The organism is Rhodococcus sp. DN22, assembly GCF_036669995.1.
Taxonomy (GTDB): domain Bacteria; phylum Actinomycetota; class Actinomycetes; order Mycobacteriales; family Mycobacteriaceae; genus Rhodococcus_F; species Rhodococcus_F erythropolis.
In genome coordinates this window covers 610,001-725,343 of the sequence record NZ_CP133326.1, presented here as the reverse complement: position 1 = coordinate 725,343, position 115,343 = coordinate 610,001, and the positions used below count along the sequence as shown (strand labels likewise).

The 115,343-nt window shown below is 61.4% G+C and carries 96 protein-coding genes, 2 rRNA genes and 2 riboswitches (2 of these 100 running past the window's edge); of the genes, 41 read left to right on the top strand and 57 right to left on the bottom strand.

Features of this window, described 5'->3' with window-relative positions:
- The 4 genes from RA302_RS03290 to RA302_RS03275 all read left to right on the top strand — a co-directional run.
- Positions 1 to 1,084, top strand: partial view of an amino acid permease gene (locus RA302_RS03290; protein WP_238054121.1) — the 3' portion only. The gene continues 896 nt to the left of window position 1, outside the view; only the last 1,084 of its 1,980 coding nucleotides appear in the window; its start codon lies beyond the left edge, outside the window; the stop codon is at positions 1,082 to 1,084.
- A 273-nt stretch (positions 1,085 to 1,357) separates the two neighbouring features.
- Positions 1,358 to 1,720, top strand: a complete 363-nt coding sequence (locus RA302_RS03285; RefSeq protein ID WP_030534821.1) for a hypothetical protein — start codon at positions 1,358 to 1,360, stop codon at positions 1,718 to 1,720.
- 676 nt (positions 1,721 to 2,396) lie between these two features.
- On the top strand, positions 2,397 to 2,945 hold the full coding sequence (locus tag RA302_RS03280; RefSeq protein WP_021333803.1) for an AAA family ATPase: 549 nt from the start codon (positions 2,397 to 2,399) through the stop codon (positions 2,943 to 2,945).
- A 551-nt stretch (positions 2,946 to 3,496) separates the two neighbouring features.
- Positions 3,497 to 3,943, top strand: a complete 447-nt coding sequence (locus tag RA302_RS03275; RefSeq protein ID WP_238054120.1) for a hypothetical protein — start codon at positions 3,497 to 3,499, stop codon at positions 3,941 to 3,943.
- A 7-nt stretch (positions 3,944 to 3,950) separates the two neighbouring features.
- Here RA302_RS03275 and RA302_RS03270 read toward each other — a convergent pair whose 3' ends face one another.
- The 3 genes from RA302_RS03270 to RA302_RS03260 all read right to left on the bottom strand — a co-directional run bounded on the left by RA302_RS03270 (position 3,951) and on the right by RA302_RS03260 (position 6,772).
- Complete coding sequence (locus tag RA302_RS03270) at positions 3,951 to 5,081, bottom strand: lipase family protein (RefSeq protein WP_166501750.1); 1,131 nt, start codon at positions 5,079 to 5,081, stop codon at positions 3,951 to 3,953.
- Positions 5,082 to 5,517: 436 nt separating this feature from the next.
- Complete coding sequence (locus RA302_RS03265) at positions 5,518 to 6,168, bottom strand: hypothetical protein (protein ID WP_225320249.1); 651 nt, start codon at positions 6,166 to 6,168, stop codon at positions 5,518 to 5,520.
- 271 nt (positions 6,169 to 6,439) lie between these two features.
- Positions 6,440 to 6,772, bottom strand: coding sequence for a hypothetical protein (locus RA302_RS03260; protein ID WP_020968326.1), 333 nt, complete (start codon positions 6,770 to 6,772; stop codon positions 6,440 to 6,442).
- A gap of 515 nt (positions 6,773 to 7,287) precedes the next feature.
- On the opposite strand from RA302_RS03260, the gene RA302_RS03255 reads away from it, so the two are divergent.
- Positions 7,288 to 7,809: a 2-oxo-4-hydroxy-4-carboxy-5-ureidoimidazoline decarboxylase gene (locus tag RA302_RS03255; protein WP_092765452.1), complete on the top strand. Its 522-nt coding sequence runs from the start codon at positions 7,288 to 7,290 to the stop codon at positions 7,807 to 7,809.
- A 56-nt stretch (positions 7,810 to 7,865) separates the two neighbouring features.
- Here the strand turns inward: RA302_RS03255 and RA302_RS03250 are convergent, their stop codons facing one another.
- The 9 genes from RA302_RS03250 to RA302_RS03210 all read right to left on the bottom strand — a co-directional run bounded on the left by RA302_RS03250 (position 7,866) and on the right by RA302_RS03210 (position 18,118).
- Positions 7,866 to 8,321, bottom strand: a complete 456-nt coding sequence (locus RA302_RS03250) for a TerB family tellurite resistance protein (RefSeq protein ID WP_003941110.1) — start codon at positions 8,319 to 8,321, stop codon at positions 7,866 to 7,868.
- 84 nt (positions 8,322 to 8,405) lie between these two features.
- A complete protein-coding gene (locus RA302_RS03245; RefSeq protein WP_166501749.1) occupies positions 8,406 to 9,962 on the bottom strand; it encodes a TerD family protein in 1,557 nt (518 codons plus the stop codon).
- Between the two features lie 40 nt (positions 9,963 to 10,002).
- Positions 10,003 to 10,896, bottom strand: coding sequence for a GDSL-type esterase/lipase family protein (locus RA302_RS03240; protein ID WP_019746740.1), 894 nt, complete (start codon positions 10,894 to 10,896; stop codon positions 10,003 to 10,005).
- Positions 10,897 to 11,054: 158 nt separating this feature from the next.
- Complete coding sequence (locus tag RA302_RS03235) at positions 11,055 to 12,449, bottom strand: TerD family protein (protein WP_019746739.1); 1,395 nt, start codon at positions 12,447 to 12,449, stop codon at positions 11,055 to 11,057.
- A gap of 27 nt (positions 12,450 to 12,476) precedes the next feature.
- Positions 12,477 to 13,334 carry a hypothetical protein gene (locus tag RA302_RS03230; protein ID WP_019746738.1) on the bottom strand — a complete coding sequence of 286 codons (858 nt, stop codon included), beginning with the start codon at positions 13,332 to 13,334 and terminating at the stop codon, positions 12,477 to 12,479.
- The gene (locus RA302_RS03225; protein WP_166501748.1) at positions 13,331 to 14,440 is read right to left on the bottom strand and encodes a cysteine protease StiP family protein; all 1,110 of its coding nucleotides are present in this window, start codon (positions 14,438 to 14,440) and stop codon (positions 13,331 to 13,333) included. The genes RA302_RS03230 and RA302_RS03225 overlap by 4 nt, the downstream gene beginning before the upstream one ends.
- Entirely contained in the window at positions 14,437 to 15,726 is a 1,290-nt protein-coding gene (locus RA302_RS03220) for a phosphoribosyltransferase family protein (protein ID WP_019746736.1), read from the bottom strand. Before RA302_RS03220 ends, RA302_RS03225 begins: the two co-directional genes overlap by 4 nt.
- On the bottom strand, positions 15,723 to 16,880 hold the full coding sequence (locus tag RA302_RS03215; RefSeq protein ID WP_021342746.1) for an HpcH/HpaI aldolase/citrate lyase family protein: 1,158 nt from the start codon (positions 16,878 to 16,880) through the stop codon (positions 15,723 to 15,725). The genes RA302_RS03220 and RA302_RS03215 overlap by 4 nt, the downstream gene beginning before the upstream one ends.
- Before the next feature lie 92 nt (positions 16,881 to 16,972).
- On the bottom strand, positions 16,973 to 18,118 hold the full coding sequence (locus RA302_RS03210; RefSeq protein WP_007727045.1) for a hypothetical protein: 1,146 nt from the start codon (positions 18,116 to 18,118) through the stop codon (positions 16,973 to 16,975).
- Positions 18,119 to 18,361: 243 nt separating this feature from the next.
- Here RA302_RS03210 and RA302_RS03205 point away from each other — a divergent pair, with 243 nt between their 5' ends.
- The 5 genes from RA302_RS03205 (at position 18,362) to RA302_RS03185 (ending at position 22,741) form a co-directional block, all read left to right on the top strand.
- Complete coding sequence (locus tag RA302_RS03205; RefSeq protein ID WP_020906049.1) at positions 18,362 to 18,937, top strand: TerD family protein; 576 nt, start codon at positions 18,362 to 18,364, stop codon at positions 18,935 to 18,937.
- Between the two features lie 137 nt (positions 18,938 to 19,074).
- Complete coding sequence (locus RA302_RS03200; protein WP_060939633.1) at positions 19,075 to 20,196, top strand: DUF475 domain-containing protein; 1,122 nt, start codon at positions 19,075 to 19,077, stop codon at positions 20,194 to 20,196.
- A 174-nt stretch (positions 20,197 to 20,370) separates the two neighbouring features.
- The gene (locus tag RA302_RS03195) at positions 20,371 to 20,805 is read left to right on the top strand and encodes a GNAT family N-acetyltransferase (RefSeq protein WP_166501747.1); all 435 of its coding nucleotides are present in this window, start codon (positions 20,371 to 20,373) and stop codon (positions 20,803 to 20,805) included.
- A gap of 60 nt (positions 20,806 to 20,865) precedes the next feature.
- Entirely contained in the window at positions 20,866 to 21,315 is a 450-nt protein-coding gene (locus RA302_RS03190) for a GNAT family N-acetyltransferase (RefSeq protein WP_037125435.1), read from the top strand.
- A 64-nt stretch (positions 21,316 to 21,379) separates the two neighbouring features.
- The gene (locus tag RA302_RS03185) at positions 21,380 to 22,741 is read left to right on the top strand and encodes a lipase family protein (protein WP_041814613.1); all 1,362 of its coding nucleotides are present in this window, start codon (positions 21,380 to 21,382) and stop codon (positions 22,739 to 22,741) included.
- Positions 22,742 to 22,759: 18 nt separating this feature from the next.
- Here the strand turns inward: RA302_RS03185 and RA302_RS03180 are convergent, their stop codons facing one another.
- The 3 genes from RA302_RS03180 to RA302_RS03170 form a co-directional block, all read right to left on the bottom strand.
- Positions 22,760 to 23,464, bottom strand: coding sequence for an MgtC/SapB family protein (locus RA302_RS03180; protein WP_003941187.1), 705 nt, complete (start codon positions 23,462 to 23,464; stop codon positions 22,760 to 22,762).
- Positions 23,465 to 23,473: 9 nt separating this feature from the next.
- Positions 23,474 to 26,167, bottom strand: coding sequence for a magnesium-translocating P-type ATPase (gene mgtA / locus RA302_RS03175; RefSeq protein ID WP_238054119.1), 2,694 nt, complete (start codon positions 26,165 to 26,167; stop codon positions 23,474 to 23,476).
- 347 nt (positions 26,168 to 26,514) lie between these two features.
- Positions 26,515 to 26,688: riboswitch (M-box (ykoK) riboswitch) on the bottom strand.
- Between the two features lie 45 nt (positions 26,689 to 26,733).
- Positions 26,734 to 27,318 carry a TetR/AcrR family transcriptional regulator gene (locus tag RA302_RS03170; protein WP_166502892.1) on the bottom strand — a complete coding sequence of 195 codons (585 nt, stop codon included), beginning with the start codon at positions 27,316 to 27,318 and terminating at the stop codon, positions 26,734 to 26,736.
- Positions 27,319 to 27,444: 126 nt separating this feature from the next.
- Here RA302_RS03170 and RA302_RS03165 point away from each other — a divergent pair, with 126 nt between their 5' ends.
- The 3 genes from RA302_RS03165 to dszD all read left to right on the top strand — a co-directional run bounded on the left by RA302_RS03165 (position 27,445) and on the right by dszD (position 29,824).
- The gene (locus RA302_RS03165; protein ID WP_003941129.1) at positions 27,445 to 28,548 is read left to right on the top strand and encodes a membrane protein; all 1,104 of its coding nucleotides are present in this window, start codon (positions 27,445 to 27,447) and stop codon (positions 28,546 to 28,548) included.
- A gap of 15 nt (positions 28,549 to 28,563) precedes the next feature.
- Positions 28,564 to 29,037: a YbaK/EbsC family protein gene (locus RA302_RS03160; protein ID WP_019746727.1), complete on the top strand. Its 474-nt coding sequence runs from the start codon at positions 28,564 to 28,566 to the stop codon at positions 29,035 to 29,037.
- 208 nt (positions 29,038 to 29,245) lie between these two features.
- The gene (dszD, locus tag RA302_RS03155; RefSeq protein ID WP_003941189.1) at positions 29,246 to 29,824 is read left to right on the top strand and encodes an NADH:FMN oxidoreductase DszD; all 579 of its coding nucleotides are present in this window, start codon (positions 29,246 to 29,248) and stop codon (positions 29,822 to 29,824) included.
- Positions 29,825 to 29,876: 52 nt separating this feature from the next.
- Here dszD and RA302_RS03150 read toward each other — a convergent pair whose 3' ends face one another.
- Positions 29,877 to 31,322, bottom strand: a complete 1,446-nt coding sequence (locus RA302_RS03150; protein ID WP_020968315.1) for an NAD-dependent succinate-semialdehyde dehydrogenase — start codon at positions 31,320 to 31,322, stop codon at positions 29,877 to 29,879.
- Position 31,323: 1 nt separating this feature from the next.
- Positions 31,324 to 32,688: a 4-aminobutyrate--2-oxoglutarate transaminase gene (gene gabT, locus RA302_RS03145; protein WP_007727077.1), complete on the bottom strand. Its 1,365-nt coding sequence runs from the start codon at positions 32,686 to 32,688 to the stop codon at positions 31,324 to 31,326.
- 128 nt (positions 32,689 to 32,816) lie between these two features.
- Between gabT and RA302_RS03140 the strand changes: the two genes are divergently transcribed.
- Entirely contained in the window at positions 32,817 to 34,334 is a 1,518-nt protein-coding gene (locus tag RA302_RS03140; protein WP_019746725.1) for a PucR family transcriptional regulator, read from the top strand.
- Here RA302_RS03140 and RA302_RS03135 read toward each other — a convergent pair.
- The 4 genes from RA302_RS03135 to RA302_RS03120 all read right to left on the bottom strand — a co-directional run bounded on the left by RA302_RS03135 (position 34,311) and on the right by RA302_RS03120 (position 40,959).
- On the bottom strand, positions 34,311 to 37,532 hold the full coding sequence (locus RA302_RS03135; RefSeq protein ID WP_166501746.1) for an NAD-glutamate dehydrogenase domain-containing protein: 3,222 nt from the start codon (positions 37,530 to 37,532) through the stop codon (positions 34,311 to 34,313). The genes RA302_RS03140 and RA302_RS03135 overlap by 24 nt on opposite strands.
- 127 nt (positions 37,533 to 37,659) lie before the next feature.
- Positions 37,660 to 39,348, bottom strand: coding sequence for an NAD(P)/FAD-dependent oxidoreductase (locus RA302_RS03130; RefSeq protein ID WP_020968312.1), 1,689 nt, complete (start codon positions 39,346 to 39,348; stop codon positions 37,660 to 37,662).
- The gene (locus RA302_RS03125; protein ID WP_084326135.1) at positions 39,345 to 40,190 is read right to left on the bottom strand and encodes a carbon-nitrogen hydrolase family protein; all 846 of its coding nucleotides are present in this window, start codon (positions 40,188 to 40,190) and stop codon (positions 39,345 to 39,347) included. The genes RA302_RS03130 and RA302_RS03125 overlap by 4 nt, the downstream gene beginning before the upstream one ends.
- Positions 40,191 to 40,323: 133 nt before the next feature.
- Entirely contained in the window at positions 40,324 to 40,959 is a 636-nt protein-coding gene (locus tag RA302_RS03120) for a helix-turn-helix domain-containing protein (protein WP_020968310.1), read from the bottom strand.
- 146 nt (positions 40,960 to 41,105) lie between these two features.
- Here RA302_RS03120 and speB point away from each other — a divergent pair, with 146 nt between their 5' ends.
- The gene (gene speB / locus RA302_RS03115) at positions 41,106 to 42,062 is read left to right on the top strand and encodes an agmatinase (RefSeq protein WP_003941134.1); all 957 of its coding nucleotides are present in this window, start codon (positions 41,106 to 41,108) and stop codon (positions 42,060 to 42,062) included.
- Here speB and RA302_RS03110 read toward each other — a convergent pair.
- On the bottom strand, positions 42,026 to 42,700 hold the full coding sequence (locus RA302_RS03110; RefSeq protein ID WP_020968309.1) for a class I SAM-dependent methyltransferase: 675 nt from the start codon (positions 42,698 to 42,700) through the stop codon (positions 42,026 to 42,028). The two genes, speB and RA302_RS03110, sit on opposite strands and share 37 nt — an antisense overlap.
- 111 nt (positions 42,701 to 42,811) lie before the next feature.
- Here RA302_RS03110 and RA302_RS03105 point away from each other — a divergent pair, with 111 nt between their 5' ends.
- Positions 42,812 to 43,249 (top strand): hypothetical protein, encoded by a 438-nt coding sequence (locus RA302_RS03105; RefSeq protein ID WP_095971004.1) that lies wholly within the window; start codon positions 42,812 to 42,814, stop codon positions 43,247 to 43,249.
- Between the two features lie 163 nt (positions 43,250 to 43,412).
- Positions 43,413 to 44,963, top strand: a complete 1,551-nt coding sequence (locus RA302_RS03100) for an ABC transporter substrate-binding protein (protein ID WP_338479344.1) — start codon at positions 43,413 to 43,415, stop codon at positions 44,961 to 44,963.
- Positions 44,964 to 45,055: 92 nt separating this feature from the next.
- On the opposite strand, the gene RA302_RS03095 is transcribed toward RA302_RS03100, so the two are convergent.
- The 3 genes from RA302_RS03095 to RA302_RS03085 form a co-directional block, all read right to left on the bottom strand.
- Positions 45,056 to 45,460, bottom strand: a complete 405-nt coding sequence (locus RA302_RS03095) for a 6-carboxytetrahydropterin synthase (protein WP_037129304.1) — start codon at positions 45,458 to 45,460, stop codon at positions 45,056 to 45,058.
- Positions 45,461 to 45,467: 7 nt separating this feature from the next.
- A complete protein-coding gene (locus tag RA302_RS03090; protein ID WP_003941137.1) occupies positions 45,468 to 45,845 on the bottom strand; it encodes a metal-sensitive transcriptional regulator in 378 nt (125 codons plus the stop codon).
- 198 nt (positions 45,846 to 46,043) lie between these two features.
- Entirely contained in the window at positions 46,044 to 46,850 is an 807-nt protein-coding gene (locus RA302_RS03085; protein WP_166501744.1) for a DUF748 domain-containing protein, read from the bottom strand.
- Positions 46,851 to 47,101: 251 nt separating this feature from the next.
- On the opposite strand from RA302_RS03085, the gene RA302_RS03080 reads away from it, so the two are divergent.
- The 3 genes from RA302_RS03080 (at position 47,102) to RA302_RS03070 (ending at position 50,439) form a co-directional block, all read left to right on the top strand.
- On the top strand, positions 47,102 to 48,532 hold the full coding sequence (locus tag RA302_RS03080; RefSeq protein ID WP_020968303.1) for an MFS transporter: 1,431 nt from the start codon (positions 47,102 to 47,104) through the stop codon (positions 48,530 to 48,532).
- Between the two features lie 73 nt (positions 48,533 to 48,605).
- Positions 48,606 to 49,133, top strand: a complete 528-nt coding sequence (locus RA302_RS03075) for a carboxymuconolactone decarboxylase family protein (RefSeq protein WP_019746699.1) — start codon at positions 48,606 to 48,608, stop codon at positions 49,131 to 49,133.
- Positions 49,117 to 50,439 carry an MFS transporter gene (locus RA302_RS03070; RefSeq protein ID WP_225320247.1) on the top strand — a complete coding sequence of 441 codons (1,323 nt, stop codon included), beginning with the start codon at positions 49,117 to 49,119 and terminating at the stop codon, positions 50,437 to 50,439. Before RA302_RS03075 ends, RA302_RS03070 begins: the two co-directional genes overlap by 17 nt.
- A 429-nt stretch (positions 50,440 to 50,868) precedes the next feature.
- On the opposite strand, the gene RA302_RS03065 is transcribed toward RA302_RS03070, so the two are convergent.
- From RA302_RS03065 to RA302_RS03055, 3 genes are read right to left on the bottom strand one after another with little or no spacing between them, the layout of a single operon-like run.
- On the bottom strand, positions 50,869 to 52,095 hold the full coding sequence (locus tag RA302_RS03065; RefSeq protein ID WP_166501742.1) for a CaiB/BaiF CoA-transferase family protein: 1,227 nt from the start codon (positions 52,093 to 52,095) through the stop codon (positions 50,869 to 50,871).
- Positions 52,092 to 52,958 (bottom strand): CoA ester lyase, encoded by an 867-nt coding sequence (locus RA302_RS03060; RefSeq protein WP_166501741.1) that lies wholly within the window; start codon positions 52,956 to 52,958, stop codon positions 52,092 to 52,094. Before RA302_RS03060 ends, RA302_RS03065 begins: the two co-directional genes overlap by 4 nt.
- A 29-nt stretch (positions 52,959 to 52,987) precedes the next feature.
- The gene (locus tag RA302_RS03055) at positions 52,988 to 53,512 is read right to left on the bottom strand and encodes an Lrp/AsnC family transcriptional regulator (RefSeq protein ID WP_080726711.1); all 525 of its coding nucleotides are present in this window, start codon (positions 53,510 to 53,512) and stop codon (positions 52,988 to 52,990) included.
- A gap of 283 nt (positions 53,513 to 53,795) precedes the next feature.
- Between RA302_RS03055 and RA302_RS03050 the strand changes: the two genes are divergently transcribed.
- The 7 genes from RA302_RS03050 (at position 53,796) to pdxS (ending at position 61,820) form a co-directional block, all read left to right on the top strand.
- Positions 53,796 to 55,067: an aminotransferase class V-fold PLP-dependent enzyme gene (locus RA302_RS03050; protein ID WP_338479335.1), complete on the top strand. Its 1,272-nt coding sequence runs from the start codon at positions 53,796 to 53,798 to the stop codon at positions 55,065 to 55,067.
- 30 nt (positions 55,068 to 55,097) lie between these two features.
- A complete protein-coding gene (locus RA302_RS03045) occupies positions 55,098 to 56,579 on the top strand; it encodes an aldehyde dehydrogenase (protein ID WP_166501739.1) in 1,482 nt (493 codons plus the stop codon).
- A gap of 72 nt (positions 56,580 to 56,651) precedes the next feature.
- A complete protein-coding gene (locus RA302_RS03040) occupies positions 56,652 to 57,161 on the top strand; it encodes a MaoC family dehydratase (protein WP_166501738.1) in 510 nt (169 codons plus the stop codon).
- On the top strand, positions 57,158 to 58,321 hold the full coding sequence (locus tag RA302_RS03035; RefSeq protein WP_166501737.1) for an acyl-CoA dehydrogenase family protein: 1,164 nt from the start codon (positions 57,158 to 57,160) through the stop codon (positions 58,319 to 58,321). The genes RA302_RS03040 and RA302_RS03035 overlap by 4 nt, the downstream gene beginning before the upstream one ends.
- 8 nt (positions 58,322 to 58,329) lie before the next feature.
- Positions 58,330 to 59,295, top strand: coding sequence for a carbon-nitrogen hydrolase family protein (locus tag RA302_RS03030; RefSeq protein ID WP_338479332.1), 966 nt, complete (start codon positions 58,330 to 58,332; stop codon positions 59,293 to 59,295).
- A gap of 1 nt (position 59,296) precedes the next feature.
- Positions 59,297 to 60,889, top strand: a complete 1,593-nt coding sequence (locus RA302_RS03025) for a N,N-dimethylformamidase beta subunit family domain-containing protein (RefSeq protein WP_166501735.1) — start codon at positions 59,297 to 59,299, stop codon at positions 60,887 to 60,889.
- 13 nt (positions 60,890 to 60,902) lie between these two features.
- Positions 60,903 to 61,820: a pyridoxal 5'-phosphate synthase lyase subunit PdxS gene (pdxS, locus tag RA302_RS03020; protein ID WP_166501734.1), complete on the top strand. Its 918-nt coding sequence runs from the start codon at positions 60,903 to 60,905 to the stop codon at positions 61,818 to 61,820.
- A 1,009-nt stretch (positions 61,821 to 62,829) separates the two neighbouring features.
- Here the strand turns inward: pdxS and RA302_RS03015 are convergent.
- The 7 genes from RA302_RS03015 to RA302_RS02985 all read right to left on the bottom strand — a co-directional run bounded on the left by RA302_RS03015 (position 62,830) and on the right by RA302_RS02985 (position 72,398).
- On the bottom strand, positions 62,830 to 63,990 hold the full coding sequence (locus RA302_RS03015; RefSeq protein ID WP_166501733.1) for a GNAT family N-acetyltransferase: 1,161 nt from the start codon (positions 63,988 to 63,990) through the stop codon (positions 62,830 to 62,832).
- A gap of 24 nt (positions 63,991 to 64,014) precedes the next feature.
- A complete protein-coding gene (locus RA302_RS03010) occupies positions 64,015 to 65,769 on the bottom strand; it encodes a DUF885 domain-containing protein (protein ID WP_238054117.1) in 1,755 nt (584 codons plus the stop codon).
- Positions 65,770 to 65,805: 36 nt separating this feature from the next.
- Positions 65,806 to 67,461 (bottom strand): ABC transporter substrate-binding protein, encoded by a 1,656-nt coding sequence (locus RA302_RS03005; protein WP_166501732.1) that lies wholly within the window; start codon positions 67,459 to 67,461, stop codon positions 65,806 to 65,808.
- Positions 67,462 to 67,512: 51 nt separating this feature from the next.
- Positions 67,513 to 69,258, bottom strand: coding sequence for an ABC transporter ATP-binding protein (locus RA302_RS03000; protein WP_238054116.1), 1,746 nt, complete (start codon positions 69,256 to 69,258; stop codon positions 67,513 to 67,515).
- Positions 69,258 to 69,989 carry an ABC transporter permease gene (locus RA302_RS02995; protein ID WP_206029791.1) on the bottom strand — a complete coding sequence of 244 codons (732 nt, stop codon included), beginning with the start codon at positions 69,987 to 69,989 and terminating at the stop codon, positions 69,258 to 69,260. Before RA302_RS02995 ends, RA302_RS03000 begins: the two co-directional genes overlap by 1 nt.
- Positions 69,990 to 70,111: 122 nt before the next feature.
- Positions 70,112 to 71,107: an ABC transporter permease gene (locus tag RA302_RS02990; protein ID WP_166501730.1), complete on the bottom strand. Its 996-nt coding sequence runs from the start codon at positions 71,105 to 71,107 to the stop codon at positions 70,112 to 70,114.
- A gap of 1,147 nt (positions 71,108 to 72,254) precedes the next feature.
- Positions 72,255 to 72,398 (bottom strand): YHS domain-containing protein, encoded by a 144-nt coding sequence (locus RA302_RS02985; RefSeq protein WP_021342727.1) that lies wholly within the window; start codon positions 72,396 to 72,398, stop codon positions 72,255 to 72,257.
- A 407-nt stretch (positions 72,399 to 72,805) separates the two neighbouring features.
- Between RA302_RS02985 and RA302_RS02980 the strand changes: the two genes are divergently transcribed.
- Positions 72,806 to 73,765, top strand: coding sequence for a DMT family transporter (locus tag RA302_RS02980; RefSeq protein WP_070796419.1), 960 nt, complete (start codon positions 72,806 to 72,808; stop codon positions 73,763 to 73,765).
- On the opposite strand, the gene RA302_RS02975 is transcribed toward RA302_RS02980, so the two are convergent.
- Positions 73,755 to 74,429: a TetR/AcrR family transcriptional regulator gene (locus RA302_RS02975; RefSeq protein WP_007727120.1), complete on the bottom strand. Its 675-nt coding sequence runs from the start codon at positions 74,427 to 74,429 to the stop codon at positions 73,755 to 73,757. The genes RA302_RS02980 and RA302_RS02975 overlap by 11 nt on opposite strands.
- Positions 74,430 to 74,587: 158 nt before the next feature.
- Between RA302_RS02975 and RA302_RS02970 the strand changes: the two genes are divergently transcribed.
- Positions 74,588 to 76,090: an MFS transporter gene (locus RA302_RS02970; protein ID WP_166501729.1), complete on the top strand. Its 1,503-nt coding sequence runs from the start codon at positions 74,588 to 74,590 to the stop codon at positions 76,088 to 76,090.
- Positions 76,091 to 76,431: 341 nt separating this feature from the next.
- On the opposite strand, the gene RA302_RS02965 is transcribed toward RA302_RS02970, so the two are convergent.
- Positions 76,432 to 78,039, bottom strand: coding sequence for an ABC transporter substrate-binding protein (locus tag RA302_RS02965; RefSeq protein WP_166501728.1), 1,608 nt, complete (start codon positions 78,037 to 78,039; stop codon positions 76,432 to 76,434).
- Positions 78,040 to 78,173: 134 nt separating this feature from the next.
- Positions 78,174 to 78,752, bottom strand: coding sequence for a CGNR zinc finger domain-containing protein (locus tag RA302_RS02960; RefSeq protein WP_166501727.1), 579 nt, complete (start codon positions 78,750 to 78,752; stop codon positions 78,174 to 78,176).
- Between the two features lie 63 nt (positions 78,753 to 78,815).
- On the opposite strand from RA302_RS02960, the gene RA302_RS02955 reads away from it, so the two are divergent.
- Positions 78,816 to 79,193 (top strand): hypothetical protein, encoded by a 378-nt coding sequence (locus tag RA302_RS02955; RefSeq protein ID WP_134998476.1) that lies wholly within the window; start codon positions 78,816 to 78,818, stop codon positions 79,191 to 79,193.
- A gap of 93 nt (positions 79,194 to 79,286) precedes the next feature.
- Positions 79,287 to 79,631 (top strand): hypothetical protein, encoded by a 345-nt coding sequence (locus RA302_RS02950; RefSeq protein ID WP_019746690.1) that lies wholly within the window; start codon positions 79,287 to 79,289, stop codon positions 79,629 to 79,631.
- Here RA302_RS02950 and RA302_RS02945 read toward each other — a convergent pair whose 3' ends face one another.
- Together RA302_RS02945 and RA302_RS02940 are read right to left on the bottom strand one after the other, a co-directional pair.
- Positions 79,632 to 80,843, bottom strand: coding sequence for a saccharopine dehydrogenase NADP-binding domain-containing protein (locus tag RA302_RS02945; protein ID WP_070387091.1), 1,212 nt, complete (start codon positions 80,841 to 80,843; stop codon positions 79,632 to 79,634).
- Entirely contained in the window at positions 80,836 to 81,888 is a 1,053-nt protein-coding gene (locus RA302_RS02940; protein WP_338479319.1) for an alpha/beta hydrolase, read from the bottom strand. Before RA302_RS02940 ends, RA302_RS02945 begins: the two co-directional genes overlap by 8 nt.
- Positions 81,889 to 81,977: 89 nt before the next feature.
- On the opposite strand from RA302_RS02940, the gene RA302_RS02935 reads away from it, so the two are divergent.
- The gene (locus RA302_RS02935) at positions 81,978 to 82,856 is read left to right on the top strand and encodes a PaaX family transcriptional regulator C-terminal domain-containing protein (RefSeq protein WP_308198304.1); all 879 of its coding nucleotides are present in this window, start codon (positions 81,978 to 81,980) and stop codon (positions 82,854 to 82,856) included.
- Here RA302_RS02935 and RA302_RS02930 read toward each other — a convergent pair.
- From RA302_RS02930 to RA302_RS02895, 8 genes are all read right to left on the bottom strand, one after another.
- Entirely contained in the window at positions 82,835 to 83,449 is a 615-nt protein-coding gene (locus RA302_RS02930) for a hypothetical protein (RefSeq protein WP_020906017.1), read from the bottom strand. The genes RA302_RS02935 and RA302_RS02930 overlap by 22 nt on opposite strands.
- Before the next feature lie 210 nt (positions 83,450 to 83,659).
- Positions 83,660 to 84,985, bottom strand: a complete 1,326-nt coding sequence (locus RA302_RS02925; RefSeq protein ID WP_021333729.1) for an aminotransferase class V-fold PLP-dependent enzyme — start codon at positions 84,983 to 84,985, stop codon at positions 83,660 to 83,662.
- Between the two features lie 53 nt (positions 84,986 to 85,038).
- Positions 85,039 to 85,153, bottom strand: a riboswitch (SAM riboswitch).
- Positions 85,154 to 85,213: 60 nt separating this feature from the next.
- Positions 85,214 to 86,749, bottom strand: a complete 1,536-nt coding sequence (locus tag RA302_RS02920) for a helix-turn-helix domain-containing protein (RefSeq protein WP_020906015.1) — start codon at positions 86,747 to 86,749, stop codon at positions 85,214 to 85,216.
- The gene (locus RA302_RS02915; RefSeq protein WP_166501726.1) at positions 86,746 to 87,804 is read right to left on the bottom strand and encodes a DUF917 domain-containing protein; all 1,059 of its coding nucleotides are present in this window, start codon (positions 87,802 to 87,804) and stop codon (positions 86,746 to 86,748) included. The genes RA302_RS02920 and RA302_RS02915 overlap by 4 nt, the downstream gene beginning before the upstream one ends.
- Positions 87,805 to 87,810: 6 nt before the next feature.
- The gene (locus RA302_RS02910; RefSeq protein WP_069147315.1) at positions 87,811 to 88,920 is read right to left on the bottom strand and encodes a DUF917 domain-containing protein; all 1,110 of its coding nucleotides are present in this window, start codon (positions 88,918 to 88,920) and stop codon (positions 87,811 to 87,813) included.
- Positions 88,917 to 90,497: a hydantoinase/oxoprolinase family protein gene (locus tag RA302_RS02905; RefSeq protein ID WP_021333724.1), complete on the bottom strand. Its 1,581-nt coding sequence runs from the start codon at positions 90,495 to 90,497 to the stop codon at positions 88,917 to 88,919. The genes RA302_RS02910 and RA302_RS02905 overlap by 4 nt, the downstream gene beginning before the upstream one ends.
- A gap of 30 nt (positions 90,498 to 90,527) precedes the next feature.
- Positions 90,528 to 91,895: a cytosine permease gene (locus RA302_RS02900; protein ID WP_021333723.1), complete on the bottom strand. Its 1,368-nt coding sequence runs from the start codon at positions 91,893 to 91,895 to the stop codon at positions 90,528 to 90,530.
- 151 nt (positions 91,896 to 92,046) lie between these two features.
- On the bottom strand, positions 92,047 to 92,778 hold the full coding sequence (locus RA302_RS02895; protein ID WP_070796423.1) for an SDR family oxidoreductase: 732 nt from the start codon (positions 92,776 to 92,778) through the stop codon (positions 92,047 to 92,049).
- A 244-nt stretch (positions 92,779 to 93,022) separates the two neighbouring features.
- On the opposite strand from RA302_RS02895, the gene RA302_RS02890 reads away from it, so the two are divergent.
- The gene (locus RA302_RS02890; RefSeq protein ID WP_003941170.1) at positions 93,023 to 93,163 is read left to right on the top strand and encodes a hypothetical protein; all 141 of its coding nucleotides are present in this window, start codon (positions 93,023 to 93,025) and stop codon (positions 93,161 to 93,163) included.
- 1 nt (position 93,164) lies between these two features.
- Here the strand turns inward: RA302_RS02890 and RA302_RS02885 are convergent, their stop codons facing one another.
- Positions 93,165 to 93,491, bottom strand: a complete 327-nt coding sequence (locus RA302_RS02885) for a hypothetical protein (protein ID WP_046377860.1) — start codon at positions 93,489 to 93,491, stop codon at positions 93,165 to 93,167.
- A gap of 39 nt (positions 93,492 to 93,530) precedes the next feature.
- Between RA302_RS02885 and RA302_RS02880 the strand changes: the two genes are divergently transcribed.
- The 6 genes from RA302_RS02880 to RA302_RS02855 all read left to right on the top strand — a co-directional run bounded on the left by RA302_RS02880 (position 93,531) and on the right by RA302_RS02855 (position 103,793).
- On the top strand, positions 93,531 to 93,935 hold the full coding sequence (locus RA302_RS02880) for a hypothetical protein (protein WP_029254361.1): 405 nt from the start codon (positions 93,531 to 93,533) through the stop codon (positions 93,933 to 93,935).
- 428 nt (positions 93,936 to 94,363) lie between these two features.
- The gene (locus tag RA302_RS02875; protein ID WP_007727149.1) at positions 94,364 to 96,217 is read left to right on the top strand and encodes a BCCT family transporter; all 1,854 of its coding nucleotides are present in this window, start codon (positions 94,364 to 94,366) and stop codon (positions 96,215 to 96,217) included.
- A gap of 122 nt (positions 96,218 to 96,339) precedes the next feature.
- Positions 96,340 to 100,233: a Pls/PosA family non-ribosomal peptide synthetase gene (locus RA302_RS02870; protein ID WP_238054162.1), complete on the top strand. Its 3,894-nt coding sequence runs from the start codon at positions 96,340 to 96,342 to the stop codon at positions 100,231 to 100,233.
- Positions 100,234 to 100,244: 11 nt separating this feature from the next.
- On the top strand, positions 100,245 to 101,546 hold the full coding sequence (locus RA302_RS02865) for a M1 family metallopeptidase (protein WP_044480251.1): 1,302 nt from the start codon (positions 100,245 to 100,247) through the stop codon (positions 101,544 to 101,546).
- 148 nt (positions 101,547 to 101,694) lie between these two features.
- The gene (locus RA302_RS02860) at positions 101,695 to 102,210 is read left to right on the top strand and encodes a hypothetical protein (protein ID WP_070796424.1); all 516 of its coding nucleotides are present in this window, start codon (positions 101,695 to 101,697) and stop codon (positions 102,208 to 102,210) included.
- Positions 102,211 to 102,221: 11 nt separating this feature from the next.
- Complete coding sequence (locus tag RA302_RS02855) at positions 102,222 to 103,793, top strand: flotillin family protein (RefSeq protein ID WP_020906004.1); 1,572 nt, start codon at positions 102,222 to 102,224, stop codon at positions 103,791 to 103,793.
- A gap of 49 nt (positions 103,794 to 103,842) precedes the next feature.
- Here RA302_RS02855 and RA302_RS02850 read toward each other — a convergent pair whose 3' ends face one another.
- Together RA302_RS02850 and RA302_RS02845 are read right to left on the bottom strand one after the other, a co-directional pair.
- A complete protein-coding gene (locus tag RA302_RS02850; RefSeq protein ID WP_238054114.1) occupies positions 103,843 to 105,117 on the bottom strand; it encodes an MFS transporter in 1,275 nt (424 codons plus the stop codon).
- The gene (locus RA302_RS02845; RefSeq protein WP_029254358.1) at positions 105,117 to 105,761 is read right to left on the bottom strand and encodes a GntR family transcriptional regulator; all 645 of its coding nucleotides are present in this window, start codon (positions 105,759 to 105,761) and stop codon (positions 105,117 to 105,119) included. Before RA302_RS02845 ends, RA302_RS02850 begins: the two co-directional genes overlap by 1 nt.
- 175 nt (positions 105,762 to 105,936) lie before the next feature.
- On the opposite strand from RA302_RS02845, the gene RA302_RS02840 reads away from it, so the two are divergent.
- Positions 105,937 to 107,058, top strand: a complete 1,122-nt coding sequence (locus RA302_RS02840) for a GGDEF domain-containing protein (protein WP_030534865.1) — start codon at positions 105,937 to 105,939, stop codon at positions 107,056 to 107,058.
- Positions 107,059 to 107,072: 14 nt separating this feature from the next.
- On the opposite strand, the gene RA302_RS02835 is transcribed toward RA302_RS02840, so the two are convergent.
- From RA302_RS02835 to RA302_RS02820, 4 genes are all read right to left on the bottom strand, one after another.
- Entirely contained in the window at positions 107,073 to 107,870 is a 798-nt protein-coding gene (locus RA302_RS02835; protein WP_166501725.1) for an SDR family oxidoreductase, read from the bottom strand.
- 77 nt (positions 107,871 to 107,947) lie between these two features.
- Positions 107,948 to 108,646: a class F sortase gene (locus RA302_RS02830; RefSeq protein ID WP_166501724.1), complete on the bottom strand. Its 699-nt coding sequence runs from the start codon at positions 108,644 to 108,646 to the stop codon at positions 107,948 to 107,950.
- 129 nt (positions 108,647 to 108,775) lie between these two features.
- Positions 108,776 to 110,224: a hypothetical protein gene (locus RA302_RS02825; protein WP_223257866.1), complete on the bottom strand. Its 1,449-nt coding sequence runs from the start codon at positions 110,222 to 110,224 to the stop codon at positions 108,776 to 108,778.
- Positions 110,225 to 110,844: 620 nt separating this feature from the next.
- Entirely contained in the window at positions 110,845 to 111,303 is a 459-nt protein-coding gene (locus RA302_RS02820; RefSeq protein ID WP_166501723.1) for a carboxymuconolactone decarboxylase family protein, read from the bottom strand.
- 49 nt (positions 111,304 to 111,352) lie between these two features.
- On the opposite strand from RA302_RS02820, the gene RA302_RS02815 reads away from it, so the two are divergent.
- Positions 111,353 to 112,744, top strand: a complete 1,392-nt coding sequence (locus RA302_RS02815; protein ID WP_166502889.1) for a PLP-dependent aminotransferase family protein — start codon at positions 111,353 to 111,355, stop codon at positions 112,742 to 112,744.
- A 301-nt stretch (positions 112,745 to 113,045) separates the two neighbouring features.
- Here RA302_RS02815 and rrf read toward each other — a convergent pair.
- Positions 113,046 to 113,162 (bottom strand): 5S ribosomal RNA (rrf, locus tag RA302_RS02810).
- A gap of 151 nt (positions 113,163 to 113,313) precedes the next feature.
- Positions 113,314 to 115,343, bottom strand: a 23S ribosomal RNA gene (locus RA302_RS02805) (it continues 1,105 nt past the right edge of the window).

Here is a 115,343-nt window from a genome sequence, read left to right as displayed (position 1 = left end):
GATCATGAGCGGATTCCTGCTGACGTCGAGCCTGGTCACCACCATCCTGATCCCAGAAAACGAGTTCCAACCCGGAGGCGCTGCCAACGGTCGCGCGCTTGCCTTCCTCGCGCACGACTATCTGGGTGAGATCTTCGGAACTGCCTACGATCTCAGCACGATTCTGATCCTCTGGTTTGCCGGTGCATCGGCAATGGCAGGGTTGCTCAATCTTGTTCCGAGGTATCTCCCCCGCTACGGCATGGCGCCGTCGTGGGCCCGCGCCGTGCGTCCGCTGGTCCTCGTGTTCAGCGTCATCGCCATCACTGTCACGATCTACTTCGACGCCGGTGTCGACGCTCAGAGTTCCGCGTACGCAACCGGTGTCCTCGTGCTCATCTCGTCGGCGACCGTCGCCGTTGCCCTGTCCGCTCGCAAGCACGGTCAGCGAAAACTGTTCGTAGGTTTCAGTTTTGTCGCAGTTTTGTTCGTCTACACGACGATCGCGAACATCTTCGAACGTCCAGACGGTGTGAAAGTGGCGTCGTTCTTCATCGCCGCGATCATGGTGGTGTCCTTCCTTTCCCGGATCTCGCGAGCCTTCGAACTACGGGCAACCTCCGTCGAATTCGACGAGACTGCACTGCAATTCATCGCCGAGGCAGCCGAGAAGGGTTACCTCGCGATGGTGGCGCACGACGTCGATCGTCTCGACGAGGACGAGTATCGGCAGAAGGAATCGCAGCAGCGCGCCGAAAGCAACATCCCGGAGGCGGAGTCGATCATCTTCATCGAAGTAAATGTCACGGACTCCTCCGAATTCAGCACCGATCTCCTCGTCCACGGACGACAGCGCGGTGAGCACCGGATCCTCTGGGTCGACAGCCCTGCCGTCCCCAACACCATTGCGGCGGTTCTCCTGCGGACGAGAGACATCACCGGCGTGATTCCCGACGTCTACTTCGAGTGGACCGAGGGAAACCCGATCATGTACCTGCTCCGCTTCCTGTTCATCGGTGAGGGCGAAACCGCTCCCGTGACCCGTGAGGTTCTCCGCCGAGCCGAACCCGACCAGTCCCGACGGCCACACGTCCACGTCGGTTGACGCGGCACTCCCACCGACCGCTCACGCGGGTAGAGGTGCGCCGTTGCTCGCACAGCCAGCTTTGTTTATTGCTTCGGGGCACATCCGACCTCGGCCATGAGGTTCGAGCATCCTGCGAGAACGCATCCGGTGAACATCTGCAGCCTCAGAAGTCGGCGAATATCAGTGACAAGCAGTTGGGAGCAGGACGGGCTTACCGGGGCGGGGAGTGGTTGAACGCGATTCTTCGTTCGATCTATGGTCCGGAGCAGACACTTAGTGGACAATGCGAACATGACGACCGGCGCGCCTGCTCAAACCGTGCACTTTCATCAGAAGCATTACACGGCAGTGGTTTCTGGCGCGAAAGTTTCCACCGTCCGCTGGCGCGAAGACATACACGAAGGGCCGGCAATTTTCATCTTCGACAATCACCCGACCGCCCGCCCCCTTACAGGACAGGTCACTGCTGTAGAAACGTACGATCTCGCTCATCTGTCGCCGCTAGCAGCCCGCCAGCCACCCGGCACCGACATGACGAATTTCGCAAGACAACTCCGGGTCAACTACTACCCCGAGATGCCTGAAGACGCTGTTGTTCAGGTGGTCGTCATAGCCACCGGTCACCACGGGGATTCGTCACTGCCCACGACGTAGTGCGACCGACCTCAGCCGTCGAAAACGTCTGTTGTATTTCTGTGTGCGGCGGGGTCTGCGCTGCCGGCGCCGATCCACCGACCGGAGTCAGTGTGGGTGCGGCTTTGAGGAGCCGATCAGGTCGTTGCGGCCCATTCTGGCTGGGTTGATCGGTCCAGGCGCGCTGGCACTCGTCCGGGGTCAGCGTTGTCGTGGATCCTCTGCGACAGGGCCGCCTTCGTTTTCCCACCGATCAAGTGCGCGTTTTTCCTGCTTGGCGGCGGTGTCTTTGCGCGATCCGAGTGATTTTACGGACTTGAGTAGTTCTGTGAGTCGGCCCATGACCGGACCATACTCGACTTTCCGGCGGTGCTGACCCAGGGTTGGACGTATTTCCATCAGAGATGCCGTAGGGGACTTCGACGCCGCCATCGACGGCGTCGACAACCGCGAAACCCTCCGCCCAGCCCTGCTTCCACTACCCGCACGAGAACGCACGATCCGGGTGCATGGCGGCGAATTGCCAGCGCGGGCCAACTCGGAGTGCGATTTCGGGACCGAAATGTTCGCGGCCAAACCGCGAGCACGACGGCGGCGACGCTTCGCACGACATCGCCGCGTCGTTCGGCGAGAATACTGGACCTAGGCCGGGAAAATCGGGTGCTTCAGCCGTCGAGATAGGGATAGGTTGTGGTGCGTGAGCGCACAAGTGATCATTCTGACCGGCCCACCAGGGGCAGGGAAGTCGACCCTCGCCGCGAAACTTGCCCGCGGTTACAGCAAAGGCGTTCATCTGCACACAGACGACTTCTGGCACTGCATCGTTTCGGGCGCGATACCTCCGTACGAGCCCACGTCCGATGCGCAGAACCAGACTGTCATGGATGTGATCGCCGGCGCCGCCTATACCTATGCTCGCGGCGACTTCACCACGGTGATCGACGGAATCATCGGGCCGTGGATGCTCCCCCACTTCCGAACACACGCGACACAGCACCCGAACTTGGCGGTCCACTACATCGTGCTCCGGCCGCAGCGCGACATCACGCTGAAGCGAGCCCAAGCCCGAACCGCGCCAAGCGCCTTGATCGACGAGGGGCCAATCCTCTCGATGTGGGATCAGTTCTCCGACCTCGGCGAGCTCGATGATCATGTACTGGACACGTCGGGCGACGAGGAAGAACAGAGTGCCCAACAAGTGGCAGCGGCCATTCGCGACGACCGTTTCCGACTCTTTGCACAGTAGCGGCTCAATCCGCCGGAAACCGTCTTGGTGATCGGCATCGGGGCGCCAGTGGATGTGAAACTTGGTGGTGTCGAGGTCGGCTAGTTTTCGCTCCGGAGCGCCCAGCTTGGGAGTCGGCCGAATCTCGACTGGCGTCGGGTTTTGTTGTGGCGCCTTAGTTTTTATCCAATTTGCCCACGTGTAGGTCTGTTCGGGCGTGGTCTCGTGGTGCTCGATCATGGCCTGCCAGTGCTGCGGAAAGGTCATCGCGGAGCGCAGCGAATTTCTCTTCGCGTGGACACCGCAGGTGGCCGGACCGCCGAGCAGGCGAATACAGTAGATGATCCAACTGACAACGGTTCCTGGTCTATGACTCGTCCGACAGACAGGTGCCCTGACCGAGCCCGTCCACGACCGCAGACGGCGACCCCATCGCGACGGGACGATGTGACGGAGATCGGGAATGACCGCGACATACAATCGCGGTCAGAGCGAAGCGCCAGGCCGAGATTCCGGCACCGAGGTGAGGGGGCAGGATGTTCGGTTGGAAGAAGAAGCGTCACGATTCGAAGATGACGCTCGACGATGTGATGTCAACGCTCCGGCCTGACCTGAGTCGGGAATCGCTCGGCGTCGGGCCCGACTTTCCTGGCGTCGCCCCGAACCCGCTCATGAGCAGTGATGCACGCAAGCGCAGTGCGGAACTACGTACGGGGGCGCTTGCGCTTGGCGTTCTCGTCGACTGGCGGGAGGTCAACAGCAATCCACGCGCGGTCCTGATGTTCGACGTGGAGACCTCCGACGGCATCTCGTTCCGCGGTATCGCAGACGAAGACCTCACGATCACCGAACTGACACGACTCGCCCCGGGACAGACGTTGCCCGTGCGCTACCGGCCGGCCGTCATGGACCACTACGTCGCCCTTGCCAGGGACGCGGACCCCGCCCACGTGCAGCAGCTCTCCGACGAGATCGCGAGCCGCAAGCGGACCCCTGCCAGCCATGCGACAAACGCGTGAATTCACCCTACGGTTGGACGAGGTTCCGGACGAAGGAGAGGCTTTCGGGGAGCGCTGCCCGCATCGTCTCGATATGACCGGTCGGATATGTGCGGAATGTAACTGGCTGGCGGTTGGCGGCGAGTTCGGCCGCGAGTTTCAAAGCCAGCGGTGCCGGCACCATCTCGTCCGTCAGCCCCTGCCCGAGGAACACTGGCCGGTCGTACCCGGTCGTCGGGATCTCCAGCATGCCGCGAGCAGCAGCCAGCACCGCGGGATCGTCGAGGGGCCGGTTCACCAGATCGCCGATCGTGACGTCGCCGAGGCCCGATGCCATGTCCTGGTAGCAGTCGGTTTCGGCTCGGGTCAGGGCATCCGTGCCGCGTGGTGTCAGGTAGCGATCGATGTCGAGATCGGGTCGCGCCGCCCGGAGTCCGGCCAAGAGGTACGAGACGAACACGGTGCTGCCGGTCAGTGGCAAGCGGGGAAAGTCCGGCCCCACGAGTGGTGCAAGGTTCTCCAGATTGGACGGCGCCCCGGTCGCGACCGCGCCCCGGTAGTCCAATTCGGGTGCGTACCGTGTGGCGATCGCTGCCGTGACCATAGCGGCCTGCCCGCCCTGAGACTGTCCGAGTGCCAACCACCGCGGTGAGAGCGACGGTTCGACCGCACGCGCGGCACGCACCATGTCGATCACGCTGTGCGCCGCCGACGGTCCGTCCAGGTACGCGTGGATTCCCGGCGTGCCGAGCCCCACGTAGTCGGTCGCGACGATCGCGTAGCCCTGCGAGAGCCAGTTCGTGAGGTACGGACTGCCGACGGTCCCGGTCACGGTGGGAGCGCACTGGTCGGAAATACCTACAGTGCCGTGAGCCCACGAGATGACCGGCCAGCCACCTTCGGGTGGATCGCCGGGGGGCAGGAAGAGCGCGCCCGTACTCAACGCGGGCTGGTTCAGCGGTCCTGTGGACCAGTACGTGAGCTTTGATGCGTTGGCGGCGCCGGGAATCCAGAAGGAGTGCGGCAGGGAAGTTGCCGCGGTCACTGCGCCCGGCGTCGTGATTGGCGACGGTTCCTGCGCGTGGACGGGCGTGGTCGAGACGGCCGCGGAGGCGAGCGCGATCACCATCAATGCTTGGCCGAGCCGTCGTCGGATCATCGCATCGCTCCCGTGGTTCGTCGGTGTCTGCGCCGACTTCCATTCTGCGCGAACCGGCGGCGCCGGCGTACTGGTTCGACCATCTTCGGGTGCCGCTCCTGCAGTCGAGGGGCCAGCGGACCGTGCACGACGAAGAACTTACAGCCGAGGTCAGCCGTGCATACCGAGAACTATTCGGTCTACGGCGCCGCACAAGGTGTAGCTGGAAATGCGTGGTGAGGGCAATGATGTGGCACGGTGCACGATTGATGGTTGTCTTCGGGCTCGAATGCGCACGAAGAGGCATGCCCAAGGGCTACCTCAAGCATGATCGGTCCGTCGACGTTGAGCCAGTGAGGTGGGACTTTGATGCGAGGGTGCTCGAGGCTGCGGTTGGCGAGCGCTTCGCGGCGTTCGAGGCCGGGCAGGTGGTCGTCGACGTGCCGTCGATGTCGAGCTACCTACCGATTCGTTCGACGCGCCACGGGGGGATATCCCGCCGCGGCCTGACCTTGATCGCACGAAATTTGTATCCGTCCTGGTCGATGACCGGCTCCCATTCGAAGTCGACCTGCTCTCCGACGACGAGAGCGCTGATCCCTCCGCCGATGCTGAAACTGTCGCCCGGCCGAGCGTTGATGACTTCGTCGGGGTGTAGGGCGCTGCAGAAGGTCCAACAACCGCCCGGAGTGTCCGCGGAGTCGATGACTCCCCAGCCTTCCTCACCATTCCACGTGGTGACGACACCGATCGCTGGGGTGCCGATCGGGGGCGCGATCGTATCGTCGAGGTCGGTGATGTCTAGATCGGTGACCTCGTGAACGGTGCCGTCGGGGTCGATATCCCAAGCCCTGAAACCGGGCGGTCCCGGCGGCGTGTGGTCCTCGCCGACTGGCCACGCCTGCACGGTGTGAAAGTCGTAACCGACTGCCGGCTCGTCGAGTTGATTCCACTCGAACTCGACTTCCTGACCTTCGACCAAACCCGGGAACCCGTGGACCACTACAGATGTCCATGAGGTCCAGCTACCGCCCGGAGTGTCTGCGGAGTCGATCACGCCCTGCATACCCCCCACGTCCCAACTACGTACCACTCCTCGGCTCGTCATGACCTCAGTATGTCCAAGACCACGGTGGCTAATGAGCGGAACCCGAAAGCCTGTCCAGAACGGGCGGAACTGGGGTAACGAATCTGTGGGGCACTTGATCACCTATGCAACCCGGGACCAAAATTGTTTTCCTGCAACACTTCTGAATTTCTTAACGCGGTTCTTTTCGGGAAGTTCGAGAGGGTGATCACGTTGGGTATAAGCATTTTTTCGATGCACACGGTCATCGAAAAATCCGAACGCGTGAACGACCAGGAAGGCGAATAGACATTCACCAACAAAGGCCCGAGGCAGTGGCGAGCATGTTGACCACGACCAGTGTCGACGATACGACCGACAGTGTCGCGAGCACGGCCGCAGTCACGGTGCGGAGACGAAGCGCGCAGACGACGAATGCCCCAGACCATACGGACAACGTCGCGATCACCAGCCATCCGCCACCGGCCATGTCGCGTTCCGCAGGTCCGTCACAGCTCGTGTCGATTGAATCCCACAGACCGAACAACACCAAGGCCGCCGCCACGAGCGTCCAGACCAATGCAAGGAACAACACGCCGATCTTCCGCCAGATGGTCACATCCTGAGCCTGCACGCGCAGCGACACCCGCGAATCCGTACAACTACTCAACGTCGACCGCGGAACTGGTCTCTGCGCACTTTTTCGCAGCGAGCGCCCTATTAACGACCTTGGTGTTCGTTTTGAGCTTGCTGGTGATGGCGATGGTTGCGCTGTCGACGTTCGCAGGGAAGATCCCGACGAGGTTTTCGATGATCCGTGCTTGCAGTGTGAGGTCTCGTTGCACGGCGAAAGAAGGTCCGAAGGCGCCGGTGGCGATCGCGAGAGCGAGCGCCTTGGCTGGATATAGGCCGGCCGGCGAATAGCGTCAGTCATGATCGGGTTTGTCCTTCTAGAGATTCCCGATCTGGAGCCTCGCCGGTTGTCGCTCGTGGGTTCCTGCGTTGTGTGGGTCAGCTCGTTACGCCGCGTTAAGAACCTGAAAACTCGGTGAGCAAACCTTCCTTTCCCAGGTGAAGCGGCGGACTATCGAAGTGGTCGCGCATCTGGTTACCGCGCGGCATGTCGAGCGCGCCTGAAGGCACAACGGGCCGGGAGGTCACATGCTGCTACATCAATCGATCGGGTTGGGGCGCTTCAACGAACTACCGCGGCAGAAGGCAGTTCACGCACTGTTCGAGTGCTGCTGCTCGCTGACCTGGGCCGGGTGGGTCAGCGACGGACGTCCGTTCGCCGATCACGCGGAGATCCTCTCACGCGCCGAGGACGCGATTCTCAACCTCTCGGACGTCGACGTCGAACGCGCCCTGCAATGCCATCCACCGGTCGGCGTCCGTAGGAACAGCGTGCCGTCCCACCTCGAGCAATGCTCGATCTGGGTTCCGGACGACGCCGTCATGGCAACCATCTATCGCGCCGGCGAGGAGTACGAGCGGAACTTCGGCTTCCGGTATCTGTGGTGTTCGCACGGCCACGACGCCGACGACCTGCTCGAGAACATCGGCCAGCGCATGTCCAACGAGCGGTCCGTCGAGCGCAAGGTCTGCGTCGACGAGCTCGCCAAGATCACGCGGACGAGGATCGAGCGCATGCTGGGACCCGAGGACGGTTATCCCGAGTACTGAAAAGAAAAGCGGGTGCGGCGCTTTCGCGCCGCACCCGCTTTCATGCTCTGAATCGATCAGAGATCGAACTCGGCCGGAGAGATTCCGACTGCAAAACACATGTCGCGTACGACGCCGCGCTCGTGCTCGTCGAAGTTGCCGTCCGCGCCGCCGATGATGATGCCGATCTGGATGACTGCGCGGGCCTGATCCTGCTTCGACTTGAGCTTGGCGATGGTCGCGGTTGCCTCGACCTTGCCGAACTCGTAGTCCGAGGACAGCTTGCTGCAGTACCAGTCGAACTGCTCACGAAGCTCGTCCGGCGGGAAGACCGCGAGCGACTCGTTGCTCATGATCAGCGCGGCGGTCTTCTGACGCTCCGACGGATCGATCGAACCGTCTGCGGCGGCGATCAACGCGCACATTGCCATGCTCGCGTTCTTGAATTCCTTGTTCTGGAACTGGCTGGTCTTTGTCTTGAGCTGGCCGTTCATCTCCTGAGCCTTAGCCTTCAACTGATCCCAGAATGCCATGAGTCTCCTCGAGTATTGCCGCCACACACCGCGCGTGGTCGTACCACCACTCTGCCTGTGCGCTCGGCAATCCGCCATCGGCCACTAGGTGCGGTCGAACACTGCCAGAATTCGCGACTCGGAGATCGGGTCGAGCACGTCCGGGGTGAAGTGCCATTGCGTGCGGGTCCACGGATCGTGAACCTCCGTCTGCCCTGCTGCCGAAAGATGTTGGCACCCCTCGGACAGTGCGGCGACGGATTCTTCCGCGAAGTTCGACTCGTCCTCTCCGACAATCAGTATGGACAAACCGATTGCCGGCCCGCGTTCGGCGAGGAACATGATGGTCTGTGCGTCTTCGGCGGAGTATCCGTGCGGGAAATCGCTGAGGATCAACAGGCGCAGGGAACTCGGGCCATCTGCGACACCGCTCATTCGCGCGAGCTCGCCCATGTCGACGGCCTCGGCCAGTGCCCGCAAGCGCGCCGAGATCTCGGTGTGAGCGGTGATGACCGGGCCCGCGAGCATCGGTGCCAGTCTGTCGGTCAGTGGCGTCAGCGAGCCGGTCAGGTCGACGACGTCGAGTAGCGGCATCGGGCCGGCGGCCATGACGCGCACGGTGACGGCGCTGATCAGTCCGAGCGCTGCTTTGCTCGACGTGCTGTCCACCCAGATGGGCCGACGCAGTGGGAGCGGGACGCAGTAGGGAACGGTGAGCGTGCCGCGGTCCGGAGCCGACAGCTCGCCAAGACGCATACCGTCGCTGACGGCCGTGATCTGGGCCGGATCAGTTGTTCCCGCCCACGACACCGACTTCCACGACGCCATCGACCGTGGGAGCACGCCGTCGATCACACCGAGTTCGTGCGCAAGCTGAGCGCTGTCGCGGGCGTGATTGTCCCGCGCGAGTGAGACGAGGTCGTCGTGACGCTTCTGTGCGGCATCGCGCGCCGCCACTCCCGCTGCCGAGTTCCGCAACGACGGATCTGCGACGGCTGCGGTCAGATCCTCGTCCAAACGGGCAAGCGCGTACTCACTGCTGGAGACGAAGGAAGCGGCAGATCGGGAGGCGTCCTCGAAGATCATCCACGCACGCTCGAGGCCGCGGCCCACCTCCAACGGCTCCACCGCGGAGTCCCACGCGGGCGCGGCTGTCGGGGCTGGTTGTGCCGGCTCGTCGTCGACCTCGACGCCGTGCACCGAGATCAGTTCCGCCAGACCACCCGCATAACCCTGCCCTACGGCCCGAATCTTCCAGGCACCGGACTTTCGGTACAGCTCCCAGCAGATGACCGCTGTCTCGGTGCCTGCGGTGGGGATCGCGAATTCGGCCAGGACCGAACCGGATTGATCGCTCAGGGTGGCGGAGAGCCCGGCCGTGCGAAAGGCTCCCGCGGCCGTCGCTGCCGGATCCACGCTGACGATGCACAACACTGCTGCGGCATCGGGGTGAAGTCGATCGAGTTCCACCCGGATGCCGCTCTGGTCGAGTTGCACTCCAGCGGTGGATGGTTGGTTGTAGAACACGAAGTCCTCGGACGTCAATGCCCGCAGGTTCGCGTCCGCTACCAGCGCCGACACGTCGAACGGCGTCTGGCTCTCGGCTCGAAACGTCACCACGGGCGCCTGCAGCGGCGCGTTCTGTCCGGGAACAAAAGTCATACCCACAGCAGCGAACTATGCCATGACCGGGCTCTCTCGGTCAGCCTTGCAGGTCCGCCACCACTAGATCGGCCACCGCGGTCATCCCGGCGTCCGTGAAGTGCAAGCGCTGCGCCGTCGACTCCGAGAACAGGCCTTCGAACCAACGCTGATCTGCACTCGCGCACGCATCGTGCCCGCCGGCGATGCTCGCCGCCGCAATGTCGACGGTACGGACACCGTGGGCGTGGGCGACCTCGTCGAACTTCGTGTTGTAGCGAGCGAAGTAGTCCATGAACCAGGATGCGTCGGCGTCTGAGAACGGGATGTTCGGCCAGCATCCGCGAGTGGAGATCATGCCGCCCTCTCCGATCAGGTAGATGCGAGCGTTAGGCGCGCGCTGCGTGACCGCGGTCAGGATGCGATCCAATTCTCCGGCAGCCCGGTCGATTCCGGACTGGGCGACGGAATTCGCGAGCGGGTCGTACCGGCATCCACGATCGGTTCCTGGTCCCGGAGCGACGCACAGGGGGCCGAGGAAGATGCTGTTGGAGTCGTTGCCGCCGATCGAGATGGTAATCAGGTCGGTGTCCGGGTGAACGGCATCGAGCTGGACGGGCCAGTAGTTCGGAATCAGCTGTGGGGTGTCGATGATGTTCTCGGCGCGTGCCGCGCTGCAAGAGACATCAGCGAACTCGGCCACGTCGAGCGCCCGCGAGATTTTGCCCGCGAAGTTCTCGTACGAACGCGAGCAGGCGTCGGGGTACATCGGTTCCAGCCTTGGACCGGAGGCGCGGGAGTCACCGAGGGCGACGTACTTGATCCCGGTCTCGGAAAAACCTGCCGGCGGTGCCGACTGGGGTACCGAAGCCTGCGCGATTCCGGTGCTCACGAGCGCCAGCACAACGCCTGCGACGGCCGCCGCCCGACCGAGAAGTTTCCCTCGAGTGATCATCTACTGTGCCAAGTCCTCTCGCGCACGGCCGCTCGACTGACGGCTCGACATGCCGCATGAGGTTAACGCACGGAGGGGACAACGATGTCCGGTTCGGCGGACGGCGATCGAAACCACCTACCGCCGAACCGGATTCATCTCGACTATGCAGTCTCGACTCAAGCAGTGAGGAAACGTCCCAGCTGCGGCGCAGCTTCTCCTGCGTGCTTGGCCTGGATACCTTCACCGATGGCCTGCAGCTTCCATTCGCCGTTCGCGCGGTACACCTTTGCCATCACCATTCCGGTGAAAGCCATGCCGCCCTGGAGCGTGTATCGAGCGAGCTCGGAGTTGGTGGTGCTGTCCACGAGACGGCAGAAAGCGTTGGAGACCTGCTCGAACGTGTGTCCGCGGTACGAGGTCACGGTGAAGATCACGGTGGTCACGTGAGCCGGGACCCGCTGCAGATCGACGAGCATGACCTCGTCGTCGCCGTCTCCGTCGCCGGTGAGGTTGTCACCCATGTGACGGACCGAGCCGTCCTTGGACGTCAGCTGACCGTAGTAGCAGACGTCGACGAGGTTGCCGTCGGCGTACAGGAGTGCCGAAGCGTCGAGGTCGACGTCGGCGGTACGGCTTCCGAACAGACCGCTCTTCTTGATCGGATCCCAACCCAGACCCATCTGGATCATGGTGAGCGCGACGCCGCCCTCCTTGCGGAGCGTGACCTTCTGGCCCTTGGTCAGGCTGACGGGGCGTCCCTTGACCAGGCTCACCTCGGGCTGCTGCGCCGGCGGCTGGTTCTGCACGGGAGGCGCCGGGGGTGCCTGGTTGTACGTCGGCTGCTGGTTGTACGCAGGCTGCTGCGCCGGCGGGTAGGCCGGCGGCGTCGGTCCCTGGTTGTAGGCGGGCGGCTGGTTGTATGCGGGCGGGGCCGGCGGAACCGGCGGCGCGTTGTACGAAGGCTGCTGCTGCGGCGGCTGGTTGTACGCCGGCGGAGTAGGAGCGACGGACGAGGGCGGCGTGATCGGAGCCGGAGCCGCGACCGGAGTGGGCGGCGGCGGCGCGGGTGCATCGTCGACGGACACACCGTGATCGGTGACCAGCGCGGCAAATCCACCCGCGTACCCCTGGCCGACGGCGCGCACCTTCCACGCACCCTGGCGTCGGTACACCTCGAGCGCGATGACGATGGACTCGGTGGTGAGACCGTCGATCACGTACTCGTACAACACGTTCCCGGCCGCGTCGGAGACCCGAGCGGTGGGTGCAGCGCTGCGCCCGAAGTTCGACGAAGCGTCGTCGAGCGTGATCACGGCGCGAACCTGCTCGATATCGGCAGGGACGCCGGCGAGCGAGACTCGGAGTGAGGCAATGCCACCCGGGTTGGGCACCAATTGCACGCCGGGTCCGGTCGGCTGGTTGAAGAAGACGAAGTCGGCGTCGGAACGAACTTTTCCGTTGCTCGTCACGAGGAGCGCAGACAGGTCAGCGGCTGCAGCCAGCTGAACCGACACAACTACATCCGAGACGTCCAGCGGGCCGTTCTGCCCTTTGGCAAGCGATACAGACAACTAAATCCCCTTCATAGAGAGCGTGTATTACCCGAGCGCGGAAGAGAACCACCGCAATATCTCCGCGCTCGCTGCGATACCGGACCTTTCTGTCACAGTAACGGTCGGCCGTTGCCAATTCAGTTCTTCCAGCTCACCGTGCCTCGGCCGGATCGCGAAATCGGAGTATTCGAGCATGTCCGCATCCAATGCGCCGTCACCTGCCGAGATCACGACTGCGGATTGATCCAGATCACCCGACTCGACCAGTCTGCGGCGCACCTCTGCCAGTGCACGTGACTTCGACACGGCGTCGGGCATCGTGTAGATCTTCCGGCCTTGACGCGAAACGTTCCAGCCCCGCGTCACGCACCAGTGATTCCATTCGGTTTCGAATTCACTCGGCATCACGGCCAGATCGACGACCAGGTACGGAAACAGGTCGTCGGCAACACGAATGGAGCTGACCCAGCTCGAGTCGATCCGCGATTCCAGTTCCGCCTGAACCTGCGGCAACTCGGCGCCGGACTTGCTGGTCGAACGGTCGATCTCGTTTCGCCACTCGCGATCGGCTTCGCCGTCCACCAGGATGTTTCCGCCGTTGCTCGTAATGGCGTACTTCCACGGTCCGCCGGGAAGATCGATCCGCTGGAACTGTGCGATGGTCCTGGTGGTTGTCGGAATCACCGGAACCCGCGAGCTCAGCGCGGTCAGCAGTTCGATCGATTCGACGCTCATGTGTGAGAGCGGACCGCCGTTGTAGTACTCGACGCACAACGGGCTCGGCGCCGAATCCAGGTCGGAGCCACTGGGATCGCCGCCGATCGCGGCCTGCGAATAGATCATCGTGCGGTCCAGATCCGTGGCGATCAGGACCTGGGACGCAGCGGTGTCCGCACGGCTCACGTGATGTCCTTGATCAGCCCGACACACGAGTAGGCGAGGTCGGGTACCACCTCGACCGGAACCCCGCGGGCCTGCGCCAACAACCGGATGTGTGCATGCTCCGGGGCGTCGAGTTCACGCACCAGAACCTTCCAGGGGAGCCGGCGCAGCAACACCCTGGTTGTTTCTCCGACACCTGGTTTGACGAAGTTGACCGTCGAGATCCCGTACTCGGCTTGCACCTTCTCCACCGACTCCCAGCCGGCCCAGGTCGGCGTCCGATCGGAATCGAGCACTGCGGCAAGAGAATCCGCTGCGTCGCCGCGAACGGAGTCGAACTCGGCCGAGACCACGTCGAGCAACCGATTGGAGACGTCGACGTCGGCGAGGTCGGCGTAGAACTTGGCGCCGTGGAAATCGCCGGGCCCGATGAGGGTGTCATTGAGGACTGTTCGTGAGACCAAGCCGGACACCGTCGAATTGAGGCACGCCGACGCGATCAGGAAGTCGTCGCGGGTTCCGTAGGTTCGCACGCAGTGGCCGGGGTCGGCGAGAACAGCCAGATCGGAGTCGAACTTCGCTCCGCCTGCCTCGTGGTACTCCGTCAACGCTGCGTCGAGTTCGCGGGCGATGGCGCCCTTCCCTGTCCAGCCGTCGACGAAGACGACGTTCTCCGAGTCGTGATGGTGCGCAAGATAATCGAGTGCGACGGAATCGATGCCCTTGCCGCGGACGATGGACACCGCGTAGTGCGGCAACGTCAGCCCGCGGGTCTGCTGGGCCCAGCGCCGCATCAGAATCCCGATCGGTGTTCCGGCCCGGGCGAGTGAGACCAGCGTGATGTCACTCCCCCGCTCGGCCAGCACCAGGTCCATCACGGTTCCGGCAGCGCGCGCCAACCGTGGAGCACTCTCGGCGAGCACCGTCTCGAACAGATCCCGGTATGCCTGATCGGGTTGGTACTCGATGGGAAGAGACTCGGCATAGTGCGCCTCACCCGATTGAATACGCTTCTCGCGCACGGATACATCCGCTTCGAGATCCACGTGCGAAAGATCCTTGAGCAGCCACTTCACTTCGCCCGGCGCGTACGAACCGAATTCGGGCCCGACCAATGGTTCGTTCATGACGAGCCTCCTGCTCTGGATTCTCGCAGCGCCGACGGATCGGCCCCGCGAACGGTGGCGACCAGGACGTCGGTGCCGGAGTTCCGTAACACCTCGATCACCCCGTCCATCGCCGTCAACCGATCGGTATCGGCGGGCTCGTCCACGACGAGCAAGGCAAGGGCGTCGACCGCCGCGTCAGGCCACTGCGCGTTGTAGACGTATCGGGGTTCGTTCTCGCCCAGTTCCGGTGCCGGAAAGGTGAACCCGCGACGCAGCGGGTATCCCGGCACGTCGACGACGTAGGCGGGTGAACGCGTCGTGGTCTGGTACCGAACCGCTCGCCCAGAGCTTTCCAAGCCCGCGGCGATGCGCAGTGGCAGGTACATCAACTCCTCGTGACCGATCACGATCACAGCACGCGACGCGTCGATCGACGATCCGAGAATGGACACCGCTGCCTCGACGGCTGACTCGAATGCCGCGGTGTCGCCATCGAGAAAACCGTGCCGGCCTCCGTCGGGGACCTGCGCGGGCCACGGCAGATCCATCCGAGACAGCGTGCCGCGGCGATCACCGATCGGATTGAGATCCGGAGCATCCAGCGCCGTGACGCGCTCGGTCAGGCCGTCGGGCAGGACCGTCGAACCCGAAGCGAGAGAGACGTAGTCGATTCGTACACCCAGTTCCGTGGCCGCGGCTTCGCTGGCGGCTCGGTGTTCCTCGGTTCTCATGTCCACCAGCGAGGCCACGACATAGCGGCTGCGCGGGCATTGCCCGTGCAGTGCCCGGATGGCATCGATCGCGGTGGCGCCGGTGGAGATCTCGTCGTCGACGAGGACCAGTGGCAGGTCGTTCTCGAACAGTTCGGCGGACGTCGGCTGCATCAGATGGCTCGTGGCGTGCGAGTGCCCCTCCTCGAATCCGGCGAGCGTCGCGGCACCTGGTACGTCTCGGCGCGTGGAGTGCAGGTAGCAGTGAGCGTGCAGGCGAGCTGCGACGCAGTGGCCCAAACCTGTTGCGGTTTCGGCAAACCCGAGCACGACGACGTCGACACCCTCACCGAGGGTTGTCCGCACCAGATCGCCGAGGTCGTCGGCAGCGCCGATGACCACGGACGGCTCGGTGGGCACGTGCTTTCCCAGCACGGTGGACACCAGCAGATGAGCGCGACGCGGATTCCGCCGAAGTCCCGGGATCACCAGATCGGGCACCGAATGCCCGAGTGACGAATCACCGTGAACGAGGTCCAAGCCGAATTCTGCTGTAGCCCAGGGAACGTCCCGGGACTGGACAACCTCTGTCATCGATCGACCAACGCCGTCAGCAACTCGACAAACGTGATCCCCTTGTTGGTCACACCGAACACGTGAGCGCGGAGCGCAGTCTGATGGGCCCAATTGCGATGCGGCTTCATCTCGTTCATCTTGTTCCGGTAGCCGGAGGCCTGCACTCCCCCGGCATCGGCACCGAGAATGTCGAGGGCATCGTGGTACTCCTCGTGCGTGACCGCGGACAGTGCATTGACCGCCGCGACGTGCGACGGGTGGATGACCGTCTTGCCCTGGATTCCATTGGCTCGGTCCAGCGCGATCTCACGGAGCAGGCCGTCGAGGTCGCGGCTGACGAGATGCTGACGGAACCGGACGGCGTCATGTTCCTCGAACGGGGTGGCGCGCAGCATCGGCCGGAACATGCGTTCGTGATCGGCGAAGTACTCCCACACCGGCCCGGTGATGACAAAACCCGAACCGTCGGCACGCCCGAGGTAGTTGACGATGTCGGCGATGACGTCGACCACCACGCGCACGTCGTAGATGGTCAGATCGCGGTCGCGGCGGATACCGAAGGTGCTGCACATGTCGGTGGCGCCGATGCGGACGGCAAGGATGCGCTCGCGGTGTTGCGCGAGAATCCCACTGATGGTGCGCAATTCGAGATCACGTGTATCGCGGTGAACCAGCGCGGGTGATTCGAGTACCGGCATCGCGTAGAGATGCTTACCCAGCAACTCGGATGCGTCCGCGACGGCGTCGAGAAACACGGGGCCGGACTCGCTGCCGAACTTCGGGATGACGAACCCGGTGAGCGCGGCGCGCCCCTCGGTCAACGACGCGGCGACCTTGTGGATGTCCGCGACTTCACGAACCCGCACGAACAGCAGCATGCCGACGGCGTCGGTGGACGCGATCTTGTCGAGAGCGTCAACCGCGTTCGCTCGCGCCGATTCGACCTCGTGATCAGCGACGGCGTCCTCGAGATCGAGCACCATCGAGCTGACGCCCTCGGACGCACGCTTGACCACGATGTCGGCCAACCCGGCTCGAGTGGCAGGAACGTAGAGAGTTGCACCCAGAGCAATCGCGAGCAGATCCCTCTCGTCGGAATCCGCGAACGACCGAGGCGCATGCAGGAACAGTTGCTCCCGCACGTCGTCCTCGAGATGTTGAAAGTGCTGCATTTCTCTTCTCTCTGTAACCGCAATCAAGTCCATGAAACGACCCCCTGTGACAACGCGTCGAGCAACTCCGATCCCCCGATCGGCCCGACCATTCAGTTTTTGCCGGCTCGCGCCCGCATCTTCTCGACAACTTCGGTGATGAACGTCGATACCGAGTCCAGCTGTAATACATACGACCAGTAGTCCGGATGAGTTCCCGACAGTGACGCACTCGCTCGCTCGATCCTTGCTAGTTGAGCATCGAGTACGGAGCCCCACTCCGCCACCAACCCTTGGTTAACAGCGAACATCTGGGCGTCTTTCAGCCGGAAACGAACCTCACGTTCCTTCTGGCTCGGATCTGCCCGAACTGCACGCAGAGTAGCGAGACGGTCCGTCACGGCGTCGGCACACGCTTCGGCGTCGGCGAGGTGTACGCGGGCTTCGGCCATCAAAGCCAGTGCATGTTCGGGGTTTCCCGCAGCCAGCGACTGCTTCGCTTCCTTGAGATCGATGTCGGCCTGATCGATATGCGCTCGACTGCGACTGCTGTTGTCGACGAGGTCAGCGGAACTCGCGGCGTTGAACTCGCGCAGCAGTGCGGAGTACGCCGGGTCGAGGCGGTCCACTCGAGTGCGCACTGCCGACAACCTGGTCGAGACCGAGGAGATCGTCATCTCGGCACGGTGCTGGGTCGACGGGGCTTCTGCCAATGCTTCCTCGAGCGCCGATACCGCTTCGCGGACACTCTCGGCCCGCGTGCGGACTGCGTCGGCGCGACCGGATGAGCGCGCGTTGTCGAGCGCTGCAACCGCGTCGTCGAGGTGTTCGGAGGCCGTCACCACCGACGGGTACTCGCGATAGCGCTGATCGGTGGCAGCCAGTTTTTCCCGGACGGCGTTTGCCAGGGTTCGGGCCTGTTGGCCGAGGACGGGAATGGCGGACATCGTGACCGTCGCCTGCTCGAGGTGCGCACGATGCCCGTTGTAGAAGGCGTCGACGCCCTTCGCCGCCTCGACGAGTTCGGCTACCGACTTTTCGAACGCCGCCCGAGCACCGTTCGGGTTCTGGTGGAGTACCTGATCGTTGCCATAGCGCTCGGATGTGTCGAGGTAGTCCGACGCAGCCTGGAAGCACCGATCCCGAACGGGTTCCCACGCAGCGCGCAGCCCTCGCTCGGGATACAGCTCGGCGGAAGCGTCGACTGCTGCCGACGCGATGGTCTGCCGCTTGTCCATGTCGAGGAACGCCGAAACCATGGCCGTCTGCGCCTCCCGCGCACGACTGACCGACTCCCCCACTCTTGCCCCCCGATTGAAGCGCTCCGACCATCTTCCCACCACGATTGAATCCTACGGGTCCAGCACTTCGCTTCTCGGTTCGTAATTCTGCTGTTACGGCGAACACACCGGAACTGCGGTTAGGGTGGTGGAGGTAAACACACTCCCAAGACGACTTCGCGTCGTAGTGGGCCTTGTCTCTCCTCTTGAAAGGACCCCTGAATGGGCGTCAGCTTGACCAAAGGCGGCAATGTCTCTCTCACGAAGGAGGCCCCGAACCTGACTGCAGTGGTCGTCGGCCTGGGCTGGGACGCGCGTTCCACCACCGGAGCTGCTTTCGACCTCGACGCCAGCGCAATCGGCGCAGGCTCGAACAAGAAGGTCCTCTCCGACCAGCACTTCATCTTCTTCAACAACCTCCGCTCGCCCGACGGCTCGATCGAGCACAAGGGTGACAACACGGACGGCGAAGGCGAAGGCGACGACGAGCAGATCGACGTGAACCTCGCAGCGGTTCCCGCCGAGATCGAAAGCGTTGTCTTCCCCGTCTCGATCTACGACGCAGAGGCTCGCTCGCAGTCCTTCGGTCAGGTCCGCAACGCGTACATCCGCGTCGTCGACAAGGCGAACGGCAACGAGCTCGCTCGCTACGACCTCTCCGAGGACGCTTCCACCGAAACCGCCATGGTCTTCGGTGAGCTTTACCGCAACGGTGCAGAGTGGAAGTTCCGCGCAATCGGCCAGGGTTACGCATCCGGCCTGTCCGGCATCGCGCGCGATTACGGCGTCAACGTCTGATCTTCGCTCTCGACGAGCTGACTCGGGGAAGGTTCCGCAGTAGTCTGTGGAACCCTCCCCGTTTTCACGTTCGGATGCGGTGAGAGACCGCTTGCAGTAACCACTCTGCATTGACCAACTAGAAAGGGCCACGCTCCGTGGTACTGCGAATATTCGGTTTATCCATCGCAATTTCGATCCTCGCGATGATCGTTGCGTTCATCTACGGCGGACCCGAGGCACTGTTCCTCGTCATCATCCTGTCGATTCTGGAAATCTCGCTTTCCTTCGACAACGCCGTCATCAACGCCACTGTTCTGCAAAGAATGAGTGAATTCTGGCAGAAGATCTTCCTCACCATCGGCGTCATCATCGCCGTCTTCGGTATGCGTCTGGTGTTCCCGCTCGTGATCGTCTGGGCTGCATCCGGTCTCGGACCCGTAGCCGCACTCGACCTCGCACTGAACCCGCCTGCGGACGACGCCGCATATTTCACCAACGGCGAGCCGAGCTACGAAACCATCCTCACCGACGCTCACCCGCAGATCGCTGCCTTCGGTGGCATGTTCCTGCTGATGCTCTTCCTCGGTTTCATCTTCGAAGAGCGTGAGATCACCTGGCTGTCTTGGCTCGAGAAGCCCCTCGCTCGCATCGGCAAGCTCGATCAGCTCTCCGTCGTCGTGGCCGGCATCGTCCTGGTACTGAGTGGTTCGTTCCTCGCCGCTGACGACAAGGTCTCCACCGTCATGATCTCGGGCGTTCTGGGCATGATCACCTACATCGCGGTCAACGGACTTGGTGAACTGTTCAATCTGCCGGAAGAAGGCGAAGAGGAAGAAACCGCCAAGTCCGGCGGCCCCACGCAGCTCGCGAAGGCGACCGGTAAGGCCGGCTTCTTCCTGTTCCTCTACCTCGAGGTCCTCGACGCGTCCTTCTCGTTCGACGGCGTCATCGGCGCATTCGCCATCACTGCAGACCCGATCATCATCGCCCTCGGCCTCGGCTTCGTCGGCGCGATGTTCGTCCGTTCCATCACGGTCTTCCTGGTCCGCAAGGGCACGCTCTCCGATTACGTCTACCTCGAACACGGTGCGCACTGGGCCATCGGCGCTCTGGCCGTCATCTTGATGGTGTCCATCGGCGTTCACATCAACGAGATCATCACCGGCCTGGTCGGTGTCTTCTTGATCGGCGCTGCTTTCATCAGCAGCCTCATTCGCAACAAGCGAATCGCGAACGCAGATCCGAAGTTGGACGAGAACACTCCGGCAACTGTCTGACGTTCTTTCTCGAAACGCCCGCGACCAATTGGTTGCGGGCGTTTTGTTTGTTATGCCTGAATTGAAACGCTCTGCATTCACAGCCGCGCGCCAATTGTTCAGCCGCGCGCCAAATTCAGCCTGCGGGTGAACAATTGCCCTGCGGGTGCGAAGAACCTATTTGTAAGGGAAACCATGAACGAGATAGTCATAGAGCGCGCAGCGGACGAGGACGCCGCGGAAATCCTTGTTCTACAACGCTGTTGCTGGGTCTCGGAAGCAATCTCGAACAACAGCATGGACATACCCCCGCTCCACGAGGACCTACCCACGGTCCGGGCCTGGGTTCAGGAGTCGACTGTCTGGACCGCACGACGCGGCGGTCGGCTCGTCGGGGCCGTGCGAGGCACAGCCGACGGAACCGCATGGCAGATAGGGCGCCTCATGGTGGCACCGGACTTGGCGGGCAACGGCCTCGGCCGACGCCTCTTGCAGCACGTGGAACAGAACGCTCCGGAGCACACCACAAGTTTCGAGCTGTTCACCGGAAGCAAGAGCGTGCGGAACATTCGCCTGTACACCCGAGCGGGCTACTCCCAATTGCCGCCGGACCCCAGCCACATCCCCTGAGTCGTCTACCTGTCCAAGCCGAACGCCATCAACTCCGACTGAACGGCGATACTGACTTCTGTGGTGAACATTCGCGTCGCAGCGCAGACAGACTTGCCGTTCTTACGTGAGCACGACTCACACATCGCAGCCGAGGAACTCGCGTCAGTGATCCAACGCGGCCGGATACTCGTCGCCGAGGACAGCGGGAAACCAATCGGATGGCTGCGCTGGGGCTTGTTCTGGGACGAGATTCCGTTCATGAACATGCTGACCGTCCTGTCTTCGAACCGCGGCCAAGGCATCGGGCGCGCTTTGGTCACAGACTGGGAAAAACGCATGAGCCGCGCGGGACACTCGCAGGTCCTCACCTCCACACTCGCCGACGAATCAGCCCAGAACTTCTATCGCGCAATGGGATACAGCGACGCGGGAGTTCTGTTACTCCCAGGCGAGTCCTCCGAAATCTTCCTACGCCGAGACCTCGAGCCTGCGCCCGATCTGACCGATCCCCACATTACCCGCGAGTAATATATGGTGGTCGTCACACCGCGATCTCAGGGTGGGGCGTGGCACACCAATGTGGAGGACGAGTATGTCGTCAAGGGTCTTATCTCGCACAGTTGTCGGAGTACTCGCGGTTGCACTGACAGGCGTCGGTGCACCGGCAGCACTCGCGCAGCCGGCTCTTGCCCAGTCCCCTGATGACAGTTTCTACAGCTACGAGGGCGCGGCGCCTCTCTCGTCGTACGCTCCAGGCGCGGTCCTCGAGACTCGCACCGTGCCGTACACCATTCTCAACATCCCGACCCCGATACAGGCAGTGCAGGTTCTCTACCGATCAACCGACGCCCTCGGTCAGCCGTCGGCCAACGTCACCTCGATCCTGCGCCCGGCCAACGCTCAACCGGATAAAGTTGTTTCGTACCAATCCTTTTACGATTCACTGAACCCCGACGACAGTCCGTCGCGGGCCATCGCGGGCAACACCCCGATCGGAGATTGGACGCCGAGTGGGCGCAATTTCAACGTCGGCGGAACCTTCACGTCCATCGAGGCAGCCTTGTTCGGGCCGCTCTTCGCCCTCGGCTACACGATCGTCGTCCCGGACACCGAAGGCCCGGATGCAAACTTCGCTGCCGGACCCGAATACGGGATGATGACGCTCGACGCTCTGCGTGCGGCCAAAGATGTCCCGGAAACCGGAATCACCGACGACGCAGAGATCGCGCTGATGGGGTACTCGGGCGGAGCGATCGCCACCAACTGGGCTTCGATCCTCGCTCCCGCGTACGCACCGGAGATCAACGACAACTTGATCGGTGCCGCGCAGGGCGGCGTGCTGGTCAATCCGGCCAACAACCTTCGCTACGCGAGCGGAAGCATCGGGTGGGGCGGCGTAGTCGGCATGGCTATCGTCGGCGTTGCGCGTTCGTACGACATCGATTTCGGAAAGTATCTCAGTGACCGTGGACGCGACGTCATGGCTCGACTCGAAGACGCGTCCATCGGCAATGTGCTGGCACAGTACCCCGGTCTGACCTGGCAGGAACTGGTCAAGCCCGAGTACGCCGATCCCAATACGGTTCCCGAGTACGTCGATGTCGTGAACAAGATCAACATGGGCACCGCAGCCACACCGACGATTCCGATGTTCATCGCCCAGGCAGCCAACGGCACTATCGAGGGCACCCAACCCGGTGGCCCCGGCGTCGGAGCAGGCGACGGCGTCATGATCACGGGCGACGTCCGTACCCTCGCACGCAAGTATTGCGACGCCGGCCTGCCGATTCAGTACGACCAGTACGACACCATCAGCCACTTCCTCGGCGCCATGCTCTGGCTCCCCGGTGCGCTCACCTGGATCGACGACCGATTCACCGGCAAGCCTGCTCCGTCGAACTGCGCGAATATCGCACCGGGGAACTCTCTTGCGCCGCAGGAACATGCACGCTAGCTGACCGAGACCTCGAATCTACTTCGACGGCTCCACCTCCCAGCGAACGTGAGTTACCAACGGTTCCAGGCTAAGCCGGCTGACGGCGGATTCCAGGAGTCCGTCGTCACGCTCTGCTGCGGCCAATTCCGCGACCACTCGTACGCGGTCGCTGTCCGGGATGTCGAAGGACTGCACTGACCGGAGCTGGAACTCCGGCCTCGAAATGGACTGCACGGTAAGCCCTCTGATGTGAGCTTCGGCGTCACCGTGGCAGGTCACCTCGAAGGTGTAGTCAGCCGGCGGTTCCTCGCGTCCGGTGCGGGCAGGCTGGTGATCCATCATCCGGCCCAACGGCCTCAACAACGTATTCGCCAACATGATTGCACCGGCACCGAACACCGCCACCCAGTACATTCCGCCGCCCGCCAGCGCGCCGACGGCGGCCGTGGCCCACAAGGTTGCGGCGGTGTTCAGGCCGGTGACCGAGGCTCCCTGCTTCATGATCACCCCGGCACCGAGGAAGCCGATCCCCGAGACGATCTGCGCTGCGACGCGCGTCGGATCAGCGTCCGGCCCCTGAAACCCGTACGCGCCCATGATGACGAAGAGCGTCGCACCCAAGCTCACCAACGCGTTGGTTCGCAAACCCGCCATCCTTGCGCGCCATTGCCTTTCGATCCCGACGGCAGCGCCGAGGACGAGTCCGAGCGCTATCCGCACAAGGATGACGTGGATTTCCACGGTGAACTCCTAGAGCCAAGTCGCGAATCGACGGATGAACATTCCCTTGGCCACCTGCGTGACGACGCAGTAAGCCGCGAGAGTGAGGACCAACCACGGGAAGTAGTTCCACGGCAGTGAAACCAACCCGAGGGAATGGCCCCAGGACGTGAACGGGAACACCAGCGCGAAGACGCAGGCGGCGCCCGTGCTGAGCAGTACCGGAAGCGAAGCACGCGACTGGATGAACGGGACCTTCCGGGTGCGGATCATGTGAACGATCAGCGTCTGCGAGATCAACGACTCGATGAACCAACCCGATTGGAACAGCGCTGCATGCTCGGGAGAGTTGGCAGCGAACACGAACCACATCAGCGCGAAGGTCGAGATGTCGAAGATCGAACTGATCGGGCCGATGAACACCATGAACCGGCGAAGGCTCTTGGTCTCCCACTTGCGGGGCTTCGCGAGGAAGTCGTCGTCGACGCGGTCCCACGGGATCGTGAGCATCGAGAGATCGTAGATCAGGTTCTGCAACAACAGAACTACGGGAATCATGGGGATGAACGGCAGCAAGGCACTGGCGACGAGCACCGAGAAGACGTTCCCGAAGTTCGACGACGCAGTCATCTTGATGTACTTCTGGATGTTTCCGAAGGTACGACGCCCTTCGATGACTCCTTGTTCGAGTACGCCGAGGTCCTTCTCCAGCAAGATGATGTCCGCGGATTCGCGGGCGATGTCCGCCGCTGTGTCGACGGAGATGCCGACGTCCGCCGCCCGAAGTGCGGGTGCGTCGTTGACACCGTCACCAAGGAAACCAACCGTGTGGCCGACCCGGCGCAGCGATTCGACAATGCGTGCCTTCTGCATCGGATCCGTCTTCGCGAAGACGGTTGTCCGCTGCACCAACTCGTCGAGGGCGTCGTCGTTCAACGCTTCGATCTCGGCACCGGAGACCACGGTCCCGACATCGATACCGACTTTGCCGCAGACGGTTTCGGCGACCAGTTCGTTGTCACCCGTCACTACCTTGACCGCGACTCCGTGGCTCGCGAGGGCTTCGATCGCCCCGGCCGCAGATTCCTTCGGCGGGTCGAGGAAGGCCAGCAGTCCGACCAGGGTCATACCCTCTTCGTCGGCCGTCGAGTACTCGCGGCGCTGCTCTTCGACGACTGTCTTGGTTGCCACCGCAAGCACTCGCTTGCCCTGACCGTTCAGTTCCGCGACCAGACGGTCGACTCGGGCCAGCCATCCCGGCGTCAATTGGTGGGTCACCCCGTCCAGTTCCACCGATTCACAGACCGAAAGGAGCTCTTCCACTGCACCTTTGGTGACGATCAGATCGGCGTCGCCGTGGTCGACCACCACGGAGAGTCGACGGCGCTTGAAGTCGAAGGGAATCTCGTCTACCAACCCGTGCCGACGCGAGATCTCCTCGGCCACTTCGGGACCGGCGGCCTCGATCACCGCGTCGTCGAGAAGACTGCGCAATCCGGTCTGATTCACGGAATTGACTGCCGCGAGACGCAATACGTCCTCGGACTTACGTCCGGCAGTATCGAGATGCTCACCGAGAACGATGCGGTCCTCGGTGAGAGTTCCGGTCTTGTCCGTGCACAGAACGTCCATGGCGCCGAAGTTCTGAATCGCGTTGATCTGCTTGACGATCACCTTCTTGCGCGACATGTGGAGCGCACCCTTGGCCAGGTTCGCAGTCACGATGAGCGGCAACATTTCGGGGGTCAACCCCACCGCGGTGGCGACGCCGAAGAGTAGTGCTTGGCTCCAGTCCTTGGTCAGTCCGTTGATGATGAAAACCGCGGGAACCATGATCAGCATGAACTTGATCAGCAGGTAGCTGACACTGCGCACCCCGACGTCGAAGCTGGTTTCGGGTCGCTTGGACGCCAATTGTGCTGTCATGGCGCCGAAGTAAGTCCGCTTGCCGGTGTGCACCGCGACGGCGGTGCCGCTGCCCGACACGACGGAAGTACCCATGAACCCGATGTTCTCGGCCTCGAGCAGCCGATCGACGTCGATCCCCGTCGACGGTTCCGCCGACTTCTCGGCCGGCATCGACTCACCGCTGAGCATTGACTGATTGACCTGTAGATCCTTGGCCCGGATGATGCGGACATCGGCCGGGATCATGTCGCCTGCGGCAAGCTGGACTACATCACCTGGCAGTAGCTGCTCGATCGGAATCTCAGCCGTGACCACGGTGTTGTTGATCTTGCGGGTGGCCGCGACAGTTGTCGTGACCATGGCCTTGAGTGCCTCGGCAGCCCGAGTCGAACGGTATTCCTGCCAGAACCTCAGGGACACACTGACAAAGATCATCAGCCCGAGGGTGATGATGCCCTCGTAGGAGGGACCGTCTTCCGGGTCTGCCCACACCACGTCGGTCCCGACCATGATCAGGGCGAGGAACACCAGGATCAAGATGAACGGATTCTTGAAAGCTTGCGCGAACTGCACGATCGCCGGTGCCGGGCGATCGTGGCGGACATCGTTGCGCCCGTATCGCCGACGAAGATCGTCGATCTGATCGTCACGAAGGCCGTTGGCCGTCGTAGTCAGATCTGCGAGAACGGTGCGCGTGTCCAAGGCCGAGTAGTCGACCAATTCCTGTGCGCTTTCTTTTGCCAGGACCGTTGAAGGTGTTTGTTGTGCACTGTTTCTCGTGGGCCGTGGCCGCAATGCGAGAACGGAAAATGACATGACGAATCTCCTCGACTGCCACCGCGCACGGGACCATGCCAGTGCATGAGGGCAGCAGAATGCGCTGAACGACAACGGAAGTCGTCAGCGGACGCGGCAAAGCCGCGCAGATGAAACCGAGGGTGCGAAAGTCAGAGACTGACGAGCAAAATGCCGGGGTGAGCACCGTCGGTAAGAACAGAAGGATGGGTCGAATATCGACTCGGCGGGTCGTCCACGATGGTCACCTCCTGAAAGTTCGGGGCGTCCGATGACGCCACACAAAGTACGTGCGCACAGCACACGCCAGGAGAACCGAATATCGACGTACTCTCGCCTTCGCCGGAAGAAACCGGCATCAAGCTGCGAAAACACCTCCACGTCCGAGTTTTGGCACTGCACGACGTGTCCCGACCAAGACCGGGAAGCCACTTTGGATCACCCCTTAAGCCGGGGAGATCTGTCCTAACCTTGGGCGTCTCTCGACGTCGTGAGATCAGTGGCCTGTGTTCGTGCAGAAGCCTCACCTAACGAGGTACTGCACCCAGAGGGTAGTTCTCAAATCTGTTGCCTGTCAACCGAGCAACTCAGACGTCGGGCAATCCTGCCCGTGCGACGGCGCCGGCGAAGAGTGCCGTCACGGCGGCACCCATCACGCTCTGATCAACTTCTTCCGGATCCACCGAGTGCTCGAGAACGAGCCCGGATATCAAGGCCATCAACGAGATTGCAGTGGTCCGCACATCGAAGGAATCGTCCACTCCCCATTCGCGGGCACGTTCACCGATCAACTCCACGAGTTGACTGCGCAAGTGGCGACGCTCACGTAAGTACGCCTGAGCGATCTGCGGATCACGTCCGGCGAGCACTCCGAATTCGAGGACGAGCAGTGACCACCCCGGGTCGTCGACCATCCACGTTGCAATGGCCTCGCCACCTTTGCCCGCCGCGTCGGCCGGGTTCATCCCGGCGATCTCGGCAAGCACACGGCCGGCCAGTTCGAGAGACCGTTGCGCGAACAGTTCGGCGAACAGATCCTGTTTCGACTCGAAGTTGGAGTAGACAGCCCCCTTGGTGAAGCCCGCTCGGCGAGCAACTTCAGTGAGACGTGCAGCACTGAATCCGCGCTCCGCAAACTCTTCCGCCGCAGCGTCGAGCAGTCTTTGCCGCACCACGTCACGTCCGGGGCGGGTTACCGGCGTCCAGTCCGGTTGACGAGATTCAGTCACGATACCTAGAGTATTCAATACCTCGGGTATTGACAAGCTCTTTACTTTCGACAAGATCAGGACTCTTTCGTGACCACTACGCATCCGGCACACGCCGCACCAGACAACAGCTCCACCCACGACGAACACCACCACGACAATCTGCTGGTGAAATACGGCGCACCCAAGGTGATGGCCGCGCTGTTCGTCGGCGTGCTCCTGCTGCAGATGGGCTTCATCCTCAGCTACGTCGCCGCCTTCCATCAGCCGACTCCGCGAGACATCGAAATCGCGGTCATCGCCGATCAGGGCACACCGGACGGCATGGATCAGCAGATCGCCGACAAACTCAACGCCATCGACGGCAGCCCGCTCGACGCTCAGGTGGTCGACAGCACGGCGACCGCTCGCCGCATGATCAACGACCGCGAGATCCAGGGCGCGTTTGTCATCAACCCGGCCGGACCGGACACCCTGATCACCGCGAGCGCGGGAGGCAGCTCCATCGCGACGTCGCTCGAAGCGGTGTTCACGAAGGTCGAGGCGACGCAGGACCGACAGTTCGTCGTCCGCGACGAGATCCCCGTCGGAGCACACGACAACCGCGGACTCTCCGGCTTCTACCTCTCGGTCGGCTGGGTCGTCGGCGGCTATCTCCTTGCGGCAGCCATCGGACTGTTCATCGGTGCGCCGAAGACCCTCCGCCAGGCAAGCGCGCACACGGGCGTGATCGCGATCTACTCGATCATCTCGGGAGCCCTCGGCGCACTCATCACCTCACACGTCCTGGGAACTTTCGCGGGCCACTGGTTCCCACTCTGGATCCTGGGAACAGCCGTGGTGTTCGGCACCGCCATGTTCACACTCGGATTGCGCGCTGCCATCGGCGTTCTGGCAGTCCCGTTGGCTATCGCCGTCTTCGTGATTCTCGGCAATCCCAGTGCGGGAGGCGCATTCGGCTCCAACGTGATTCCCTCGTTCTATGCCGCCATCGGCCGATGGATCACACCTGGCGCCGGCACCGAAGGCGTGCGGAGCATCGTCTACTTCAACAACGTCGGCGTCGGCCAGCCTGCTCTGACGCTTTTCCTGTACGCGCTGATCGGTGCGGTCATGCTGTTCGGCTTCACGATCCGTCGTAACCGAAAGTCCACCGACACGACGCCGACTCCAGCTGTGGCGAACGCCGACTAGTCCTAGTCTGAACTCATGACGAGCCTCCTCCACCCCAACGCCTCGCACGTCGCCGAAACACTGATCTCACGGGGTCACCACGGCGTCATCGTCACGCAGCCCGAAGCCACGCACACCGCGGCCGAGGCAGCGGCGGCCGTCGGGGTGGAGGTAGGCGCGATCACCAAGTCGCTCGTGTTCCTTCTCGACGACGACCCGGTCCTACTGCTGGTCTCCGGCGCACATCAGGTCAATCTGAAAGCCACCGGCGAACGCCTCGAAGGCAAGCTCACGCGGGCGCCGCTGGAAATGGCGAAGTCGGCAACGGGCCAGCCGATCGGTGGGGTCGCTCCGCTCGGGCATCCCACCAACCTGCCCACCTACATCGATACCGCCCTCGAGCAGTACCCCGAATTGTGGGCTGCTGCCGGGCACCCGAACACGGTCTTTCGCACGACGTACTCCGAACTCCTTCGAATCACGGCCGGCCTCGCCGTCGACATGGACTGACGCACTTCAGCCAACCCGGTCCGAACCCACTCAGACGTGCGTCCACCTATAGTTGGACGCACCATGTGCACTGCAACCAGGACCCCGGCCGGTAACCACTGGCGTCGACGACACGTAGATCTGTGCCGCACCGACGCATGTCTGTGTATGCCGAGCGCAGTCACCTCGACCACACCGCACACCTCGAGTTCCAGCCGGAGAGTTCCCGTTGTCTGACAAGCCGAATGCCGTTTCCAGCCACACCACCCCCGACGTCCCCGAAGTAGCAGCGACGCCCGAGTTGTCCACCGGCATCTGCGCCGGCGACTACCGTGCAGCGCTTCGCCGCCACCCCGCAGGTGTCACCGTCGTGACCCTCGATTCGGGTACCGGCCCGGTGGGTTTCACCGCCACCTCGTTCTCGTCCGTCTCCCTCGAGCCGCCGCTCGTCTCGTTCAACATCGCGGAGACGTCGTCGAGCATCAATGCGCTCAAGGCCGCCGAGTCCTTGGTGATCCACCTTCTCGGCGAACATCAGCAGCATCTGGCCCAGCGCTTTGCGCGTAGTGCCGATCAGCGTTTTGCAGACGAGTCTCTGTGGGCAGTGCTCGACACCGGGGAGCCGGTTCTGCACGGCACCCCCAGCTGGATGCGCGTCAAGGTCGACCAGTTGATCCCTGTCGGCGACCACACGCTGGTCATCGGACTCGTCACGCGGGTTCACGCCGAAGAGGACGACGAATCCGCTGCCGCACCGCTGCTCTACCACGAGGGCAAGTACTACCGCCCCACTCCGTTAGGTCAATAGACAACTGTGCGCCTTTATTAACCGCCCGCGGTTAATAAAGGCGCACAGCAAGTTACAGCGCTACGTACTTGGTATCGAGATACTCGTCGATACCCTCGGTTCCGCCTTCACGGCCGAAGCCCGATTCCTTCACGCCACCGAACGGCGCCGCAGCATCGGAGATCGCGCCGCGATTGACGCCGACCATGCCGGTGTCCAGCTTGGCCGAGACGCGCATCGCCCGGTCGATGTCGCGGGTGTAGAAGTACGCCACGAGGCCGTACTCGGTGTTGTTCGCAGCCGCGATCGCTTCGTCTTCGGTGTCGAAACCGACCACTGCCGCAACGGGTCCGAAGATCTCTTCCTTCAGCAGGCGCGCATCGGCGGGCACCTGATCCAGAACGGTCGGGGTGAAGAAGAAGCCGGCTCCTTCGGGCGCCGATCCACCGGTGCGAACGCGAGCGCCCTTGGACACGGCGTCGTCGACGAGTCCGGTGACGGTTGCGAGTTGCTTGGTGTTGATCAGCGGGCCGATGTTGGTGCCCTCGGCGTCACCGGCGCCCACCTTCAAGGCCGCAACCTTGGCGGTGAACTTGTCGGTGAACTCCTCGCGCACCGAGTTGGCGACGTAGATGCGGTTGGCCGCGGTGCAGGCCTCGCCGCCGTTACGCATCTTCGCGAGCATTGCGCCGTCGACAGCTGCGTCGATGTCGGCGTCGTCGAAGACGATGAACGGCGCATTGCCACCGAGTTCCATCGACGTGCGGAGCAGCTTGTCAGCGGCATTGCGCACCAACAGCTTTCCGACGCCCGTGGAGCCGGTGAAGGTGACCTTGCGCAGACGCGCATCTTCCATCAGCGGTCCACTGATGGAGGCCGCGTCGGACGTCGGGAGGATCGAGAGCACACCGTCGGGCAGACCGGCGTCGGCGAACACCTGACCGAGGAGCTGCATGGTCAGCGGCGTGTCCTCGGCGGGCTTGACGATGATGGTGCAACCGGCAGCCAGCGCCGGTCCGATCTTGCGTGTGCCCATGGCGAGCGGGAAGTTCCACGGGGTGATCGCAAGGACCGGTCCGACGGCTTCCTTGGTAACCAGGATGCGACCGTTGCCGGCCGGAGCCTGCGTGAAACGTCCGCCGATGCGTACTGCTTCCTCGCTGAACCAGCGCAGGAATTCGCCGCCGTAGTTGACCTCACCGCGGCTCTCTGCCAACGACTTACCCATTTCCAGGGTCATCATCAGCGCGAAGTCCTCGGCGCGGGCGTGCAGCAATTCGAAGGCGGTGCGCAGGATCTCGCCGCGTACACGTGCCGGCGTGGCCGCCCAGTCTTCCTGCGCCGCAGCGGCGAGGTCGAGCGCACGGATACCGTCGGCAGCGGTGGCGTCGGCTACCTGGGCGAGTTCCTCACCCGTTGCCGGGTTGTAGACCGCAAAGGTCTTCTCGGCCGGGACGAGCTTGCCGCCGAGCCAGAGACCCTTGGGTACCGAGTCGAGAAGATCCGAGACGTTGGACATGTCAGTTCCCCTGTGCTGCAGTGCGAATAGCGGTCTCGAGGACGGTCAACGCGTCGTCGAGCAGCTCTTCGGAGATGACCAGCGGCGGGAGCAGACGGATGACGTTGCCGTAGGTACCGCAGGTGAGGATCACGACGCCGGCAGCGAGGCATTCGGCGGCGATCTTCTTGGTGATATCGGCGTCCGGCTCCTGCCCACCGGGCTTGACCAGCTCGATGGCGAGCATGGCGCCGCGACCGCGAACGTCACCGATGACGTCGAGTTCCTTTGCCAGTGCGTTCATTCGGCCGACGACGGTCGACTCGATGGTGCGTGCGCGGCCACAGAGGTCGAGCTCGCGCATCTGGTCGATGGACGCCAATGCAGCGGCGCAGGCGACGGGGTTACCGCCGTAGGTGCCACCGAGGCCGCCGGGGTGGACGGCGTCGATGAGCTCGGCGCGGCCCGTGACAGCGGCGAGCGGCATGCCGCCTGCGATGCCCTTGGCGAGAGTGACCAGGTCGGGGACGATGCCCTCGTGATCGCTGGCGAACCAGGCGCCGGTACGAGCGAAGCCTGCCTGAACCTCGTCGGCGATGAAGACGACGCCGTTCTCCTTGGCCCACGCGACGAGCGTCGGGAGGAATCCTTCTGCGGGAACTATGAATCCGCCCTCGCCCTGAATGGGCTCGATGAGGATGGCGGCCGTGTTGGCAGCACCGACCTGCTTCTCGATCATCGTGATGGCGCGCTGTGCGGCCTGCTCACCCGTGATCTTGGAGCCGTCGACGTTGAGGCCCTCGCGGTACGGGTAGGACATCGGGACGCGGTAGACCTCGGGGGCGAACGGACCGAAGCCGCTCTTGTACGGCATGGACTTCGATGTCAGTGCCATCGTGAGGTTGGTGCGGCCGTGGTACGCGTGGTCGAAGACGACGACTGCGTCGCGACCGGTTGCGTGACGGGCGATCTTGACGGCGTTCTCGACGGCTTCTGCGCCGGAGTTGAACAGCACGGAACGCTTCTCGTGGTCACCGGGGGTGAGCTCGGCGAGACGCTCGGCGACCTCGACGTAGCCCTCGTACGGAGCGACCATGAAACAGGTGTGGGTGAAGTGCGCGACCTGATCCTGAACTGCGGACACGACGGCCGGGTTGGAAGCACCGACGCTGGTCACCGCGATACCGGCACCGAGGTCGATCAGCGAGTTGCCGTCGACGTCGACGATGACTCCGCCGTCTGCGTCGGCGACGTAGACCGGGAGGGTGGATGCGACGCCGGCGCCGACGACCTTCTTACGGCGTTCGGCGAGCGCAGCCGAGCGCGGGCCCGGGAACTCCGTGACGATGCGACGCTCCTGCGGAAGCCGGTATTCGATTGCACTCATGTGACCACCCTCTCGGTTGTGTATTGCATTCGAGTATGCGACGCGCGAAGCATCGCAAGCACTGCCGAAATGGATACCCGAAGCTTCAGGGCTACTCCATATCGGCAACGACAGCTAGCCTTGATCAGGTGACGGTTCCGATCTCGTGGCTCTTGCGCCAGAAACACCTCTCGCTGGCTCTGCTCACCGACCGAGCAGCTGCCACCCACCCCGTCACGTTTGCGCAGGCCACAGAGCTGACGGACCCCACCCCGTGGCTTTCCGGCGGCGAATTGGTGCTCACCACCGGGCTGGCACTGGTGGGCGCGGACGCCACCGACTACAGCGAGTACATCGACCGTCTGGCCGCCGCAGAAGTATCGGCTCTGGGTTTCGGGACCGGCCTTTCCCACGAGAGTGTGCCCGCAGACCTGATTGCCGCCGCCCGCAGTCGCGGGCTCCCCCTGCTGGAAGTGCCGTTCACGACCCCGTTCGCGGCGGTCACGCGCGCGGTGATGACCCGTCTGAGCCAGCAGGAATACGAATCGGTACTCCGCGCGGCAGAAGTACAGACACGCATCACCCGCGTTGCGCTGCGCGGAGGCGTGTCTGCCATCGTGCGTGAACTGGCCACGGCCACAAAAACTTCGGTGGCGTTTGTCGGAGATCGGATCACCGCGGTGCATCCGGCAAACCAGAAGTCGTTGATCACCGAGGTTCGCGCGGTCGCGGCGACCACCCGCGATCCCAACGCTCCGGCGTCGATCTCGCAGAGCACACCCGAACGGACGCTGACACTGTCCCCCGTCGGCGTCACCGACAGCTGGCACGGCTACCTCGCAATGGCGGGCGCCGGGCCCCTGAGCAATATCGACAGAGTGTTGCTCGGGCATGCGGTCTCGCTGCTCACTCTCGAACTCGAGAAACCGGTTCGACTACGGGCCGAGCGAACTCGACTCAACGCCATGGCTTTCGGGCTCTTACTCGACGGCCGAATCCCCGAGGACGGTGTGCCGTCGTACTTGGACGAAGCGAGCGACACGCACGGCAATGTCCGTGTCGTCCACGTTCGCGGATCCGGACTCGGCCCTGTTCTTCGCGAACTCGACAACGCTCTCGCGCGAGCAGGCCGGCCGTTGTTCGCGCAATCCGAGGACGGTTCGCTGACCGTCCTCCTTCGCGGAACCGACACAATCGACACTGCCAAAACACTACTGGCGCAGCTCTCCCCCACCGAGGCGAAGACGGTGCGGGCCGGAATCAGCACCCCTCACCGTCTTCTGGACGCACCGCGCGCACTGGTCCAGGCCCGCGCCGCGGCCAATCTCACGACGGCCACTGCCCGCATTCTCGAGTTCGACGCTCTGAGTGGTTCGACGATTCTGGCATCCGAGCCTGCCCGTGAGGCACTGATCGCAATGGCTGCGGACACCATCCCGGTGCTGACGGAACACGACCAGGCACACGGGACCGCTCTGGTCGCGTCTTTGCGCGCCTATCTCGAGGCAAACGGCCAATGGGAATCGGCCGCAGCCGAACTCGGTGTTCATCGGCACACCCTCCGAGGTCGCATCGCTCGCATCGAGGAACTGCTGCAATGCGACCTCGGACAGGCCAGGGTCAGAGCCGAACTGCTGCTATCGCTACTCGCCTGGGAGGGTCGCTGAACGCTCCGCGGCGTGCACCGAAGCGAAACTGGACGCACCGCGAACGAGTAGTTCGAGTTCGGCGTCGACCGTGCAGAGACGGGCGGTGTCCAGCGCTCCACTGCGGCTCACGCTCGACATCAAAGCCGTGAACCGGCGCACCGCTTGCGGATTGGCGGCGGTCCACAACTCGACGACCTCCGGAATACCTTCTCCGAGCGCTCCGGACACGAGGTCCGCGAAACGCGCAGTCAACCTGGCGTGGACGGCAGCGCTGCCCATGACCTCCCAATGCGAGGCACCGACGGCAACGTCGACGCCCCCGAGAACGTCGCCCAGATCGAGGGTGTCGGAGAGTTCCCGGTAGATCGCAGCCGCGGCCTGAACCGTCGTATTCTCCTGCAACGCAATGTCAGCCAGGGCGAGCGCCCCGAAAGACGCCTCGATGCGGTCGCTGGCCGACAGCCCTTCGGTGAGAGCCCGCACCGGCGCTGCCCATCGATCGATGTCGGCTCGCGGGTTCACGGTGAACCGGCCGGCTGCTCCCGGACGACGCAACACCCAGCTCATCTCGGATTCCAACAACTGCTGCAAGCGATCGAGAGCCTGCAACTGCTCGGTGGCGCGAAGCTCCGAGTTCAAGATCTCGCGCCGAAGTTCCTCGGTGCCGAGCACTTCGCTGACCACTGCGTAGGCCAGAGCCGCTTCCGGACTGTGGACTCCGAGGTGTTCCTCCAGCCGGAACAGCACGCCGGGGCCGACGCGGTTGACCAGTTCGTCGACCACCGAGGTGATGATGATGTCGCGGCCCAACCGATGTGCGCGGACCGCGTCCGGTGCTGCCTCGACGACGGAGAGCGGGAAGTACTGAGGAAGGCGATCGGCGAAGATCTGATTGTCCGGGACGGTCGACGCCCCCAATTCCGCCGTCAGCACGTTCTTCGACTGCGCCACCAGCACAGCAAGTTCCGGACGGAGTAGGCCCTGCCCGGCTCGCGCCCTGACCGCCAGCGCCTTGGCGTCCGGCAATGATTCTTCGAGGCGCTTCATCGCTCCCGCCGAGACCAGGTTCTCGATCAACCGTTCGTGCTGATCGAGCAGGGCGGGAGCGCGGTGCTCGGCCAGGCTGATCGCGAGGGTCTGATCTTCACTGGCCTCGAGTACCGATGCGGCTACCTCGTCCTGGGCCGCCGCGAGTAGTTCATTGCGCGAGGTCGCGTCCAACTCTGCGAGTGCGATCTTGATGTTGACCTCACGGTCCGAGGTAGCCACGCCGGCCGCGTTGTCGATGAAGTCGGCGTTGATTCGTCCTCCGCCAGCGGCATATTCGATGCGGGCACGCTGGGTGAAACCCAGGTTGCCGCCCTCACCCACCACGGTTGCACGCAACTCGTCAGCGCTGACGCGAACTGCGTCGTTGGACGGATCGGCCGCGTCGACGTTGCTTTCGGTCGACGCCTTCACGTAGGTACCTACGCCTCCATTCCACAACAGGTCCACCGGAGCGCACAGGATCGCTCGGATCAGTTCCTGCGGAGTCAGCTTCTCCTCGGCGATACCGAGGACCTGACGCGCCTCGAGCGGAAGGCGGATCGACTTAGCGCTACGCGGCCAGACGCCACCACCAGGCGACATCACGGTGCGGTCGAAGTCGTCCCAGGACGAGCGCGGCACGGTGAAGAGGCGAGCGCGTTCGGCAAACGTCGTCTCGGTGTCGGGGTTCGGGTCGATGAAGATGTGGCGGTGATCGAATGCCGCGACCAGACGGATCTTGCGCGAGAGCAACATTCCGTTACCGAACACATCGCCGGACATGTCACCGATGCCCGCGACGGTGAACGGATCGGTGTCGACATCGAGGTCGCGCTCGGCGAAGTGGCGTCGAACCGCTACCCAGGCGCCGCGAGCGGTGATGCCCATCGCCTTGTGGTCGTAGCCGGCCGAACCGCCGGAAGCAAAAGCGTCGCCGAGCCAGAAACCACGTTCGACGGCGATGCCGTTCGCGACGTCGGAGAACCGTGCGGTCCCCTTGTCCGCCGCCACGACGAGGTAGGAGTCTTCACCGTCGTACTCGATTATTTCTGCCGGGTGCACCGCTGCGCCGTCGACGATGTTGTCCACCACGTCCAGCAAGCCGCGGATGAAGGTGCTGTACGACTCCTGCACCTGCGCCGGGGTCGGTGACGACGTGCCCCGAACCACGAACGCACCCTTGGCTCCCGAGGGGACGATCGGCGAATTCTTCACGCTCTGGGTCTTCATCAGACTCAGAGCCTCGGTGCGGAAGTCCTCGTATCGATCCGACCAACGCAGGCCACCACGGGCGACGGAGGAGCTACGCAAATGCACGCCTTCGACATTGGGTGCGCTGACGTAGATCTCGCGGAAAGGAACTGTCTTCTGCGGGGTGGAGAGCAACTGCGAGTCGATCTTGAACGACGCGTACGGCAGCGGCTCGCCGGCCTCACCGCGCAGGTACCAGTTGGTGCGCAGAGTCGCCTGCAAGAATGAACGCACACCGCGCAAGACGCGATCCTCGTCGAGAGTGTCTGCACCGTCGACTGATTCGTCGATGGCCGCCGCCGCGGTGGCCACGGCCGTCTCACGCGAACCTGCTACTGCGGGATCGAAACGCGCGGTGAAGAGTTCGATTGCCTGCCGTACGAAGAGCGGCTTCGCTGCCAACACTCCGACGATGTAGCTCTCGGACAACCCGATACGAGCCTGAGCGAGGAAACGGCACGCAGCGCGCAGCAACTCTGCGTCGCGCCACGTGATGTCTGCTCGTCCGATCAGACTGGAGAATGCGTCCATCCGGGTCTGTCCGGCGATGACGGCTTCGAAGGCGTCCGCCATCTTCTCGAGCGCACTGCCGTCGAAGGTGCTCGGCTCGAAGGTGAAGTAGTGTGCCGAACCCAGAACGGTCGGAAGCGGGCGGTGCGTCGAAACTCGGAGTCCGAGGGACTCGAAGTTCTCGCACAGATCGGAGAGGGAGGGTTCTCCGGACGGCCACAGCACCACACAGGTCAGATCGTCACTGTTCAGGGCACCGCTGTTCAAGTCGTCGCTGTTCAAGTCGTCGCCCTGACGGAAGACGAGTCGCTGGCCCGCTGCTGCCAATTCGGCGACCAGTTCGAGCGCCGGGTCACCGGATCGATCACCGCCCGCGGGTCTCGATTCTGCAGCTGCGGTCTTGGTCGCCGATGATGTGCTCGCCATTGAACACCCTCCTGGAAATTATTGGATCCGAACACTTTCCAGTGTTGCGTGGATCACCGGAAAGAGGTCGTGCCCGATAGGAGTACCAACCCCCATCGGGCACGACATTTCGGCAGTTGCGGTGAGCTCAGTCGCCCAACCTGATCGGAGCGAGCTCCTCGAACACGTCGCCGGGTCCGGGATTCTCGGTAGGCGCAGCGCCGCCGAGATGGTTGACGACGCCCCATACCGCGTTGATCGCGGTCTGGATCGCGCCCTCGGCCCAGCCGGCAGTCCACGACACGTCGTCTCCGGCGAGGAAGATTCCCCGATGACGCGGTTCGAGATCATTCTGCACGAAGTGAGAGAACAGGCGCTCCTGGTACCGGTAGTGCCCCGGAAGGTTCGCCTTGAATGCACCCATGAAGTCTCGCTCGGTTTCCCACGACAGCGTCACCGGGCTCGAGATGATGTGGCTGCGGAAGTCCACGCCTGGGTAGATCTCTTCGAGCGAACGCAGCATGATGTTCATGCGCTCGGTGGCGTCGAGCGCCAGCAGCTTCAGCGAATCGTCCGACCAGGTGTACGACAAGCAGATCAGGCCTGGCTTGCCCTCGCCCTGATCGAGCAGGTAGGTGCCGCGACTCATACGGTCGGTCAGTGTCATCGACACCGAATCACGGCCGGTCACGGGGTCCTTGTCCTTCCAGAACGGGCGGTCGACGAGAACGAACACCTTGGTCGAACCCATGTAGTGAGTTCGCTCGATCGCAGTCCAGTGGTCGATCGGGAACAGATCGTCGTCACACCTGATGTTGTTCAGCAGCATCCAACTCTGCACTGTTACAACGGCACTCGCATACGTGCGAATGAAACCTTCGGAGTCCGTCACCGTGATGTTGCCGGGCTCGGTACGCCGGAGTTCGGTGACGCGGGGACGCGTCTCGCCGTCGTTGAGCGAAGCGACCGTCGTACCGGCAGGCCAATGCGCCATGTGCGCCGGGGCGCGGTTCCACAACCGCATCGGCAGCTGCTGCGATCCACCCACGATGCCGCGGTGGTCGTCGTCGGCGGCCGTGATGACCACACGAAGGATTTCGAGGATCGAGTTGGGGTAGTCGGTATCCCAACCACCCGTACCGAATCCGACCTGCCCGAACACTTCCCGCATATGGAAGGACTTGAAGTGCTTCGACGCGGCGAGGAATCCGTAGAACGTCTGGTCGTCGTAGCGCACCACGAGGTCGTTCCAGATCCGCTTGATCTCTGCGGTGTCGCGGTCACGAATGGCCTGCTGCAACGGAATCAGATCGGCGTGCTCTTCGAGAGTGCGCTGCCAGGCCTGCGCCACCTCGGTGTAGATCGGAGGCAGATCCTCGAGAGTGTGCGCGTAGTGGCTCTCACCCTTGAGATCGATGACCGTGCTCGGCGTGACCTCGGCAAGGGGATTCGGGAACTCCTCGGTCTGCAGACCCAGTTCGTTCAAATAGTGGAACAACGTCGTCGACGACGGTGGGAAACGCATTGCGCCCATCTCGGCGACAACCCCGGGGTGCCCGTCGAACTCGACCGACCGCATCCGGCCACCGATCTGATCAGCTTCGTAGACAATCGGTTTGAGACCGACCTTGAGCAACTCGTAGGCCGCGATCATGCCGGAGAGTCCACCACCGATCACGGCAACTTCTGTACCCAGTGCCAGATCGGGCACCGAGCCGAGTCCCGCCGGACTGGAAACGTAGTCGTCGTACGGGAACGGAAAATCCGGCCCGAACATCGTGAGGGGCGGCTGCTTGCCGGGTTCCGAGGAACTGTCCGGAGCTACTGGGATGGTCATCTACGGTTCTCCTTGGAGACAGTCGTGACAGAAAGGTCTGGATACAGATCGAGGCGTCGATCGTCGAGATGCGTGTTGAGGGTGCGCGATTGCGAGACGGTGGCGGCGGCGATATCCGCGAAGAGTAATTCCTGGCCGCCCCCGGCCCGCGCCAACTCGGCACCGTCGGGTGCGATGGCGCACGAGAGACCGCAGTAGGTCAGCTCGGTTTCGGCGCCGCAGCGGTTGACGTAGGTGACAAACATCTGACTCTCGTATGCGCGGGCCGGAACCACTTGCTGCGCAATGTGTTCGTACGGAGTCATCAACCCCGTCGGCACGATGAGCCATTCGGTACCGGCGTCGGCATGGGCCCGAACCGCTTCGGGAAATTCCACGTCGTAGCAGATCAACAATCCGCAGCGAATGCCCTCGAAGTCGAACCCGACCACCAGGGTCTCACCTGGCCGGAAATGTTCGCGGTCGAGCGTGCCGAACAGGTGTGTCTTGCGGTAGTGCGCAAGCGAAGTGCCGTTGCGGCCCACCACCTGCACGCTGTTGTAGACGTCTCCCCCGTCGAGTTCGGGGTAGCCGTAGACGACGGCGATGCCTGCACTTCGAGCAATCTCGGCGACGGAATCGAAGATAGGGCCGTCGGCCGGTTCCGCGCGCAGCGACACCAGTTCGCCGATGTCGTAGCCGGTTGCGGACATCTCCGGCGTCAGCAGGATCTTCGCACCGGATGCCGCAGCCTCGCGGGCAGCGGTGTCGATTGCAGCGAGGTTGAACTCCACCGACGCAAAGGTGTCCGGGGTGGTGAGCGGACCTTGGAACAGGCCAACTCGAACTGAATCGACATGCATGGTGCGCTCCTTCAGGAGTTCCGTGACGCCAATTTTCGACGGTGTGTGTGACGGGGACAACTACCAGCGTGACGGGTGCCGCCAATCATGTCAACTCTTGTTTCCTAAGAATCAACATTCGCAGATTCGGGTCTCACGAAGGCGACGCGCGTGGCCCTTCCGGCAATGCCGGATTCAAGACCCACAGAACCTTCGCCAGAACCGAGCCTTCGGCCTGAAAACTATGGTTGTGCGTCGGCGTGAATGTGAAGGAATCGCCCGCCGCAAGCACGACGTCCTCGGCATCGACGGCCTCACCGTTCGGATCCGTCCGACCGCCCTCGAACGAGACCCGCAAGCCGCCCTCCAGCACGTGCACGAAGTTCACGTCGATCGGCAGACTGTAGAACTCCTGACCACTTCCGCCGCCTGGTTCCAGCTCGCCGAGCAGCACCTGAATTCGACGCTCGTTGGTAGGCGTGAGCAGGTACTCCGTCATCTTTTCGCCGCCGAAGCTGATTTGCGGCATGGCGTCGGCGCGGACTACCTCACCGGCGGACGCATTCTCGAACAGGGATCCGACGGGGATCTCGAGCACCGCGCACACCTTGATCAGGGTCGCCACCGACGCGTTGACGTGATCGCGCTCGAGTTTCGAGAGATACCCCTTCGTCACACCACAGGCCTCGGCCAGGTCGTCGAGGGTCAACCGCTTCGATTGACGTGCCGCCTTGAGCCTCGCCCCGATGCGCGGTCCGACCGGCTCGACCGCTTCCTTCGCCTTGGCCACTGAACCCACTCCTTCACGACCGCCGTGTCCCTTTCAGGAAACAGGGGTTGACAACCGAGCCTCTTGAAGAAACCATACTTGCTCAGAGAGCTACATCACTGAAGGGCGCCCGGTGTGCGCCGAATCGAGAGCAGGGACCTCTGCACATGGCTACCAACAACCCCGGATCGTTCATCGGACCCGTCGACGCCACGCGCGTCCCCCGCTACGCCGAGCCGACCACTTTTGCGCGTCTGCCGCGCCTCGATGAGGTCTCGCGCGCCGACGTGACAATCCTCGGCATCCCCTTCGATTCGGGTGTCAGCTACCGACCCGGCGCTCGGTTCGGTCCGGGGCACATCCGCGCTGCGTCGAAGCTGCTGCGTCCGTACAACCCCGCGCTGAAGGTCTCGCCCTTCGCCAACCAGCAGGTAGCCGATTTCGGCGACATCGGCGTCAACCCCTTCGACATTCAGGAAGCTCTCACGACGGTTCAGTCCGCCGTCACCGACCTGCGCGCCGACGGTTCCTCCGTGCTCACGCTCGGCGGCGACCACACCATCGCACTTCCGATCCTGCGCTCACTGGCCCGCGATCACGGCCCGATCGCCGTCCTGCACTTCGACGCTCACCTCGACACCTGGGACACCTACTTCGGTCAGCCTTTCACCCACGGCACCCCCTTCCGCCGCGCCAGCGAAGAAGGCCTGATCGACATGGAGCGTTCGCAGCACATCGGTATCCGTGGACCGCTCTACAGCGAGAAAGACCTCGAAGACGACCGCGTCCTCGGCTTCCAGGTGATCCGCAGTGACGACTACGAGGTCGACGGCGTCGCCAGCATCGTCGAGCGCATGCGTAAGCGCCTCGACGGTGGCCCGGTGTACGTCTCCGTCGACATCGACGTGCTCGATCCCGCACACGCTCCGGGTACCGGAACACCCGAAGCGGGCGGCATGACCTCTCGCGAATTGTTGAACACACTGCGCGGGTTGGTGGGACTCAACGTGGTCGGCGCCGACATCGTCGAGGTAGCGCCGGCGTACGACCACGCCGAGATCACCGGTATCGCAGCGGCTCACGTCGCTTACGAGTTACTGTCGGTGCTCGCACTCAATCGCTGAAGCAGCACAACGGTATCCGTGGTGTGATGCATCTCGGGGTTCGCGGGAAGATCACGTTCCCGCGACTCCGAGACCAACACCTTCCAACCATCGGTGAACAGCGACTCCACGTATTCGGGTGTATGCAGCATTGCCCGATGATGTTCGGTGGGCGACTCGTGGGGCGAGTGGCCCACGATCAGCAAATGCCCGCCCGGCGCGACCAGATCTCCGAGAGCACGGAACAATTCCCCGCGCGCGGGTTCGAGCATGTGGAAGAACTGCGCGGACACCAGATCGAACGATCGACCCTGCGGATCCCACTTCGTCAGGTCGGCTTCCAGCCATTCGATGTCGACGCCCTCGCCCTCGACGTGAGCCTGGGCGCGGCTGAGCGCAACCGACGATATGTCGGTGCCGGTGACCTTCCACCCGCGACGTGCCAACCACAAAGCGTCGGCGCCTTCGCCGCAACCGACGTCGAGTGCAGTGCCCGGTTCGAGGTCGGAGGCTTCGGCAATCAACTGTGGGTTGGGATTTCCGCTCCAGCGCGCGGGACGTTCCTCGTACAGCGAGTTCCAGAACTGTGCGTCCGCCTTGGCGTACGGATTCTCGGTGGTTTCAGAGTTTTCGTGGTGATTGTGGTGTTCGTGGCTCATGCACCCAGGATGAACGACCTTCCACAATTCACGCAACCATCTTTGCCGAAACAGCAACTTCTCCATTTTGACGCTCTGCTAACGTCACGCTTCGTGGCCGGTGGATTTCCCGTGTTTCGCCTGTACTCCAACTCGGAGAGCTCACACGTATTGTGTTGCGCGCATTTTCCCGAGTTCAGCGGTTCGAGCCCGGACGAAGAGTTCAGCACCCAGCGGAGTTTCGACCGCACCGTCGAGAAGATACTGCGCGAGGCATCCTTCGATCCGACGACCTTGACTTTGGTCGGCGAGCAGCAGGGTTATCCCGTCGGAGACCGACTGTTCGATGCGACAGTTCCGCGCACCGGGACTGTCTCGTACGCGTTTCAAGAAGCCGGACCGCCGTGGATTGTTCTCGGCCTTGATGTTTCGGTGGACGAATTCTGGTCCGGAATCGATGACGACGAAGACCTCCACGGTCTCGGCCCCACCTCCCCGTTGAGGTCAGTTCCAGCAGCCGTGCTCACGGAGACCGAGTGGCCACGACGAAGTGACCTCGACTCCCCGTGAACTGAACCAAACCTTCAACCTTCGTGAAATCGAACAAAAATCCGCCCAATTTTCGTGAAGATCGACCGAGATGCCCGTCACGTCCTACGCCAAGATTTAGCGGTCACACTCGACTGCGCCCTCACGATTCGTCCCGGGGCCCCGGCTCCTTCACGGAGGCACAATGAAACACCGCTCCTATTCGACGCTTGCCGCGACCGCGGGGCTCGCGCTCGTGTTGTCGGCTTGCAGCTCGGGAGGCACGTCCTCGGGCTCTGGCGGCGGTGAGCCTCTGACAGACGGAACCTTCCGGTACGCGTTGCAAGCCGATCCGGGTGCACTCAACCCGATCATGTCCGGCTCTGCGGCAACCGCGGAAATCTCGAAGCTGGCGTACGACTCCCTCGTCTACCAGGATCCTGAAACCAGTGAATTCAAACCATGGTTGGCCGAGAAGTGGGAAGAAACGCCGACCTCCGCGTCCTTCACCATTCGTGAAGGCGTGACCTGTACCGACGGGTCGACGCTGACCGCACAGACCGTCGCAAACAACATCAACTTCGTAGCCGATCCGGCCAAGGGTTCACAACAACGCGGCACCACAGTACCCATCGGCGCTTCGGCCACTGCCGATCTCGCCACCCGCACCATTACGGTAACCACTCCGGCGCCGACCCCGTTCCTCCTCCTCACCATCAGTCGCCTCCCGATCATGTGCGATGCCGGACTCGAAGATCCGACCGCCTCGAACAACAAGTCGCTGGGCTCCGGCATGTTCGAAGTCACCGAAGTCTCGGCCAATGACCACTACACGTTCGAGCGTCGTGACGGTTACAGCTGGGGGCCCGACGACACCACCTCCGACACACCGGGTGTCCCCAAGACAGTCATTGCTGTCATGGCACCCAATGTCAGCACCGCAGCAAACCAGCTTCTCTCAGGCGAACTGAGCGCATCTCCGATCGCCGGTCCGGACAAGGATCGCATCGATGCCGCCAATTTCGACTCGGTCCAGCGCCCACTTCCCGCCGGTCAGATGTACTTCAATCAGATTGCGGACAATCCGACCAGTGATCCCGCCGTTCGAAAAGCTCTCGTCCAGGCTGTCAATCTCGACGATCTCGCTGAAGTCATCACTGGCGGCCAGGGCACCCGTGCAACAAGTCTTGTCTCCGTCGAGCCCCGAGCCTGTGTGTACGACTCTGTCGCAGGCAACATTCCGGACTTCGACCTCAGCGCAGCAAAGGCAACACTGGACGCTGCAGGTTGGACCGCCGGCTCCGACGGCAAACGAAGCAAGGACGGAAAGCCGCTGACCCTCCGCCTCTTCTACGCTGCCGGCGAAGATGCGCGCAGCGCGGCAGCCGAGCTCACCCAGTCGGCATGGTCCGACCTCGGTGCGACCGTCGAGGTGACAGGAGCCGACCAGACCAAGGTTGTCGACGTCATGCTCAGTGGCAAGGACAACAACCAGTGGGACATCGCGTGGATCCAGATCAACAATTCGGTTCCCAGCGGGTTCGTCCCGTTCTTCTCCGGTCCTGCTCCGGCAGCAGGTAAGAACTTCTCTTCGATCAACAATCCCGCCTACGAAGCAGCCGTTGCCAAGGCATCCGGCTTGACCGGCGAAGCAGCGTGCGCGGAGTGGGCGGACGCCGAGTCACAGATCACCAAAACGGTGTCCGCAGTCCCGTTTGCAGATACGGTCTTGAGCTTCTACTTCAACAAGGCCTGACTCGCATTCGGTAAGACCTTCATCGGTTCTGCGTTGCGCCTCTACCAGTAGGCCGGTCGACCGAACGCGGTGCGTCAACGAGATACGTCAGATCATTGTGATCTGACGTATCTTGTTGCCACACCGATCGTCTCGTTGTCGAGTTCGACGTAGGTCAGCTGAGGAATGCTGGACGCAAGTTCAGTGAAAGCCCACTTCGCGACATTCTCGAATGACGGACGGAAATCGAAAATCTCCGGCCAGGCACCGCTCGCCAATTGCTCGGCACATCGATCGACGGACTCGTCCAGAGCGTCCGTGTCGACAAACCATCCACGTTCTCCGAGTTGGTCGTCCTCGAACGAGAACGCCACTCGCATCGTCACGCGAAAACCCTCGGCAGGCATCAGCGGCGGCAAGTTTTTCGCGTCCCGCACCGGTGCCGGAAGCCCCTGCCTCACAGCGAATGTACGACGGATCTCGATACTGAACATGCGCACCAAGGTATCAACATTCATCACAATTCTATGAGCGGACCAATCGCGCAATCGCCTCGTTCGCTTCTTTGATCTTCGCGTCCGCCTCGGGCCCACCGGCAACAGCGGCTTTGACGACGCAGTGGCCGATGTGGTCCTCGAGCAGTCCCATGGCCACCGCCTGGAGGCCCTTGGTCATCGCCGACACCTGCGTCAGGATGTCGATACAGTACTTGTCCTCGTCGACCATGCGCTGCAGGCCGCGAGCTTGACCTTCAATGCGACGCAGACGCGCCAGGTAGTCGCCCTTGGCGGTGATGTAGCCGTGCGAATCTCCCGTGCAGCACACATCGCCGGTCGCATCACTGCCTTGGGCACTGTTTGGAGCACTGCTTGGCGCACTGCCCACTTCTGTCGCTTCCGACATTCGATGTCCTCCTGTTCGCCAACGCGTGACTTCGCAACAATTCTCGTTACCGGGGCGATGTGCGGAGACTCTTCGACTTCCGTTGTCTTGCAGAGCAATCACTGCGCACATCGCCACGCATTTCGCTACTGCGCGAACAGATGGATGCATGGCGATTGCCCATGCCCGTTTTCCCGTTGCTGCGAAACGCATTCGGTTTCAGTGCCCGTGGTGCGAGTGGCTCGAGTGTTCGACCCCAGGCGTGGTCGCATTGTCGGCCGTCAGCGTGAATTCCGCCGTACGTACCACTTCGCCATGTTTGAAGTCCAGGAACAACCGGTAGTCCTCAGCGCTCGGCATGTTGGCGTAGAAGGTGATTGCCGGTCCAGCCGGCGTGACACCGTCACCGGGATGACCGTCCGGATGCACATGGAGATATGCGAGGTCGGAGGCACGCAACGCGACCAGATGCCCGTACGCGGCAAGGTAGGGCTGCAAGTCCGTGACCGGGATTCCGTCAAGACTAACCGAGAGCGTGAGCTTCGATGTCTGGCCGGCATGGGCCGCGCCTTCGAGGGAGACGGTATAGCCGTCGACCGTCGTGGCGGCAGTAGCGGCGGGCAACGGCCGAGGATCATAGGACCCGGCGACGCGTACATCCGCACTCAGCGTCATTCCGTCACCCCCGTCCGGGGTGAAGTCAGCGAAGACTCGGTAGTCTCCCGCGTGATCGAAATCGACTGACACACGCCAGTTTCCGTTCTCGTCCAATTCGGGATGCACGTGTTGAAATCCGGTCAGGTCCAGACCGACCACGATCAGATGCAACTGCTTGTCGTGGGTGTCGGTGTACCTGGTCAACGGAGTTCCAACCGAATCCAGGATCCGGAACTGCAAGGGGACATGGCTGCCGACGGCCGCCTCCGACGTTGCCAATTCCAGTGTGTAGCCGTTGCCGCTGAACATCTTGCCCTCCAAAGTTTGGGTCGGCAGCACTTCCGTTGCCGTCTGCGTCGGGTTCGACACTCCTTGAATTCGAACCTGTTGCAATTTGTACCATACCCCCCTAGGGTATGCAACGAACTACTCGAACACCCTGAATTCACTCGAAGGAGATCCGATGCGCATCTACGCAGAGCGCCGGCCGAATGAGTTCCAAGAACAGCATTTCCCCGCGCACCTCGACGAAGCGCTGCGCCGATGTCGCCCAGGCTCGCTTTCGACACCCCCTGACCACACGAGCATCACCTATACCCCGTACAGGTAAGGAACTCAGAATGTCCACACAACCGAAATCCACCCGTAAGTGGTGGGCGTTGGCGTTGATCGCCGCCGCTCAGTTCATGGTCATCATGGACACCTCGATCATCGGTGTCGCTCTCCCCCAGATGCAGAGCGATCTCGGCTTTTCCCAGGAAGGCCTGACCTGGGTCTTCAATGCGTACGTCATCGCATTCGGCGGGCTACTCCTCCTCGGCGGCCGCCTGTCCGACCTGTTCGGCGCCCGCAGAGTGTTCTCCGCTGGTTGGCTGATCCTGCTGATCGGTTCCGTTGTCGCCGGTGCCGCCGGTAACGTTGCCGTCGAACTTGCGGGCCGCGCCGTTCAGGGTGCCGGTGCCGCACTCATCGCACCATCGGCGCTCACCTTGCTGATGATGCTGTTCGGCAGCACGCAGAAAGAGATGACCAAGGCGCTGTCCATCTACGGCGCTGCCGCCCCGGCAGGCGGTACGGCCGGAGTGTTCCTCGGCGGCGTCATCACCGAATACACCAGCTGGCCTTGGGTGTTTTACCTCAACATTCCCATCGCCGTCATCGCACTGATCGCTACTCCCCTCCTGATGCCGAACGCACCGGCACGTACCGGGTCGATCGACTTCCTCGGCGCACTCGCTGTCACCGCAGGTCTTGCTGTCGGAGTCTTCGGCATCGTCAGAGCACCTGATGTCGGATGGGGATCCGGGCAGACGTGGCTGGCGCTCGCCGTTTCGGCCGCTCTGTTGGGTGCATTCGTGTTGATCCAGTCCAAGCGTCGGGAACCTCTGGTGCGTCTGGGAATCTTCAAGGCGCCCAACCTCGGTGCCGCGAACATCGCTCAGCTCGTCCTCGGCGCTGCCTGGATACCGATGTGGTTCTTCCTGAACCTGTACCTGCAGCAAGTGCTCGGATACAGCGCCTTCCCGGCCGGTGCGGCGCTGCTGCCGATGACGATCTTCGTCATGCTCGGCATGGTCGTCGTGGCACCACGGGCCATGGCACGCTTCGGTGCAAAAGCGATGATCGTGACCGGATTGCTGGTACTGGGAATCGGTTTGGGTTGGATGTCGTTGATCCGGCCCACCGGCAACTTCTGGGTCGACGTACTGCCGGCGTCGCTCGTGGCTGCGGCAGGTATGACGCTGGCGTTCATTCCCTCACTCGGTACGGCGATTTCGGCTGCACGCCCGGAAGAGGGCGGATTGGCCTCCGGCATCGTCAACGTCAGCTACCAGGTCGGCTCGGCTGTCGGCCTCGCGGTGATGACCGCGATCGCAGCAGTGTTCGGCGCTGATCAACTCGGTGACCTGACGGAGTTGACGAACGGTTTCTCCGCCGTGTTCCTCGGAGCAGCCGCCATCGCAGTGGTTGGCGCAGCAATCACCGCGGTCGTGATGCGGTCGACCAAGGTCGACGATCCTCGAACCGTTCAATCCACCGTCAATTCTTGACCAACTCCGGTGGTGGGTTCGGCCGGCTGTCACCAGCCGAACCCACCACCGGCGGAACCACTTAGGACTCGTTATGTCGCGCCTTGCATCTCTCACGCCCACCACCGCTGTCGGTGCATCTAAAGACCTTCTCGCCGAACTCGTGAACCGTCACGGACAGGTCGGTGACATGGTCGCGGCGATGGCTCATTCGCCCGCCGTACTGGGTGGCTATCTGCAACTCAGCCGGGCAATGAAGCGAGCGAAACTCAGCCGCAAGATCACCGAGCGAATCTCTATCGCTGTGCAGGTCCAGCAAGGTTGCGCTGTTTGCCTCGAAGCCCACGTCGCCGCCGCGCACGCCAACGGCGTCGAGGCGGACGAGATCGAGCGTGCCCGCGCGGGCACGTCCGCCGATCCTGCCATCGCGGCAATGATCGACCTCGGGCTTCGCGTCTATCGGGAGCCTGCCTCGATTTCAGACGAACACATCGCGGGCCTTCGAGCGCACGGCTACGGTGATCGCGAGATCGCTGACGTCGTCGGAATCGTCGCCCTCAATGTCCTGACCGGAGCTTTCAATCTTGTCGCGGGAGTGAAACCAGATGAACCGGACCGCTAGGACCGCACCGGAACGGAACAGCATGCGTCTGTTCTTGATTCGCGACTATCGCCTGCTCTTCAGCGCCCAGATCATCGCGCTGTTCGGCACCGGATTGGCGACGGTTGCGCTGGGTCTACTCGCCTACGAACTCGCTGGGCCGAGCGCCGGAGCTGTGCTGGCCACCGCGCTGACGATCAAGATGTCCCTGTACGTCGTGATCGCTCCACTCGCGGCGGCGTACGTCGACCGGTTGCCGAGACGGGCTTTCCTCGTTGCCCTCGACGCCCTTCGTGCAGCGGTCGTGATCGCATTGCCCTTCGTCAGCGAGATCTGGCACATCTACGTGCTGGTAGGCGTTCTCCAAGCTGCGTCGGCAGCGTTCACTCCCACGTTCCAAGCGGTCATTCCTGACATCGTGACCGACGAGGCCGATTTCACCCGCGCACTGTCGGCATCGCAGGTCGCTTACACTATGGAAAGCCTGCTCAGCCCTGTTCTTGCCGCAGTCGCACTGTCCTTCATGACATTCAACCTGTTGTTCGTCGCCACCTCCGTGGGCTTTGCGGTCTCGGCACTGCTCGTGTTGGCCACCCGAATCCCCAACGCTCGTCGGAGTACTCACCGCAAGGCGTGGGATCGGATCGCGTCGGGGGTGCGAATCTTCGTGACCACACCGCGACTGCGCGGCATCATGGCACTCAATCTCGTGGTGGCAGCAGCCGGTTCGATCGTCGTGGTCAACACCGTCAACTACGTCCGCGACGAGCTCGGTGGAACCCAATCCGACGTGGCGTGGATGCTTGCCGCGTCAGGCACCGGCACGTTGGTGACCGCGCTGCTTCTTCCACGCGTTCTCGACAGAACCGCTGAACGCACTGTGATGACAGCAGGTTCCGTTGTCCTGGTCGTCAGTGCCAGCGCGGCAGCAGCCCTCGCCGTGGCCGGTGTATTCACGTGGATGCTCACTGCCGCAGTGTGGGCACTCGTCGGCGCCGGGATGGCCATGATCGTCACGCCGACCGGAAAAGTACTTCGGCGCTCCGTCGAGCCCGCAGGTATACCGGAGGTATTCGCAGCCCAGTTCTCCCTGTCACACCTCGCCTGGCTTGTCACCTATCCGATCGCCGGATGGGTTGGTTCGAGCGCGGGATTTGCGGTCACCTGGAGCATCCTTGCAGCGCTTGCCGCAGTGGGAGCCGTTGCAGGATTTGCACTTTGGCCTCGGGAGACAGTTGCTGAATTGCCCGGACAGGCGACGTACGAAACCACGCGAGGCGAATGCACCTTGGCGGCCACCCAGTGCGCGTGCGCTCGCGCCGTCTGACGAATACAACCTGGAAGACAGCTACCGACTTCTTGCCGGTGGCAAGATGAGAGGACCGACCGAATTTGGCAAGAGTTTAAGAACTTTCGATCGCGATCTATCGAAATTCTGCCCAAACTGGCCACACTAGGCACGCTTCTTTTTGGGGAGTGCTCGATCAGCCCGAATCAAGCGCAAGGACCTACGCGTTATTCAAGGCCGACGAACCAGATCATGTCAAAAATTCCCGACCAATAGCTACCGTTCGCGACAGACGACTCGACCTGTTCCACTGCAATTCACCGATGATCCACACGTCACCATCAAATGTTTGGTGGCATGAAACGCGAATATTCGACATGAATGAAGTCGAGCATCACTCGTTATTGATTTCTGCCCGATCGGCGAATTCGTGTCGCAGGCAGGCATCCGCCCTTCACCGAAGTGCCGCTACGCAATAATTCCGCCGCGTTCCAGATCGGAAATCTTCTGGTCGCTATATCCAATCTCACGGAGCACCTCGCAAGAGTTCTCGCCAAGCAATGGCGGCGCAAATCGATGGGTCACACGCGTGCCGTTGATAGTCAGAGGTGGCCTTACCGATCGGAAATTTCGAATGCTCTTGTGCACCATCGGCTGCAGAAGTTCGAGCGCCTCTGTCTGCTGATCGTTGACGACCTGATCGATCGTTTGAACGATTGACACCGGGACTCCAGCTACTCTGAATTCCGCGACCCATTCGCTGGCAGGGCGAGCCAATAGACAGGCGCCAAGTATCGCGGCCAATTCGTCCCTGTGTCGGACGCGTTCACGGTTGGTATGAAATCGCTCGTCGGTCGGCAGGTTTTCAAGACCCAGAACGGAACAGGCTCGGACGAAAAGCCGATCATTTCCGGCAGCAATCATGAGCCATGAACCGTTTGCGGTTTCGTAGGCTTCATACGGAGCGATTACTGCCATTCCGCTTCCCATCGGTTGCGGCAGCGTTCCATTTGCCAGATAGCTCGCGACGTGGACAGGCATCCAGTTGAGGGCAGTCTCATAGAGGGACGTTTCGATGAGATGTGGCCCATCTCGAGACTCCCGTGTACACCAGGCGGACAAAATCGCAATAACCGCCCATAACGCGGAACCCTGGTCGACGAGAGACACGCCAGCACGGACCGGCGAACGTCCAGCTTCACCGGTTACGCTCATTATTCCGGCAGCTGCCTGCATCAATGGATCGTAGCCGGGCTCGGACGATCTCTCCCCTGCGTTTCCGAATGCGCTGATCGTGCAGTAGATGATTCGATCGTTGACGGAGCTAAGGTCGCCAAATCCGATCCCAAGCTTGTCGACGAGCCCAGGTCTCAGGTTTTGGAGGAAGACGTGTGACTGCGCGGCAAGGTCCAACACCACTTGGCGGCCCTCAGTCGACTTGAGGTCTATTCCGATCGACCTTTTGCCCGCGTTGTTGGCAAGGAAGGCTGCGCTCTCACTTCCCCAGTCTGGCGGAGACCAGGATCGAGTGTCATCACCACGCGTGGGGTGTTCGATCTTGATCACGTCTGCGCCAAGCGCGGACAAAGTTTGTGAACAAAACGGGCCAGCAATGGAGCCGGTGAGGTCTACTACCCTCATCCCGTTCAGCGGCCGGTCGTTCGATTCTGCTTCATCATTGCTAACCACGGTCACTGCTGCTCCTCGCATTGCTGCAGAATGCGCTGTGCCCTCATTAACACAGGCCCGTCCACCATAGTGTCTCCTGCTCTAAAAACCCCGCCATTATGTTGGGGCGGAAGGTATTCCAAAACTTGCCGTGCCCATTCGAGGTCCTTCTCGGACGGCCGAAATGCTCGTGCGACAATGTCAAGCTGTCCCGGATGGATGCAGAATTTCGCGCCAAAGCCTTGCGATTTGGCAAACTTGGCCTCACGTTCGAGGCCCTCAGAACAAGCCACATCGACATATGCGGTGTCGATGGGTGAGCGCAGTCCAGCCGCCACAGACGCGACCACGATTCGAGATCGCGCATACAAGAATTCGAGCCCGTTTGCGGATGGAACGATTCCCAGTTCAGTGGCGAAATCGACAGCCCCGAAGGCCACCGCCTGGACCAGTCGATGGTTGGCAATCCTTTCAACGTCCTGAAGCCCAATCGCAGTTTCGACAATGGCAATCACTGGAAGTCCGTTGTCGTGCAAAGAATCCAACGCGCACACTGAGGCCTTCGGCAAAACGATGGCGTCAGGTTCGACGTCGGCAAGCGCGGCAATGTCAGCGTGATGATCCGGCGTGTCGACTGCATTCACTCGAACAAGGCAAGGTCCTTGAAATGATTGCGGTTCGCTCAAGACTCGGCTCGTCAGTTCACGCGCTTTGGCTTTCTCGTCGGAGCGGACAGCATCTTCCCAATCAATGACCACCGCGTCTGCGGGTGACCGTAGTGCCTTCGCGAGAAGCTTCTCACTCGATCCGGGCGTGAAGAGAAAGGTCGTCAGTCCGGACAACCAGCTGGGCGTCGCACTCCTCCTCACGGACGCTTCAGCGGATTCCATCGGTCAGCACCTCAACGCAGGTTCGGTATTCATATGGTCGCATCTGGCTCATCAACTTGGTCCTGTACGTTTCTGCGTTCCACGCCGGGGGGCCACGTGTACGTCTGCTTGTGGTACTTGATGTAGTAATGCGTTTCGAGACCGCTCACGCCAGGAACACTGAGGACTCTGTTCGTGAGCTGAAACAACTCGTCGTTACTCTTGCACTGCGCTTCGAAAAGAAGTCGATACTTGCCAGCCGTAGAGACGATGTAGTCAACCTCCGGCATTGCATCGAGGGCTTCGATTACCGCGGTCGCGTCGTCGTCGCAGAACACTCCGACCGTAGCTCCGACCGTCTTACGCAGGTACGCCGTGTCCGATACCGCAACGATGCGTATGACTCCCGAATCGATCAGACGTTGAGTGCGCCGACGCACTGCCGTCTCGGACAGGCCTACGGTCTTGGCTAATTGGCCATACGAACGACGCCCGTCCTCCTGCAAGCCAGAAATGATGGCCAGATCCTGCTCGTCGAGGGCAATCTCGCCTTCCCCGTGCTCAAGTTCGAACATTCTTTCCTTCTTCCTCTGACTGCTATTCACATTCGATCGATCCCCATCCAATCCTGGACCGATGAGGTCCTGTCACGCGAGGTGGCTCGGCGGTTGTTTCGATCTCTGCCCAGTCAATCGAGGAGCCGTTTTCTACTGAAAGCGAATTTAGGCTCGTAGAGACCACTTGTCAAGCTATTGACGCCAGTACTATGGTGAGCAAAGCCGATATTCGCCGAATCTACGTCTGATCGAGCCCATATCCGCATTCACAGCAATCCTTCGCAATCGAAAGTGGAGAGCCATGACACCCAAACCATCTCTGACGGGAATGCCGGCTTCCGGCTGGCGGCAGTACGAGATCGAACAGCGCCTGCACGAACTACTTGCGTCCGATCCACCGCTACATACGGGCTGGCCGGACACCTTGTGGCCAGTACTTCCCGACAAGGCCCTGTCGGCCTCGCGTGCGGCGATGAGCCAATTTGCACATCTCAACGGCTTTGTAAAACCATCGAGCCTGAACGTGATCGAAGCCGAACTGCTGGCAATGGTGCGCGACCACCTGGGCGTCCCAGAAGATGGGGCGACCACTCTCACTGTCGGCGGGACGGAAAGCAATTTCTTGGCAGTCAAAGGCGCACTGTTCAAGGCTCGCGAAAACGGTGGAGTCCCTGGCCAACCCAACATGGTGATCCCGGAAACGGCGCACCCGAGCTTCGACAAGGCATCGGAAGAACTGGGAATCGACGTCCGACGGATTGCCGTAGGAAACGAATTCCGCGCAGACCCCGAAGCCATGGCGAACCAGATCGACGAGAACACCGTCCTTCTCGTGGCTTCAACGCCGAACTACACGCATGGAACCCTAGATCCTGTCAAAGAGCTCGCCGCACTCGCACAGACACACGACTTGTGGTTCCACATCGACGCCTGCGTGGGTGGTTGCCTTCTGCCTGCGTTGAAGCGAGTCGCGGGCGAGTCGTCAACGACACCATTCGATTATCCGGGCGTGACATCCGTGTCTGCAGATCTGCACAAATTTGGATTCACTCCCACCGGAATCTCGACGCTCTCAGTGAATTCGAGCGAACTTATTCGCCATCACTCCTTCAGCATCGACGTCGCGTCGAGTTGGCCCTTCAGGCCGTACCGCCGAACGGCCTTCACAGGAAGCCGATCCGGTGCCGTCCTCGCAGGAGCATGGGCAACCTTGGTCGCCCTTGGCCGGGACGGATATGAGCAGATCGCCCAGGAGATCGTTTCCGGGGCAGACATTTTCGCGAAAGGGTTATCAACTATCGCCGGATTCGAACTCGTCGCTCCGCATGAAAGTGGAATCATCGTGTTCACCTCTACTGATCCGCAGTGCCAGATTGAACGCGTCGCAAACGTGCTCGAGCGCGACGGATGGCCGGCAATGCTCGCAGTGAGCCCCCCTCGCCTTCAGTTTCTCCTCAGCCCACTGCCAGCGCACTACTACGAGGAATTCATCGAAGCGATTCGTGCAGCCGCAAACGAAGTACGGACCGGGGTTGCAATCGACGGTGCCGAACTCACCACATATGGCGCTTGAACGAAACCTTCGAGGAAACGGCAGGAAGAGATGAGCGGAACCGCAATGAACAAGTACGGCATGTTGATCGACGGCCATGAGATGCAGGCGATTTCGGGTGGTACGTACGAAACCCTCGATCCGTGGACGGGTCAACCTTGGGCGATCGTGCCGGATGGAGGCGCAGCCGACGTCGACCGAGCTGTCACCTCAGCACGTGCCGCATTCGAAGGCGAATGGCATCGAATAGGGCCCACCGAGCGTGGGGCAAGGTTGCGTAAGCTCGCTGCGATCCTCGAGCGAGAAGCGCCCCGACTCGGTGAGATCGAGACCCGAGACAACGGCAAACTTCTACGCGAGATGTCAGCGCAAACAGCTTATCTGCCCCAATGGTTCTACTACTTCGCCGGCCTGGCAGACAAGATCGAGGGTGCGACGATCCCATCAGCGAAGCCTAATTACTTCGTCTACACGCGCCCAGAGCCAGTCGGCGTAGTGGGCGCAATCATCCCGTGGAACTCGCCGCTTCTCCTCGCCACCTGGAAACTAGCGCCAGCACTGGCTGCGGGTTGCACGTTTGTCTTGAAGCCGTCGGAACACACGCCCGTGTCGGCATTGGAGATGGGCAAGTGTTTTGCTGAAGCCGGCATCCCACCCGGTGTGGTCAACATTGTGACCGGGCTCGGTCCGGAAACCGGCAAAGCCCTTGCATCGCATCCCGGAATCGACAAGATCGCGTTCACCGGATCCACCGCGACCGGAATTCAGGTCGGACACAGCGCCATCGAGAATCTCACGCGTATGTCACTAGAGCTAGGCGGCAAGTCGGCGCAGGTAGTCTTTCCGGACGCTGACCTCGATGCAGCGGCTAGTGGCATCATCGCCGGAGTGTTCGCCGCCACCGGACAGACCTGCATGGCAGGTTCAAGGTTGCTCGTGCACAGCAGCATTCATGACGATTTGGTCAAACGCATAGTAGATAGAGCCAGCACGATCAAGTTGGGTGACCCGAAGATGCCGGCAACTGAGATGGGTCCGGTCGCCAACGCCAACCAACTAGCTACAGTGCTCGGTTTGTTGCAGTCCGCGAAGGACGAGGGCGCAACCGTCGCCTATGGCGGAGGCCCGGATCCAAAGTTGGGCGGGCTCTTTGTCCAGCCGACCGTGCTCACCGATGTCAAACCCACTATGCGCATCGCCCGAGAAGAAGCCTTCGGCCCTGTGTTGAGTGTCATGCGATTCGAGACCGAGGAAGAAGCGGTTTCCGAAGCCAACAACAGCGAATACGGACTGGCAGCGGCCGTATGGACCAAGGACGTTCATCGCGCGCACCGCGTCGCAGCGAAGCTGCGCGCAGGAAGCATCTACGTCAACTGCTACCGGCTGTCCGCACCGGGTGTTCCGTTCGGTGGATTCAAGAAGAGCGGATGGGGGCGCGAAAGTGGACTCGAAGGGCTACGCGAGTACACGGAAAACAAGTCAATCTGGGTGGAACTCGAAGGCGCCAGTCGTGATCCGTTCACCATCGGCTGACACCACCGGCCCACCATCCCAACTAGGCCGTACAAGCTGCCGAGCTCACTCGGCTAATTGCAAGGAGAGACAATGACTTTGCACAAAGCACCAGCTGGAAGATTCTTTGAAGACTTCGTCGTCGGTGACCTGATAGAGCACGCCGCGCGGCGGACAGTCACCACCACCGACAACATCTGGTTCACGCTACTCACTCAGAACACTGCGCCGCTCCATTTCGATCATGAGTACGCCGCACAGACAGAGTTCGGCCGGCCACTCATGAACTCGGCGTTTACCCTCGCGTTGGTTTCAGGCCAGAGCGTGGCCGAGATCTCACAGAACGTTTTCGCGAATCTGGGGTGGGATGCGGTTCAGCTCCCGAACCCAGTGTTCGAGGGCGACACCATCTCATCTCTGAGCAAGGTCCTCGCTGCGCGCGAGTCCACATCACGACCGAACTTGGGAATCGTCACGGTGAGTACGACTGGATACAACCAGCGGGGCGACGAGGTCGTCACCTACGTACGCAACGTCATGATCTACAAGCGCGGGCAAGGACCGCAGCGCGGTAGCGATCGGCACACGGCGGTGACCGCATGACCAACAGGCGGAAGGACAATTCAATCCGGGAAGACTTCCGCAGTGTCGTCGCCCACGTATTAAGTCGCTATTCGCCGGACTATTGGCGGGGAATCGATGAAAAAAGTGAATACCCAACACAATTCGTAGACGATCTCACCAAAACAGGTGCGCTCAGCGCACTGATTCCGGCCGAGTACGGCGGACTCGGCCTCGACCTGGGAGACGCATCGGTTCTCCTGGAGGAAATCAGTTTTCGTGGCGGGGTGGCGACTCCGGTACACGCTCAGCTTTACACGATGAGTCCGCTATTGAAGTACGGCAGCCCCGAACAGAAGGACAAGTACCTACCATCGATCGCAGATGGGACGGTCAGGCTACAGTCATTCGCTGTAACCGAACCCGACGCTGGGTCCGAAACGACACGCATCAAAACGAAGGCTGTCCGCAACGGCGACCACTACGTGGTGTCAGGACAGAAGGTCTGGACTTCACGGGTCAATCACAGCGACCTGATTCTGCTTCTCGCCAGAACGACGCCACGCGACCAGGTCACCAAAAAGACCGATGGACTCTCGCTGTTTCTGATCGATATGCGCGAAGTTGAAGGGCTTTCGGTCACGCCCATCGAGACCATGGTCAACCACGATACGAACGAACTCCACTTCGACAACATGGTGATCCCTGCAGATTCGTTGATTGGCGATGAGGGCGCCGGTTTCCGCTATCTTCTCGATGGACTGAATGCCGAACGGATTCTCGTTGCGGCTGAGTGTGTCGGTGACGGTCGATGGTTCATCGAGAAGTCACGCAACTATGCCAACGAACGTGTCGTCTTCGATCGACCCATCGGAATGAATCAGGGTATTCAGTTCCCGATTGCGAGAGCCCATATAGATATCGAAGCGGCCGACCTAATGAGATGGAAAGCGGCCGATCTTTTCGACGCTGGACTGTCATGCGGGCCGGAAGCAAATATGGCGAAACTCTTGGCGGCAGACGCGTCTTGGCAAGCAGCCAACGTAGCTATGCAAACTCACGGAGGCTACGGCATGGCTCGTGAGTACGACATCGAGCGCAAGTTCCGGGAGGCACGCCTGTACCAAGTTGCACCAGTATCGACAAACCTGATCCTCTCTCATATCGCCGAGCGGGTTCTCGGCCTCCCCCGCTCATTCTGAGGAGATACATGATGACGTCCGCTACACCAATACCTGTGGCTTCCCGCCACCTGAAAATTGCCTTGGTTCAACAGCCCACACCAGGACAGGACCCGAAACGCGCTCTCCAAGAGGGAGAGCGCGCTGTCCGTCAAGCCGCTGCCGCGGCAGCAGACATCGTCCTCTTCCCAGAAATGTGGCAGATCGGATACATCGCCTGCCCGGATGACGATGCCGGACGCCAGGAATGGATTTCCATGGCGACCGATGACCAGGGTGAATTCGTCCAGCACTTCGCAACCTTGGCCCGCGAACTAGGTGTCGCTATCGTGGCAACCTACCTACAGAAGTGGGATCCACTCCCCCGCAACGCTGCCACACTCATCGACCGTCATGGCCAGATCCTCACGACCTACGCCAAGATTCACACCTGCGATTACTGGATGGAGGCTGCCCTCACACCCGGCCAAGATTTGCCGGTGGTTCAATTGGATACAGCCGCCGGCACCGTCGCCGTCGGAATGATGATTTGCTTCGATCGTGAGTTCCCCGAGACTGCGCGGATACTCATGACAAAGGGCGCAGAACTAGTCTTGGTGCCGAATGCTTGTCACCTCACGGACGATCGGATCGCTCAGTTCCGAACCCGCGCTTTCGAGAACATGATGTCGGTGGCGATGGCGAATTACACCAGTACACCCGAGGCCGCCCTTCGCGAGTATCCGCTGAACCTTAACGGGCGCTCGGTGGTGTACAGCGGAGTTTGCTTCGAACCGGACCGAACTCCTCTCGACCCGACTCTCTTACTCGCCGAGGATAACCCCGGTATTTACTACGCCGATATCGACCTGAACGCTCTGAGGAAGTTCAGGGCCAGTGAAGTGTGGGGCGACGCGTATCGAAAGCCCTACACATACGACGCTCTCGTCAATGGAGAAATCGCGCCCGTTTTCGGACGTGCCGATTCCCGTCGTCTCGCCCCGGAGGTGTCGTGAAATGCAGTCACCACCGAACATGATCCAAGGCCGGATCGAGGGCTACGCGGGAAAGCTGAGCTACGAACCGGGCGAAGAACTCACTCTCCACCTCAGTTCTCGAAGCGAAACTGAGGTCTGCACCGTCGAGATCGCCCGCATCGGGCGAAACCGTGAGGTGGTCTGGGCACAGAACGAAGTGACAGTCATCCACCAGTCGACTCCAGAAGATGCCTACGCCCGCGGGTGCGATTGGTCGGCGACGCTCTCGTTCACACTGCCCGCTGAATGGGCACCGGGATACTACGAGGTGCTCTTTCGCGCCAACGGAGACGAGGTCCTCGAGACACCTGCATTCTTCGTACTTCGCTCGGCCCAATCCGTCACGAGTCCGAAGATTCTCCTTGTTCTAACAACCAATACCTACTGCGCTTACAACGACTGGGGTGGGAACAACCTGTATACAGGTGGAGTCCAAGTGTCATTTGAGCGTCCCATCGCGCCTGGACTGCTTCGCCGTCCCCCTGGCGAGCTGTTACGAGCCGCCACACCGCATGGAACCTATGATCCAGAGTTAGCTCGACAGCGCGATTACATTGATCGACACCGAGTTTCAGGGTGGAGCGCCGCCGCAGGCTGGTTCAACTGGGAAGAGCCGTTCGTCGTGTGGGCAGAGGAAAACGCGATCGAACTCGACTATGCAGTGAGTTCCGACCTGGAGTTACACCCGGAAGTCCTTGACGGCAAGAATTTGGTCCTGAGCGTCGGGCACGACGAGTACTGGTCGTGGGGAATGCGTGACACGCTCGAACAATTTATTGCCGAAGGCGGCAATGTTGCGTTCTTCTCAGGCAACAGCGTGGGGTGGCAGGTGCGCCTGGATGACGATGGCCGCACCATGACGTCCTATAAGTATGACGCTCTGACGAAGGATCCTGTGAGAGATACCGACAACCGCAGATTCCTAACCGGCTGCTGGTCTGACCCTGTCATCGGACGTCCGGAGAATCTATTGACCGGAGTGAGCTTTACTCGTGGGGGGTACGCACGTGTCGGCTACGGAGCTCCGCGTGGAACCGGGGGCTACTCTGTCTGGCGACCTGATCACTGGGTCTTCGAGGGTACGGGACTTCGCTACGGTGATCTCGTCGGCTCTGAGAACGTCGTAGTCGGATACGAGGCAGACGGCTGCGAGTTCGTTCTCGGAGAGGACGGGTTACCTAGGCCGACGTCGAAGGACGGAACACCGGAAACGTTCACGATTCTTGCGACTTCACCTGCCCGACAATGGTCTAACACACCATCATTCACTGATTTTCCTGCCAACGCAGCCCTGGCGGAGGACGAACCAGGCGATCTCGAGTTTTTTGCCGACCGACTGTTCGGGAGCACCGACTCGTCGGCAGCGCGTCGGTTGGGCCACGGAAACGCAGTGCTCGGGATGTACACCAAGGGCGGCGTCGTGTTCACCACCGGATGTACGGACTGGGCATTCGGCCTTCGCGGCCACGACCCACTGATCGAGCGCATAACACTGAACGTGATCGAACGACTTTGCGCCGCGACTCCTGTTGATAGGCACAAAGCGACCGATCACCACTACACGGGAATGTAAGGAAAGGGAACACATGACGCATTCATTGGCAGATATCCCGTCCACCTCAGCTGCACTCGGCACCGCACGCGTCAAGCGCGGCATGGCTGAAATGCTCAAGGGCGGTGTGATCATGGACGTGGTCACCGCTGAGCAGGCCAAGATCGCCGAAGACGCCGGCGCCGTCGCCGTCATGGCACTCGAGCGGGTCCCCGCAGACATTCGCGCACAGGGCGGCGTCTCGCGCATGAGCGACCCGGACATGATCGACAGCATCATCTCCACCGTCAGCATCCCCGTCATGGCCAAGGCACGCATCGGTCACTTCGTCGAAGCTCAGATCCTGCAGAGCCTCGGCGTCGACTACATCGACGAGTCCGAGGTCCTGACCCCGGCCGACTACGCCAACCACATCGACAAGTGGAAGTTCACCGCTCCCTTCGTGTGTGGCGCCACCAACCTCGGTGAAGCGCTCCGTCGCATCAACGAAGGCGCGGCCATGATCCGCTCGAAGGGTGAAGCCGGCACCGGAGACGTCTCCAACGCCACCACACACATGCGCACCATCCGCGGCGAGATCCGCCGGTTGACCTCGCTGAGCGAGGACGAACTGTACGTAGCCGCCAAGGAACTGCAGGCCCCGTACGAACTGGTCGTCGAGGTCGCCAAGGCAGGCAAGCTGCCTGTCACCATGTTCACCGCCGGCGGCATCGCCACCCCCGCAGACGCTGCGATGATGATGCAGCTCGGCGCCGAAGGCGTGTTCGTCGGATCAGGTATCTTCAAGTCCGGCAACCCGAAGCAGCGCGCCGAGGCAATCGTCAAGGCCACCACGTTCTACGACGACCCGGACGTGCTCGCCAAGGTCTCGCGCGGACTCGGCGAGGCAATGGTCGGCATCAACGTCGACGACCTACCCGTCGGACACCGCCTCGCAGAGCGCGGCTGGTAGCCCACAATCGATACGAGGATATGCAGCTGAGACGCTGAGAACCGAACAATGGCTGCCATCATCGAGTCTGGAAAATCGGAAACTAGTCTGTTGACGAGTAATTCGACTGTCCAGCAACCGATGTGGCGGCCATTTCGGCTACTCCCGACACTGATGGTGTTACACGGCAAGAGCCGGGAACCACCGATCGCCGAAAGTCCGCTCCCCACTTCTTCATGTACTTGTTCGAGATTCACAGCAGACTTGGAATTCACATCATCTCCCGATCCACAGGCAATGCCGACACAAAAGGCTGCGGCGAGGGGTCTCGCCGCAGATCGGTAACAATCGGAGAGTGCCGTTAAGAGCACACAGATACACTCCGCCAAGGTCGCTACAGCTCACGTGGAACGCAACGGACTATTCCAGTGCCGCCGTGTACGACGCCCCACCACCGTCGCTACACGGCGACATACTCCGGCGAGAACAGGTCGATACGAGACCGTTTCGGTTTCTCAGGATGGTCGAATTTGTCTCGCTTGCAACAAATTCGATGCTTGACTTGCACAGACAAGGCGGCGCCCAACTTGAACCTGGCGAGGACTAGCAGCTCGCACTCCGAGACAAACACACGTTGCCAGGGACACCGCATCGAGTCATCGCAGACACTGTTCCAAAGAATCAGCGTGGAACCTCAGCCGCCGGTGAACAACCCGACACCAACATCTGAGGTGTCGCCCTCCAGTTCTGCGGAGAGAATGCAGTGGGGATGCGCAACCTCATCTTTGGAGCAGGAACTGAGAAATTAAGCGCACCAACGGAATTCTTGCACATAGGTCAGGGCATCAACAAGAATCGCTCCGCAATTGTGCGACCTACCGCAATGACTGCATCTCGGTTCGACTGTTCCCGTAAATAACGATGAGTAGGACCCGCAATCTTATTTTACTCACCAGATCAATTATGGTTCAGGACTTCTGGTGCATCTGTAAGGGATTTCCGCACCTACCGAACTGGCGCTCTTGCACGGTCAGAAGTGATCACGAATATGAACCTGCCTACGGCAGAACAGCGCGTCCCACTGCAAGTCGGAATTCACGTCCCCACCGCTCAGGAAATCCAAACTTCGCAAGTTGGCGCTGGATTGCGCACCTGCCAATGTAAGAGCTAGACCACCGTGTGTGAGAACACGACCGCTGGAGGCCTCCGTTTGTGTGCAAACTCCGGCCCCGCTGTTGACCTCCAGGCGGTTCTGCACACCTGCAACCGAATAGCTCAGTGCCAGAGACATATCTGAAGGAAATGTCAGGTGCCCCAGAACCTGCGGGTCGAGAACCGCAAGCATGTAGGGTACGGATTGTGATACCTCCCACTGCGACGACTGCAGAATAAGGCGCACAACGTCCATACCCGACGTTCGCAGTTGAGCGATCGGTGCAACCGCGCTGAATGAACCTAGTGCCGCAGCTAGTGTGAAGACGGACTCGCGATCATCGGCGACGAATTCATCTATTTCGAGCACACTGTCTATGCCGAAATTGCTCGGGCAACGCCAGATCGCATAGCCGCCGATCGAACCATCGGCGCGATCAACTACCGTGACCTGAAAACCTGGACGATTGAGTATATTTGAGCCAGCAGGGAATGCTGCGCCCACGCGCGTCAGCGGGCCGTTCTGCTGCCGCGCCCAGCGATCGTAGACGGCAGCGATTTGGGCTGCATCGCTGTGGTGTGCACGTCGCGCGTTTGAATAGGCACCCGCGCTTGCCAATTCGTGAGTCGGAAACCGGACCGTCAGCAGCTCGGCAATCACCTCGTAGCCATATCTCCGGTAAACGGTCGTCGAGGTAGGGAAGAGACTCGTAAGGAGCGCGCCACGTATGCGCGCAACTTCGGAAATCTCGCGCATCAGTTGACGGAGTAATCCCTGGCCTCTGTGCTCAGCACGAACAGTAACGGCTGCGATGCCAGAAGTTGCCAGCGCCGATCCGCCGAACCAAGATTGGAAATCAAGTTCCGAGGCCGTTGCTATCATTCCCGACCGATTGAACACACCCCACACTGTTTGTCCAGGTCGACCAAATGATGCCTCAATGTCGCCTTGGAGCGTAGAACTACCGAAGGCCTCTCGGCACAAGCCGCGCCACTCCTCGGCGTCAGAGATCGACAGCGGTCGAATTGAGGTACTCATGATATATATTTCGCACTTTCGTCTTCAGAGCGTCTCCAGCACAGCCTGACGCATTACATCCAGGCCAACCGACCCGACATCGAGCGCAGTCTTGTGGAACTTTCGGAGTTCAAATTTCGATCCATGCATTAATGCAGATTCTTTGCGCAGCTCCATCCACAAGCGTTTCCCCACGTAATAGGCGGGAGCTTGTCCTGGCCATCCCAAATATCGCTCGATTTCGAACTGAAGCGTCTTCGAGTCTCGTGAACAGTGCGCAGCTAGGAATCGGTGCGCCTTGGCGTAGGTCCAACTGCCACCGCCCATTTCGGCCGGTGCTTCAAAGTTGCAGTGGATTCCGATATCGAGAACGACCCGCGCTGCCCGCATGGACTGTCCGTCGAGCATTCCTAGCTTTTCGGCTGGATCCCCTAGAAATCCGATCTCAGCCATGAGCTGTTCACCGTAGAGCGCCCAGCCTTCCCCATGCCCGCTGACCCACGATCCAATTCTGCGCCAACGGTTAAGTTCGTCAACCCGCGACAAGGCGTGAGCGGCCTGCAAATGGTGACCTGGGACACCTTCATGATAGACAGTGGTCAACTGCCGCCAGGTGGAGAATTCATCCACCCCGTCTGGCAAGTCCCACCACATTCGTCCGGGCCGCTCGAAATCCTCAGTCGGCGGGGTGTACGTGATGGCGCCAGTACCTCCGGGACTTATTCCACATTCAATGACACGAAGCGCATGCGGAATATCGAAGTGCGTTCCTGCACATGCTTCGACGGCAATGTCCGTCTTCGACTGCATCCATTCGACCAGGGCGCCTCTCCCCCGGATCAGTCTGGTCTCGTCGGCATCGAGGAAGCTGTGCACTTCTCGTAGTGAGGCCCCCGGCAAGATTTTGTCGCCAAGTTGAATCATCTCTGCCGTGATTCGGGCGAGTTCGGCCTGCCCCCATTCGTAAGTCTCTGCAAGGTCGATAACCGTCCCCAGAGAGGCACGCGAATGCAACTTGTATACGTCAATCCCGACAGCGTCGCGATCCGACGCAGTTGGGAGCAAATTGTCCGACAGAAATTCAGCTAGGTCATAGCACGCCTCACGCGCGGACGCAGCAGCCTTCAAAAGGTCGGTGCGCAACGATTGTGCGAGGGACTGTGGGGCAGATTCGACAAGGGTGGCAAAAACTCCACCCTGTCCGCCATTACGTGAAAGCTGTTGCACTACTGCAATTATTTGCCTCCGCGGACTAATATCACCGCGATCGGAAGCTTCATGGAGGGACCTGGCGTAGCCATGAAGGACTTCCGGCACTCGGGACATTCGTGTTGCGATGGCCGACCAGTCATCGGCAGACTGCTTGGGCATGAGGTCGAAGATTTCGCGCACCTCTTGTACGGGCGACGCGATGTTGCGAAGCAATGAATCCTCGCGGCCCGCGGAGCGCAACTCCTCTGCGACAGACAGTGATTCCCTGAGAGCAGCGATCGTGACTCGATCCACACTATCGGCACCTTCCGCTCCTTCGAGAGAAGCAAGAGTTCGCCGGCGCAACGCTGACATCTCTGCAAGCCCATCCGGTGAGAGATCGGGAAAACTGTTGTGGGTACCTTCGACGCCAAGATACGTCGCAGCAAGTGGATTCAGGAGCAAGTATCGGTCAAAATAGTCGTCCGCGATGGCGTCTACGACGGTCTGCGTTCGCAAGTTCTGTTCACCTCTCAAGGTTTGATGGACATAGTGGTAGTCAAAACGGCTTCTTGTCACGAAGCTCTTGAGCGCCACCAGCGGAATCACCGAGCGCGCGTGGAACCAGGCGGATCGACTTCGCGATCAGCTGTTGGCCACTCCGATGGTCTGCGCCCATGGGCGGTAGTAGGTGAACGCATCGAAGTCGTTCAGGTTGTAGTTACCTCGGATGCCAGCTGTCGCATTGATCCACGCGATTGGCGCGACTGGCAGTTGTTCTTGGCCGATCCTCGTAATCTGCTGTAAAAGGTCGACGCGTTCCGTGCCTCTTACACCACGTTGTTGCTGCAGAAGCAACTGAACCGCCGGATCTGCGAATCCAGAGGCGTTTAGATAGCCAATATCAGGATCAGAACTGAAGAACGGACTGAGCATATCGGTAGGATCAGGATAGGTCGGTGCCGTGGAACTCAACACAAGGCCTTGTTTCTTGCCCGGCGCGATGAGGTAATCCTGTTGGAGTTCGTTCAGCGAGATTACCTTGAGGTTGAGTTTGATTCCGATCATGGCAGCATTTGCTGCCAGCGAAGAGGCCGACTTTATCGATATGTCTGCGTCAGTCGAGACATAGATATCCGCACTGAATCCACCAGATACCGTTGAGGCTGCGAGCGCACTCCTGGCCCGATCGAGGTCAAAACTGTACGCCGGCAATGAATTCAGGAAGAGGTCAATCTCGCCATTCGAGAGGACTCCTTGCCAGTGCCCTCTACTGGGTAGCCCGACTGCGGGCTCTCCTGCCCCGGCCAGGACGGACTTGACGATGCCTTCCCGATCAATACAGTGAGCAATCGCCTGCCGGACCTTGAGATCGTCAAAGGGCTTCACTGTCATTGGGAAACGCAGCAAAAGTGGACTAAGGCCTGTTGCGGTTCCGACGCGCACGTCGGGGGTCTTGTTCCATTGTGACAGTTGCGCACCTGGTACGTCGAACATGCCATCGTTGGCTCCTTGCTGGGTAGCCACTCGAATCGTTTCCGGGTTCTCAACCACCTTCACAGAAATCTTCTGAATACTTGGAGCCACACCCCAGTAGTACGGGTTCAACTCTCCGGTAATACCGCCACCGGTTGTGTACTCCGTGAGGCAGTACTGACCGGTGCCGATAGGGATGGCAGTTGGCGATCCAAATGCAGACCCAGCTTCGATACCCTGTGCCTTTTTAAAGATCTGAATGATAGACGCCGCGTATTTGAATGTGGGATCCGGCGACGACAGGGTGATCATGACTTGGCTGTCACTGACGGCCTTGACAGACTCGACATTTCCCAGCAGTGATATGACGGCAGAGGATAATTCAGGATCGAGGTGGCGCGCGTAGGACCATACGACATCTTCAGCAGTGAGCCGCGTCCCATCCCAGAACTTCACGTCCTCGCGCAAGTCGAATCGGTACTCAACGAGAGAAGACTCGACCATGGTGGCTGTCCAGGGCGCGATCTGCAACTCGTGATCGAGAATCACCAGAGTGTCGTAGCCCAACGAACTCAGCACGCCAGTTTGCGAAGTAAAACTCTGAGCGATATCCAGACTGTCCGCACTCTTGGTAATCGACCAGTTGAGGCTAGAGATCGAATCGGAAGTCACAGGCCCACTCAGGTTTTCGCTGATCACCCCGGCGCTGGTCGACTCTCCTCCGCACCCTACCAAGATCGACCCCCCTGCCGCTAGCAGGCCCGCCTGGCCCAACCTCTTCAAGAGTGTGCGCCGATTGATTTGGTATTGCAGTGCTGTTTGCACAATTTCTCCTTCGGGGTCCGCCACTGAGATTATTGAAACTCGTTGCAACAGTTAGTGGTTCACCGTGGCCACTCCGGCCATGGGGCCGTCGACATACGTCGGACCTCCTCGAAGGAGTTCTCTCGTGTACTCGTGCCGAGGGTCGTCGAATACCTGCTCGGTTGGACCATGCTCGACACAGTGGCCGCGCTCGAGCACATAGAGGTAGTCCGTCATTTGACGAGCAACACCCAAGTCGTGTGTAACGAACACCATCGCGACGTCAAGCTCGTCACGAAGATCTCGAAGTAGGTTCAGGACTTGCGCTTGGACCATTACGTCAAGGGCGGATGTAGGCTCGTCAGACAACAGCACTTGCGACCTTGGTCCCAATGCTCTGGCGATCGCAACTCGTTGTCTCTGTCCACCCGACAGACTCGATGCTTTTCGATCCGCGAAGGATCCCGGCAAACCAACAAGGCTTAGTAGCGCGACGGCGTCGCTGGGCCTGGAATCCATACTTCCGGCAGCAAGAGCGTTCCGCAGAATCTTTCCGACAGTCTGGGAGGGATTCAGGGTTCCGGACGGGTCCTGGAAAACCATTTGGACAGGCTTCGCTCGACAGCGTTCCCTCGTCTCCATCGGTGTCTCGACTACACCTTCGTCCGCGACCTCCAGGCCCGCGATAATTCTCGCGAGCGTGGTTTTGCCGCTACCAGATCCTCCAACGATTCCGACGATCTGCCCTCGTCGGGCTTCGATAGTGACGCCACGTAGCGCTTCGTGCTCTCCGAATCGCTTTTTGATGCGCGAGGCGGACAACACAATTGGCCCACTATTCCTATCGCGTGCGCACTCCGATGCTCTGTGAGCGGGAAGGGTGAGATCAAGGCTGCGGACACACGCCGTTCGGCGGTTGCCGACCTCGACCAACAGGGGTCGCCCCTTTGCGCAGTCCTCGATTGCGTAGTCACATCGCGGTTTGAAAACGCATTCTGCTCGTCGATCCCCGGGGGTCGGAACACCGCCCGCGACTGACGCGAGACGCGCAACCTTTCTGTCGACGGGCGGATCGGCCATCAAGAGTGATTGTGTGTAAGGATGCAGAGGCCTGTTCGCGAGTTCACCTGGCGCGAACTCTTCAACCACGGTTCCGGCATACATCACATAGATGCGGTCAGCGACGGACAATGCCACAGGCAAATCATGTGTGATCAGTACGAGCGCTAATCCCCGCGCGCGCTGAACTTCACGCATCAGGCTAAGCACTTTGCGTTGCGATGTGACGTCGAGGGCTGTCGTCGGTTCGTCGGCAACAAGAATTCGTGGATCAGACGACAGCGCACACGCTATTCCAACTCGCTGCCGAATACCGCCTGAGAGCTGGAACGGATACTTGCGCGCTACGGACTCGTCGTTGATTCCTACTTCGTTCAGCCGCTTGACAAGCTCATCACGGGGTATACGGGTGCCGATTCCGTCAGAGATAGCACTTTTGACGTTTCGCAATGGGCTGAGCATGGTGAACGGATCCTGAGGCAGCCAGGTTATGGCCGATCCTCGTGCCGACCGCCAGGTCTTCTCGTCAGCGTTCTCGAACGACCTTCCATCGATTTGAATATGCCCCGTGGTAGACAGTCCGGCTGGAAGCAAACCGGTGATTGCGCGGGCTGTCACAGATTTCCCGCTTCCCGACTCGCCGACGATTGCGATGGTCTCGCCGGCGCGGACGCGCAGTCCGACGTCGTCGACGATCACCGCGCCTGCGTCAGTCTCGATAGTCAAGTGCTGCACATCCAAGGCCCAGTCTCGAGTCATTACGCAGTCCTGCCCTTTTCGTGTCCGTAATCCTGAACTGCGTCGGATAGCAGGGCGACTGACGTCGCAACAACGACGATGGCCAGTCCGGGAGCTAGCGCAATCCACGGATTCGCGCCGAGGTAGTCGATTGAGTTCGCAAGCATCAGACCCCAGTCAATTGAGTTGGCGGGAACCCCGATTCCCAGAAAAGTAAGCGCAGACAATGTCACCAGTGCGTAAGCAAAATTCACACATGCATTAGCGAGTTCGACCGACCTGATGTTCGGCCACAGCTCGAAAACCAGAATTCGCCATCGTGGCGTTCCCATCAATCTGGCCGCATCCATATAGGGCTGCTCAAGTTCTACGAGGGCCGCGTTGCGGACGAGTCGAGCGTCGTATGGCGAGAACAACACCATCATCAGCCCGACGGCCATAAGGTACCCACCACCGCTTATCCCTGCGAGCACGAGCGCCACCAATAGCGCGGGGAGCGCATAGATCGCATCGACGAATCGCATCAATCCCGCACCTACCCAGCCACCGGCAAGGGCGGACATCAGCCCGACCGCACTTCCGATCACCAAGGCACCTGCAGCAATGAGGAACGCTCCGACTACCGGCGCGCGTCCGCCAGCGACGAGCTGCGCGAGGACATCTCGCCCCAGATCGTCAGTGCCAAGTAGATGTTCTCGCGTTGGGCCTTGAACTCCGATCAGCAGATCTTGGACTTCAGCCTGGCGCAGCATGAGCCAAGGGCCAATCAGCGCAAGTAGCAACACTATTGCGACCAAGCACGATAGAAAATAGATTGTCTTGCTCGAACGGTGCCGGCGTCGTCGACGAGCCGTCCTCGGAATCGTAGTCATAACTAAACCGCCTCACTCAGATCGACTCGCGGATCGAACGCGGTACTCGCAACATCGACGAGGAGATTGAGCACTAGAATGAAGGCAGCCAACACAATGGTCAGTGCCTGGACAACCGGTAGATCTCCAGCCGAAACGGATGCAATCAGCAAACTGCCCGCTCCAGGAAGAGCGAAGATCTTCTCCACGAGGACCGTACCGACGATGAGCGTGGTCAACGTCAACCCGGCCGCCGTTGTTATCGACGTCATGCTGTTGCGGAAACCGTAACTCAGCAGAACGCGGCCCCCGCTCACTCCCCTAGATCGAGCGAACGTCACATAATCCTGCGAAAGCGCATTACTGAGCGCGGACCTCGTGACTTTGACGACCAGACCGATCTGTCCAAGCGCCAGCGCTATCGCCGGCAACAGAAGATGGTGAAGTCTTCCGAAAAATCCTGCCCCAGGCCCGAATACGGGGAGAATGTCCCACTTCAGTCCGAAAAGGTACAAAAGCAATAGCGCCACGGCAAACGACGGCACCGAAATCGCCAAGATCGCAGTACTGGATGCAAGACGGTCCACGATGCGCCCCTTGTGGATCGCAGCGACTGTCGCCATGGGGATCGCCACGATCATGGCGATAACAAAGGCAAAGATCGCCAGTTGCAGTGATAGAAGGCCCTGATCAACGATCAATTTGTCGACCTGCACATTCTGTACGTAGGAAGTGCCGAAATCGCCGCTTAGTGCACGCCGCAGCCAAGCCCAGTACTGAACGAGGATCGGATCGTCGAGGTGATGCTGTCGGCGCAAGTCATCGAGGACGGCTTGACTCACGGGGCGTCCGCCTGTCAGTGCGCCGACAACGCCACCGGGTGCCACGAACTGGAGAGCGAAAACACCGAATGACATGGCCAATAGAAGAGTGAAGAGCGCCACTGTCCGCTTAGCGAGCGCCAGGGTAAGGAGGACATGGGGACTGCGGTGTCCCTCCCGTCCGGTCTTGATAGGCATGTGGCGAATCTATCACCCAAATAGCGCAATGTCGCCGATATTCGCTAACAAAACACTTGAGATGTTTTGATTGAGCTGTTTGAACCTTCCGATACGCCTTAAACCGGCAACAGACTTAGGGTTCACTGATTGCGCGTCGGTTCGCCGGCAGGGATACCAGAACCGTAAGGAACAGACACATTCGCCAGGATGAGCAGAATTTGACACATCCGTTCTGGGTCCACAGGTCCGGGCCCACCATCGAACCGATACGTCTCTATCGAAGGCGCGGATAAACCGTGCGATCGCGGTACCACGACGTCGCATCCTAATGACGGCCCCTTCGAAAGACCTCGTCCAATTCCGCAAGTGCCCAGCCTAGTTCGGGGTAGATCCAGAAACCGAAGGGTTCAGAGCTCGTAGAATCCTGCGCCGATTCCGCTTCGGTGATCGAATTTCACTGTGCATCAGGACTGAAAGTGTTGATGCAAATGCGAACTGGTCGGTCGGCAGCCTGACCGATGATCCACCCGAGCAGTCGAGAGGCTTCGATTCCGACCACTCGCATCAGTTTGGGCGGCACCAAGCGGAGTGAAAGTTGCTCGTCTGTTTGATATTTCACGCCTTGCAATGAAATACACAGGCGCGGCGATCAGGCGGACCAATTGCAAGTGCGTGCGATAGCGAGCCGACGACTAGGCTGCCGCCACCGCCCTTCCGGCGAGCGCACCTCTCCCACGACGTGACCTCGTCCGGCCCTTTTCGGCAAACACGCACTCGCGTTCGCGTTTGCGTTTGCGTTCGGCGAACACAGACACGATCGAATTCGTCCGATGTCTGCCCGGGCACGCCGAACACTCGCCGGCATGCCAGTCATACAGGCCGAAAGTCCTCGAAGCGTCTTCTGTCGGGGCGAGCCCAAAACCTCGTCGTAGACGACTTTTCCGCAGGACCGGAATAGCAGAAGCGACGTCGACCGCTGAACATGCCAGCCGGCGGCCATCACGATCATCGCTCCCCACGCCGACAGGTCAACCTGCCTGCCTGCTCGCGATCTCGCCTGAACCAGCCGGGATACATTGCCGAACTCGACAGTGAGACATTCTCATTCACTGCACTGACGGAAGAAAGTGGTGGTGCAGCCATCGCCTGCACCACCACTTTCTTCTCAGCTCACGTCAGCGTACTTCCGCGGATTTGCGTCGAATCGAGGACCACAACCCTTGCAGCAAAACCAGTACCGATTACCTTCGTAGTCACGGAACAGGCCTTCCGCTTCGGCACGCGCCTTTTCGATCACACTGCCGGGCATGACCCGACATTCGACGAGTTCACTACTGCCAGAGTTGAGTAGGTCTTTCCCACCGGTCGGCATCGCCGTACCGACAGTGCCTACAGCGCCATTGGCGTCGGCCTTCGGGGTATTTCCACAGCCACAACTACTCATTGGGATTCCTGTTCTTTTGCTGGACGGATGTGGCCCGGAAAGCGAGCCCGACACAACCACCAATGTACCCCCTATAGGTATATTGGAGATAACTTGAAGGTCTGCGCGTACAGCACCTCGACACATAAACCATTGCAGGAGAACGAATAATGCGTCCCCAGTCTCGGATCACCTACAGCATCATGACACAAGAAGCATTATACCTACTGGGGGTATAGGGTAGGTCTGGCATCGGCCATCCATGTCCGCGAGGTCGTCGACGAAGAGGCGCAATGAAGAACTGGAAAGCCATCGGCAGCAGCCGATTCGCCGTAGTTGGAGCTTTGCTGTTGGTCGGCGCGCTCTGGGGAAGCTCGTTCCCCCTCGTTGCTGTGGCAGCACCAACACTCGGCGCCGTCGGGACGACGCACGGCCGCTTCATTGTTGCAGCGTTGGTTCTCGCACTGATAACGGCTTCCAGCAGATCGACCTGGCGCGCGGTCGGTCACCGGTTTCCTGCATTCCTACTGCTGGCAGCCCTCAACGTCGCTGGGCCCCTGACGCTTGTCGCAACTGCGATCGTCGGCCTCAACTCGTCGACGGCGTCGATCCTGAATGCCACGACGCCGATGTTCACCGTATTCGTCGCCGCTTTCTGGCTTCGACAAAAGATCACCTGGCGAAAACTCTCGGGGGTCGCGATCGGCATCGTCGGCGTCTCGGTGCTCGTCGGTGGAATTCCGTCAGCGATCGACAGTCACGCAATGCTGGCCATTGGCGCATCTTTGACCGCGGCGCTGCTGTACGCAGTCGGAGGTGTCTACGCACGAAAGTCGTTCCAGGACACTCCACCGATGACACTGGCCCTCGGACAACAACTTGCCGCGGTTGCCCTATTGGTTCCCGTGTCCGCCGTCGCTCCCCCACCGGGGCCCATAACCGTCGGTCCACTCATCGCCGTGGCAGCCCTGGGACTGGGGGCTACCGCCGGTGGCTACCTGGTCTACTTCTGGATAATTCGTCAGGCGGGTCCAGTCGCGGCATCGGCCGTCACTCTTCTCGTTCCGATTTCGGCATCAGCCATCGGAGTGCTGTGGTTGAACGAGCCTGTTACCTTCGCGCTCGTTGGCGGTCTTGTCATCATTCTTGCCGGAGTGGGCTTGCTCCTGGATCTTCCGCCGACGCGAGATCCATTGCGCAGGGTTGCCCCGGGGCGGGCGGCTAGCGCGGACAAACGGCCGGTCAGCGGCTGATCGGAGCCGTCCAAAGTCCGACCAGCGCGTCGACGAGGTCGGTCGTGAAGTCCTCCCATGACGTGACCGCGTCCGGCCCCTCTTCGGCAAGCGTGCGCTCACGTTCGGCGAACATGTGCACGATCGCATTGCGTCCGATATCCGCGCGGGCGCGTCGAACACTCATCGGCATGTCGGCCAGACAGTCAGAGAGTCCCCGAAGCGTCTCCTGCAGGGTGGGCGAGGCCAATACCTCGTCGTAGACGATTTTCCGCAGGACCGGGTCGGTGAGAATCTGTGCACTGAACCGCGCGTACCAAGTCGGGCCACCCATTTCGGCGTAGTGATCGGTCGACGCCCGAACCAGACACGAAATCCAGTCACGAACGTTTGTGGACCCTTCGATCTCACACAGCAGTTCGCCACGCTTCTTCTCGACCTGCTGGGAATGCTTGTTCACGATCGCGCGGACCAGATCGGTCTTGGTCCCGAAGTGGTATCCGACGGCTGCATTGTTGCCCTGACCTGCCGCTTCACTCACCTGGCGGTTCGAAACCGCGAAGACTCCGTGCTCGGCGAACAACTGCTCGGCGACGGCGAGAATGCGGTCTCGGGTTGCAGCAGAGCGCGCGGAATTTGCGGCGCCGCCGACGTCGGCCGACGCGTCCTCAGTCCTCGTAGTCATGGACACCATCATCCTCGACCATCCGAAGCTGCTCGGCACCGGAGATATTCGTCACGATCGGAGGCGCACCCTTCCGTTAAGTCAGTCACTTGATTTAACTTTAGTTCAATCAACTGACTTAAACCATTATTCGTTCTTCCTCCGATGGAGTTACCGCAATGTCGTCAACCACTTCTCCACCACCGACAACGCCGCCACTGACAACGAAGTCGCCAGCCACCACCGCAGTGGTGGCTGTTCTGGCGTTTTCCGGCATCGTCGTCTCGCTCATGCAGACGCTGGTCATCCCGATCATCCCGCATCTGCCCGAGTACCTGAACGCGCCGGCGTCCGATACCGCGTGGGCTGTGACCGCCACGCTGCTCGCCGCCGCCGTCGCCGTCCCGACCATGGGCCGCTTGGGCGACATGTTCGGCAAACGGCGTCTACTCCTGATCAGCATGGCGCTGTTGGTCACCGGTTCGGTGGTCGGAGCCCTCAGTTCGAGCGTTATCCCCCTCGTTGCCGGCCGAATCCTGCAAGGCCTTGCTGCCGGCGTCATTCCGCTGGGTATCAGTGTGATGCGCGATGTACTTCCGCCCAAGAAGCTCGCCGGCGCTGTTGCGATGATGAGCGCTTCGCTGGGAGTCGGTGGCGCTCTGGGGCTTCCGATCGCGGCTTTGATCGCCGAGTACGCCGACTGGCACGTCCTGTTCTGGGCGTCAGCCGTACTCGGCGCGCTTGCGGCCGTTCTTGTTGTCGTCCTGGTCCCCGAATCGGCGGTTCGCACAGGAGGCACGTTCGATTTCGGCGGAGCAATCTCACTCTCAGCCGCCCTCATCGCTCTTCTACTCGCAATTTCCAAGGGTGGCGACTGGGGTTGGACGAGCACGCTCACGCTTTCCCTGTTCGGCGCCGCGATCCTGATATTCGGATTCTGGGCATGGTGGGAACTACGCACCCCCAAGCCGCTGGTGGATCTACGCGTATCCATCCGCCGCCAGGTGCTCTTCACCAACCTCGCATCCATCGTGTTCGGATTCGCGATGTTCGCCGCCAGCATGGTCTTTCCCCAGGTAGTCCAGCTGCCTGAAATCACTGGTTACGGCCTCGGCGGTTCGATGCTCACCGCAGGTCTGGTCATGGCTCCCTCCGGCATCATCATGATGCTGATCTCTCCGCTGTCCTCACGCATCACCAATTCGCACGGCCCCAAGGTGACGCTCATGCTCGGCGCCATTGTGGTCGCAATCGGTTACGGCATCGGCATTTTCGCCATGCACTCGATTTGGGAACTGATCGTGATCGCAGTAATCATCGGCGCCGGTACCGGTATGGCTTACGGCGCAATGCCCGCTCTCATCATGGGGGCTGTTCCTCCGTCCGAGACCGGAGCGGCCAACAGCTTCAACACTCTGATGCGCTCCCTCGGTACATCATTCGCCAGCGCCATCGCGGGTGTCGTCATCGCCCAGATGACCATGTCCGTCGGTGGGGCAACGCTGCCGTCGGAGAACGCTTTCCGCGTCGTCATGGCCCTCGCTGCCGGATCCGCCGTCATCGCACTCGTCCTGGCCGGTTTCCTCCCTCGGTTCAACGGCTCGAACTCCCGCAAGGAGATTGGTAGCCAGCACACCGATACGTCCCCGACCACGTCGAAGGAATCCGTCCCGACGCACTGAGCAAGTGCGCAACACACACAGCACGGCCCCGGCGGAGTCCAACTCCGCCGGGGCCGACGCGTTTCACACATTTTGCGGTTGATACACCTGCAGACGACCGTTTCGTGACATGCTCCGTTGAGATGGGTGCTCGTTCGATACTCGGGGAAAGGATGCCGCGATCGCCGCTCCTCGTGCTGACGTCGCCCTTGCCGTCGCCGCTGCTGCCGTCCTGGGCATAGGCGTCGGTGTTCTTCTTGCCGATGTCGTCGCCGGCCTGGCTGCAGGTGCCGGTGCTGCAGTGGTATTTCGGTTTGCACTTCGGATGATCAATACCCGAAAGTGAGCGTTTGCCGAGGGTCCTACTTCAGGACACGGATCGCCGAGCCCGGAAGGATTCCGCTCGACGGCGGGTAGATCGACGTTGCGCCGTTGAAGAACATGTGAGCGGGAGTCGTGGATACCGGCAGCAGGTCGATGTCGTTGAACAACGCGCGCTCACTTTCCTCCCAGACCTTGCAGGACTCGTCACCGGGAAGAAGCGAAGCCTCAGTGGACAATTCGATGTACTTCTTGTTGTCGAGGGAAGCGAAGTTCACTCCTTCAGGTTTGGGCGGGCCGGTGAAGTACTTCGCAAAGATGCTCGGCGTATCACTCCCCAGCGTCAAACCGATGGAAACGTCCCACGACGACAGGTCGGTGGTGCTGAATGTGTCGGCAATGACGAAACTGTAGTCGCCGCCAGTCAGTTTCACCTTCGCGCCCAGTCCTTCCCACTGTGTTGCTACGTATTCCGCGGCGGCAGAGTTTGTATCGCGTGAGTTGTTGAAAATTACGTTGAGGGCAAGCGGTCGACCGTCCTTCGTCAGGAGGCCGTCGGGACCCGCCTTCCAACCTGCGTCGGACAGCGTTTTCTTTGCTGCATCGACGTCGAAATCGGGGATCGTCCCTTCGACACTGTTGTAGTCGCAGGCAAGGGGTTCCGAAACCGCGAGGGCGCGTGCACGGGTTCCTTTACCGCCGGTGGTGATCTCGGTGTAGTCGTCCAGGTCTACTGCCTGCACGAGGGCCTGCCGCACAGCACGGTCTGCCGTGGGTAGGGCCGCGAAATGATTGAAGATGAACTCGCCGGACAACGTGGTGTAGGTCTTCGAATCCAGACCCGCGGCCAAGACTCGTTCCTCGTCCGAACCGGTGACCGCTGCGGCATTCACTCCGCCGGTGAGAACAAGATTCGCCGTCGTACTGGGATCGGTGACAATCTTGATCGTCACTGTCTTCGGCACTCCGAGAGTGTCGGAAGTGGTCTCGCCGTTCGGACTCCAGGTGTAACCGTCGCGGCGTTCCATCGTGATGTGATCGTTCGGAACAACTTCGGTGACCTTGAACAGACCCGTTCCGTTGCTACTCGAACGGATGCTGGCCGGGTCTTCGAGCGTCGCAGCGCACGGAAGCCTCAACGCGCCGATTCGAGAGAGCAGGAAGGGCGCTGGCTCGGCGGTAGTCACCGTCAGTTCGTCACCGTCCGCTGAGGCCGAAGTCGACATCGGCACAGTGGATCCGCGTAGCGGTGAAGCGTTTTCAGGATCCATGACCCAGTTGATGTCATCGGCCGCGGTCTGTGCGGTGAAGGAAGTGCCGTCGGCACAAGTGATGCCCTTCTTGAGCACGAACTTCAGCGTGTTCCCTTCTTCACTCCAGCTCTCCGCCAGATAGGGACGCACAGTGCGTGTTTGCGCGTCGATGTCGATCAACGAATCGTACGAGTACGCGTTCACGATCTGAGTCGACGTAAGGTTGGTGATCAGAGGGTGCAGATTTCCGGGATCGGCGTTGATCACAGTCGTGAAACTGCCGTCCTTTGCATACTCACCGACTGAACCTTCGGGACTGGATGCGCCGCCACACCCGGCCAGGGTGAAAACGCCAACGCTGATAACTGCTGTCGCGGAGACAGAACGGGCTTTCATACGAGCCGCCATCTACTAGGAGTTGCCATGGCGACAATCGTGCGGGACTGACGTGGTCTGTATCTCGTTGAAGTTCCCCATACAGTCGGCCGCACTCTGTTCGATTGTCACTATCGACCGGGCAAGCGCAGACGCTAAGTACGACGCTGCCGTTGACGGTGATTCGCGACGTTGATTCGGTTGCCGCACAACGCCGGCATGCAGTAGCGGCGTCGCCCTCCCCGGCTTGTATCGACAAACACCCCGTTGCACGTCGGCGACGCGCATGGGCGGAATCGTTCGTACCCCAATGTGCGCAGAGTCCCCAGCAACGAGAAGCCGATCAACAACGCAAGCTCACCCGCAAGATCGATTCTTCTGTCCGGTACCGCATTCCATCGATAGTCGAACTGGGCATCAGGCACGAGTCGAACGTGATGCGGGACAGTCTGCAGGAGTCGATCAGTGCGATCAACGAGTTCGTCGGAGGTCGAAGCATCGAGAATCGAACGAATCGCCTCTCTGAGTGCCTGCACGTCGGCAAGTTCACCGCCGGTAAGCCGACGCCCGTTGCGGAGCGCATCCGGCGAGAGTCCATGTTCATCCAGTAGATCGTGAAGCGCCTGAGGATCACGCAACGCGTCGCCTGCCTCCACCCACACGCGGGGCGAGGTGTTGACCAGGTCGGTCGCGAACGACGCACCGACGACGTAATCGTCTAAAACTACTTGCATCCCTTACCGTCCTGCCTTACCGTAATTGAATAACACAACTTTACACCTTACGGAGGCGGCGGGATGAAACATTGCGCAGACCACAGACTGCCCGAGATACTCCGAGACACTCATCACCGATTGCGCCGCGCCGGCACCGTGGCATCGGAGACGCCTGTCGTCGCTGCCGATCTCTACTGGTCGATCGGCGCACTCGCCCAGTGCCTGATCGCGATGGACGAGGTCATTTCACAACTTGGAATCAATGCCCGAAAGCAGTTGCGAGCTGGAAAGTTCGACGTCCAGAGCGGACCGTTCGAAGGAGAGCCCGACGCCGCCTTACTCACCGCAGTTCTTGCGCTCGCCAGAGCATCGAGTAGTTGCGAACCGGTTCAGGCGGCAATCGGCAACGCTCAGATCGCGGTGAGCGATCTCGTCGTCGCGAGGACTACCAGCGCCTGAGACTCGGGCGTGCCACCCGCTCCCAGCAGAGACTGTATGGTTGGTTTTCGGCATCCGCCGAGAGCGTCGAACAGCAGGGACCGGGTTTTCACTGTGAGTACAGGGACATCAACGATCTACGAGGACAGGACCGTCCGGATCGACGATCAGGGCGTCACGATCCGCCACTATTACTTCCCGTTTGTCAGCAAGTTCGTTCCGTACTCACAGATCGAATCCGTCGACCTCGGAGTCATGTCATGGCTGAGTGGACGCTTACGAATTTGGGGAACAACAGATTTCAGCTCGTGGTACAGCCTGGATCTTTCACGCCCGTGGAAGGAGACCGCGGTGGTACTCACCCTCGCCGGCCGCGGAGCGCCTTCATTCAGCCCCAAGGACGCAGATCGCGTCGAGACCGAAATCCGCAGTCGCATCGGATCGCACGCCGCGAACTGACTAGCGAAACTCGGATTCGACGGTAACGATGTCACGCCAGTCGGTTCGACCGAACAACCGCGCCAGTGCAGTGAACAGAACGTCCGGGTCGATGACACTCTCGGCTGAGTGCACACCGACCCGATCCCGAATCGTTCCGTCGGCCAGCCGGGACACCACCTGAGCAAGGCCGAGCGCCAAGGGGATTCCGGTTGCACCGGCCATGTCCGACAGTAACTCCGATACCGGTGAATCGTCAGCGATCCGTGCCACGACGCGCATCTCTCGACCTTCGCGCACCCCGGTCGCCGAGGCGAAAAACAACGGCAAGGATCCATGACCGGCACGCGTGAGCATTCGAGGCGCAGCACGGATCATCCGCCGGAGCGAGGGCTTGCCCAATTCTTCAGCAGCCGAGTCGAGATCGATTCTCCCCTTGTCGATATCGGAGCGGAGAACGTCGAGGAACGCCACGGTTTCCGGTGTGATCACCATCAGATTTGCCGAATGCCCTGCAGGATTGATGGTCCGATGAAACATCACCGGCTCCGGATGCCCGACCACGTAAGCGTTCCCCCGACGTCCGCCGGGCAGTTCGAGTGCGATGGAACGCAACGGTTCTTCGTTGACGATTCGCCCCGCACGAACCACTGGAACCGTGCCGCTGATCTGCTGCATCCAGTGAACGGCCGCTGCACTCAATGTGTCCACCGACTCGTCCTCGCCCTCGACATCAACCGGCCAGGCTGTATACAGATCGTCGACCACGTCCAATCGCGAGACTGCCATCGCGGCCAGGAGGTTACTCATCCCGGGACTTGCGCCCATGCCGACTACCGCACAGATTCCGGCTCCCCTCGCGGCACAGTCCAATTCCAGCATGTCGACGGCCGGCTCCCAGTCGTCGCAGATGTCGAGATAGTGAGTCCCGGTCTCGATCGCTGCCTGGAGAATGCCGACGCCGAAACGGAAGAACGGTCCGACCGTATTGACGACCACGTCTGCGCCGTCAAGCAATTCACGTAGCGTGCGACCGTCCGTGACGTCGATGCTGCGCGCCTCGACTTCCGCTGACGCCTGCGCCAGTTCAACTGAAAGACGCTTCGCAGCATCGATATCGCGATCCGCGACTACTACCTTGCCGATTCCCGGCAATGTTGCGGCCAGACGAACTGCTGCCGAGCCCATGGCACCGGCACCACCCAGTGCGACAACCGTGATTCCGTCAGCCATGAATTCCCTCCAAAAATGCAGTCTGATCCGCTAGATAGCCGGGAGCGAAGATCGAACGGGGAGCAAGAACGGCCACCAGAGCCGACATCAATTCCGAGTCTTCGAGGTCCTTCTCCACAATCGAGTGAGTGGCGTCGGGGTACTTCTTGACCACCAGGTGCCCTGGCGAGTCAAGTAATTCGCGGTACACCCTTTCGGTATCAGCCACGTCGACGTTGACGTCTTGTCCGCCGACGATCAAGAGCACCGGAACCTTCACGGATTCGAGATCGGCTCGCGCATCCGAGAGGTAGTTCTTTCGGATGAAGTTCCACCGGTCTTCGGTGAGACCGTCGGCCTCGCCGGAGGCCACGAGATCGTCGTACGATGCATCACGGGCCAACTGATCCAAGTTCTTCGCACGATCGACCCGCGCTTTCTCGAACTCGTCGGCCGACGCATTTCTCTCGGAAAGTTCGGCTAGGGTATTGAATTCGCCTTGTTGGAGCCAGTTGATCGCGGGACCCACGGCGATGACGAACGCTACGTCCGGGTCGAGGTTCACCACCTTGGGCATCACCCACCCTGCCTGGCTTGCACCCCACAGACCGATACGAGACGGATCGATATCCGAACGTCCCCGCGCCCACTCGATTGCCGCTTCCGTTTCTGCCGCGCGATCGTCCATGCTCTGGTCGAGCCAATTGCCCGGTGCCCCATTCACCCCCGGCTTGTCCCAGGAGAGTGACGCGTACCCCGCCTTTGCGAACGCCTCCCACACCGGTCGATAGAACGTCTCATGTGTTGCATCGACCGGGCCGTCTCCGTGGACGAAAACCACGAGCCCGAAGGGACCGTCACCGTGTTCGGGCAGTGCAAGGACTCCCTGGAGCGGCACCGATCCCCCGGTGATCGTCACTTTTTCCTCACGGATGTCATAGGTGTTCTGGTACAGCGTCCAGCCCACCAGAGTCGCGATCAGAACAACGACCACCGCCAGGAAAGTACCCACCCACCTGCGTAAACGAGGCTTACTCTTGCCCCCGCTCATCGATTCCGCTGCCATCTTCCCGTCCTAACGTACGAATTTGAAACGATCGTATTGCATTCGATAGTACAGTTGTGGGCGAAGATGTCGAGAAGCGAGGAAAGGACATGGCGATGACCGACAGGGACGTCGATGTACCCACGAGGATCTTGATCGAGGGACTACTGCGCACGGACGGAACTGTCGACGGACGCACCCTTTATGCCACCGCCGACGCCCTCGACAAAACTGATCAACAGGTTCGGCTGTGCATCAAGCGGTTGGTCACCGAGGGGAAGTTCACTCAGGAAGGTCGCGGGCGGCAGGCCACGCTACGAGCAACGCCGAAAGCCCTGCGCGAGATGGAACCCGACGTCGAATTCGTTCGGCTGGCCTATCAACAAGACCGCGACACTGTGACACCGTGGGACGGGTATTGGCACCTGGCCGGATTCGCAATTCCGGAGTCGTCACGGAAAGCGCGAGATGCGCTGCGCACCAGGGTCGTTTACCTCGGCGGCGCGCTCGTCCAGGGCGGTCTGTACGTCTCGCCGCACGCCTGGGAACCGTATATTCGCGATGCGGCCGCCGAACTCGACGTCGAACAGCACCTGTCTTCTCTCACCACTCGAGATCTGAAAGTGGGCATGCTCGAAGACCCCGTGAAGATTGCCGCGCAGTTGTGGCCACTGGACCAGATCGCTGACGGATACGAACGGCTACTCGACGTAGCGACCGCACGCCTGCGCAAACTGCAGAACAGTCCGGGTACCGATGCTGTCACGATGACCATCGAACTCGCGGCGGAATTCACGCGAGCCATGGAACCGGATCCGCTGTTGCCACCGGAACTACTGCCCACCAACTGGATCGGCACGAGGGCTCGGTCGATCACTGCGCAATGCTGGACGCTTCTGGCACAGGTGGACGGTGCCGACGACTTACCGTCGCTGTTCCACCTGTACTCAGATGCAATCGGTGACGATCAGGACGCGAGCGTGCGCTGACGGGGCGGCAGTCCGAAACGCCCGAGAACCTCGTCGACTGCGGTGGACGGTGTGACAAGTCCGCGATCCTGAAGCCACGGAATGGTGCTGTCCACCAGATGCTCGAGCGTGCGAGGCAATGCTAGAGGCAGCAACGTAACGCCGTCGGCGACCTCGGCAGCTCGGATATCGGCGATCAAACTGCCGAGACCGGAAGGCGTTCCGACGTAGTGAAGCGAAACGGGAACCCGCGGCGCCGTCAACGCGCTGTCCAACTGTGCAAGCTCTTTACGGGCGGAGCGAGCTTCCGGCGCGATCAGAATCTCGAGATCGACCAGTACTGCGACGCTGTCGGGATCGCGCCCTTCTTCGGCGACAGCAGCGCGTATCCGTGCACGTTCGAGCTGTGCCTCACGCAGGTCCGCAGCGCGAATCCGAACCACATTGGTAGGGAATGAAGCTAAATCGAGAGCCTTTTCGCCCTCGGTGAGGTCCACCCAGTAGTCGCCGCCGATGATGGGCAGGTTGCCGGGTGCGCCCTCAGCTGCCGGATGGTGACCGGATCCGGTCAACTCGACCGCTACGTGCAGAGAATGCGAAGCGCGTGAAGACATGTGAGACCTCCGAAAATCAGAAAAGTATGGGATGAGCGAGACGAATCGTCAGCCCGAACACATTCCTGACGAGGTGCGGCACAGATCGACATGGCGACGGCACCACTGACCGAGAGTGATGCTCACTCTCGAAGGGGTGGCGGGGAAATCCGCTGGTGCCATGGCTGCCATGCTAGTTGTCCGTTCGAGTTTTCGGGGACCGAGCTCAGCTCAGACGCACTCGGCTGCGCCGGCGTTGTCGTCTGCGGCTCCGAGGAAGGGGCGGGTCTCGGGCACGGGGTTCCACGCACCGGCAGTCTTGGCGTAGTTCCAATCACGCTGATTCGAAACCAGGATGTTCACGGCGTCTACCAACCGCGTCACGTCGTCCGAGCTGCTACCGAGGCCGAGGCTGGCGCGAACTGCACCGCCGGAGAGGCCGAGGCGTGCGAGAACCGGGTGTGCGCAGAAGCGACCGTCGCGAACTCCGATGCCGTGCTCGGCGGAGAGGAATGCGGCGATTTCGCCCGCTTCGAATCCGTCGACGGTGAAGGTGACGATTCCGACGGCGTCCGGTGCGTCATTCCACAGTCGCACGAGCGAGACGCCCTCGATGGCGGACAATCCGTCGGTGAGCTGGGCGGTGAGTGCCTTCTCGTGCTCGGCGATGACGTCGAAGTCCAGCGCGTGCAGGGTTTCGCATGCGGTCGCGATGGCTGCCGCACCGAGAACGTTGGGGGAACCTGCCTCGTGGCGGGCAGGCGCGCAGGCCCACTCCGTGGACTCGATGGTCACCTCACGCACGGCGCCGCCGCCGGCGAGGTACGGCTGAGCCTCGTCGAGCCAGTCACGGCGTCCGACCAGAACACCCGCGCCGAAGGGCGCATAGAGCTTGTGACCGGAGAAAGCGATGTAGTCGACCCCGCATTCCTGCAGGTCGATGCGACGGTGAGGAGCCAGCTGAGCTGCGTCGACGAGGATACGTGCGCCGCAACGATGAGCGATGTCAGCCAAGCGTGCAATCGGCAGGATCTCGCCGGTCACGTTGGAGGCACCGGTGATTGCGAGCAGCGCTGCAGGCTTGGTGCACAGTTCACCGATCAGACGCTCGATCGTCTCTTCGATGGTGTCTGCAGCGGTGACGATACGAGCGTCGTTCCACGGCAACAGGTTTGCGTGATGCTCGACATCGAGGACGACGGTGCTGCCGGGGACGCACTGCGCAAGCAGGTTCAGCGAATCGGTGGTGTTCCGGGTGAAGACGACAACCTGATCGTCGGCACAGTTCACGAAACGAGCAACGGATTCACGAGCGTTCTCGTAGGTGAGCGTGGAGATCCGAGACGCGTAGCCGGCACCGCGGTGGACGCTGGCGTATGTCGGCAGCAACTCGGCGATACGGTCGGTGACCTGGGCCAATGCCGGCGCACTCGCGGCGTAGTCGAAGTTGGCGTAGGAGCATTCGCCGCCCTGAACCAATGGAACCTGCAGGTCAGCACCCGAAACCTTGGCAATCGCGGTGGTGCAGCAGGTGTCGGCACTCAATACAGCAGTCATCGAAGACAATCCTCACGTTCAAGGACTCGTTCGTCGGGTGATGGCCCCGGAAGAGTCCGCGCTTGCCGCATTCGTTTTCGAACGCAGCCGGGTCGTCACCCGGAGCACCCCACCGCGGAGGAGGGTTGCCGACCAGCAAGCCGGGGCTGAACACTGGTACTCGTGACCTGGCAACGAGGATGGCAGGAACCTCCCGTGCTTGTCAAGACGAAGCCGCGAAGATCTCCGTCAGGGCGCGATGGTCCGGCAAGCAAGGTGGAGCGCGAGTCTCGTTTCCGGATCTGCGAGATCCACCGAGAGAAGGCGCTGAATTCTATCGATCCGACTCGATACGGTGTTGCGGTGCAAGCCCATTCGGGTTGCGGTGTGAGCCAGAGACGATTCTTCGTCGAGGTACGTCGACAGAGTCTCGAGCAACTCTCCATTCGAATCGCGTAGCGGCGCGAGCAGTGCCGCGGCTGCGGGCTGAAACGTGTCGGTTCGCGTCCACGCCAGCAGCAACTGCGCCAGACCCAGGCGGTCCACGTGCAGGAAGCGGCCTGTCTGCGACCTCGAACCCGCGAGCCGAGCGGCATCCCCGGCCTCAGACAGGGACGCACCGATTCCAGCCGGACCGTCGTGTGCGCGTCCCACACCGACCCAGGTCTCCATCGTGGGTTCCAACCTCGCCTGAGCTGCACGGATGCTCTCGGCGATCCTGGTGATCGACTCCGGTCGCGGCTCGCCCGGCAGAGTGGTCCACGCTGCCCAGCCGTCAGCCTGTTCCACGACATTGGCGTCGATTCCCTCGGCGGCGAGGGCGTCTGCGACCTCACTGCGCCTGGCCACCAGGTCGACCTCACCGACCGCCAGGACTTTGATGCCGATATGCCATCCGTCCAGTGCCCAACCCGCGTCGAGTGCGCGCCGGAGCAGTCCGGGTGTGGCGTCTGCTGACGTGTCGATCAGTTCACCGAGTAGCGCGCTACGCCGGCGCGCTTCACGCTCGTCGACCATGCGTGCAACGGCCAGTCGGTGCCCGGCAGCCAACGAGGCCACGTCGAGAACCACTGAGAGAGAAGCCTCTTCGACGCTTTGACGCACCGGGAGCAGCACCGCCAGCCAGGGCTCTCGGGCTGCGCCGGACATCACCGGGCACGCAATCAGGACCCCGCCGGAGTCCAATTCAACAGTGGTGGGCGCCCCGCGGCCCGACAACATACCGGCGGCTGCTCGATCAGCGTCGGACAACAAATCGGCGCCGGTCAGCGGGCGTCCGGACGCGTCCAGGAGGATGAACGAACGCTGAAATGTGTTCAGCAGCACCGACAGAAGATTCTCGACGCTTCCGCCGGCCCGCTGGCCCGCGTGTGTCGCCCGCAGTACCGCGTCGGCCATCACCGCCCGCGAATTCGAGAGAAGATCACGAAGATCCACGCTGAACTGCCACGGGTCGGATACTCCGAGCACCACCAGCCCGAGGCGATCGGCAAGCAACGAGAGATTCGCATCCTCCGCCGCAGTGCTGTGTACCGCGAGCACCCGGCAGCCGGTCGCCGCCGTGCGTCGAAGGAGAGCGTCGAATCTCCACTCCCCGACGTCGATTCGATCGAGAATCACCAGAACTGATCCTGCACCCGCCGCACCCGACACGGCCTCGGCTGACTGTGCCGATTCCCCGGTGAGCGCTCCCACTGTCGTCACGACGGGATCACCTTCGCCGGCAAGTCGATACAACCCGACAAAGATCGGGTTGTTCAGCAACGCCGACACACTCGCGCTCATTGCGCCTCCATCAGCACTGCGTCATGGTCGATCCCGAAGGCCCGCGGGCCGACAACTTTCAACCTGCTCACATCTTCCGCCCACCACTGAGGGCCGGGCAGAACCAACACGGCCACATCTTGCCCCTGGTGCACTGATTCGCACGAGACGAAGGCACCGGTCCGGACGTCGAGCAACGTCACGATGTCCGGACATGTCGCAATCATCTCGCCGTCCGACGCGACGGTCAGGAACTCACTTTCGAATTCGACTCGTATCACCGCAGAATCGTGTTCGAGAATCACGTTGCCCCGACGATCGCCGGCGTTCGGGCGACTACGACGCACCGCACGCACCCGGCCTGTCCCCATTACTCGCCCCCCGGAGCTTTCGGCGATCTCCCGCCAACTGCCGAGGGGCCCGACGTGCTGACCCAGTTCATATGCTCGGGACAGAGTTCCCGGAATGCACGCCTCCTGCACAGTCCGCGCATCGATCGACGCGATCGCCAGAGCGCCCCAACCGCTGGTTCTCCCGATCAACGACCGCACTGCTACCTCGGCGCCCAGCACATCCACTCCGTCGACGACGGTAATGAGGCCGCCGGGCTGGGCGAGGGTGACCGGGCACAATTCCAACCCGGCTGCGGCGAGAGAGAAGTGATCGAGCCGCGGCATCGCTCGACCGAGCAGGTCGGCGTCGACCACGGGAATTCCCAACGCCAACGCCGCCGCAATGCCGGAGAGAGCGTTGAGTCCACCGCCTTCGAAAGTCATCACCGCGGTCGGACGTTTACCAGTCCACCGCGTCAAAGCTGCTGCAGTGTCGGCAAACTCATGCCCGGAGGGCAGTTGCTCTTCCAAAGCCAGGGCCGATCCGACGATTCCCACCGGCATGATCATCGCCCCGGACGGCAACTGGTCCGGCGCGATGACTTCTACCGACGTTGACGTCATCAGTGGACGCAGCATTTCCACGAACAGGCGTGGATCGCCGCCCCCACCGCAGCCCAAGACCACCGCCCCCGCTGCGATCGCGTCGAGGTCGGCCTCCCGGACCGCGTGCAGCCTGCTCACGGCTCGCTATTCTGCCAGTACAGGTTGCTCGAGTGTCTCCACCGGCAGGAACGGGCGATCGAGTCCGAAGCTTGCCGGGCCGAAGACCGCCAGTGCCTCCGGTGTTCTCATGATCGGCGGAGTCGCGATCCCGATGACCGCAACTCGCTGCCCGTACCGCAATCCCTCGGTGGTGATGGGCTCGGCAGTGTCGGCCTCGACGATGCAGATAAGGTCTGGCACGATCGCCACCATTACTCCGGATTGCACGGCGATCAGATTTTCGTTCTGGAATTGAACTTCCAGCTCTTCGTCTCCGACGCCGGCGATCCGCACCGAACCTCGAGCGAACCCCTCATCGGTTCGCCGGTCGACATCGATCACCTTGCCGTGAAAGAGAACTCGCCCGTATCCGTAAAGCGTGTCGGAGAGACCGTCCACCAGCGCCTGAACCGGGTCCACCCGCTGCTCACGTGAAAGCCTGATGGACCGACCGATGGCCAAGGCCAACGACAGAGTCCGTGGGATCGCCGTCCGCTTCACATCTGCACCCGTCATCGAGTACTGCGCGATATGCGCCATCCCACCGAACCTCGACGTCACCCCGCGAGCGAGGCCCTCCAATCTGGCGTTGTCGCTGCCGGTGTCGAAGATCGCCACCTCGTCGTGCTCGTTCGCCATGGCGAGCGGACTCGCCGAAATCCCGTACACCGAGAAGGTTTCCATCTCGAGCTGAGGAAAGGCTCGTCCCATCCCGTCGGCGTCGACAACCGGCAGTCCGCGCCGCGCTGCCACCAGCAACGGAATCATCGAATTGATCCCGCCGCACTCCATCGGCATCGTGGCATCTGCAGTTCGCCCCGTGTGCTTCTCCAATGTGATCAGCGCCAGCTCGGGTTCGGTTCCGCGCGGCATCTTCTCGACCACGACGGTCGGTGCACCCATCTGCGCGACGGGGATCACCCACGCGTCGTCGTCGAGCTCCGCCGGATCCAGAATCGTGATTTCACCGGCTTCCCCGAGCGCCTGCGTGACCAACATCTTGCCGACGAACGGATCTCCCCCGCCGCCGGTCCCCAACAAAGCTGCGCCCCTGGCGAGGTCGTCGAGGTCTGCCGTTCGTAGTGTCCAACTCATCGTGAGCCTTCCTGACCGGTGGAGACCAGACCACTGTGCAGTGCCAAGTCACCGACTGCCTTCACTCGAATACGTGTTGCGTTGCCCGGCAGATACGGAATCGGGACCTCGTCGAACTCCACGATCTGCACCGACTCGGGCCGTGCGCCTGCTGCGACTGCCCGATCGATCGCCTCCTGGCGAGCGTCGTCGGCAAGAATCTGCCTGCGCCCGTCCCGTACCGCTTCGACTCGATCTACCTCACCACTGACCTGCGCGATCGCAGCGCCGATCGCATTGGCAACGTCGAAGCGCTCAGGACGAATCACCGTTCCCAGGCCGGGAAGTTCGTGCTCCAGCAAAACCGATCCCCCGCCAACCGCCACAACGGGAAGTGGATCCGACGTGGTCCGCATCTGTTCCACGGCGTCGGCGACCCGGCGCGAGATCCGGTCGAGTGCCGTCGACACCAGACCGCGGTCGAGGTGTGCCACCGCACTGCGATCTCCGACGTCGGCCAAGCCTGCCGCGACGGCTATGTCGGTGGCCGTCAACGTGTCACCGCCGAATACGAGTGCCCGTGAACCCAATTCGTATCCCACAGATTCGGGTCCGACTGTGAGTCCGTCCGCATCCACCAGCGAACCACCACCGATACCGATCGAGAAGACGTCCGGCATACGGAAATTGGTCCGTACCCCCGCGACCGTCACCTCCGTGGTGGCTTCTCTAGGGAAACCGTTGGTCAGTACGCCCACGTCGGTTGTGGTGCCCCCGATGTCGATCACCGCACAGCTGGCCAGACCGGACAGAACAGCGGCGCCTCGCATGGAGTTGGTCGGTCCCGACGCGAAAGTCGCCACCGGATAACGCCTTGCGTACTCGATGTCCATCAAGGTTCCGTCGTTCTGGCTCAGATACAGCGGTGCGGCGATGCCGTGCTCGACCAAAGAACTGGCAAGACCGTCGACGATGTGATCGGCAAGCTCGCGCAGCGCAGCGTTGATGATGGTCGCGTTCTCCCGCTGGAGTAGACCCACTCGACCGATCTCGTGAGAGAGCGAAATTGCGACGTCCGGACCGAGTTCCTGACGCACGATCTCCGCTGCCGCCGCTTCGCATTCGAGATTGACCGGAGAGAACACCGACGATATTGCGACCGAACGAGTACCGCTGCGAGCCATGTCGGCGGCATGGCGACGAATCTCGTCGGGATCCAGCGGTGAGATACGACGACCGTCGAACTCGTGCCCACCGTGAGCGAGGTAGTGCCTTCCTTGCACAGCGGAGACCAGGTCTCGCGGCCACCCCACCATCGGCGGAAGCGCTGCGGTCGCCGGAAGCCCCAATCGCAGAGCCGCTGTTGGTGCAAGTCCTCGCTGCTCGATGAGAGCGTTGAGAAAGTGCGTCGTGCCGATCATCACTGCTTGAACAGCGCTGGGAGAGAACGAGTACTGCTGCTGCAGCGCCGTCAGAGCTCCGCCGATTCCGCCGGTGATGTCCTTGCTGGTCGAGTGTTTGACATGCCCGATGACGGTGGTCCCGTCCATCAGGACCGCATCGGTGTTTGTACCACCGACGTCGATTCCGATTCGCATCGCGAACTCCCTTCTACAGTGTTTGCAGTGCTAGTGCGTGAGCGCAGATGTTCCCGAAGGCTCTTGCGGCGCTTCGGTTGTGGTGCGTCCGACCCCGCGAATCAGGCCGAGTCGACCCGCGACGACGTAGAGAACGAATGCCGAGGCCACCGCGTTGATGGACGGCAAACCGAAGGTGCTGTAATGCCCGATCAGCGCCGAGACGATCCAGATCACCAACGTGGCCGGTACCCAAGTGGGCGCCGAGTTCGGGAGGGTACCCGCGGCTCGACTCTCCTCCAGGTCCTTGCGCCAGGTCCTGACGATGAAGTACTCCGCCACCATGATTCCGGCGATCGGCGGGAATCCGACGCCTAACAGGATCAGGAAGTCGGTGAACGAGTTCAGGATTCCGGCAGCCGCGAGGATCGAACCGGTCACGCCGACCACAGCTGTGACGACGGCGCGATTGATGCGTCGCCCGAACACTACGTCGATGAAGTTCACGATGCCGAGCCCCGAGCTGTACAGGTTCCAGTCGTTGATCTTGAAAGTTCCGAGAACAATGATGAGAACGCCGACCCAGCCGACCGACGACAGGATGATCGTGGCGATGTCGGAACTGCGAACGGCATGCGCAAGAAGTACACCGGTCAATCCGATCACGTATTCGCCCAATGTGATTCCGACGAGTGTCTGCTTCACGACGTCACCCGCCGTGCGGTTGAATCGCGTCATGTCGGGTGTGATCACTGCTCCGGCAATGAAACCGCCTGCGACGATGGTGGTTCCGGCGAGGAAGCTGAGCTCCGGTCCGGCTGGAGCAGATGCCATCAGATCTGACAGCGAGTGATTGCGCAGTTCGGCGATGACGGCCCAACCCACCAGAAGCAGGAACAGGGGAACGGTGATGTTTGCGATCAGCTGCATCGAGCCGAATCCGCGAAGGACTATCGCGGTGATCAGAAGGCCGAAGACCAGGGCCCACGCCCACTGCGGCAGAAACGGCATGATTCCGTGCAAACCTGATGCAGAGACAGCAGATTGGATGCCGAACCAACCGATCAGGCTGACTCCGATCACCAGGCCGATCACCGCGGAACCAGCGTGCCCGAATCCACACCAGCGTGCGACCACCGACGTGTTGAGCCCTTCACGAACCCCGATGATGCCGATGAAAATACAGACGACCTCGAGAATCACCGCCCCGACTGTCAATGCCCAGAAGGCATTCCAGAACGTCATGCCGTAGCCGAGCGTCGCACCGAGCAGGAACTGTGCGAGTGCCGATACCTGACCAAATCGCTGTACTGCCACCGAGAACCACGAATACCGTGCTTCGTCGGGAACGCGGGTGAGCGCGTAGTCGTCACCGTCGGACACTTCACCGCCGGCGGCGGTCGTTGATGTGTTTTTCATGACGGACTCCTCGAATAGTTGGGAAGTGTTCTCGGAGAAGACGGTACGAATGTGGCCGGGGTCACGCCTATGGGCGAATTGGCGTTTCTTCGTGTTACGACAATGCATTTCGCACAGTCGTCATTTCACACAGTCGTCAAATGGCACGGGTCTAGCGCAACGCGTACCCGCCGTCGGGGTACAGCGTGGAACCCGTTGTGTACGTGTTGGTGAAGAGATAGAACACCGCTTGTGCGATCTCGTCTTCGTTCCCGACGCGGCCGAGCACGTTGTTCTCCGCACTCCAGGTGAACGCCGCCTCCCGAACCTCCGCCGGACGCTGAGCCCACAGATGCCCGTCGATGGTTCCGGGAGCAACGGTGTTGACGCGAATCGGCGACAGCTCGACCGCCAGCCCCCGCCCGAGCCCCTCGATTGCCGCATTGGCCGCAACGTAGGCCGCGGCAGCCGCGGGTGGCCGCACACTGGCAGCACCGGACATGAGGACCACCGATGCGGTGGGTGTCAGCTTGTCGAGCGCAGCGTGCACGACGCGGTACTGCCCCCAGAACTTGGAGGTGAACGGCGACGCCGCTTCCTCGACGCTCTGTTCGCGGAACGAGCCGACCTGGTAATCGGCAGCCGTGGTGAAGAGAGCGTCGACGCTGGGGATGTTGGTGAAGAACGCTTTCACCGAGTCGTCGTCGGAGGTGTCGACGGTGAACCAGTGCGCCGCCTCACCCAGCTGCGTGGCCGCTGCTTCCAGCTTGGATGCGGTTCGGCCACCGAGAACTACCTGGGCGCCGGCGTCGACGGCAAGGTGCGCCACCCGCAGCCCGATGCCTGTTCCGCCACCGATCAGTACGACGGTCTTGCCTGAGAGAGGAGAAGGTGTCGTTGTCATGCAGCGACTGTAAGGCTCACCGAATTGTCCCGACATGTGCAGAATGCACAGATTTCACCACTACACAGTGCTAAGTATCGAGAATTAGCTGGTAGAGATTGCCGCCCCCGGGGATCTCGCTTGACGACGTTTGCTGCGTCGAAACTGCCGTCACATGCACTCCTCCTTCGAGTTCGCTTGTAACAAAACAACTCCCACGACCGAAAATGTCGGTGAACCACAACCGCGAAGGGAAGTAACGAATATGGGATCAGCAGATGTCATGGCCTGGCTCGCCGAGGGTTACCTCGCCGGCGACCCGATTCGCTATCCGCTCTACGTCGGATCGATGTTCCTCGCGATGCCGTTCCAACTGATCGGCGTAATTCTGGGTCACCCCTTCTGAGTCACCCCTTCCGAATCGTCACATCAGGCCAGGGCGGTCGACGTAGAACTGCCAGGGTTGCGATCACCGCGGCCGCCAGCCCGATGAACTCCCCCATCAAAGCCGCCCTGGTGTGATCGACGGCCGGTGACCACGACGGCTCACCCTCGTGGATCGAGAACACTCCCACTGGCACCGGTATCGGGTCGCCCCGCCACTGCCGGTGTAGTCGCGAAACCGTGATGATCGTCGATCCGTCGCTGGTCTGGTGCGGTTCTCCGAAGATCATCGAGGTCCCGGAATCCGCCCGAAGTCGCTCCACCGCATCACGAATCTCCATGATCTCCATCGTCGCACCGAAACAGCAGCCCTGTGCGAGTATCGGTCGATGGCAGAGTGGTGGAATCCGAGCAGGCGCGTCGAGCGATGGTGGCAGACGATCGTGCTGGTTTGGCTACTCGTTTTCTTCGGCCCAAGCACCATCGACAAGGTCATCACAGAACCCACAGCTTGGAATTGGACATTCCTCGCAATCTGGCTTTTCGCGACGGTCGGGTCTGCTTACTACGCAGTCCAAGCCTGGCGAAACAGGAACAAACCTCAGTCGGTGTGGTGGGAAGGGACAACTGCCCCCACCGAAATCCCCGCCGACGACGTCCGTAGCGCACTCGCGTCGACTGACGACCGCATTCCGGCAATCAAGGCACTACGCGAACTGCATCCGGGCTTGGGCCTGAAGGATGCGATGGATCTGATCGACGCTCAGCGGGGCGAACAGGGCCCGCATCACTGATAGTTGCGACCATCACAATCACAGTTAGGTATCGACACCTGACCGCCACGATCGGGCAAGCACGCCAGGAGTTAACCACCTGACAGACAGGCTGTTTCGCCGAGTTTGACAAATGTGGTCAATCGGTGAGCGTCGACTCGACCGATTCAACTCACCGTACCAATCGAATTCGCCGTTCAGCATTCCACTCATGGCCCAATGCCACTATTACCCAACGATTTACAACCGGAACTACGGCATCCAGTGAGAACTTTCGCGACAGTGCAGCATCTTTCGTCCAGTTGAGTTGACCGAAACTTGACGTTACGTTGAATTTCAAAGCAATAGCCCGGTCTTGACCTGCGATGGTGTGAGCGAAACGCCCACCTACGCGTGACACGTGGCCGCCCTGATGGGCGCTGTGAATGCCTGAACGTTCGAGGAGTGGAATGACTGCGGTCAAAACTGCGTGGCGTGAACTACGGAAACCCGTGTTCATCCCCGCGTCGATAGTGATCTTTGCCCTGATCGCCTTTGCCGTGATCTACGCGGGAACCGCCGCGGATGCTTTCGAAACACTCAACAACGTGATCAGCGACGGCGTCGGCTGGTGGTACATCCTCTCGGCCACCGGTTTCGTGATCTTCGCGCTGTACTGCGGAATCAGCCGCATCGGCAACATCCGATTGGGACGTGACGACGAGCAGCCCGAGTTCGGGATGCTCTCGTGGTTCGCGATGCTCTTCAGCGCCGGCATGGGCATCGGGCTCGTGTTCTACGGAGTAGCCGAACCACTTTCGCACTACGTGACCCCACCCGTCGCCGGGCAGATCGCCGGATCCACGGACGCCGCAGCCAATCAAGCCATGGAACTGACGCTGTTCCACTGGGGCTTGCATGCATGGGCGATCTACGTCGTCGTCGGCCTTGGTCTGGCGTACATGACCTACCGAAAGGGTCGCCCGCTCTCGATCCGTTGGCTGCTCGAGCCGCTCCTCGGACGGGCTCGCATCGAAGGAAAGATCGGCCACGCCATCGACGTCGTCGCCATCGTCGGCACACTGTTCGGTGTCGCGACGTCGCTGGGCTTCGGTGTCCAGCAGATCTCGGCCGGCCTCGACTACCTCGGCTGGGTGGAGACCGACAACTGGTTGGTCATCACCATCATCGTCATCGTGACGGGCATGGCGACCTTCTCGGTCGTCTCCGGTGTCACGAAGGGCCTCAAGTGGCTCTCCAACATCAACATGATGCTCGCTGCCGCGCTGGCACTGTTCGTCCTGATTCTGGGACCGACGCTGTTCCTCATGCAGTCGTGGGTGCAGAACCTCGGCGGATACGTCCAGGCCTTGCCCGAACTGATGCTGCGCACGTCCCCGTTCGCCGAAGACGGCTGGCAGGGCGCATGGACCATCTTCTACTGGGGTTGGTGGATGAGCTGGGCACCGTTCGTCGGCATGTTCATCGCGCGCATCTCACGCGGCCGCACCATCCGCGAATTCGTCTTCGGTGTGCTGCTGGCCCCGACGCTGGTTGGTTCGTTGTGGTTCACGATCTTCGGTAACTCCGGCATTCTGCGTCAGCGCAACGAGGGCACGATGCTCGACGCATCCGGCGCAGTGGACACCAACACGTCGCTGTTCACGCTTCTCGACGGACTTCCGCTCGGAACGATTTCGAGTGTTCTCGCGATCGTCGTGATCGTGTTCTTCTTCGTCACGTCCGCGGACTCCGGCTCGATCGTCATAGACATCCTCGCGACCGGCGGCAGCTTGGAGACCTCCAAGATCACGCGTGTCTACTGGACGTTCCTCTCCGGTGCCGCGGCCGCAGTTCTCCTCATCGTGGGTGGCAGTGGATCGCTCACGGCGCTGCAAACCGTTGCCATCGCCACGGCGGTACCGTTCTCGGTCATCATGGTGCTTGCATGTCTGTCGATGCTGAAGGCGTTCCGATACGAGGTCGCGTCGGCACCACGCTACCTGCGGGTTTCTACAAATGCCTCGGCATCGACCGACGTTCCGCAACCCACCGAAAAGCGGCTCCGCGATCTGAAGATCTCGTCGACCTTCGCCGGGCTCACCCCGTCACAAAGCGGGATCATGACGGATCCCTCCGACGCCCACATGCTCGTCGCGGTCCACGAAGTTCCCGCCCATGCGGTCAACATCGACCCGGATACCGGCGCCGTCGACTTCTCCGAGGAATCGAAGGTCGTCGATCCGCTGGGCGGAGAGGTGTTCGACACACCCGAGTTCGCCGACTCGGCAGAAGGCCACGCGCAAGCTGCCAGTACGGACTGACCGGCACGTTCGGCATGTTGCATTAGGCATATCTGTTCACCAACTCGCAAACTTGTCATGAGACTTTCAACTCGACAGTTCGCAGGACTCTAAGTTTCGTGAGTAGAACAGGACCAACGGGTTTGCCACTCCAGTCGCAGTCGGAGACGGAACAATCTTTCGGGATTCCGTCCGTATTCCTACGGTCGGCGCATGCACCTGCGCCGCGCACGCTCATCGACATCGTGCGGGCCTCAGCCGAGGCCAACCCGGAAGCACCTGCCATCGACGACGGCGACACCACACTGTCGTACTCGGAGTTGCTCGACGAGATCGCGCTCGGTGCGCGCTGGCTCAGTGATGCCGGCGTCGGCGCAGGTGACCGCGTCGGAATCAGGATGCCGTCAGGTTCGCGTTCGCTGTACGTGGCGATCCTGTCGATCCTCGCGGCGGGCGCCGCCTACGTTCCCGTCGACGCCGACGATCCGGAAGAGCGCGCCGAGTTGGTGTTCGGCGAGGCGCAGGTAGCGGCGATCATCACCGGCGACGGAATCCAGCCGGGGACGGCGCCGAAGCGGCTCGAACATCCACCGGTTCGCGAACCCGAACCCGAGGACGACGCCTGGATCATCTTCACCTCAGGATCGACGGGCACGCCCAAGGGCGTCGCGGTCACTCACCTCAATGCCGCAGCCTTCGTCGACGCCGAGGCGCGCATGTTCCTCCAGGACGAGCCCATCGGGCCTGGTGACCGCGTCCTCGCGGGACTCTCCGTGGCATTCGACGCGTCCTGCGAGGAGATGTGGCTCGCGTGGCGCCACGGCGCCTGCCTCGTCCCGGCTCCTCGTTCGCTGGTTCGCAGCGGCATGGACCTCGGCCCGTGGCTGGTCTCGCGTGACGTCAGCATCGTCTCCACTGTGCCGACGCTTGCGTCTCTGTGGCCGGCCGAGGCCCTCGAAGCCGTTCGACTCCTGATCTTCGGCGGCGAAGCCTGCCCACCCGAACTGGCAGAGCGCCTGGCCGTCGAGGGCCGCGAGGTCTGGAACACTTACGGCCCCACCGAGGCAACCGTCGTCGCCTGCGGCGCACTGATGGACGGCAAGAGCCCCGTCAGCATCGGCCTCCCCCTCGACGGCTGGGACCTTGCCGTCGTCGACGCCCAGAGCAATCCCGTCGCGGTCGGCGAGGTGGGCGAGCTGGTGATCGGCGGCGTCGGCCTCGCCCGTTACCTCGATCCCGCGAAGGACGCCGAGAAGTACGCGTCGATGCCCTCGCTCGGGTGGGAACGCGCCTACCGAAGCGGCGACCTGGTCCGGCTCGAGACCACCGGCCTGATGTTCCAGGGCCGCGCGGACGATCAGGTCAAGCTCGGCGGCAGGCGCATCGAACTCGGTGAGGTCGACAACGCCTTGCAGAACCTGCCGGGCGTGAGCGGCGCTGCCGCAGCCGTGAAGAAGACGGCAGCCGGCAACCAGCTCCTCGTCGGATACATCGCCAGCACGGATCCCGACTTCGATCTCAAGGCCGCTCATGCACTGCTCAGCGAGCAGCTACCAGCAGCCCTCGTGCCGCGTCTGGCGTTGATGGACGAACTTCCGACGCGTACGTCAGGCAAGGTCGACCGCAATGCGCTGCCGTGGCCGTTGCCCGGCGCCGGTGAAGATGCCGGGGCCGCGTTGGGCCTCGACGGCACCGCCGCCTGGGTTGCCGGTCTGTGGGGATCGATCCTGGGAGCCCAGATCACCGGACTCGACGACGACTTCTTCGAAGTGGGCGGCGGATCCCTCTCTGCTGCTCAGTTGGTGACCGCCCTGCGCGAGCGGTTCCCAGAAGTGACCGTCGCACAACTCTACGACCATCCACGGTTGGGATCGCTCGCCGAATATCTCGACGAATTGGCACCCACCGAAACTGTGGAGCCGCGCATCGTCGCTCCAACACCCTTGAAAACTCAGCTGGCGCAGATCGCCGTCACCGTTCCACTCACGACGCTCACCGGACTGCAGTGGGTGACGTGGCTGGCGATCGCGAACAACGTCCTCGGCTGGTTCGTCGACGTCAGCTGGGCACCCACGGTCTCGTGGTGGTGGATCCTGTTGGCGTTCATCGTGTTCATCACGCCGATCGGCCGTATGACCATCGCCGTCGTCGGGGCGCGCCTGCTCCTACGCAAGTTGGAACCAGGAACGTACCCGCGAGGTGGTAGTGAACACCTGCGTCTGTGGATAGCGCTGCGACTCACCGAAGCCAGTGGCGCAGCCAACCTTTCGGGCGCACCGTGGATGCTCTACTACGCCCGCGCCCTCGGCGCCGACATCGGCAGCGGCGTCGATCTCCACACACTTCCTCCCATCACCGGCATGCTCGAACTCGGTGACGGCTGCTCCGTCGAACCCGAAGTCGACCTCTCGGGCCACTGGATCGACGGCGACGTCATTCACATCGGTGAGATCAAGATCGGCGACGGCGCTTCCGTCGGTTCACGCTCGACGCTTCTGCCCGGCGCGCGTATCGGTCGGGACGCCGTCGTCGAACCCGGATCTGCGGTGTTCGGCCGAGTGAAGGCAAACCAGCAGTGGGCCGGCTCCCCCGCCACCAAGGTCGGGAAAGCGAATCATCCTTGGCCGGCCGAACATCCGAAGCGCGCACCCGGCTGGGTGCCGGTATACGGCGTCACCTCGGTCTTCCTGGCCGGTATGCCGATCTTCGCTCTGATGGCCGGAATCGCCTTGATCGGTTGGTGGATCCGCGACACCGACACGCTCGCGAGTGCAGTGCTCCAATCGCTGATCATGCTTCCCGTCGCGACCATCCTGAGTTTGCTCGTCTTCGCAGTCGTCACACTGGTGGCCGTTCGTCTTCTCTCGATCGGGCTGACCCCCGGCTACCACCCTGTCCGCAGCCGCATCGGCTGGCAGGTGTGGGCGACCGAACGCCTGCTCGACTCGGCCAGAACCTTCCTCTTCCCGCTCTACGCGAGCCTGCTGACGCCGGGATGGCTCCGCCTCCTCGGCGCCAAGATCGGCAAGAACGTCGAAGCATCCACCGTGCTCCTCCTTCCCAAGTTCACGACGGTCGCCGACGGCGCATTCCTCGCCGACGACACCATGGTTGCGAGCTACGGCCTCGGCGGCGGCTGGATGCACATCGAACAGGCGAAGATCGGCAAGCGTGCGTTCCTCGGCAACTCCGGTATGACCGCACCCGGTCGACGCGTCCCCAAGAACGGTCTCGTGGCGGTTCTGTCGGCCACCCCGTCCAAGGCCAAGTCCGGATCATCGTGGCTGGGTAGTCCACCGGTACGTCTGAGAAGGGCTGCCGGGGACACCGACGCCGCCCGCACGTTCAATCCGCCGATGCGACTCAAGATCGCCCGCGGAGTGGTCGAAACCTGCCGACTGATCCCCGTGATGGTCACGTTCGGCATCGGTCTCGGTGTTCTGTTTGCACTCGAAGCACTGGTCGGCGCCGTCGGATTCTGGTTCGCGGCTCTGTTGAGCGGCGTAATTCTGCTCGTTGCCGGAGCAGTGGCCGGCGCGATCACCATCGCCGCCAAGTGGATCGTCGTCGGGCGCATCGCCAAGGTCGAGCATCCGCTGTGGAGTTCGTTCGTCTGGCGCAACGAGGTAGCCGACGCGTTCGTCGAAACCGTCGCAGCGCCGTGGTTCGCTCGCGCAGCGACTGGTACTGCCGTACTCAACATCTTCTTGCGTGGGCTCGGGGCCAAGATCGGCAAGGGCGTTTGGTGTGAGTCGTACTGGCTACCCGAGGCAGATCTTGTGACTTTGGGCGACGGAGCGACAGTGGAACGGGGGTGCGTCGTGCAAACTCATCTCTTCCATGATCGGATCATGTCCATGGACACCGTCACCTTGGGAGCAGGAGCAACGCTGGGACCGCATTGTGTCGCGCTACCCGCAGCCGGCATCGGCGCGGGAGCGACGGTAGGGCCTGCATCTCTGGTGATGCGAGGTGACACCGTTCCGCCCTCCACCCGCTGGCAGGGCAATCCGATTGCACCGTGGGTGGCGTCGTGAAGCCGAACAGAATGCTCGAAGAGCCGCTCGATCCGTACCTGCCACACAACGGCAACCGCGGTTACCGCGTGTCTCGGTACGAACTGGAACTGACGTACAAGGTCTTCAGTAACCGTCTCGCCGGCAAGGCAGTCATCACCGCTGTCACCACCGAGAGCCGATCCAAGTTCAGCTTCGACCTCGCGCAGAACCTGCAGGTGTCCAAGGTGTCCGTCAACGGTGCCCGCGGCACCAAGTACGCGCACTTGAACAACAAGCTGATCCTCACGCCGTCTACCAAGATCCCCGCGGGCGGTGCCCTGTCGGTCACCATCGCGTACAGCGGCAACCCCGAGCCGATCAAGAGCCTGTGGGGCGAAGTCGGCTGGGAGGAACTCGACGAAGGAACTTTGGTCGCAAGTCAGCCCAACGGCGCGGCGTCCTGGTTCCCGTGCGACGACCATCCGATTTCCAAAGCGTCGTACCGCATCTCGATCACCACCGATTCCCCGTTCTATGCCCTCGCCAACGGCAAGCTGATCCGCAAGCAGACCCGTGCGAGTCAGACGACGTGGGTCTACGAGCAGACCGAACCGATGGCAACCTACCTGGCGACGATTCAGATCGGTCAGTACGAGCACCGACAGGTGAGCGCCGGGCCGGTACCGGTCTTCGCCGTTCACCCACCTCGGCTGCGCGCAGCGTTCGACGTCGACTTCGGGCGCCAACCCCAGATGCTGGAGGTCTTCGGAAAGCTGTTCGGCCCGTATCCCTTTGCCGACTACACCGCTGTGGTCACCGACGACGAACTCGAAATCCCCATCGAAGCGCAGGGACTCTCGATCTTCGGAGCCAACCACTGCACGGGTAGGCGCGGTTCCGAACGTCTTGTCGCACACGAGCTTGCCCATCAATGGTTCGGCAACAGCCTCACTCTCGGGCAGTGGTGCGACATCTGGCTGCACGAGGGCTTTGCCTGTTACGCGGAGTGGATCTGGTCCGAGAATTCCGGTGGCCCATCCTCGAACCAACTCGCGACCAACGCCTATCAAGGGCTCGGGCGTAAATCTCAGGACTTGATCGTCGCCAATCCCGGGCCTGCCCTGATGTTCGACGATCGAATCTACAAGCGGGGCGCGTTGACTCTGCACGCCCTGCGCGGCGTTCTCGGAGACGAGAAGTTCTTCGAACTGATTCGCCAGTGGACTACGAAGCATCGGCACAGCACGGTCAGCACCGAGCAATTCACCGATCTCGCTTCACGTTTCACCGACACCCCACTGCGCCCTCTCTGGGATGCATGGCTGAATCAACGCCCGCTACCTCGGCTTTGACGCTTTCCCCCAGCCGTAGCACCACGCCGAAACATTCCGAATGCGCCGATTAGCTTTGTCTTACCTTTACTATAGAGGTGGGCCGAGGGACGACCCCGACAACACAATTCTCAGGGCACGCTTCCTCGACAGGTAGATCGGGGGATCGATGTTTGTTGTATTCACAATATGTTTCGTGATCGGGGTTGTCGCCCTGATCGGAGCCTTCGCCGTCGGCGAGGTTGCAGATCTGGGCGGCGGCCACGCAGACGGGCTGCCATTTCTGAGCCTGACAACTTTGGCCACAGCACTTTTCGGCTTCGGCGCCGGCGGCGTAGCTGCCACTCTCGCGGACGCTCCGACGCTGGTAGCGGTGATTGCAGCACTCGCACTCGCCGCCGTTCTCGTTGTCGTCACGCGCGGCCTTCTTCTCCCCTATCTCCTTAAGCAACAAGATAATTCGCACATCGGGCGCGCTTCATACCACGGATTGTTGGGCACGGTCACCCTCACCATCGCAGCCGAAGGTTGGGGAGAAGTCTCGTTCGTCGACGCCGAAGGCAATCGCGTCCAGGCCAAGGCCGTCAGTGCACAGCCGATGGCGCTCACCACCGGCACCACCGTCTACATCGCCGATGTAGACGATCAATACCTTCACGTCGTCACGGTTGACGACGCGATCTAAGGACTCGATACATGCTGCCAATCATCATCATTGCGGTTGTAGTCGCAGTAATCATCTTCATCGTTCTCCCCGCGATCTACGTGAAGAACTACGTCAAGGTCCCGCCGAACGAAGTGGCGGTCTTCACCGGACGAGGCAAGCCGAAGGTCGTCCGCGGCGGTGCCCGGTTCAAGATTCCCGGAATCGAACGCGTCGACATCATGTCGCTCGAGCCGTTCAACGTCAGCATCAATCTCAAGAATGCGCTCTCCAACGACGGTGTTCCGGTCAACGTCGAGGCAGTCGGCCTGGTGCGAATCGGTTCCGCCGACGAAGCGGTTCAGACAGCGGTGCAACGATTCCTGACTTCCGACCTGGACGAACTCCAGCAGCAGATCAACGAAATCCTCGCGGGCAGTCTGCGCGGAATCACCGCGACCATGACGGTCGAGGATCTGAACTCCAACCGCGATTCGCTTGCGCGCAGTGTGGTCGAGGAGGCAGGCGGCGACCTCGCCCGCATCGGCATGGAAGTCGATGTCATCAAGATCGCGGGAATCTCCGACTTCAACGGCTATCTCGAATCGCTCGGTCAGCGCCGCATCGCCGAGGTCAAACGTGATGCCGCGATCGGAACTGCTGAAGCAGAGCGTGATTCGCAGATCCAGTCGGCAAAGGCGCGACAGGCAGGTTCCGTCGCGCAGGCCGAAGCCGACACCGCGATCGCGAGTGCAAATCAGAAACGCGACGTCGAACTCGCTCGCCTGCGAGCACAGACCGAAGCCGAGAACGCCGAGGCCGACCAGGCCGGGCCCCTCGCGCAGGCAACAGCCGAGAAGGCCGTCGGCATCGCACGTGAGCAGGCCGAGGCGGCCCGCGTCGAAGCTCGCACCGAGGTCGAGCGTCGTCGCGCCCAGCAATCGGAAGCGGCATTGCAGGCAGATGTCATTGCACCGGCCGAGGCCGAACGCCAAGCCTCCATCGCACGCGCAGAGGGTGAGCGACAGGCCGCGATCCTCCGCGCCCAGGCACAGGCTGAGTCAGCAAGGCAGGCCGGCGGCGCTCAGGCCGATGCACGAAAGCTCGTCGCCGACGCTGTTCGATCTGAGCAGCAGGCTGATGCCGACGGCCTTCGAGCACGTCTGGAAGCCGAAGCAGACGGCCGCAAGGTAGCGGCCGACGCCGTCCGTGCCGAGCAACAAGCCGAGGCGGATGGTTTGCGCGCCAAGCTCGAAGCCGAAGCTGCCGGTAAGCGTCAGATCGCCGAGGCGCTCAATTCCTACACCCCGCAGGCCGCGCAGTTGCTCACTCTGCCCGATGTTCTGGCGGCGTTGGTCGACGCCACCGCAGCGGCGGCGAAGCCGGTCGGCGACATCGACCGCATCTCCATCGTCGGCGGCAGTGATGGGGCCCAGGGTTCGATCGGCTCGATCCTGGGCATCAGCCCCCAGGTGATCGCCGGCGTCATCGAAACTCTCGAAAGCTCAGGCGTCGATATCACCGGATTGCTCAACGGCCTGAACAAGACCGCATCGGTTCCGGTTGGTTCGGTACACAATTCGGTCCACAATTCGGAAAACGGTTCCGCAACTGTAGACGCGTGATTTCGCCCCGGTCCGCCGACTCTCGCAGGGGTCGGCGGACCGGACGGCATCACGCGCTCGGAAGATGTGAACGCGACTTGAAGAGAATCAGAATCAAGCAGGCAGCGGCGGCGGCTGATCCGAACAGAAGAGTCACCGTGTAGCTCAGCGCCGGAATGCTTTCCGACAGCATCGCCAGCAACGCAGGCACAGCAAAACCGATGTAGGTGATCGAGTAGAACACCGCGGTCAGTCCTGCCAGATCGTCCGGCCCCGCGATTCGCTGGATCTCCAGCAACCCGGAAACCAATGCCATGCCGTACCCGCAACCGAGGATCGCTGCAGCCACGATCGCGATCGCCACGGTCAGCGTCGACGCAACCAGAGCAGCGCCGGCCATACCAACCACCAGAAACACCAGAGCCACAACTGCGCCGCGCGCGCTGCGGTCGGTATCGATCTTTCGCCCCAACGACTGAATCGCGAATCCGCATGTCAGCGCGACCATGCACAGTAGAGCCGAAAAGGCCACGGGCGCATCGCCACTGTGCCCGGTCATGAGCGCCGGAATAACTGCATACGCGACACTGGCAGCACCGAACACCCACGGCGCCAACGGAACAACGACGTAGAGGAATCTACGATGACCTGCCGAAGGGATCTTGAGGTCGTCGATCAACCTGCGACGGTCGGATTTCGCCTGTGCCGGTCGTGTTTCGGGAGCACGCCACAGCGCCATGGCGGCGAGGACGGTGATCGCGATGTGCAGGACGTACGCCAACACACTCGGCATGGGCGCCCACTGCGCCAAGATTCCCGCGGCACCCGCCCCCAAGGCGAAGCCAGCGGTCAGACTCATCGCCGCTCGCCGAGCACCTGCGCCTTCCGACGCCGCCGAATCCCAAGGTTGCGTGGACAACTCCTTGACCCAGGAGCCGCCGACGGCCATACCGATCCCCAAGGCGATGCCGCAGAGGATTCTTCCCAGAATGAGAGCGGCAGCGGAGTCGGCCCCGAAAGCGAGCAGCGTCGAACCGGCGATCGCGATGATCGGCGCGGGGAGCATGATCGGGCGTCGACCCAATCGATCGGACAGCGGGCCGCCGAGCAGCAGGGCCGGCACAATTCCGACGACGTAGGCGAAGAGGAAGAAGTCGACCATCACCGGCGAATAGCCGTGGTCGAGTCGGTACATCACCAGCAGTGGCGTGAATTCGTTTCCGCCCCAGGCCGCGGCGAACATGCTGGCGGCAACGGTCAGCCACAGCCATTTTCCGCCGGTGCCACGTTCACTGCCTGGACGACGTTCGGCTGCGGTCCCAGCGTCTATTGTTTGGGTGCTCATCACAGAGTTCCTTCGAAGCCGAGGCCGTGCACCTGGCGCATGTGTGTGAGGACGGCAGTGTTGTATCCGTCTGCATCGCCTGTTTCGACGAGGTCGGTAAGCGCGGTGTGGTCGGCAAGGATGCGAGACAGTTGGCCGGGGTCGCGTGAGATCGACCGCGCTGTCATCCGTCGTTGCCTGTCGCGCAGACTCGCGTAGAACGAGTCGAGCAAAGGGTTCCCACCGGCGGCAACGATCATCTTGTGAAAGTCGGCATCGATTGCGCTGAACGCGGCAACGTCCCCGCGATCAGCAATCTCACGTTGCTCGATCAGATTCGCGCGCAACGCTGCGACCAGCGCTTCACGTGCGTGCGGTCGGACCGACACCACTCGAACGCTCTGAGTCTCGACGAGCTGTCTGGCACTGACTACGTGTTCCGCTTCCCCATCCGCGACCGGGACGATCAGCGCCCCCTTCTTCGGGTAGAGGCGCATCCAACCTTCCGACTCGAGACGCAGAAACGCCTCACGCACCGGCGTTCGGCTCACATTGGTCCGAGCGGCGATGTCACCCTCGCTGATCAGCTCCCCGCCGGCGAGTTCGCCGGAAAGGATCAGCTCCTTGACTTCCCGGAAGACGGTTTCCGAAGCGGAATACAACATAGACACAAGATGTATTTATACTCCACGCTGGCGGAACCCAGACATTCGGGTCGCCGATCCGAACATCTCGGTCCAACACGGCATCGATCCAGCTAGCATTGCAAGGTGCCAGACAGAAGAGGAGTCAGTTCACGATGAACGGCGCACGCTCCCGCCATCGCAGACTGATGCACTCATGACGTCGCAGATGAAGTCCATGAGGACCCTGACCCGCGAGTGGCTGGCCCTCCCCGATCAATACGACCGATTCACTCGCTATCTCCGCGACAACGGCCTCACGACCGCCACCCGGCTATTACTTGGCATCATTGTCATCGGACTGGGTGTGTGCGCACTACTCAACAGATTCAGTCCGGCCGGTCCGACAAGCACGATTGCGCTGTTCTTCAACACTGTTGTCGTGATCTCGTGCTTCATGGTCGGAGTCTCATGGTGGGTCTTCGGCCCGACAAAGCGCCGCTCGTTCGGTTTCGTAGTCTTCTGCGACATCGCGGTCACGATTTCCGTACTTGGAGATTCCTCGCAGCTTGCGCGATTACTCACCTGTGTCATCTACGCGCTGATCGGTATCTACATCGCCTATTTTCACAATCCGAAGTTGCAGATCGCACACCTGACCTTCTCGGTTGTGATGATCGTGGTGGCTGCGCAGCCGATCCTCTTCGGGCCGGAGCGCGATCCTGCGCTCGGTGTTTCGAAAGTGCTGGTTGTCGTCACCGCACTCGTGGTCTGTGCGTTCATCTCGCAGATCGTGCTGACGATGCTCAGCATGGACGCGTCCAGCTCCGACCTCGATCCCCTCACCGGGCTCCTGAACCGTCGTGGCCTCGACCGCCACGTCGAGAAGGTACTCGCGGAGTTCCAGCGTCAGGAATCGGCGGCACTACTCGTGATCGCCATCGACATCGACCGGTTCAAGACGATCAATGACGTACACGGTCACGACGTGGGCGACCGCATAATTCTCCGGGTTTCACAGCGGTTGTCCGCCTGGGCACATGCCGATGCTGTTGTCGCACGGGTCGGCGGCGACGAATTCATCCTCGCTCAAAGACTTTCCGTGCCGGCCATCGGCCCGATGCTCGACTCGATCGGACCGGCAATGCACTCGAATACCGACGAGATACCGTCGACATCGAGCATCGGAATCGCCGTGCGTACCCACAAATTCGTCGCCGGAGAAGAGCGTGCAAGAGCGTTCACCGACATGCAGAAAGTCGCCGATTCGGCGATGTACGAAAGCAAGAGACTCGGCGGCGGACGCGTTCACACGATCGTCACCACTGCGAGCAGGTAGCAGTACGTGAGTTATCAGTAATAAACCGGCCCCGGCACTCCTCCACCCGCTGCCACCGCGTCACCGGTGATCGCGATGCTTCGCGGCGATGCCAGGAAGGTCACGACATCAGCCACCTCTTCGGCGTCGATGATCCGGTGTATCGAATTCGTCGCGATACCCCGCTCCACCTCCGCCTGCGAGCGGCCGGATTCTTCCGACTCGCGCGCAATCCGCGCGGTCAACCTCTCGGTCCGCGTCACGCCCGGATGGACGACGGTGACGTTGATTCCCTTGGGGCCCAGCTCGTCTGCAAGATTCTTGGTCAGCGCAGACACACTGACGTTGCGGATCGTGTGGGCGATCGAGGTTGCCTGTCTGGCACCCAAACCGCTGATGTTGATGATCCGACCCCAACCCTGATCGATCAGATACGGCGCCACAGCACGCGCAGTGCGCAGGTAGCCGAGCACTTTCACTTCGACTTCGGCGCGCACGACGTCGTCGGTGGTCGCCTCGAAATCCGTCGGCTTTCCGGCGCTGAACGGAGTCGCTGCCGAGTTGACCAGAATGTCGACGCCGCCGAACTCCTTTACTACTTGCCGCACCGACGCCTGAACCGCGTCGTCGTCTCGCGTATCCGTCACGACTCCGATCGCACGAATTCCGAACTCCGAAACCAAATCTCGTGCAACGCTTACGACGGTTTGCTCAGTGCGCGCGAGTATCGCGATGTCGACCCCTTCAGCAGCCAGACCTCTGGCGATTGCCAGACCGATCCCCTTGCTACCACCGGCAACGATCGCACGCTTTCCAGACAGGTGAAGATCCATACCTGCGACACTATCCAACAGGCGATCCCCGATCTCTACGAAGAGGGATCGGGGACCGACTGGATTGTTTCTGTGTCTCAGACCATCAGATCCGCGTACAGGTAGACATTGTCGGCGTAGTTACCCACACCGTCCTCGAATTGCAGTTCGCCGCCGCAGGTTACGACTGCCAACTTGCGAGGGCCCTCCGGGCCGGCCAGCACGCTTTCCTCCACGCCATCGGCCTTCGGGCGCGTCGTCACCGCAGTCACCTTCCACGACGTGCTCTTGCCCGTCGCGTCGGATGTACGGATCACTTCACCCGGTTCGATCGTGCCCAGGTCGAACAGCGCACCGTTACCCTGGCCGGTCAAATTGACATGTCCGGCAATCAAAGTCGTGCCGGTGACCGAGTCGAGCGAGGCGCCGTCGAGCCAGATTCCGACGTTCTTGACGTTCTCCGGCGGAGTGAGAACTCCTTCCGGCACGGTGGCGTCCACGATCGGCGCCTGAACACCGACCGGGTCGAGCGAAAGGGTGTTGGGAGTCATCAACGCATCCGCCGGCGCTGCCGGATTCGCAGAGTGCGACATGACAACTCCCGGACTCGGCGGGATCGCAGCATCGTCATCGGAGGATCGCAGGCCGACGAAAGCCATGGCAGCACCGGCGACAAGCACCGCGACGAGGGCCAGGATGAACGCGACTCGACGCCCCTTGCCGATGTTCGCGGGCTGATCGTGGTTGGGATCGTCGTATGGATTGGATGGATTGGGATCCGACTCGTACATGGTCATCGAACTGTCTCCTGCGGGATGAGGCACCCCCGGCGCCGCTTGCGAATTGACGCCCCCTGCGTCTGATCTGTGTCGGCACCGATCACACGAATCGTGACCGGTGCCGACGTCTAATACATCTGCCTGGCGTCAGGAACGCTTGCGGCGGAGAGCAACTGCTCCGGCAGCAGCCATACCGACAAGCCCGAGGCCCGTCACTGCGACGGCGACGTTGCGGCCTGAATTCTGTTCAGCGGCACCACCGTCGATGGCAACCGGGCGAGGTCCGGTGGCCTGCTTCGGAGCGGACGGCGCCGGAGCAGCGGGAGTTGCAACCGGCTGCGACGGAACAGGCGCACCCGGAACTACGGGCACGACCGGCACAATCGGAACGATGGGCACGATCGGAACAATCGGCACGATGGGCACAATCGGAACGACCGGAGTTGCAGGCGTCGTGGTTGCCGGTGTCGTTGTTGCCGGTGTCGTCGTTGCGGGTGTCGTCGTGGGCGCTGCTGCATATCCGACGCTGGCAGACGCATTCATCAACGCCGGCCGAACGGTGTCGAACGACGCGAAGACCTGGCACTGTGCGCCTGCCGTGTTCCAGTGCAGGTTCTCGACCGAATCCGGAATGACGCTTGCGGTCACGGAGTAGTCACCGCCGTCCGCAGCGGTGAGGCATAGATCCACGGCAGTCGGTGCGTCGCCGCGGCCGTCGACCGTCAATTGGTTTGCACTCAACGTTGCCTTGGCGTTGTCGCCACAGACGGTGAGTTCGGTGCCCGCCGAGGACTGAACATTGATCGGCTTCCGGTACATATTCGTGTTCAGGGTGAATACGGCAGTCTCGCCGGCCTTCAAAGTTCCCGTCGCGGGCGTCTTGCGAACGAGGTCGAGCGTCTGCGTGACGTTCATGATCTCGACGATGCGAGCTCGCTCGTCGTCGCCGATGTTCCTGTCGCACAGGCTTTTGAAATCGGCCATCAGCGGATTGTCGTAGTCCGAAACGCACCACACCAGCGTCTGCCGCGCCGAACGCGCATCCTCACTGCCATTTCCCGAAACGACGCCGTCGAGCTTGGCGGGATTCTGCAGCAACCAACTGATGACAGCGAGATCGTCGGCTGACAGATCGGGATTGCCCGATGACGGAACCGTCGCACCCATCTCGTCGTTGTGCTTGTCCACGGGCAAACCGTTTTCGTCGACGCCGGCACATGGATCGAGATCGAAGTCCGTGCAGTACATCCATTCCGACTTCGCAATTCCGTCGACGTCGCGGACACCGCAGACCGGAGCATCCACCGCGGCCGATGTACCCCGATCGGTGGTGCCGTACATCGGCACGATGTTGCCGTCGTTGAAGTGATCCAGCCGAATGCCGGAGATGTCGAGCATCTGCTCTGAGGGCGTGTACTCGGTGCCCTCACACAACCCGGCGGTGAACGCCGGAGCAGCCGCGGTTCGCACCGGCATCGGCGCGGACACAGCTGGTGAAGCAAAAGCAACGCTACTACCGGCCACCGTTACGGCAATAGCTGCAGTTAGCGAGAGCCGGAGAACAAGCGGCCTACGCCGTGAACCAGACACAGTCATCAAAGCTTCCCTTTCAAGACATTTCGGTAGCGGGAAGGTTGCTTGGATTCCCAAGGCCACGCCACCCAGCGCTCACTTCCGAGAGGATCGGCTGATCGCTTTTGGCAACCAGCCAGTTACTAGATGGCAATGTAGTGCATGTTTCAAGAAAGTCCACCCGATCGTCGAGCCCCCGTACGCAGCTTGAACCTCCGGACGACGAGTTAGCCAACAAGATGACTGCACCTTTGTCCAACCGCACAACTATCGCGATCAACTCAAAATTGGCTCACGTAACCGGGGCGCTCCCGACATTCCTCCGACGCTAGCCGGTCGGTAACTCGGACATTCTGGGGAAACTCACAGGAAGGGGCGTTTTCAGCGCGCACACAAAAGAAGGGGCCCGCAATGCGGACCCCTTCACCGGAACTTCCAACCGAGACTGCTTTGTCTGGATTCAGACAACTTGCAGATACTCGGAACAATCCACCGATTCACTAAATGTGATTTGCCTCACATTTAGAGAATCTGTTGGTTTTGTTCACACTCTGAACCAATCTTTTGGTCCTCTTTGTGTCGATTACCCAGATCTTCGACGGCGGCAATCTGCACCCGATAGAGAGCGGAGTACGAGCCTCGGATCAGTCTCGGACCGGAGGCGCCTTCCTTGTGGTAACCGCAATGCGATTCCACGCATTGATCGTGAAGATGACGCTGATGAGCTGGGCCAGTTCCCCGTCCGAGAATTCGCCGGCCGCCTCGCTGTACACCTCGTCCGGAACGAAACCGTCGGTAAGGACTGTCACGGCCTCGGTCAAGGCGAGCGCGGCACGTTCGCGATCGGAGTACATCCCTCGCGCTTCTTCCCACGCGTTCAGTAGGTAGAGCTTCTGCTCCGTCACGCCGACCTTTCGGGCGTCGCGAGTGTGCATGTCCAAGCACCACGCGCAATGATTCAGCTGTGACGCACGCGTGAGGACCAGCTCGACGAGCGTCGGCTCCAGCCCCTTGCGCGCAGCGGCATCCAACGCAATCATCGCCTTGTAGGCCTCGGGCGCCAGCTTTGCGATATCCAGTCGTTGTCCTGTTGCTGTAGTCATACTCAAACCGTAGTCCCGGAAAGACCCCGAAACATGGTTCAATCCGGTGATGAATTCATGGGCCAATCTTGGGTTCGATCTGCATATCGAGCTGCCACAGGGAATCGGGGTTCGCGCGGCGCTGCTTCAGACGCTTCGCGACGCGATCGACAGTGGACTGTTGAAGCCCGGCACCAGACTCCCACCTTCCCGCACCCTCGCACTCGATCTCGGAGTTGCCCGAAACACCGTTGCGGACTGCTACGCCGAGCTCGCCGCCGCTGGTTGGCTTGTCACACGGCCGGGTTCCGGGACCGTGGTCGCCACGCTCGCCAGCACACACAGTCGCGAGGTCGAGCCATCACCGACCCGACGGCGCTTGACCTACAGCCTTCTCCCCGGATCGCCGGACGCGTCGGCGTTTCCCCGGACTGCATGGATTTCGTCCGCCAGACGTGCCTTGACCACTGCGCCGACCGACGCTTTCGCGACCACTGATCCCAGAGGCCGAGTCGAACTCCGAAACGCCCTCACCACATACCTGAGCCGCACCAGAGGCGTTCGCGTCGATCCGAGCCGCATTGTGATCAGTGCCAGCTCGGGTCACGGGATCTCCCTCCTCGCCCGTGCACTCGGAGGAGCGATTGCGGTCGATGCTTTCTGCCTTCACCTGCACCGACAGTTGCTCGTCGACGAAGGACTGCTGACAATTCCCATTTCGGTCGACGAATCAGGCACTTGCACAGACGAATTGGCGTCAACGTCTGCTGAGAGTGTTCTGCTGACGCCGACCCATCAGTTTCCCCTCGGAGGTCCCCTCACACCGGCGAGGCGCGCGACCGCTCTCGAATGGGCCTCGACTACCGGTGGCGTCATCATCGAGGACGACTACGACGGCGAATTCCGTTACGACAGAAAGCCTGTCGGCGCACTCCAAGGAATCGCGCCGCAGCACGTTGCATACCTCGGCACTGTCAGCAAGACACTGTCGCCGGCCATACGCATCGGATGGATGGTGTTGCCGGACAGGCTGATCGAACCCGTCCTCGCGACAAAGGGACCCTACGAACGCTGGGTCAGTTCAACGGATCAATTGACCTTGGCAGACTTCATCGAATCCGGAAGATTCGACAGCCATATTCGAAAGATGCGTACCTCGTATCGACGACGACGCGATCAACTGGTTGCGACCCTTGCACAGCAAGTACCCCGGGCCAGGGTCGAGGGGATCTCCGCGGGTCTTCACGCTGTGATCCGCCTTCCCTCCGGCACCGAACAATCTGTTCTTGCGGCGGCGCAGGCGCACGATCTCGGGCTCGAAGGGTTGTCCGTCTTCCGACATCCCGACGTGTCGTCAGTCGGCGGTGACGGCGTCGTCGTCGGTTACAGCACGCCGACGCAGTCGCAGTACTCCAGGACGCTGGATGTGCTCTGCGAGGTGCTGCAGGTGGCTCTGCGATAGCGCCTGTCGGATCTACCCATCCGCTCACCTGCCCTGCCCTGCCCTGCCCTGCCCTGATGGAGTGAACGTACCGTTCATCTCGTTAGAGGCGGTGAGAGTGTCGTTCACTCGATCCCGGACGGGGTGGTGAGCCCGCCGTGCTTCCGCTCGTGATGGTGTGAACGGTACGTTGGGTCGATCTGAGGCGACGGACGTACCGTTCGCTCGATCCGGGGGGGTGCCGGCGACGGGATGTTTCGGGGTGTTTTGGGTACGAGAAAGCCCCCCAACCATCACTGGTTGGGGGGCTTCTCTACATTGTGTTCGGCGGTGTCCTACTCTCCCACACCCTGTCGAGTGCAGTACCATCGGCGCTGAAGGGCTTAGCTTCCGGGTTCGGAATGGGACCGGGCGTTTCCCCTTCGCTATGACCGCCGTAACTCTATGAAACTGTCACAGTAACCAACCTGTGATCCAGATCCTCCACACACCCACCACCCGTGAATATCAGGGGTGATCGATGATGGATGATCGAAATCAAGGTATCTGTGTGTTGTTTCAGATACCGCACAGTGGACGCGTAGCTTCTTTGTGGTAAGTCCTCGGCCTATTAGTACCAGTCACCTGCATGCATTACTGCACTTCCAGTTCTGGCCTATCAACCCGGTGGTCTGCCGGGGGCCTTACCCCCTCGAGGGGGTGAGAAACCTCATCTTGGAACAGGCTTCCCGCTTAGATGCTTTCAGCGGTTATCCCTTCCGAACGTAGCTAACCAGCGGTGCTCCTGGCGGAACAACTGGCACACCAGAGGTTCGTCCGTCCCGGTCCTCTCGTACTAGGGACAGCCTTCCTCAAGTTTCTAACGCGCGCGGCGGATAGAGACCGAACTGTCTCACGACGTTCTAAACCCAGCTCGCGTGCCGCTTTAATGGGCGAACAGCCCAACCCTTGGGACCTACTCCAGCCCCAGGATGCGACGAGCCGACATCGAGGTGCCAAACCATCCCGTCGATATGGACTCTTGGGGAAGATCAGCCTGTTATCCCCGGGGTACCTTTTATCCGTTGAGCGACACCGCTTCCACTTGCCGGTGCCGGATCACTAGTCCCGACTTTCGTCCCTGCTCGACCTGTCAGTCTCACAGTCAAGCTCCCTTGTGCACTTGCACTCGACACCTGATTGCCAACCAGGCTGAGGGAACCTTTGGGCGCCTCCGTTACATTTTGGGAGGCAACCGCCCCAGTTAAACTACCCACCAGGCACTGTCCCTGAACCAGATCATGGTCCGAGGTTAGAGGTCCAATTCGATCAGAGTGGTATTTCAACAACGACTCCACGATAACTGGCGTCACCGTTTCACAGTCTCCCACCTATCCTACACAAACCGAACCGAACACCAATACCAAGCTGTAGTGAAGGTCCCGGGGTCTTTTCGTCCTGCCGCGCGTAACGAGCATCTTTACTCGTAATGCAATTTCGCCGAGTCTACGGTTGAGACAGCTGAGAAGTCGTTACGCCATTCGTGCAGGTCGGAACTTACCCGACAAGGAATTTCGCTACCTTAGGATGGTTATAGTTACCACCGCCGTTTACTGGGGCTTAAATTCTCAGCTTCGCTCCCGAAGGAACTAACCGGTCCTCTTAACCTTCCAGCACCGGGCAGGCGTCAGTCCGTATACATCGTCTTACGACTTCGCACGGACCTGTGTTTTTAGTAAACAGTCGCTTCTCACTGGTCTCTGCGGCCCCACCCAGCTCAGACAGTAAATGTCGTCACCAGACAGGGCCCCCCTTCTCCCGAAGTTACGGGGGCATTTTGCCGAGTTCCTTAACCATAGTTATCTCGATCGCCTTAGTATTCTCTACCTGACCACCTGTGTCGGTTTGGGGTACGGGCCGTGTGAAAGCTCGCTAGAGGCTTTTCTCGGCAGCATAGGATCACTGAATTCGCCTCAATCGGCTACGCATCACGTCTCAGGCTATGTGTGACCCGGATTTGCCTAGGTCACGCCCTACACGCTTACACCAGTATTACCACTGACTGGCTCAGCTACCTTCCTGCGTCACCCCATCGCTTGGCTACTACCAGATCAGGTCCCATGCATCCACCAACTCGAGACCCGAAGGTCTTCTCGTGGCTTCAGGATGGTTAGTATCACTGATTCACCATGGGCGCGTTCACACGGGTACGGGAATATCAACCCGTTGTCCATCGGCTACGCCTGTCGGCCTCGTCTTAGGTCCCGACTCACCCTGGGCGGATTAACCTGGCCCAGGAACCCTTGGTCATTCGGCGGACGAGTTTCTCACTCGTCTTTCGCTACTCATGCCTGCATTCTCACTCGTGTGGCCTCCACGGCTAGGTCACCCTGCCGCTTCCATGGCCACACGACGCTCCCCTACCCATCCACACACCTGCCCAACACTCCGCAGAGTGAAGGGGGGCTATTGCGTGAATGCCGCAGCTTCGGTGGTGTACTTGAGCCCCGCTACATTGTCGGCGCAGGATCACTTGACCAGTGAGCTATTACGCACTCTTTCAAGGGTGGCTGCTTCTAAGCCAACCTCCTGGTTGTCTTCGCGACCCCACATCCTTTTCCACTTAGTACACGCTTAGGGA

Excerpts from the sequence above, each read along its gene's own strand:
- RA302_RS03255 (WP_092765452.1), top strand. The coding sequence starts at position 7,288 with ATGCTGCTACATCAATCGATCGGGTTGGGGCGCTTCAACGAACTACCG.
- RA302_RS03030 (WP_338479332.1), top strand. The coding sequence starts at position 58,330 with ATGATGACGTCCGCTACACCAATACCTGTGGCTTCCCGCCACCTGAAA.
- RA302_RS03160 (WP_019746727.1), top strand. The coding sequence starts at position 28,564 with ATGACGAGCCTCCTCCACCCCAACGCCTCGCACGTCGCCGAAACACTG.
- RA302_RS03000 (WP_238054116.1), bottom strand. The coding sequence starts at position 69,258 with ATGACTCGAGACTGGGCCTTGGATGTGCAGCACTTGACTATCGAGACT.
- RA302_RS03210 (WP_007727045.1), bottom strand. The coding sequence starts at position 18,118 with ATGGTTTCGGCGTTCCTCGACATGGACAAGCGGCAGACCATCGCGTCG.
- RA302_RS03225 (WP_166501748.1), bottom strand. The coding sequence starts at position 14,440 with ATGAACGAACCATTGGTCGGGCCCGAATTCGGTTCGTACGCGCCGGGC.
- RA302_RS02955 (WP_134998476.1), top strand. The coding sequence starts at position 78,816 with ATGAAACATTGCGCAGACCACAGACTGCCCGAGATACTCCGAGACACT.
- RA302_RS02945 (WP_070387091.1), bottom strand. The coding sequence starts at position 80,843 with ATGGCTGACGGAATCACGGTTGTCGCACTGGGTGGTGCCGGTGCCATG.
- RA302_RS02930 (WP_020906017.1), bottom strand. The coding sequence starts at position 83,449 with ATGTCTTCACGCGCTTCGCATTCTCTGCACGTAGCGGTCGAGTTGACC.
- RA302_RS02850 (WP_238054114.1), bottom strand. The coding sequence starts at position 105,117 with ATGAGCACCCAAACAATAGACGCTGGGACCGCAGCCGAACGTCGTCCA.
- RA302_RS03150 (WP_020968315.1), bottom strand. The coding sequence starts at position 31,322 with ATGTCCAACGTCTCGGATCTTCTCGACTCGGTACCCAAGGGTCTCTGG.
- RA302_RS03195 (WP_166501747.1), top strand. The coding sequence starts at position 20,371 with ATGAACGAGATAGTCATAGAGCGCGCAGCGGACGAGGACGCCGCGGAA.
- RA302_RS03220 (WP_019746736.1), bottom strand. The coding sequence starts at position 15,726 with ATGACAGAGGTTGTCCAGTCCCGGGACGTTCCCTGGGCTACAGCAGAA.
- RA302_RS02825 (WP_223257866.1), bottom strand. The coding sequence starts at position 110,224 with ATGACTGTGTCTGGTTCACGGCGTAGGCCGCTTGTTCTCCGGCTCTCG.
- RA302_RS02865 (WP_044480251.1), top strand. The coding sequence starts at position 100,245 with ATGCTCGAAGAGCCGCTCGATCCGTACCTGCCACACAACGGCAACCGC.
- RA302_RS02990 (WP_166501730.1), bottom strand. The coding sequence starts at position 71,107 with ATGCCTATCAAGACCGGACGGGAGGGACACCGCAGTCCCCATGTCCTC.
- gabT (WP_007727077.1), bottom strand. The coding sequence starts at position 32,688 with ATGAGTGCAATCGAATACCGGCTTCCGCAGGAGCGTCGCATCGTCACG.
- RA302_RS03080 (WP_020968303.1), top strand. The coding sequence starts at position 47,102 with ATGTCCACACAACCGAAATCCACCCGTAAGTGGTGGGCGTTGGCGTTG.
- RA302_RS02975 (WP_007727120.1), bottom strand. The coding sequence starts at position 74,429 with ATGACTACGAGGACTGAGGACGCGTCGGCCGACGTCGGCGGCGCCGCA.
- RA302_RS03270 (WP_166501750.1), bottom strand. The coding sequence starts at position 5,081 with ATGATCCGACGACGGCTCGGCCAAGCATTGATGGTGATCGCGCTCGCC.
- RA302_RS03060 (WP_166501741.1), bottom strand. The coding sequence starts at position 52,958 with ATGGAATCCGCTGAAGCGTCCGTGAGGAGGAGTGCGACGCCCAGCTGG.
- RA302_RS03025 (WP_166501735.1), top strand. The coding sequence starts at position 59,297 with ATGCAGTCACCACCGAACATGATCCAAGGCCGGATCGAGGGCTACGCG.
- RA302_RS03055 (WP_080726711.1), bottom strand. The coding sequence starts at position 53,512 with ATGTTCGAACTTGAGCACGGGGAAGGCGAGATTGCCCTCGACGAGCAG.
- RA302_RS03215 (WP_021342746.1), bottom strand. The coding sequence starts at position 16,880 with ATGCAGCACTTTCAACATCTCGAGGACGACGTGCGGGAGCAACTGTTC.
- RA302_RS03125 (WP_084326135.1), bottom strand. The coding sequence starts at position 40,190 with ATGCATGTCGATTCAGTTCGAGTTGGCCTGTTCCAAGGTCCGCTCACC.
- RA302_RS02860 (WP_070796424.1), top strand. The coding sequence starts at position 101,695 with ATGTTTGTTGTATTCACAATATGTTTCGTGATCGGGGTTGTCGCCCTG.
- RA302_RS02980 (WP_070796419.1), top strand. The coding sequence starts at position 72,806 with ATGAAGAACTGGAAAGCCATCGGCAGCAGCCGATTCGCCGTAGTTGGA.
- RA302_RS03110 (WP_020968309.1), bottom strand. The coding sequence starts at position 42,700 with ATGAGCCACGAACACCACAATCACCACGAAAACTCTGAAACCACCGAG.
- RA302_RS02890 (WP_003941170.1), top strand. The coding sequence starts at position 93,023 with ATGGGATCAGCAGATGTCATGGCCTGGCTCGCCGAGGGTTACCTCGCC.
- RA302_RS02820 (WP_166501723.1), bottom strand. The coding sequence starts at position 111,303 with ATGACTACAGCAACAGGACAACGACTGGATATCGCAAAGCTGGCGCCC.
- RA302_RS02875 (WP_007727149.1), top strand. The coding sequence starts at position 94,364 with ATGACTGCGGTCAAAACTGCGTGGCGTGAACTACGGAAACCCGTGTTC.
- RA302_RS02845 (WP_029254358.1), bottom strand. The coding sequence starts at position 105,761 with ATGTTGTATTCCGCTTCGGAAACCGTCTTCCGGGAAGTCAAGGAGCTG.
- RA302_RS03135 (WP_166501746.1), bottom strand. The coding sequence starts at position 37,532 with ATGGCGAGCACATCATCGGCGACCAAGACCGCAGCTGCAGAATCGAGA.
- RA302_RS02995 (WP_206029791.1), bottom strand. The coding sequence starts at position 69,989 with ATGCTGCGCCAGGCTGAAGTCCAAGATCTGCTGATCGGAGTTCAAGGC.
- RA302_RS02815 (WP_166502889.1), top strand. The coding sequence starts at position 111,353 with ATGAATTCATGGGCCAATCTTGGGTTCGATCTGCATATCGAGCTGCCA.
- RA302_RS02965 (WP_166501728.1), bottom strand. The coding sequence starts at position 78,039 with ATGAAAGCCCGTTCTGTCTCCGCGACAGCAGTTATCAGCGTTGGCGTT.
- RA302_RS03095 (WP_037129304.1), bottom strand. The coding sequence starts at position 45,460 with ATGAATGTTGATACCTTGGTGCGCATGTTCAGTATCGAGATCCGTCGT.
- RA302_RS02885 (WP_046377860.1), bottom strand. The coding sequence starts at position 93,491 with ATGGAGATCATGGAGATTCGTGATGCGGTGGAGCGACTTCGGGCGGAT.
- RA302_RS02830 (WP_166501724.1), bottom strand. The coding sequence starts at position 108,646 with ATGACCATGTACGAGTCGGATCCCAATCCATCCAATCCATACGACGAT.
- RA302_RS02985 (WP_021342727.1), bottom strand. The coding sequence starts at position 72,398 with ATGCCCGGCAGTGTGATCGAAAAGGCGCGTGCCGAAGCGGAAGGCCTG.
- RA302_RS03285 (WP_030534821.1), top strand. The coding sequence starts at position 1,358 with ATGACGACCGGCGCGCCTGCTCAAACCGTGCACTTTCATCAGAAGCAT.
- RA302_RS02925 (WP_021333729.1), bottom strand. The coding sequence starts at position 84,985 with ATGACTGCTGTATTGAGTGCCGACACCTGCTGCACCACCGCGATTGCC.
- RA302_RS03070 (WP_225320247.1), top strand. The coding sequence starts at position 49,117 with ATGAACCGGACCGCTAGGACCGCACCGGAACGGAACAGCATGCGTCTG.
- RA302_RS02970 (WP_166501729.1), top strand. The coding sequence starts at position 74,588 with ATGTCGTCAACCACTTCTCCACCACCGACAACGCCGCCACTGACAACG.
- RA302_RS03245 (WP_166501749.1), bottom strand. The coding sequence starts at position 9,962 with ATGACTTTTGTTCCCGGACAGAACGCGCCGCTGCAGGCGCCCGTGGTG.
- RA302_RS02940 (WP_338479319.1), bottom strand. The coding sequence starts at position 81,888 with ATGGCAGCGGAATCGATGAGCGGGGGCAAGAGTAAGCCTCGTTTACGC.
- RA302_RS02900 (WP_021333723.1), bottom strand. The coding sequence starts at position 91,895 with ATGAAAAACACATCAACGACCGCCGCCGGCGGTGAAGTGTCCGACGGT.
- RA302_RS02960 (WP_166501727.1), bottom strand. The coding sequence starts at position 78,752 with ATGCAAGTAGTTTTAGACGATTACGTCGTCGGTGCGTCGTTCGCGACC.
- RA302_RS02910 (WP_069147315.1), bottom strand. The coding sequence starts at position 88,920 with ATGAGTTGGACACTACGAACGGCAGACCTCGACGACCTCGCCAGGGGC.
- RA302_RS02840 (WP_030534865.1), top strand. The coding sequence starts at position 105,937 with ATGACGTCGCAGATGAAGTCCATGAGGACCCTGACCCGCGAGTGGCTG.
- RA302_RS03075 (WP_019746699.1), top strand. The coding sequence starts at position 48,606 with ATGTCGCGCCTTGCATCTCTCACGCCCACCACCGCTGTCGGTGCATCT.
- RA302_RS03090 (WP_003941137.1), bottom strand. The coding sequence starts at position 45,845 with ATGTCGGAAGCGACAGAAGTGGGCAGTGCGCCAAGCAGTGCTCCAAAC.
- RA302_RS02880 (WP_029254361.1), top strand. The coding sequence starts at position 93,531 with ATGGCAGAGTGGTGGAATCCGAGCAGGCGCGTCGAGCGATGGTGGCAG.
- RA302_RS03130 (WP_020968312.1), bottom strand. The coding sequence starts at position 39,348 with ATGACCATCCCAGTAGCTCCGGACAGTTCCTCGGAACCCGGCAAGCAG.
- RA302_RS03265 (WP_225320249.1), bottom strand. The coding sequence starts at position 6,168 with ATGACGAGCCGAGGAGTGGTACGTAGTTGGGACGTGGGGGGTATGCAG.
- RA302_RS03015 (WP_166501733.1), bottom strand. The coding sequence starts at position 63,990 with ATGAGTACCTCAATTCGACCGCTGTCGATCTCTGACGCCGAGGAGTGG.
- RA302_RS02895 (WP_070796423.1), bottom strand. The coding sequence starts at position 92,778 with ATGACAACGACACCTTCTCCTCTCTCAGGCAAGACCGTCGTACTGATC.
- RA302_RS03240 (WP_019746740.1), bottom strand. The coding sequence starts at position 10,896 with ATGATCACTCGAGGGAAACTTCTCGGTCGGGCGGCGGCCGTCGCAGGC.
- RA302_RS03045 (WP_166501739.1), top strand. The coding sequence starts at position 55,098 with ATGAGCGGAACCGCAATGAACAAGTACGGCATGTTGATCGACGGCCAT.
- RA302_RS02935 (WP_308198304.1), top strand. The coding sequence starts at position 81,978 with ATGGCGATGACCGACAGGGACGTCGATGTACCCACGAGGATCTTGATC.
- RA302_RS02835 (WP_166501725.1), bottom strand. The coding sequence starts at position 107,870 with ATGGATCTTCACCTGTCTGGAAAGCGTGCGATCGTTGCCGGTGGTAGC.
- RA302_RS03035 (WP_166501737.1), top strand. The coding sequence starts at position 57,158 with ATGACCAACAGGCGGAAGGACAATTCAATCCGGGAAGACTTCCGCAGT.
- RA302_RS03185 (WP_041814613.1), top strand. The coding sequence starts at position 21,380 with ATGTCGTCAAGGGTCTTATCTCGCACAGTTGTCGGAGTACTCGCGGTT.
- RA302_RS02920 (WP_020906015.1), bottom strand. The coding sequence starts at position 86,749 with ATGAGCGCGAGTGTGTCGGCGTTGCTGAACAACCCGATCTTTGTCGGG.
- RA302_RS03050 (WP_338479335.1), top strand. The coding sequence starts at position 53,796 with ATGACACCCAAACCATCTCTGACGGGAATGCCGGCTTCCGGCTGGCGG.
- RA302_RS03275 (WP_238054120.1), top strand. The coding sequence starts at position 3,497 with ATGACGCTCGACGATGTGATGTCAACGCTCCGGCCTGACCTGAGTCGG.
- speB (WP_003941134.1), top strand. The coding sequence starts at position 41,106 with ATGGCTACCAACAACCCCGGATCGTTCATCGGACCCGTCGACGCCACG.
- RA302_RS02905 (WP_021333724.1), bottom strand. The coding sequence starts at position 90,497 with ATGCGAATCGGAATCGACGTCGGTGGTACAAACACCGATGCGGTCCTG.
- RA302_RS03100 (WP_338479344.1), top strand. The coding sequence starts at position 43,413 with ATGAAACACCGCTCCTATTCGACGCTTGCCGCGACCGCGGGGCTCGCG.
- mgtA (WP_238054119.1), bottom strand. The coding sequence starts at position 26,167 with ATGTCATTTTCCGTTCTCGCATTGCGGCCACGGCCCACGAGAAACAGT.
- RA302_RS03205 (WP_020906049.1), top strand. The coding sequence starts at position 18,362 with ATGGGCGTCAGCTTGACCAAAGGCGGCAATGTCTCTCTCACGAAGGAG.
- RA302_RS03040 (WP_166501738.1), top strand. The coding sequence starts at position 56,652 with ATGACTTTGCACAAAGCACCAGCTGGAAGATTCTTTGAAGACTTCGTC.
- pdxS (WP_166501734.1), top strand. The coding sequence starts at position 60,903 with ATGACGCATTCATTGGCAGATATCCCGTCCACCTCAGCTGCACTCGGC.
- RA302_RS02855 (WP_020906004.1), top strand. The coding sequence starts at position 102,222 with ATGCTGCCAATCATCATCATTGCGGTTGTAGTCGCAGTAATCATCTTC.
- RA302_RS03250 (WP_003941110.1), bottom strand. The coding sequence starts at position 8,321 with ATGGCATTCTGGGATCAGTTGAAGGCTAAGGCTCAGGAGATGAACGGC.